The 114,384-nt window shown below is 72.1% G+C and carries 99 protein-coding genes and 6 pseudogenes (1 of these 105 running past the window's edge); 51 read left to right on the forward strand and 54 right to left on the reverse strand.

Annotation, left to right across the window (positions count from 1 at the left end):
• The 5 genes from AB0I06_RS02430 to pcaD all read left to right on the forward strand — a co-directional run.
• On the forward strand, positions 1-543 hold a 543-nt coding region (locus tag AB0I06_RS02430; RefSeq protein ID WP_363116847.1), incomplete at its 5' end, for a thiolase family protein.
• Between the two features lie 16 nt (positions 544-559).
• On the forward strand, positions 560-1,333 hold the full coding sequence (pcaH, locus tag AB0I06_RS02435; protein ID WP_363116848.1) for a protocatechuate 3,4-dioxygenase subunit beta: 774 nt from the start codon (positions 560-562) through the stop codon (positions 1,331-1,333).
• Positions 1,334-1,339: 6 nt separating this feature from the next.
• On the forward strand, positions 1,340-1,945 hold the full coding sequence (gene pcaG / locus AB0I06_RS02440) for a protocatechuate 3,4-dioxygenase subunit alpha (RefSeq protein ID WP_363116849.1): 606 nt from the start codon (positions 1,340-1,342) through the stop codon (positions 1,943-1,945).
• Positions 1,942-3,237 carry a 3-carboxy-cis,cis-muconate cycloisomerase gene (pcaB, locus tag AB0I06_RS02445; RefSeq protein ID WP_363116850.1) on the forward strand — a complete coding sequence of 432 codons (1,296 nt, stop codon included), beginning with the start codon at positions 1,942-1,944 and terminating at the stop codon, positions 3,235-3,237. The genes pcaG and pcaB overlap by 4 nt, the downstream gene beginning before the upstream one ends.
• Complete coding sequence (gene pcaD / locus AB0I06_RS02450) at positions 3,234-4,352, forward strand: 3-oxoadipate enol-lactonase (RefSeq protein ID WP_363116851.1); 1,119 nt, start codon at positions 3,234-3,236, stop codon at positions 4,350-4,352. The genes pcaB and pcaD overlap by 4 nt, the downstream gene beginning before the upstream one ends.
• A gap of 43 nt (positions 4,353-4,395) precedes the next feature.
• Here the strand turns inward: pcaD and AB0I06_RS02455 are convergent, their stop codons facing one another.
• Positions 4,396-7,080, reverse strand: coding sequence for an AAA family ATPase (locus tag AB0I06_RS02455; protein WP_363116852.1), 2,685 nt, complete (start codon positions 7,078-7,080; stop codon positions 4,396-4,398).
• Positions 7,081-7,707: 627 nt separating this feature from the next.
• On the opposite strand from AB0I06_RS02455, the pseudogene AB0I06_RS02460 reads away from it, so the two are divergent.
• Both AB0I06_RS02460 and AB0I06_RS02465 read left to right on the forward strand, forming a co-directional pair.
• Positions 7,708-7,827: pseudogene (locus AB0I06_RS02460) on the forward strand (DUF2510 domain-containing protein); the annotation flags it as partial.
• A 387-nt stretch (positions 7,828-8,214) separates the two neighbouring features.
• Positions 8,215-9,192: pseudogene (locus AB0I06_RS02465) on the forward strand (hypothetical protein); the annotation flags it as partial.
• Between the two features lie 152 nt (positions 9,193-9,344).
• Here the strand turns inward: AB0I06_RS02465 and AB0I06_RS02470 are convergent.
• Positions 9,345-9,953 (reverse strand): TetR/AcrR family transcriptional regulator, encoded by a 609-nt coding sequence (locus AB0I06_RS02470; RefSeq protein WP_363116853.1) that lies wholly within the window; start codon positions 9,951-9,953, stop codon positions 9,345-9,347.
• 167 nt (positions 9,954-10,120) lie between these two features.
• On the opposite strand from AB0I06_RS02470, the gene AB0I06_RS02475 reads away from it, so the two are divergent.
• Both AB0I06_RS02475 and AB0I06_RS02480 read left to right on the forward strand, forming a co-directional pair.
• Positions 10,121-10,924, forward strand: a complete 804-nt coding sequence (locus AB0I06_RS02475; RefSeq protein WP_363116854.1) for a phosphatase PAP2 family protein — start codon at positions 10,121-10,123, stop codon at positions 10,922-10,924.
• Entirely contained in the window at positions 10,921-11,865 is a 945-nt protein-coding gene (locus tag AB0I06_RS02480) for a hypothetical protein (RefSeq protein WP_363116855.1), read from the forward strand. The genes AB0I06_RS02475 and AB0I06_RS02480 overlap by 4 nt, the downstream gene beginning before the upstream one ends.
• Here AB0I06_RS02480 and AB0I06_RS02485 read toward each other — a convergent pair.
• The gene (locus AB0I06_RS02485; protein WP_363116856.1) at positions 11,855-13,906 is read right to left on the reverse strand and encodes a phosphocholine-specific phospholipase C; all 2,052 of its coding nucleotides are present in this window, start codon (positions 13,904-13,906) and stop codon (positions 11,855-11,857) included. The genes AB0I06_RS02480 and AB0I06_RS02485 overlap by 11 nt on opposite strands.
• A 169-nt stretch (positions 13,907-14,075) precedes the next feature.
• Here AB0I06_RS02485 and AB0I06_RS02490 point away from each other — a divergent pair, with 169 nt between their 5' ends.
• Positions 14,076-15,359, forward strand: coding sequence for an MFS transporter (locus tag AB0I06_RS02490; RefSeq protein WP_363116857.1), 1,284 nt, complete (start codon positions 14,076-14,078; stop codon positions 15,357-15,359).
• Here AB0I06_RS02490 and AB0I06_RS02495 read toward each other — a convergent pair.
• From AB0I06_RS02495 to AB0I06_RS02510, 4 genes and pseudogenes are all read right to left on the reverse strand, one after another.
• The gene (locus AB0I06_RS02495) at positions 15,338-16,258 is read right to left on the reverse strand and encodes a hypothetical protein (RefSeq protein ID WP_363116858.1); all 921 of its coding nucleotides are present in this window, start codon (positions 16,256-16,258) and stop codon (positions 15,338-15,340) included. The genes AB0I06_RS02490 and AB0I06_RS02495 overlap by 22 nt on opposite strands.
• 254 nt (positions 16,259-16,512) lie before the next feature.
• Positions 16,513-16,764 (reverse strand): annotated as a pseudogene (locus AB0I06_RS02500) (peptidoglycan-binding protein); the annotation flags it as partial.
• Between the two features lie 36 nt (positions 16,765-16,800).
• Positions 16,801-16,941: pseudogene (locus AB0I06_RS02505) on the reverse strand (LysM domain-containing protein); the annotation flags it as partial.
• A 139-nt stretch (positions 16,942-17,080) separates the two neighbouring features.
• A complete protein-coding gene (locus tag AB0I06_RS02510; RefSeq protein ID WP_363116859.1) occupies positions 17,081-17,287 on the reverse strand; it encodes a LysM domain-containing protein in 207 nt (68 codons plus the stop codon).
• 179 nt (positions 17,288-17,466) lie between these two features.
• On the opposite strand from AB0I06_RS02510, the gene AB0I06_RS02515 reads away from it, so the two are divergent.
• From AB0I06_RS02515 to AB0I06_RS02525, 3 genes are read left to right on the forward strand one after another with little or no spacing between them, the layout of a single operon-like run.
• Entirely contained in the window at positions 17,467-18,537 is a 1,071-nt protein-coding gene (locus tag AB0I06_RS02515; RefSeq protein ID WP_363116860.1) for an aromatic ring-hydroxylating dioxygenase subunit alpha, read from the forward strand.
• A complete protein-coding gene (locus tag AB0I06_RS02520; protein ID WP_363116861.1) occupies positions 18,534-18,713 on the forward strand; it encodes a hypothetical protein in 180 nt (59 codons plus the stop codon). Before AB0I06_RS02515 ends, AB0I06_RS02520 begins: the two co-directional genes overlap by 4 nt.
• The gene (locus AB0I06_RS02525; RefSeq protein WP_363116862.1) at positions 18,710-19,645 is read left to right on the forward strand and encodes a PDR/VanB family oxidoreductase; all 936 of its coding nucleotides are present in this window, start codon (positions 18,710-18,712) and stop codon (positions 19,643-19,645) included. The genes AB0I06_RS02520 and AB0I06_RS02525 overlap by 4 nt, the downstream gene beginning before the upstream one ends.
• A gap of 14 nt (positions 19,646-19,659) precedes the next feature.
• Here the strand turns inward: AB0I06_RS02525 and AB0I06_RS02530 are convergent, their stop codons facing one another.
• From AB0I06_RS02530 to AB0I06_RS02560, 7 genes are all read right to left on the reverse strand, one after another.
• Complete coding sequence (locus tag AB0I06_RS02530) at positions 19,660-20,331, reverse strand: GntR family transcriptional regulator (RefSeq protein WP_363116863.1); 672 nt, start codon at positions 20,329-20,331, stop codon at positions 19,660-19,662.
• Between the two features lie 40 nt (positions 20,332-20,371).
• On the reverse strand, positions 20,372-21,373 hold the full coding sequence (locus AB0I06_RS02535; RefSeq protein WP_363116864.1) for a proline racemase family protein: 1,002 nt from the start codon (positions 21,371-21,373) through the stop codon (positions 20,372-20,374).
• A gap of 5 nt (positions 21,374-21,378) precedes the next feature.
• Positions 21,379-22,269: a dihydrodipicolinate synthase family protein gene (locus AB0I06_RS02540; RefSeq protein WP_363116865.1), complete on the reverse strand. Its 891-nt coding sequence runs from the start codon at positions 22,267-22,269 to the stop codon at positions 21,379-21,381.
• Positions 22,266-23,630, reverse strand: a complete 1,365-nt coding sequence (locus AB0I06_RS02545; protein WP_363116866.1) for an FAD-dependent oxidoreductase — start codon at positions 23,628-23,630, stop codon at positions 22,266-22,268. The genes AB0I06_RS02540 and AB0I06_RS02545 overlap by 4 nt, the downstream gene beginning before the upstream one ends.
• Complete coding sequence (locus tag AB0I06_RS02550) at positions 23,620-23,934, reverse strand: (2Fe-2S)-binding protein (RefSeq protein ID WP_363116867.1); 315 nt, start codon at positions 23,932-23,934, stop codon at positions 23,620-23,622. Before AB0I06_RS02550 ends, AB0I06_RS02545 begins: the two co-directional genes overlap by 11 nt.
• Positions 23,931-25,085, reverse strand: a complete 1,155-nt coding sequence (locus tag AB0I06_RS02555) for an FAD-binding oxidoreductase (RefSeq protein ID WP_363116868.1) — start codon at positions 25,083-25,085, stop codon at positions 23,931-23,933. The genes AB0I06_RS02550 and AB0I06_RS02555 overlap by 4 nt, the downstream gene beginning before the upstream one ends.
• Before the next feature lie 74 nt (positions 25,086-25,159).
• On the reverse strand, positions 25,160-25,819 hold the full coding sequence (locus tag AB0I06_RS02560; protein WP_363116869.1) for a hypothetical protein: 660 nt from the start codon (positions 25,817-25,819) through the stop codon (positions 25,160-25,162).
• Positions 25,820-26,057: 238 nt separating this feature from the next.
• On the opposite strand from AB0I06_RS02560, the gene AB0I06_RS02565 reads away from it, so the two are divergent.
• From AB0I06_RS02565 to AB0I06_RS02575, 3 genes are all read left to right on the forward strand, one after another.
• Complete coding sequence (locus AB0I06_RS02565; RefSeq protein WP_363116870.1) at positions 26,058-26,717, forward strand: helix-turn-helix transcriptional regulator; 660 nt, start codon at positions 26,058-26,060, stop codon at positions 26,715-26,717.
• Positions 26,718-26,749: 32 nt separating this feature from the next.
• Entirely contained in the window at positions 26,750-27,280 is a 531-nt protein-coding gene (locus AB0I06_RS02570) for a toxin-antitoxin system, toxin component (protein WP_363117023.1), read from the forward strand.
• A gap of 162 nt (positions 27,281-27,442) precedes the next feature.
• A complete protein-coding gene (locus tag AB0I06_RS02575) occupies positions 27,443-27,667 on the forward strand; it encodes a hypothetical protein (RefSeq protein ID WP_363116871.1) in 225 nt (74 codons plus the stop codon).
• 312 nt (positions 27,668-27,979) lie between these two features.
• On the opposite strand, the gene AB0I06_RS02580 is transcribed toward AB0I06_RS02575, so the two are convergent.
• Together AB0I06_RS02580 and AB0I06_RS02585 are read right to left on the reverse strand one after the other, a co-directional pair.
• Positions 27,980-28,639 carry a 4'-phosphopantetheinyl transferase superfamily protein gene (locus tag AB0I06_RS02580; protein WP_363116872.1) on the reverse strand — a complete coding sequence of 220 codons (660 nt, stop codon included), beginning with the start codon at positions 28,637-28,639 and terminating at the stop codon, positions 27,980-27,982.
• Positions 28,636-29,496: a metallophosphoesterase gene (locus tag AB0I06_RS02585; protein ID WP_363116873.1), complete on the reverse strand. Its 861-nt coding sequence runs from the start codon at positions 29,494-29,496 to the stop codon at positions 28,636-28,638. The genes AB0I06_RS02580 and AB0I06_RS02585 overlap by 4 nt, the downstream gene beginning before the upstream one ends.
• 255 nt (positions 29,497-29,751) lie before the next feature.
• On the opposite strand from AB0I06_RS02585, the gene AB0I06_RS02590 reads away from it, so the two are divergent.
• Positions 29,752-30,888 (forward strand): ATP-grasp domain-containing protein, encoded by a 1,137-nt coding sequence (locus tag AB0I06_RS02590; RefSeq protein WP_363116874.1) that lies wholly within the window; start codon positions 29,752-29,754, stop codon positions 30,886-30,888.
• A gap of 4 nt (positions 30,889-30,892) precedes the next feature.
• Here the strand turns inward: AB0I06_RS02590 and AB0I06_RS02595 are convergent, their stop codons facing one another.
• The 4 genes from AB0I06_RS02595 to AB0I06_RS02610 all read right to left on the reverse strand — a co-directional run bounded on the left by AB0I06_RS02595 (position 30,893) and on the right by AB0I06_RS02610 (position 37,046).
• The gene (locus AB0I06_RS02595) at positions 30,893-31,411 is read right to left on the reverse strand and encodes a cupin domain-containing protein (protein WP_363117024.1); all 519 of its coding nucleotides are present in this window, start codon (positions 31,409-31,411) and stop codon (positions 30,893-30,895) included.
• Positions 31,412-31,638: 227 nt separating this feature from the next.
• Entirely contained in the window at positions 31,639-34,680 is a 3,042-nt protein-coding gene (locus AB0I06_RS02600; protein WP_363116875.1) for a glycoside hydrolase family 38 C-terminal domain-containing protein, read from the reverse strand.
• A 70-nt stretch (positions 34,681-34,750) separates the two neighbouring features.
• Positions 34,751-36,091 carry a 6-phospho-beta-glucosidase gene (locus AB0I06_RS02605; protein WP_363116876.1) on the reverse strand — a complete coding sequence of 447 codons (1,341 nt, stop codon included), beginning with the start codon at positions 36,089-36,091 and terminating at the stop codon, positions 34,751-34,753.
• A 190-nt stretch (positions 36,092-36,281) separates the two neighbouring features.
• Positions 36,282-37,046, reverse strand: coding sequence for a DeoR/GlpR family DNA-binding transcription regulator (locus tag AB0I06_RS02610; protein WP_363117025.1), 765 nt, complete (start codon positions 37,044-37,046; stop codon positions 36,282-36,284).
• Positions 37,047-37,194: 148 nt separating this feature from the next.
• On the opposite strand from AB0I06_RS02610, the gene AB0I06_RS02615 reads away from it, so the two are divergent.
• The 9 genes from AB0I06_RS02615 (at position 37,195) to AB0I06_RS02655 (ending at position 49,880) form a co-directional block, all read left to right on the forward strand.
• Complete coding sequence (locus tag AB0I06_RS02615) at positions 37,195-38,247, forward strand: carbohydrate kinase family protein (protein WP_363116877.1); 1,053 nt, start codon at positions 37,195-37,197, stop codon at positions 38,245-38,247.
• Between the two features lie 45 nt (positions 38,248-38,292).
• Complete coding sequence (locus tag AB0I06_RS02620) at positions 38,293-39,570, forward strand: extracellular solute-binding protein (RefSeq protein WP_363116878.1); 1,278 nt, start codon at positions 38,293-38,295, stop codon at positions 39,568-39,570.
• A 126-nt stretch (positions 39,571-39,696) separates the two neighbouring features.
• Positions 39,697-40,581: a sugar ABC transporter permease gene (locus AB0I06_RS02625; RefSeq protein WP_363117026.1), complete on the forward strand. Its 885-nt coding sequence runs from the start codon at positions 39,697-39,699 to the stop codon at positions 40,579-40,581.
• Positions 40,578-41,426: a carbohydrate ABC transporter permease gene (locus AB0I06_RS02630; RefSeq protein WP_363116879.1), complete on the forward strand. Its 849-nt coding sequence runs from the start codon at positions 40,578-40,580 to the stop codon at positions 41,424-41,426. The genes AB0I06_RS02625 and AB0I06_RS02630 overlap by 4 nt, the downstream gene beginning before the upstream one ends.
• Positions 41,427-41,605: 179 nt before the next feature.
• Entirely contained in the window at positions 41,606-42,475 is an 870-nt protein-coding gene (locus tag AB0I06_RS02635) for an alkaline phosphatase family protein (protein WP_363117027.1), read from the forward strand.
• Positions 42,472-45,405 carry a glycoside hydrolase family 2 TIM barrel-domain containing protein gene (locus AB0I06_RS02640; protein WP_363116880.1) on the forward strand — a complete coding sequence of 978 codons (2,934 nt, stop codon included), beginning with the start codon at positions 42,472-42,474 and terminating at the stop codon, positions 45,403-45,405. Before AB0I06_RS02635 ends, AB0I06_RS02640 begins: the two co-directional genes overlap by 4 nt.
• A gap of 34 nt (positions 45,406-45,439) precedes the next feature.
• Positions 45,440-47,263: a LamG-like jellyroll fold domain-containing protein gene (locus tag AB0I06_RS02645; RefSeq protein ID WP_363116881.1), complete on the forward strand. Its 1,824-nt coding sequence runs from the start codon at positions 45,440-45,442 to the stop codon at positions 47,261-47,263.
• Between the two features lie 22 nt (positions 47,264-47,285).
• On the forward strand, positions 47,286-49,001 hold the full coding sequence (locus AB0I06_RS02650; protein ID WP_363116882.1) for a PHP domain-containing protein: 1,716 nt from the start codon (positions 47,286-47,288) through the stop codon (positions 48,999-49,001).
• Positions 49,002-49,052: 51 nt separating this feature from the next.
• Entirely contained in the window at positions 49,053-49,880 is an 828-nt protein-coding gene (locus AB0I06_RS02655; RefSeq protein ID WP_363116883.1) for a PaaX family transcriptional regulator C-terminal domain-containing protein, read from the forward strand.
• Here the strand turns inward: AB0I06_RS02655 and AB0I06_RS02660 are convergent.
• Genes AB0I06_RS02660 through AB0I06_RS02675 form a run of 4 tightly spaced genes read right to left on the reverse strand, consistent with a single transcriptional unit; the run spans position 49,871 to position 53,653 of the window.
• Positions 49,871-50,326, reverse strand: coding sequence for a MaoC family dehydratase (locus AB0I06_RS02660; protein ID WP_363116884.1), 456 nt, complete (start codon positions 50,324-50,326; stop codon positions 49,871-49,873). The genes AB0I06_RS02655 and AB0I06_RS02660 overlap by 10 nt on opposite strands.
• 9 nt (positions 50,327-50,335) lie before the next feature.
• Positions 50,336-51,838 (reverse strand): long-chain fatty acid--CoA ligase, encoded by a 1,503-nt coding sequence (locus AB0I06_RS02665; protein WP_363116885.1) that lies wholly within the window; start codon positions 51,836-51,838, stop codon positions 50,336-50,338.
• A gap of 10 nt (positions 51,839-51,848) precedes the next feature.
• On the reverse strand, positions 51,849-52,724 hold the full coding sequence (locus AB0I06_RS02670) for an amidohydrolase family protein (protein WP_363116886.1): 876 nt from the start codon (positions 52,722-52,724) through the stop codon (positions 51,849-51,851).
• Between the two features lie 11 nt (positions 52,725-52,735).
• Positions 52,736-53,653 carry an SDR family oxidoreductase gene (locus AB0I06_RS02675; protein WP_363116887.1) on the reverse strand — a complete coding sequence of 306 codons (918 nt, stop codon included), beginning with the start codon at positions 53,651-53,653 and terminating at the stop codon, positions 52,736-52,738.
• Between the two features lie 214 nt (positions 53,654-53,867).
• Here AB0I06_RS02675 and AB0I06_RS02680 point away from each other — a divergent pair, with 214 nt between their 5' ends.
• The 4 genes from AB0I06_RS02680 (at position 53,868) to AB0I06_RS02695 (ending at position 57,827) form a co-directional block, all read left to right on the forward strand.
• On the forward strand, positions 53,868-54,293 hold the full coding sequence (locus AB0I06_RS02680; RefSeq protein WP_363116888.1) for a MarR family transcriptional regulator: 426 nt from the start codon (positions 53,868-53,870) through the stop codon (positions 54,291-54,293).
• A gap of 80 nt (positions 54,294-54,373) precedes the next feature.
• On the forward strand, positions 54,374-55,720 hold the full coding sequence (locus tag AB0I06_RS02685) for an MFS transporter (protein WP_363116889.1): 1,347 nt from the start codon (positions 54,374-54,376) through the stop codon (positions 55,718-55,720).
• Complete coding sequence (locus AB0I06_RS02690) at positions 55,717-57,087, forward strand: DUF6351 family protein (RefSeq protein WP_363116890.1); 1,371 nt, start codon at positions 55,717-55,719, stop codon at positions 57,085-57,087. Before AB0I06_RS02685 ends, AB0I06_RS02690 begins: the two co-directional genes overlap by 4 nt.
• Positions 57,084-57,827, forward strand: a complete 744-nt coding sequence (locus AB0I06_RS02695) for an IclR family transcriptional regulator (protein ID WP_363116891.1) — start codon at positions 57,084-57,086, stop codon at positions 57,825-57,827. The genes AB0I06_RS02690 and AB0I06_RS02695 overlap by 4 nt, the downstream gene beginning before the upstream one ends.
• Before the next feature lie 283 nt (positions 57,828-58,110).
• Here AB0I06_RS02695 and AB0I06_RS02700 read toward each other — a convergent pair whose 3' ends face one another.
• The 4 genes from AB0I06_RS02700 to AB0I06_RS02715 form a co-directional block, all read right to left on the reverse strand.
• Positions 58,111-58,962 (reverse strand): oxygenase MpaB family protein, encoded by an 852-nt coding sequence (locus tag AB0I06_RS02700; protein WP_363116892.1) that lies wholly within the window; start codon positions 58,960-58,962, stop codon positions 58,111-58,113.
• Positions 58,963-59,037: 75 nt separating this feature from the next.
• Positions 59,038-59,919 (reverse strand): SDR family oxidoreductase, encoded by an 882-nt coding sequence (locus tag AB0I06_RS02705; RefSeq protein WP_363116893.1) that lies wholly within the window; start codon positions 59,917-59,919, stop codon positions 59,038-59,040.
• A 45-nt stretch (positions 59,920-59,964) separates the two neighbouring features.
• Entirely contained in the window at positions 59,965-61,584 is a 1,620-nt protein-coding gene (locus AB0I06_RS02710) for an NAD(P)/FAD-dependent oxidoreductase (RefSeq protein WP_363116894.1), read from the reverse strand.
• Positions 61,577-62,086, reverse strand: coding sequence for an SRPBCC family protein (locus tag AB0I06_RS02715; protein ID WP_363116895.1), 510 nt, complete (start codon positions 62,084-62,086; stop codon positions 61,577-61,579). The genes AB0I06_RS02710 and AB0I06_RS02715 overlap by 8 nt, the downstream gene beginning before the upstream one ends.
• 124 nt (positions 62,087-62,210) lie before the next feature.
• On the opposite strand from AB0I06_RS02715, the gene AB0I06_RS02720 reads away from it, so the two are divergent.
• Positions 62,211-62,483, forward strand: a complete 273-nt coding sequence (locus tag AB0I06_RS02720) for a hypothetical protein (RefSeq protein WP_363116896.1) — start codon at positions 62,211-62,213, stop codon at positions 62,481-62,483.
• Positions 62,484-62,624: 141 nt separating this feature from the next.
• Complete coding sequence (locus AB0I06_RS02725) at positions 62,625-64,019, forward strand: glycoside hydrolase family 16 protein (protein WP_363116897.1); 1,395 nt, start codon at positions 62,625-62,627, stop codon at positions 64,017-64,019.
• Between the two features lie 52 nt (positions 64,020-64,071).
• Here the strand turns inward: AB0I06_RS02725 and AB0I06_RS02730 are convergent, their stop codons facing one another.
• The gene (locus AB0I06_RS02730; protein ID WP_363116898.1) at positions 64,072-64,959 is read right to left on the reverse strand and encodes an AraC family transcriptional regulator; all 888 of its coding nucleotides are present in this window, start codon (positions 64,957-64,959) and stop codon (positions 64,072-64,074) included.
• Positions 64,960-65,116: 157 nt separating this feature from the next.
• Here AB0I06_RS02730 and tkt point away from each other — a divergent pair, with 157 nt between their 5' ends.
• From tkt to AB0I06_RS02770, 8 genes are read left to right on the forward strand one after another with little or no spacing between them, the layout of a single operon-like run.
• Positions 65,117-67,192, forward strand: a complete 2,076-nt coding sequence (tkt, locus tag AB0I06_RS02735; RefSeq protein WP_363116899.1) for a transketolase — start codon at positions 65,117-65,119, stop codon at positions 67,190-67,192.
• Positions 67,193-67,211: 19 nt separating this feature from the next.
• On the forward strand, positions 67,212-68,357 hold the full coding sequence (gene tal, locus AB0I06_RS02740; RefSeq protein WP_363116900.1) for a transaldolase: 1,146 nt from the start codon (positions 67,212-67,214) through the stop codon (positions 68,355-68,357).
• Positions 68,354-70,036 (forward strand): glucose-6-phosphate dehydrogenase, encoded by a 1,683-nt coding sequence (gene zwf, locus AB0I06_RS02745; RefSeq protein ID WP_363116901.1) that lies wholly within the window; start codon positions 68,354-68,356, stop codon positions 70,034-70,036. Before tal ends, zwf begins: the two co-directional genes overlap by 4 nt.
• The gene (opcA, locus tag AB0I06_RS02750; RefSeq protein ID WP_363116902.1) at positions 70,033-70,968 is read left to right on the forward strand and encodes a glucose-6-phosphate dehydrogenase assembly protein OpcA; all 936 of its coding nucleotides are present in this window, start codon (positions 70,033-70,035) and stop codon (positions 70,966-70,968) included. The genes zwf and opcA overlap by 4 nt, the downstream gene beginning before the upstream one ends.
• The gene (gene pgi / locus AB0I06_RS02755; RefSeq protein ID WP_363116903.1) at positions 70,961-72,625 is read left to right on the forward strand and encodes a glucose-6-phosphate isomerase; all 1,665 of its coding nucleotides are present in this window, start codon (positions 70,961-70,963) and stop codon (positions 72,623-72,625) included. The genes opcA and pgi overlap by 8 nt, the downstream gene beginning before the upstream one ends.
• Position 72,626: 1 nt before the next feature.
• Positions 72,627-73,511 carry a phosphogluconate dehydrogenase (NAD(+)-dependent, decarboxylating) gene (gnd, locus tag AB0I06_RS02760; protein ID WP_363116904.1) on the forward strand — a complete coding sequence of 295 codons (885 nt, stop codon included), beginning with the start codon at positions 72,627-72,629 and terminating at the stop codon, positions 73,509-73,511.
• Positions 73,512-73,514: 3 nt separating this feature from the next.
• Positions 73,515-74,102: a histidine phosphatase family protein gene (locus AB0I06_RS02765; RefSeq protein ID WP_363116905.1), complete on the forward strand. Its 588-nt coding sequence runs from the start codon at positions 73,515-73,517 to the stop codon at positions 74,100-74,102.
• 59 nt (positions 74,103-74,161) lie between these two features.
• Entirely contained in the window at positions 74,162-75,628 is a 1,467-nt protein-coding gene (locus AB0I06_RS02770) for a membrane-associated oxidoreductase (RefSeq protein ID WP_363116906.1), read from the forward strand.
• Here AB0I06_RS02770 and AB0I06_RS02775 read toward each other — a convergent pair.
• A pseudogene (locus AB0I06_RS02775) lies at positions 75,615-76,258 on the reverse strand (VOC family protein); the annotation flags it as partial. The gene AB0I06_RS02770 and the pseudogene AB0I06_RS02775 sit on opposite strands and share 14 nt — an antisense overlap.
• A gap of 44 nt (positions 76,259-76,302) precedes the next feature.
• Between AB0I06_RS02775 and AB0I06_RS02780 the strand changes: the two are divergent.
• Both AB0I06_RS02780 and AB0I06_RS02785 read left to right on the forward strand, forming a co-directional pair.
• Complete coding sequence (locus AB0I06_RS02780; RefSeq protein ID WP_363116907.1) at positions 76,303-76,965, forward strand: TetR/AcrR family transcriptional regulator; 663 nt, start codon at positions 76,303-76,305, stop codon at positions 76,963-76,965.
• Between the two features lie 221 nt (positions 76,966-77,186).
• Positions 77,187-78,419, forward strand: a complete 1,233-nt coding sequence (locus tag AB0I06_RS02785; protein ID WP_363116908.1) for a serine hydrolase domain-containing protein — start codon at positions 77,187-77,189, stop codon at positions 78,417-78,419.
• A gap of 3 nt (positions 78,420-78,422) precedes the next feature.
• On the opposite strand, the gene AB0I06_RS02790 is transcribed toward AB0I06_RS02785, so the two are convergent.
• The 3 genes from AB0I06_RS02790 to ribA form a co-directional block, all read right to left on the reverse strand.
• Positions 78,423-78,548 carry a hypothetical protein gene (locus AB0I06_RS02790; protein ID WP_363116909.1) on the reverse strand — a complete coding sequence of 42 codons (126 nt, stop codon included), beginning with the start codon at positions 78,546-78,548 and terminating at the stop codon, positions 78,423-78,425.
• The gene (locus tag AB0I06_RS02795) at positions 78,538-79,605 is read right to left on the reverse strand and encodes a saccharopine dehydrogenase (RefSeq protein WP_363116910.1); all 1,068 of its coding nucleotides are present in this window, start codon (positions 79,603-79,605) and stop codon (positions 78,538-78,540) included. The genes AB0I06_RS02790 and AB0I06_RS02795 overlap by 11 nt, the downstream gene beginning before the upstream one ends.
• 77 nt (positions 79,606-79,682) lie before the next feature.
• Positions 79,683-80,342 carry a GTP cyclohydrolase II gene (gene ribA, locus AB0I06_RS02800; protein ID WP_363116911.1) on the reverse strand — a complete coding sequence of 220 codons (660 nt, stop codon included), beginning with the start codon at positions 80,340-80,342 and terminating at the stop codon, positions 79,683-79,685.
• Positions 80,343-80,383: 41 nt separating this feature from the next.
• On the opposite strand from ribA, the gene AB0I06_RS02805 reads away from it, so the two are divergent.
• Positions 80,384-81,112, forward strand: a complete 729-nt coding sequence (locus AB0I06_RS02805) for a creatininase family protein (RefSeq protein ID WP_363116912.1) — start codon at positions 80,384-80,386, stop codon at positions 81,110-81,112.
• Between the two features lie 95 nt (positions 81,113-81,207).
• Here the strand turns inward: AB0I06_RS02805 and AB0I06_RS02810 are convergent.
• The 5 genes and pseudogenes from AB0I06_RS02810 to AB0I06_RS02830 all read right to left on the reverse strand — a co-directional run.
• A pseudogene (locus AB0I06_RS02810) lies at positions 81,208-82,371 on the reverse strand (lysylphosphatidylglycerol synthase transmembrane domain-containing protein); the annotation flags it as partial.
• A complete protein-coding gene (locus AB0I06_RS02815) occupies positions 82,368-83,288 on the reverse strand; it encodes a class I SAM-dependent methyltransferase (protein ID WP_363117028.1) in 921 nt (306 codons plus the stop codon). The pseudogene AB0I06_RS02810 and the gene AB0I06_RS02815, both read right to left, overlap by 4 nt.
• Positions 83,289-83,557: 269 nt before the next feature.
• Positions 83,558-84,763 carry a glycosyltransferase family 4 protein gene (locus tag AB0I06_RS02820; protein ID WP_363116913.1) on the reverse strand — a complete coding sequence of 402 codons (1,206 nt, stop codon included), beginning with the start codon at positions 84,761-84,763 and terminating at the stop codon, positions 83,558-83,560.
• Positions 84,760-85,158 carry a 6-carboxytetrahydropterin synthase gene (locus AB0I06_RS02825; RefSeq protein WP_363116914.1) on the reverse strand — a complete coding sequence of 133 codons (399 nt, stop codon included), beginning with the start codon at positions 85,156-85,158 and terminating at the stop codon, positions 84,760-84,762. The genes AB0I06_RS02820 and AB0I06_RS02825 overlap by 4 nt, the downstream gene beginning before the upstream one ends.
• 137 nt (positions 85,159-85,295) lie before the next feature.
• Positions 85,296-86,276 carry a zinc-binding alcohol dehydrogenase gene (locus tag AB0I06_RS02830; protein WP_363116915.1) on the reverse strand — a complete coding sequence of 327 codons (981 nt, stop codon included), beginning with the start codon at positions 86,274-86,276 and terminating at the stop codon, positions 85,296-85,298.
• 108 nt (positions 86,277-86,384) lie between these two features.
• On the opposite strand from AB0I06_RS02830, the gene AB0I06_RS02835 reads away from it, so the two are divergent.
• On the forward strand, positions 86,385-87,146 hold the full coding sequence (locus AB0I06_RS02835; protein ID WP_363116916.1) for a CDP-alcohol phosphatidyltransferase family protein: 762 nt from the start codon (positions 86,385-86,387) through the stop codon (positions 87,144-87,146).
• 20 nt (positions 87,147-87,166) lie between these two features.
• Here AB0I06_RS02835 and AB0I06_RS02840 read toward each other — a convergent pair whose 3' ends face one another.
• Entirely contained in the window at positions 87,167-87,547 is a 381-nt protein-coding gene (locus tag AB0I06_RS02840; protein WP_363116917.1) for a helix-turn-helix domain-containing protein, read from the reverse strand.
• Positions 87,548-87,660: 113 nt separating this feature from the next.
• On the opposite strand from AB0I06_RS02840, the gene AB0I06_RS02845 reads away from it, so the two are divergent.
• Together AB0I06_RS02845 and AB0I06_RS02850 are read left to right on the forward strand one after the other, a co-directional pair.
• Positions 87,661-88,062 (forward strand): RidA family protein, encoded by a 402-nt coding sequence (locus AB0I06_RS02845; RefSeq protein WP_363116918.1) that lies wholly within the window; start codon positions 87,661-87,663, stop codon positions 88,060-88,062.
• A 282-nt stretch (positions 88,063-88,344) separates the two neighbouring features.
• Positions 88,345-89,304 (forward strand): ATP-binding protein, encoded by a 960-nt coding sequence (locus AB0I06_RS02850; RefSeq protein ID WP_363116919.1) that lies wholly within the window; start codon positions 88,345-88,347, stop codon positions 89,302-89,304.
• On the opposite strand, the gene AB0I06_RS02855 is transcribed toward AB0I06_RS02850, so the two are convergent.
• Together AB0I06_RS02855 and AB0I06_RS02860 are read right to left on the reverse strand one after the other, a co-directional pair.
• Positions 89,274-90,140 (reverse strand): alpha/beta hydrolase, encoded by an 867-nt coding sequence (locus tag AB0I06_RS02855; RefSeq protein ID WP_363116920.1) that lies wholly within the window; start codon positions 90,138-90,140, stop codon positions 89,274-89,276. The two genes, AB0I06_RS02850 and AB0I06_RS02855, sit on opposite strands and share 31 nt — an antisense overlap.
• Before the next feature lie 76 nt (positions 90,141-90,216).
• Positions 90,217-90,759, reverse strand: a complete 543-nt coding sequence (locus AB0I06_RS02860; RefSeq protein WP_363116921.1) for a hypothetical protein — start codon at positions 90,757-90,759, stop codon at positions 90,217-90,219.
• A 170-nt stretch (positions 90,760-90,929) separates the two neighbouring features.
• Here AB0I06_RS02860 and AB0I06_RS02865 point away from each other — a divergent pair, with 170 nt between their 5' ends.
• Positions 90,930-91,553 (forward strand): HD domain-containing protein, encoded by a 624-nt coding sequence (locus tag AB0I06_RS02865; protein WP_363116922.1) that lies wholly within the window; start codon positions 90,930-90,932, stop codon positions 91,551-91,553.
• 210 nt (positions 91,554-91,763) lie between these two features.
• On the opposite strand, the gene AB0I06_RS02870 is transcribed toward AB0I06_RS02865, so the two are convergent.
• The 5 genes from AB0I06_RS02870 to AB0I06_RS02890 form a co-directional block, all read right to left on the reverse strand.
• A complete protein-coding gene (locus AB0I06_RS02870) occupies positions 91,764-93,689 on the reverse strand; it encodes a DUF262 domain-containing protein (protein WP_363116923.1) in 1,926 nt (641 codons plus the stop codon).
• Positions 93,690-94,213: 524 nt separating this feature from the next.
• Positions 94,214-95,572 carry a GH1 family beta-glucosidase gene (locus AB0I06_RS02875; RefSeq protein WP_363116924.1) on the reverse strand — a complete coding sequence of 453 codons (1,359 nt, stop codon included), beginning with the start codon at positions 95,570-95,572 and terminating at the stop codon, positions 94,214-94,216.
• Positions 95,573-95,601: 29 nt separating this feature from the next.
• Positions 95,602-96,441, reverse strand: coding sequence for a carbohydrate ABC transporter permease (locus AB0I06_RS02880; protein WP_363117029.1), 840 nt, complete (start codon positions 96,439-96,441; stop codon positions 95,602-95,604).
• Between the two features lie 41 nt (positions 96,442-96,482).
• Entirely contained in the window at positions 96,483-97,472 is a 990-nt protein-coding gene (locus AB0I06_RS02885) for a sugar ABC transporter permease (RefSeq protein WP_363116925.1), read from the reverse strand.
• A gap of 5 nt (positions 97,473-97,477) precedes the next feature.
• Complete coding sequence (locus AB0I06_RS02890) at positions 97,478-98,794, reverse strand: sugar ABC transporter substrate-binding protein (protein WP_363116926.1); 1,317 nt, start codon at positions 98,792-98,794, stop codon at positions 97,478-97,480.
• Positions 98,795-99,035: 241 nt separating this feature from the next.
• Here AB0I06_RS02890 and AB0I06_RS02895 point away from each other — a divergent pair, with 241 nt between their 5' ends.
• On the forward strand, positions 99,036-100,877 hold the full coding sequence (locus tag AB0I06_RS02895) for a coagulation factor 5/8 type domain-containing protein (protein ID WP_363116927.1): 1,842 nt from the start codon (positions 99,036-99,038) through the stop codon (positions 100,875-100,877).
• A 290-nt stretch (positions 100,878-101,167) separates the two neighbouring features.
• Here the strand turns inward: AB0I06_RS02895 and fusA are convergent, their stop codons facing one another.
• The 3 genes from fusA to AB0I06_RS02910 form a co-directional block, all read right to left on the reverse strand.
• Positions 101,168-103,210, reverse strand: a complete 2,043-nt coding sequence (gene fusA, locus AB0I06_RS02900; RefSeq protein ID WP_363116928.1) for an elongation factor G — start codon at positions 103,208-103,210, stop codon at positions 101,168-101,170.
• A 611-nt stretch (positions 103,211-103,821) separates the two neighbouring features.
• A complete protein-coding gene (locus tag AB0I06_RS02905) occupies positions 103,822-104,499 on the reverse strand; it encodes a hypothetical protein (protein ID WP_363116929.1) in 678 nt (225 codons plus the stop codon).
• 135 nt (positions 104,500-104,634) lie between these two features.
• On the reverse strand, positions 104,635-105,069 hold the full coding sequence (locus AB0I06_RS02910; protein WP_363116930.1) for an Rrf2 family transcriptional regulator: 435 nt from the start codon (positions 105,067-105,069) through the stop codon (positions 104,635-104,637).
• A gap of 123 nt (positions 105,070-105,192) precedes the next feature.
• Here AB0I06_RS02910 and AB0I06_RS02915 point away from each other — a divergent pair, with 123 nt between their 5' ends.
• Positions 105,193-105,942, forward strand: coding sequence for an SDR family oxidoreductase (locus tag AB0I06_RS02915; protein ID WP_086741804.1), 750 nt, complete (start codon positions 105,193-105,195; stop codon positions 105,940-105,942).
• 619 nt (positions 105,943-106,561) lie between these two features.
• Positions 106,562-107,092, forward strand: a complete 531-nt coding sequence (locus tag AB0I06_RS02920) for a hypothetical protein (RefSeq protein WP_363116931.1) — start codon at positions 106,562-106,564, stop codon at positions 107,090-107,092.
• Positions 107,093-107,266: 174 nt separating this feature from the next.
• Here the strand turns inward: AB0I06_RS02920 and AB0I06_RS02925 are convergent, their stop codons facing one another.
• From AB0I06_RS02925 to AB0I06_RS02945, 5 genes are all read right to left on the reverse strand, one after another.
• Positions 107,267-108,181, reverse strand: coding sequence for a YceI family protein (locus AB0I06_RS02925; protein ID WP_363116932.1), 915 nt, complete (start codon positions 108,179-108,181; stop codon positions 107,267-107,269).
• Positions 108,182-108,320: 139 nt separating this feature from the next.
• Entirely contained in the window at positions 108,321-109,163 is an 843-nt protein-coding gene (locus AB0I06_RS02930; RefSeq protein WP_363116933.1) for an NAD(P)H-binding protein, read from the reverse strand.
• A 9-nt stretch (positions 109,164-109,172) separates the two neighbouring features.
• Entirely contained in the window at positions 109,173-110,279 is a 1,107-nt protein-coding gene (locus AB0I06_RS02935; RefSeq protein ID WP_363116934.1) for a maleylacetate reductase, read from the reverse strand.
• Positions 110,276-111,145: an intradiol ring-cleavage dioxygenase gene (locus tag AB0I06_RS02940; protein WP_363116935.1), complete on the reverse strand. Its 870-nt coding sequence runs from the start codon at positions 111,143-111,145 to the stop codon at positions 110,276-110,278. Before AB0I06_RS02940 ends, AB0I06_RS02935 begins: the two co-directional genes overlap by 4 nt.
• A 63-nt stretch (positions 111,146-111,208) precedes the next feature.
• Positions 111,209-112,957 (reverse strand): FAD-dependent monooxygenase, encoded by a 1,749-nt coding sequence (locus tag AB0I06_RS02945; RefSeq protein WP_363116936.1) that lies wholly within the window; start codon positions 112,955-112,957, stop codon positions 111,209-111,211.
• 270 nt (positions 112,958-113,227) lie between these two features.
• Between AB0I06_RS02945 and AB0I06_RS02950 the strand changes: the two genes are divergently transcribed.
• Positions 113,228-114,384, forward strand: partial view of a helix-turn-helix domain-containing protein gene (locus AB0I06_RS02950; protein WP_363116937.1) — the 5' portion only. The gene runs 562 nt beyond the window's last position; only the first 1,157 of its 1,719 coding nucleotides appear in the window; the start codon lies at positions 113,228-113,230; its stop codon lies off the right edge, out of view.

A 114,384-nucleotide genomic window follows, 5' to 3' on the forward strand; every position in this document is an offset into this window, starting at 1 on the left:
GCCGCCGACGAGTGTGTCCGGCCCGATGCCTCCCTGGCCGCGATGGCCGAGCTGAAACCGGCCTTCCGCACCGAGGGCGGCACCGTGACGGCCGGCAACGCCTCCCCGCTGAACGACGGCGCGGCGGCGCTCCTCCTGGTGGACGACGAAGGGTTGCGGGCCACGGGCCGCGAGCCGCTCGCCCGGGTCCGCGCGACGGGTGTGTCCGCGACCGACCCGCACTACTTCGGGCTGGCGCCCGTGGAAGCGGTCAACCGGGCGTTGGCGAAGGCGGGCAGGGGTTTCGGCGACCTGTCCGTACTGGAGCTGAACGAGGCGTTCGCCGCGCAGGTGCTGGGATGTGTGGCCGAGTGGCCCGAGTTCGATCCCGCGATCCTCAATCCGCAGGGCGGCGCGATCGCCCTGGGCCATCCGCTGGGTGCGTCCGGGGCCCGGCTGGCCGGCACCGTGGCCCACCAACTGGCCCGGCGCGGTGGGGGCGTCGGGGTAGCCGCGCTGTGCATCGGGGTGGGCCAGGGGCTCGCCCTTGTCCTCGAACGTTGACGAAAAGCGGAGTCCCATGACGCTCACTCAGCACGACATCGACCAGGAGATCGCGGCCGCGCACGCCGCGTACGAGAAGCGGCTCGCCGACGGGGGTCCCGTCGAGCACCAGCCGCGGCGCGACTACGCGCCGTACCGTTCGTCGGTCCTCCGCCATCCCGAGCAGCCGCCGGTCACCATCGACGTCAGCAAGGACCCGGAGCTGGTGGAGCTGTCCTCCCCCGCCTTCGGGGAGCGGGACGTCACCGAGATCGACAACGATCTCACCCGGCAGCACCACGGCGAGCCGATCGGTGAGCGCATCACCGTGTCCGGACGGCTGCTGGACCGCGACGGACGCCCGGTGCGCGGCCAGCTCGTGGAGATCTGGCAGGCCAACTCGGCGGGCCGCTACGCCCACCAGCGCGAACAGCACGACGCCCCGCTGGACCCCAACTTCACCGGGGTGGGCCGCACCCTGACCGACGCGGACGGCCGTTACCACTTCACCACCGTCCAGCCCGGCCCCTACCCGTGGCGCCAGCACCTCAACGCCTGGCGGCCGGCCCACATCCACTTCTCGCTCTTCGGCACGGCGTTCACGCAGCGGCTCGTGACGCAGATGTACTTCCCGAGCGACCCGCTGTTCCCCCACGACCCGATCATCCAGTCCGTGACGGACGACGCGGCCCGGCAGCGGCTGATCGCGACGTACGACCACAGCCTGTCGGTGCCGGAGTTCTCGATGGGCTACCACTGGGACATCGTGCTCGACGGCCCGCACGCCACCTGGATCGAAGAAGGGCGCTGACCAGCCATGACGAAGATCGACCCCAGCCGCCCGGAGAGCGTGCTGCCCACCCCCTCGCACACCGTGGGCCCGTTCTACGGCCACGCCCTGCCGTTTCGCGGCGGCGAGGACATCGCACCCCTGGGCCACCCCGACACGATCACCGTGCACGGCTACGTCACCGACGGCGAGGGCGCGCCGCTGCCCGACGCCCTGATCGAGCTGTGGGGGCCGGACCCGGACGGCAACCTGCCCACGGCCGACGGCTCGATGCGGCGCGATGCGGCCTCCGGCGGCTTCCTCGGGCGCAACGGCGTGGAGTTCACCGGCTGGGGCCGCATCCAGACGGATGCGAACGGCCACTGGTACGCCCGCACGCTGCGGCCCGGGGCTCGCGGCCGGAGCGCCCCTTACATCAGTGTGTGCGTCTTCGCGCGGGGCCTGCTCGTCCACCTCTACACCCGGATCTACCTGCCGGGGGACACGGCGGCGCTCACCGCCGATCCTCTGCTGTCCGGGCTCGAGGACACGCGCCGCGACACGCTGATCGCCGCCGGGGAGGGGGACGGCACGTACCGTTTCGACATCCGCCTTCAGGGCGAAGGCGAGACGGTCTTCCTGGAGTTCCAGTGACATCTCCCTCGGGCGACACCGGCCTGCTCGCCCCCGGATGGGCCGACTCGACGGCCGCGGCCACCACCGGCGACCGGGCGTATCTGCGGGCACTGCTCGACGCGGAGGCCGCGCTGACCCGCGCCCAGGCCGCCACGGGGCTGGCCCCCGCCGAGGCGGCGACGGCGGTGACCGAGGCGGCCGGCGCGGCCGCCTTCGACGTACGCTCCCTCGCCGAGCGGGCCCGCGCGGGCGGCAACCCGGTCATCCCCCTGGTCGCCGAGCTGACGAAGGCCGTGGGTGAGCCCTACGGCCCCTACGTCCACCGGGGCGCGACCAGCCAGGACATCATGGACACGGCGACGATGCTGGTCGCCGTGCGGACCCTCGGCCCGGTCCTCGACGACCTGGGCCGTACCGAACGGGCCCTTGCCCGGCTGGCCGCCGAGCACCGCGACACCGCGATGCCGGGGCGGACCCTCACCCAGCACGCCGTGCCGACCACGTTCGGGCTGAAGGCGGCCGGGTGGCGGTCGCTGGTGCTGGACGCGCGGGACCGGGTGCGGACCGTGCGGGAGTCGCTGCCGGCCCAACTCGGCGGTGCGGCGGGGACGCTGGCGGCCTTCGGGGCGTACGGCGCGAGTGATCCGGCAGGGCTGCCGGAGGTCTACGCCCGCGAAGTCGGCCTCCGCGCGCCCGAGCTGCCCTGGCACACCCTGCGGACGCCCATCGCCGACCTCGCCGGGTGTCTCGCCTTCACGGCGGGCGCCCTCGGCAAGCTCGCCGTGGACGTCCTCACCCTGGCGCGCACCGAGATCGGCGAAGTCGTGGAGGGCACCGGCGGCGGGTCGTCCGCCATGCCGCACAAGTCCAATCCCGTGCGGTCCACGCTGATCGCCTCCGCCGCGCGCCGCGCACCGCAGCTCGCGGCCACGCTGTACGGAGCCATGGCCGCGGAGGACGAACGTCCGTCCGGGGCCTGGCACGCCGAGTGGGAGCCGCTGCGGGATCTGCTGCGGCTGGTCGGCGGAGCCGCCCGGGACGCGGTCGGCCTGGCGGAGGGGCTGCGGGTCAGGCCCGGGGCCATGCGCGAACACCTCGATCTCACGGGCGGGTCGATCGTCTCGGAACGGCTGTCCGCCGAGCTGACCCCTGTGTTGGGCCGGTCCCGGGCCAAGGAACTCCTCACCCGGCTGGCCACACAGGGGCAACCGCTCGCCGACGCGCCGGAGTTGGCGGACTTCGATCTCGACCCCACCCACTACACGGGGTCCGCCGGGCCCCTCACCGACCGTGCCCTGGAGCGACGTTGACCCTCCTCAACCACCACGCCGAAGGCCCGGCTTCCGCTCCCCCGCTGCTGCTCGGTCCCTCCCTCGGCACCTCGTACGCTCTGTGGGACGAGGTGGCGCCCGAGCTGTCGATCACCCATCGGGTGGTGCGCTGGGACCTGCCGGGGCACGGCGGTTCGGCGGCCGGACTCATCGAGGAGGGCGCGACGGTCGGTGACCTCGCCGGGCTGGTGCTGGCGCTCGCCGACTCGCTCGGCATCGAACGGTTCGCGTATGCGGGCGTGTCGCTGGGCGGGGCCGTGGGACTGCATCTCGCCGTGCACCACCCGCGGCGCCTGTCGTCGCTGGCCGTGATCTGCTCGTCCGCCCACTTCAGCGGTGCCGGGCCGTGGCAGGAGCGGGCCGCTCTGGTACGCCGGGAGGGGCTGGACAAACTGGCGGACGGCGCCGACGCACGCTGGTTCGCCGGGGACTTCACCGTGCCGCGCCTGGTCCGGGACCACCGGGACGCCGACCCGGCCGCGTACGCCGCCTGTTGTGACGCGCTCGCCGCCTTCGATCTGCGGGACCGGCTGGACGGCATCACCGTGCCGACCCTGCTGGTCGCCGGCCGTGAGGACCCCGCGACCCCGCCCCCGCATCTGCGGGAGATCGCCGACGCCGTGCCGGGCGCGACGCTCGTGGAGTTGCCGGGCGCCTCCCACCTGGCGCCCGCGCAGTGCCCGGAGGCCGTGCTGACCGCGCTGCGCGCCCACTTCGGCCAGGGGGCCCTGCGGGGCATGGCCGTACGGCGTGAGGTGCTGGGCGACGCGCACGTGGACCGGGCGCAGGCCCGGCAGAGCCCCTTCACCGCCCGCTTCCAGGACTTCATCTCGCGCTACGCCTGGGGGGAGATCTGGACCGATCCGACCCTGTCGCGCCGTGAACGCAGCATGATCACCCTCACCGCGCTGGTCGCGCACGGCCACTACGACGAACTGGCCATGCACGTCCGCGCGGCCCGCCGCAACGGGCTCACTCCGGAGGAGATCGGCGCGGTGCTGCTCCAGACGGCGGTGTACTGCGGGGTGCCGGCGGCGAACTCGGCGTTCGCGACGGCCCAGCGGGTGCTGGCGGACGAGGACGGCTCCTCCTGACCCGGCCCTTCACAACGCGGCCCTGAAGGGCTTGGCGCCGCGCCTACGCCGGCCCGACGCCGGACGCGATCGCCGCCCGGGCCCGCTGTGCCAGTCCGTCGGCCCCGCACGAGACCGCCAGGTCCAGGCCGCGGTGCAGGTCGGCCGCCGAGCGGGCGGCGATGCCGTACTCGATGCGGGCCGCCGCGTGCTCGTACTGGCAGGGCGAGGCCTCCAGGTAGGTGACGGCCTGGGCGAGGAGCCGGACCGCGCGCTGGCCGGTCTCCAGGACGGCGGCGCAGCGCAGGGCTTCCCCTATGGCGGTGTCCGTGCCGAAGCGCTCGGCCCGGCGGCGGACGTCGACCGCGAGCCGGGCGGCCCGGTCCGGGTCCTCGGTGCTGAGGGCGCGGGCCAGGTCGGTCGCCCAGGGGACGAGCACCGGGTTGTGGTGTCCGCGGGCCGCCGCCGCCTTCTCGGCGGCCTCCAGTTCGTTGACGCCGTCCTTGGTGCGGCCGACGGCCAGCAGCAGCCGGCCGCGCACCGAGCGCGGGTCGGGCAGGACGATGGTCGAGGGGTAGGGCGGGGCGAAGCCGTGGCGTTCGGCGACGTCCCAGGCCTGCTCGACCCGGCCGCGGGCGAGCAGGGTGTCGACGAGGCTGCATGTGGCGGACCAGTACAGGGGCAGGCCGCGGCCGACGCGCTCGGCGAGGCGCAGCGACTCGCGCAGGGACGCCTCCGCCTCCCGCAGCCGGCCCCGCCTGCGGTGGCCGATCCCGACGTAGGCGTGGGCCAGGGCGAGGTGGCCGCCGCTCCAGCCGGCGGTCTCGTAGGCGCGCAGCCCTTCGTTGTAGAGGGTCTCGGCGCGGTCGAGGCGGTCGGTGAAGGCGTACGCGTTGGCCAGCATCAGCAGCAGTTCGATGCCCCACTCGGTGTCGGTCCAGCCGAGTCCGGGTGCCAGGCGGCCGTTGACGAGGGCGCGGTCGCACAGCTCGGCGACCTCCTCGGCGTTCTCACCGTGCATCAGGGCGTCGAAGCCGCGCAGGATGAGCAGGGCGCGTTCGGAGTTGTCCCGGCCGGTGCAGGTGCTCGCGAGGTCGGCGAGCCGCTGGGATCGGCCGGGTGAGGTGGCCTCTCCGGCGTACAGGCCCTCCCACATGAAGTGCACGGCTTGCAGCCGCATGCGCGCGGGGCCCGGCTGGAGCCGGGCGGCCTCCGCCTCCACCGTGCGGACGGCCTCCTCCAGTTGGTCGTTGTGCAGGAGCGCCTGGGAGAGCCGGAAGACGGCGTCCACCCGCTGGTCGCCGTCGAGACCGGGCATGGCGAGCGCGGTCCGCAGATGGCCGATGGTGCGGGCGGGCGCGGTGAGGAAGGTCGCCTCGGCGAGTTCGTAGAGCACGTGCGGGTGGGACTCGGGCCGGGGCGGTTCCTCCAGGGCCCGCTCCAGGCAGCGGCGGGCGGCGTCGGGGGCGCCGACGGCGAGGTGCTCGCGGGCGGCTTCCCGCAGTTGCCCGACGAGTTCCTCGTCGTCGTCCGGGTGGACCTCCAGGAGGTGGCGGGCGGCGGCCGCCGCGCCGTGCCCCTCGTCGGAGACGATCCGGGCGGCGATGCCGTGCATGGCGGTGCGCAGGGCGTCGGGGATGGAGTTGTAGACGGCGGTGGCGATCAGCGGGTGGACGAACTCCAGGTCGCCGTCGGCGCTGCGGCCTGTCGCCGGGTCGGGCGCGGTGAGGATGCGGGCGGTGCGCAGGAGTTCGGCGCAGCGGCGGGCGTCGTCCGGGCGCAGGGTGGCGAGTTTGGCGACCAGGTCGACGGAGATGCCGGTGCCGAGGATGGCGGCGGCCCAGGCGAACCTGGTGGCGTCGATGCCGAGTTCCTCCAGGCGGGCGACGAGGCCGCCGCCGCGGGCCGAGCGGTTCAGCTCGCGCAGTTCGCCGGCCCGGGCCTCGATGGGTTCCAGCTCGCTGTCCTGGACCTTGGCGAGGAGTTCGACGGTCTCGTAGGGGTTGCCGGCGGTGACGGCCCAGACCTCTCGGCAGAACGCGGCGTCGGCGTGCTCGCCCAGGGTGGCGCGGGTGAGTCCGGCCGTGGCGTCCGGGGTGAGGGCGCTCAGCGTCGTGACGGGGCCGTCCGCGGCGGCGGCGACGGTATCCAGGTGGCGGGCGCTCGCACCGGAGACCTCCTCCTGGCGGCGGGTGACGACGACCAGGACGGACATCTCGTCCAGGCGGTCGGCGAGTGCCGCGAGCCAGTGCAGCGTCTCCTGGTCGGCCCAGTGGGCGTCGTCGATCAGCAGGACCAGCGGCCAGTCCCGGCGGGCGAGCCGGCGCACCGCCGCCACGAGGCCGTCGCACACGCCCTGCGGGTCGGCCTGCCGGTCCCCTGGCTCCGCTATGCCGAGCGCGGGTCCGGCGATGTCGTACCAGTCGCCGAGGTACTCGCGGGCCTCCTCCGGCAGCATCGACACCAGCGCCGGCTGGAGCAACTGCCGTACCACGTTGAAGGGGACCGACCTGAGGGTCTCGCCGCCGCGCGCGGACCACACCTGGCACCCGCGGGCCTCGGCGATGCGGCGGGTTTCGGCCAGCAGCGCGGTCTTGCCGAGTCCGGCCTCGCCCCGGAAGACCAGCAGTCCGCCGGACGAGGAACGGTCCGCGCACAGGCGGTCGACCGCCCGCGTGACGGCGGCGACCTCCTCGTCGCGCTCCCACAGGGAAGCCGAGGCGGCGGCCGTGGGCCGTACCTCCGTCATCCCGTTACCTCCCCAAGTCGCCCGAACGACGTACAGACGTCGAGCGTAGCCGTCCGATTGCCGGAGTGGAGGGTGGTCGGGGCACCTCTTGCCGTGACGGGTGACACCGGGTGCGGCCGGGCGACGCACCCGGCCCGTCACCAGCCGTCTTCGGGTCAACGGCGGGCAAAGCCACGGGAGGTGACGTTCATTCAGGTGACGACGGGCACACGCGCCGCGGTCGTCGGAGAGCCGATCGCGGGGCCGGTGGGCAGCCTCGCCGGGTGGTACCGGTCCGGCGTCCGGCGCTGCCTTCGCGACGATCGTCGCGGCGCGCCTACGCGTCGTTCGGGCTCGCGATCTTCTTCCGGCCCGTGGAGGCGGCGCTTTTCGGCCGACTGGGCGGCCGGGGGCGGCTTCCGGTGCCGGTCCTGGTGATCACGCCGATGACGGTGGCGACGACACCCATCGGGGCTGTCGGCGGGTGGGGAGGCGGGCGACGGGACGCGCGAGCCGGTGCTGGGGGCGATGCTCGCCCAGTCGCCGCGCGGGATGCCCTTGCGCACGCCGGACGAGTCGGGGCTGCCTGGAACAGCCGGTTCCGACTCCTCTCATGCCTCTTTCACCGACGCCTCATACGGTGGGGGCATGACGCAGGAGACTCCTCCCGGGTGGTACGCCGATCCCGGACAGACAAGTGACGGGCCCGCCACGGAGCGCTGGTGGGACGGCAAGGCCTGGACGGACCGCATCCGCCCGGTCCAGCCGCCCGCGGCCTGGGGTCCCCCGCCGGGCCCGGCGTCCGCCGACTCCATACCGACGCGGCAGCCGGCACCGCAGACGCCGCCCGCCGGGACACCGGATTCCGGTCCGGCCGGAACGGCGGCTCCGGCTGCCGCCGGGCAGACCGCCGGTGCCGGTGCACCTGCTGCCGCCGATCCGCGGGGAGGCGGACCGACCGGGGCCGAAGCCCCGGGAGCAGCCGGGCAGCCGGACACCCCCGGGCAGACGGCCGACGGCGGTGCGCCGGCTGCCGCCGGAGGGCCCGGGGCCGGGCAGGCGGAGGGTGTCGCGGGCCGGCCGGATGCCCCTGGGCACGCCGGAACCGGGCACACCGCGGGCGCCTTCGGCTCAGGTGCCGCCGGGCAGGCCGCGCCCGGCTGGGACCCGGGCGCCGTCGGGCAGACGGGAGCCGGACCGCACCCGGGGGTCTGGGGTCCCTCGGCCGCCGGGTACGCGGGGGCTGCCGGGCAGCCGGGGAGCGGCGCGTATCCGGGGGCTGCCGGATACGCCGCCTACCCTGCCCATCCCGCCGCACCTCCCGGCGGGAAGGGGCGGCGGTTGCGCATAGGTGCCGCCGTCGCCGCGGCCGTGGTCGTCCTCACCTGCATCGGCGTGGGCGTCTACGCGTTGACGGACAGCGGCGGCGGGGGCGGTTCGCCCACCTCGCAGGGACCCGGCGGGCCGGGCGCCCCAGGGGGCCAGGGCGGCCCGTTCGGCGGACCGGGCGGATCCGGCGGCTCGGGTGGGTCCGGAGGCAACGGCGGCGAGGGCGGGCCCGGCGGGCCGAGTCCGCGGCCCGAGCAGTCCGAGCCGCCGAAGATCAGGAGCGGTTCGGTGACCGACACGGTCAGCGGGATCAGTCTGCCGATCCCGAAGGGCTGGTACGGCCAGCAGGCCAGGGCCGGCGCGCAGGTGACCTCCGAGGCTTCCTACAAGTGCCCGGGCGACACCTCCTCGACCTGCACCAAGGGCGGTGCCTACTCGGCCCCGGCCCTGGCCCTCCGCACCAAGGGCACGACCGCCGAGGAGATCGCCAAGGCGGACATCGCGGCGAACGCCGAGGAGTCCTACGGCGGCAAGTCCTACGGCGGGATCACCTCCCACGACGTGCTGGCTTCCAGGGCCGTGACCGTGGCCGGGCAGAAGGGATACCTGGTGCGCTGGAAGGCCGTCACGAGCAAGGGCGCCGACGGCATCGTGGAGTCCCTCGCGTTCCCCTCCCCCGCGAACGCGAAGCGGATGGTCGTGGTGCGCTTCGGTGTCGACGCGGACCAGAAGGAGAGCGTGCTGGACGACATCACCAAGGGCATCAAGGTGTCGACGGGCGGCGGCAACGGCCAGGACGTCTGACGCCCCGCCTCCCGGGCACCTGTCGGCCGGGTGGGGCGCCCCCGCCGCTCACAGGGGAACCCCACCCGGCCGGGGGGTGCGCGCCGCCCCCGTCCCCACGGGTCGGCGCGGTCGGGTCACCGTCCGGTCATCCGACGGACGGCGCCCGGGTCTCAGGTCAGGCCCAGTGCCGGCAGCACGGCGGCCTCCACGAACCGGACGAGGTAGTCGGGGTCCGCGTACTGGCCCTCCAGGACGGGGCGGATGCGCAGGACGCCGAACATCTGCGCCGGGATGTACTCCAGCGCCGGGTGATCGGCCGGCACTTCACCCCGCTCGACCCCGCGCCGGATGATCTCCTTGAGCGCGGCGATCTCCGGCTCGACCAGCGCCTCGCGCAGCGCGCGCTGCAACTCCGGGTCCTGGGGGGCCGCGTGGACGAGCGCCTGGAGCAGTTTGGTGTCCCGGCCCGACAGCTCTCCCGCCGCCCGGGCCGCCTCGCGCAGGTCGTCCGCGAGCGAGCCGGTGTCGATGCAGCGTGTGCGCCGGTGTGAGCGCAACGCCGCCGCGACGAACTGGGGCTTGGTCTTCCACTGCCGGTAGAGCGTGGACTTGCTGCACCGGGTGCTGGCGGCGATCCCCTCCATGGTGACGGCGTCGTAGCCGCACTCCCGCAGCTGCTCCAGCACGGCGTCGTAGAACTCCTGCTCACGCTCGGGTGTGATCTTGGAGCGGCGCGTGACACCGACCGGCTCGGGCCGGTCCGCGGCCTGCGACGTCATGGGCGGTGCTCCTGGCTTTCGTCGGGCGGCCGGAAAATTCCCGGCCGGCGATGTGTCCTTCGTCTATCGATACGCCAGTGTACCGGTACGCAGCCGTATCGGTACACTGGCGTATCGGTACGCTCTCGTACCGATAACAGCACCACCGTCACCGAAGGGGCCGGGGGATGAATGCCCGCACCGAGCCTGCGCCGGCGGGGTCCGACGCGATAGCGCGACCGCCGCTCGTCCGGGAGCTCCTGCTCGTCGCAGGGCTCTTCCTCGTCTACAAGTTCGGCCGGCAGCTGGCCACGGGCCACACCGGCGAGGCGTTCCACAACGCGGGGCGCGTGTGGGACTTCGAGCGAGCGGTCCGGCTGCCCGGTGAGGGGGCGGTGCAGTCGCTGCTGCTGCACGGTGACGGACTGGTGCACGTGGCGAACACCTATTACGCGAGCGTCCACTTCCCGGCCACCGCCGCCTTCCTGGTCTGGCTCTACCTGCGCCGCCCGGCCCACTACGTCTGGGCCCGCCGGGTGCTGGCGGTGGTCACGGCCGCCGCGCTGGTGGCGCACCTGCTGTTCCCGCTCGCACCGCCGCGCATGCTGGCGGCGGCCGGTCTGGTGGACACGGCGCGCGTGTTCGGGCCGTCGGTCTACGGCGATCCCGCGACGGACTCCCTGTCCAACCAGTTCGCCGCGATGCCGTCGTTGCACTTCGGCTGGGCGCTGATGGTGGCGATCGGCCTGATCGTCGCGACCCGCTCGCGGTGGCGCTGGCTCTGGTCGGCGCATCCCCTGCTGACCCTGCTGGTGATCGTCGGCACCGCCAACCACTACTGGCTCGACGCGATCGTGGCGGCGGCCCTGCTCGGCCTCACGCTCGTGTTCATTCCCCTGCCGCACCGCACGGCCACCACGGCCGGCCGCGCCCACGGCGGCCTCGTGCCGGTCCAGCGGGACGAGCGGACACTCGTGGGAGCCGGCCGGTGAACGCCGTGCTGATCGCCGTCGCCCTGTCCCTGGTCTCCGCCGTCGCCTACGCGGCCGCCGCGGTCGCCCAGGAGCGGCTGGCCTCCCGCTCTCCCGGCGCGCGCACGACGGGGCTGCTCGGCAGCGGCGCCTGGTGGTGGTCGGTCGGGCTGAACGCGTCGGCCGCGCTGCTGCACGTCGTCGCCCTCCGGTACGGGCCGCTGACCGTGGTCCAGCCGCTCGGCGCGCTCACCCTGGTCGCGGCGGTGCCCATGGGGGCGCGGATGGCGGGACGGCGGGTCAGCGCGGGCGAGTGGAAGGGCACCGCGCTGACCCTGCTGGGGCTCGGCGCGATCCTGGTCACGGCGTCCGGCCCGGCGCCGGACGGCGTGCTGAGCGTTCCGGAGGCGCTGGCCGTGGCGGGCGCCACCGCGGCGCTCATCGGGGTGCTGTCCCGGCCGGGCACCCGGCCCGGGCTGCGGCACGCGTCCGCGTCCGGTCTCGCCTCCGGGGTCGCCTCGGCCCTGACCCAGACCGTGACGGTGGCCGCGACGGACCGTTCCGGGCCGGTGCTGAGCGTCCAGGTGGTCGGGGTGGCCCTGCTCGTGGCGGCCTTCGCGGCCGGCGGGCTGCTGCTGTCGCAGACGGCGTACCGGGGCGGTCTGGGCGGCCCGCTGGCGATGGTGACCCTGGCCAACCCGCTGGCCGCTGCGGTGATCGGTCTGTCGCTGCTCGGGGAGCGGCTCCAGGGCGGCCCGGCGGGCGTGCTGCTCGCGCTCGCCGGGTCCGGCCTCGCCGCCTGGGGCGTGGTGCTGCTCAGCCGTGCGGCACCGGCGGCCGCCGTGGACGACGACCACCCGGTGGCCGCCGTCCTGGCCCTGGAACCCGGTTCGGCCACGGCCGAACCGGCGTTGGCGCCCCGGCCGCACGACCCGGGGCGGCTCACCACGGCTACACGGTGATGACGGCGGGGTCGCTCACCCCCGGCCGCCCGTTCTCGACGTGTCCCGCGAACCGCCGCAGGAAGGTCTTGTCGCCCTCGGCGGTGACGGTCAGGTCGTACCAGCGGCGGCTCGCGGCGAGTTCCACGGTCCGGCACACCCTCGCGCCCGGGCGGACGGTCACGGTCACGGGCCGGCCGCCGTAGCCGTCGGCGACCTTCAGACGGGCCGTGCCGGAGCCCTTGTTGGTGAAGGTCAGCCGGATGTCGTCACCGGTGTGGCGGGCCGTGACCTCGCAGCCGGGTGCCGCGTTCGAGCCCTTGAAGACGCGCACGAAGCCGTTCGGGCCGTGCACGGTCAGGTCGTAGGAGCCCTGGGAGTACGCCGAGTTCCAGGTGTCGGAGAGCGTCTTGCCGGCCTCGGTGGTGTACATCCAGGGGCCGTCGGTGCGGTTGCCCGAGGTGACGTGGAAGGCGCCGCCGGCCTTCGCGCCGGAGGCGAAGGTGAGGGTGAGCTTCCCGGTCGCCGCGTCGACCGAGGCGTCCACGTGCGGGGCGTACTTCAGCGGCCGGGAGCGGCGCAGACCGCGTTCCTGCCGGGGCATGCGCGGGTCGGCGGGCGGGACCGGCTTGTAGTCGGGGTGGCGTTCGCGGTCCTGCGGCTCGTACGCGTCGGTGCCGGGCAGCGGGGCGGGGCGCGCGTCCTTGCGGGAGAAGTCGAAAGCGGACGTCAGATCGCCGCAGACGGCGCGACGCCAGGGCGAGATGTTCGTCTCGCGCACACCGAAGCGGCGTTCCATGAACCGCAGGATCGAGGTGTGGTCGAGGGTCTCGGAGCAGACGTAGCCGCCCTTGCTCCACGGGGAGACGACCAGCATCGGGACCCGGGGGCCGAGGCCGTAGGGTCCGGCCGTGTTCTTGCCGTCGCCCGGGAAGAGGTCGAGGGAGACGTCGACGGTGGACAGGCCGCGGGAGGCGTCCTTCGGAGGCAACGGCGGCACCACGTGGTCGAAGAAGCCGTCGTTCTCGTCGTAGGTGATGAACAGGGCCGTCCTGGACCAGACCTCCGGGTTGGAGGTGAGAGCGTCGAGGACCTGCGCGATGTACCAGGCGCCGTAGTTCGAGGGCCAGTTGGAGTGCTCGGAGAAGGCCTCGGGGGCGGCGATCCAGGAGATCTGGGGCAGCCTGCCTGCCTTGACGTCGGCTTTCAGCAGGTCGAAGTAGCCCTCGCCCGCCTTGGCGTTCGTGCCGGTGCGGGCCTTGTCGTACCAGGGGTCGCCGGGCTTCGCGTCGCGGTACCTGTCGAAGTACAGCAGCGAGTTGTCGCCGTAGTTGCCGCGGTAGGCGTCCTGGATCCAGCCCCAGGAGCCCTTCGCGTCGAGGCCGTCGCCGATGTCCTGGTAGATCTTCCAGGAGACGCCGGCCTGCTCCAGGCGCTCGGGGTAGGTCGTCCAGCCGTAGCCGAGCTCGTCGTTGCCGAGGACCGGGCCGCCGCCGGAGCCGTCGTTGCCGGTGTGGCCGGACCACATGTAGTAGCGGTTCGGGTCGGTGGAGCCGATGAACGAGCAGTGGTAGGCGTCGCAGACGGTGAAGGCGTCGGCGAGGGCGTAGTGGAAGGGGATGTCCTCGCGGGTCAGGTAGGCCATGGTGGTGCTGCCCTTGGCCGGCACCCACCGGTCGTACTTGCCGCCGTTGTAGGCCTGGTGGCCGTCGGGCCAGGAGTGCGGCAGGCCCTCCAGGAACTGCATGCCGAGGTCGTCGGCGTCGGGGTGGAAGGGCAGGATCTCCTTGCCGTCCTTCTCCTGGTGCCAGACCGGCTTGCCGTTGTCGAGGGTGACCGGACGCGGGTCGCCGAAGCCGCGGACGCCTCTCAGGGTGCCGAAGTAATGGTCGAAGGAACGGTTCTCCTGCATGAGGACGACGATGTGCTCGACGTCCTCGATCGACCCGGTGCGGTGGTTCGCCGGAAGGGCGGCGGCGCGCTGGATGCTGGCGGACAGGGCACTGAAGGCCGTGGTGGCACCCGCGAGTTGGAGAAAACGGCGCCGGTTGACTTCGGACATGAAGGACAGACCTCTCATCCTGAGGTGCTGGATGGCCGGAACGTGACGGAATCTGCGCGGAAGGAGTGTTTCAGGGACACCAAACGCCAAGGAAGGGGCACGTGACACTCGTGTGAAAGTCGCCGGTACGGACGGTGCGCCGGGGCATCGCCGGGGGAGGGTGAGAGGCGTGACGCAGACGCAGACGGTTGCCCCGCCGACGAAACGGCCCCTTCGCCAGCTCCTCGCCGCCTCGGTGGGCAACGCGGTGGAGTGGTACGACTGGTACGCCTACACGTTTCTGGCCACCTACATCGCCGGTCAGGTCTTCCCCAAGAGCGCGGACGACTCCCTGGTGCCGCTGCTGTCCACCTTCGCGGTGTTCGCGGTCGGGTTCTTCATGCGGCCGGTGGGCGGGCTGCTGATGGGCGCGGTCGCGGACCGGCACGGGCGGCGGGCCGCGCTCACGGTCACCATCCTGCTGATGGGCGGCAGCAGCCTGCTGGTCGGGCTCACCCCGACCTACGCGGCCGTGGGCGTCCTGGCGCCGGTGGTCCTCGTCCTGGCCCGGCTGTTGCAGGGACTGTCCGTGGGCGGCGAGTTCGCGGCCTCGACGACGTTCCTGGTCGAGTCGGCGGGGCCCGGACGGCGCGGGCTGTTCTCCAGCTTCCAGTACGTGTCGACGACGGTGGGGCAGCTCGTCGCCTCCGGCATCGCGACGCTGCTGGTGGACACGCTGAGCGACGGGCAGATGAACGGCTGGGGGTGGCGCGTGCCGTTCGTGCTCGGCGCCGTGCTGAGTCTGGTCGGCTTCTGGATCCGGCAGGGCGCACAGGAGACCCGCAGCGCCGAGCAGCAGCAGGCGCCGCGCCCGGGCCTGTTCGAGGCGCTGCGCCGGCATCCGCGCGAGTCGCTGCTCATCGGCGGCATCACGGCGGGCGGCACCATCGCCTACTACACGTGGACGTCGTACCTGCCGACCTACGCCGAACTCAACGCGGGCATCGAGAAGTCGGACGCGCTGCTGGCGGGCACCATCTCACTGGCCTTCTTCGCCCTGCTGCAACCGCTGGGCGGCCTGCTGTCGGACCGCTTCGGCCGTCGCCCCCTGCTGCTCTTCTTCGGACTGGGCTTCGCCCTGCTCGCGGTGCCCCTGCTGCACGCCCTGCGGGACTCCTTCGCCGTGCTGCTGCTCGTGCAGTGCGCGGGCATGGTGCTGCTGACCGGGTTCACCTCGATCAGCGCGGCCGTGAACGCGGAGATCTTCCCGCCCCGGGTGCGCGCGGCGGGCATCGGCTTCCCCTACTCCCTGACGGTGGCACTCTTCGGCGGCACGGCCCCGTACGTGGGCACGCTGTTCAAGGAGCAGGGGCACGCGGGGCTGTTCCCCTGGTACGTCGCGGTGATCTGCCTGGTGTCGTCGGTGGTGTACCTGCGGCTTCCGGAGACGGCTCACGCACCGCTGCGGCGGTGACGTGGCGCGCCGTCGGGGACCGGCTCGGCCTCCGCGTCGCTCTCGGGCGGCGCGTCATGCGGCCCCGCGCCGTTGGGCGACCCGACGACGGGGGGTGGCAGCCCTTCCCTGACGGTGACCTTCTCGGGGTGGACCACGGCGTCGGTGGTCTGGCGCACCTCCGACAGCGTCATCTGGGCGCGGTCGTCGACGAGCCGGGTCACCAGGTGCTGCGCGGCACCGAAGGCCGCGGCCCAGGCCAGGACCTGCGCCCTGCTGTCGAGGTCGCTGAGGCCGGGGACGAAGGCACCCCGGATCAACAGCAGTCCGAGGAAGGCCGAGAGGGCCCCGGTGGGGAGCTTCAGCACCGCGGAGGCCAGGGGCAGCATGTAGGGGGCGTCGGTGCCCCGGATGCGACGCAGTGAGGCGATGACGGTGAGGGCGGCACCGGCGAGTCCGGCGATCTCGACGGTGAGGATGTCCGTCGCGCCGGCCAGCCTGCTCGGGTCGGTGTCGGGCGACCGGTTGTGGTACTCGGCGGTGGGACACACGACGGTGAGCGTGTCGCGGGAACCGCCCTGGGGTGAGAAGCACAGGCTCAGCGAACCGGGTGAGAGCCACCCGTAGAGGGCCAGGTTCACCACCCCTATCAGCACGAGGACCGTCGCGGCCCAGAGGATGTTGCGCAGGCTGCGCACTCGTGCCAGTTCGTCGTCCAGGCTGCTGTACGCGGCGTCGAGCGCCCGGGCCATGAGATCGCGGTCGCTCGCGGAGATGTCGCCGGAGATTACGGGACTCAGGCGCAGGGCCAGCCGGACACGCCGCGGGTCGTCGGCGTCCAGATGATCCTTGACCAGGGCCATGATCTCACTGGCGCGGCCCGCGACTTCCTCGTCGGAAACCAGTTGAATCAGCAACACCTCGGCATTGCGGATATTCGAGCACACGCCTTCACGGGCAGCCGATCCCGACCACAACGTCCGCCATCCGAAATCCTCGTCGGCAGCCGCGCGGGCCTTCTCCAGATGGCCCCGCATTCCCTCGATGAGGGCCTTCCGGTCGCCCGCTCCCCGCCTCGCGCTCTCGTATTCCAGCTCCGCCTCGAGGTAGGTGATCCGAGCCCGGGCACGTGCGCGCCAAGCCGTCCGCGGGGGACGGCCCGACGCGGTGCCGATCACTCGTAGACGGCGGGTACGTGAAGCCTCTTCCAGGACTTCGGGCCCGGCGTGCCGTCAGCGTCCTGGCCCCTGAATCCGAGTTTCCGCTGCCAGTTCGCGTACGACCTCCGGTCCGCTTCGCTCCACTGCGAGTCGGGCCCGTCGGCGTACACCCCGCAGCCCACGTCGATGAGGCGGTAGCCCATGGCCTCGATGACCGGGCTGCTCACGGAGGGCTGGAAGAAGTCGGCCCCCGGAAATGGTTCGAACTCACCCTCCGATTCCGGGGGAGCCACGCGCACCCGCAGTCCGGGTCGAATGACGTTCGGATCCGCGATCTCGGGGTTCCACTCCAGAATCTGGTCCAGCGTCACGCCGTGCATGACTGCGATCTCACTGAGCGTGTCGCCACGTTTCACTATGTAGAACTCTCTCGTCTTTTCCATGTGTCCACACTAATCGCATCACCCGGCATGGAAAAGTCGAAAATTCCGTTTCGCAACCGGCATTTTCGCACGCGCGGCGGCCCGTTACGCGGGCCTGTCATTCGGCTGCGCGTACGGGCCGACCGGCTTTCTGTTCTGGTCATTCGCTCTCGTAGTCACCGTCCTCTTGGTCCACATCACGGGGCGGGGCCACGCGAATCCGATCGCCGGGGTGGATAAGGTCCGGATCCTCGATCTGCGGGTTCCACTCCAGCAGCTGATCCAGGCTCACGTGGTGCATCCGTGCGATCTTGGTGAGATTGTCACCGCGTTTCACTACATAGAACTTCGTTCTGGTCTTTTCCATGCATCCAGGCTAAGACAATTCTTGGCGAGAGCAAAGTGCAGAATTCTGTTTCGATTTCACTTTTTGATTCGGAAACCGCTTCTGCCCGAAGGTGGCTTCCGCCTGGCGGAAGGGCCGTTGCGGTGGCCGGAGGGCCGCCCCGACGATGACGGCACGACCAGAGACGGGAGCCAGCCCCCATGCCTCACATGACCGCCTTCGCCAGGAACCAGTGGTACGTCGCCGCCTACAGCCACGAGGTCGGGCGGGAGTTGCTCGGCCGGACGATCCTCGGTGAGACGCTCGTGCTCTACCGGACCGAGGAGGAGGGCACACCGGTCGTCCTGCACGACCGGTGCGTGCACCGCCGGTACCCGCTGTCGGAGGCGCCGACGCGGCTGGACGGGGACCGGATCGTGTGCGGCTACCACGGCTTCACGTATGACACGTCCGGCACCTGCGTGTACGTGCCGGGGCAGAAGCGGGTGCCGCGCACCGCCCGGATCGCCTCCTACCCCGTCGTCGAGCAGGACTCGCTGATCTGGGTGTGGATCGGCGACCCGGCGCTCGCCGACCCGCAGGCCATCCCCCGCGCCCGGCACCTCGACGCCCCAGGCTGGGTCACCGTGCGCGGCATGGAGCCCATCGACTGCGACTACGGCCTGCTCGTCGACAACCTCCTCGACCTGTCCCACGAGACGTATCTGCACGGCGGTTACATCGGCACCCCCGAGGTCGCCGAGACCCCGATCACCACGGAGGTCGACGAGGGCGCCGGGATCGTCCGCGTGAGCCGGCACATGGACGACGCCGAGTGCCCGCCCTTCTACGCCACCTCCACCGGCATCGAGGGCCGGATCACCCGCTGGCAGGACATCGAGTACCACGCCCCGTGCCTGTATCTGCTGCACAGCCGCATCGCCCCGGTCGGCGTGCTGCCCGAGGCGGACGGCAGTGACCCGAACGGCTTCCACACCGAGATCACATACGCGATCACCCCGTCCGGCGACGGCACGGTGTACGACTTCTGGGCCGTCTCGCGTGACTGGGCGACGGACGACGCCGAGGTCACCGAGTTCCTGCGGGGCAACAACCACACGGTGGTGATGCAGGACGTCACCGCGCTCAACCTGCTCCAGAAGACGCTCGGCACCGAACGCACCGGTTACCAGGAGCTCAGCATCAACATCGACACCGGCGGTCTGGCCGCCCGCCGTATCCTCGCCCGGCTGGTGGAGCAGGGCGAGAAGCCCGTGGAGAAGCTCCGGTGACCGCTTCGACCGGCGAGATCTACCGCATCGCCTGGCTGCCCGGCACCGACACCCTGCACGGCACCTGCCACTGCGGCCGTGAGCACACCGCGCAGGACCCGGTCGAGATGTGGGAGTGGATGCTCGCCCATCCGCGGGGGCACAGCGTCGACGAGCCTCGAGGGAACAGCTCATGAGTGTCTACGAATCCGAACTGGTCGTCGAGCGGCGGCAGTCGGCGGCGGACGGGGTGCTGGCTCTCGCCCTGCGGCATCCGCGGGGCGAGCCGCTTCCGGCCTGGGAGCCGGGCGCCCATGTCGACCTGCTGCTGGAGCCCGGTCTGGAGCGGCAGTACTCGCTGTGCGGCGACCCGGCGGACCGGTCGGCCTGGCGGATCGCGGTGCTGCGGGAAAGCGCCGGGCGGGGCGGCTCGGCCCATGTGCACGAGAATCTGAGCGAGGGCACCGTTGTGCGGGTGCGCGGACCCCGGAACAACTTCGGCCTGGAGCCCGCTCCCCGGTACCGCTTCGTCGCCGGCGGCATCGGCATCACCCCCATCCTGCCGATGCTCGCGGCGGCCGACGCGGCGGGCGCCGAGTGGACCCTGCTCTACGGCGGCCGCACCCGCAGGTCCATGGCGTTCGCCGGTGAACTGGCCCGCTACGGGGACCGTGTGACGATCGCGCCCGAGGACGAGAGGGGCCTGCTGGACCTGCCCGCCGTGCTGGACGACCTGCCCGAGGGCACGCTCGTCTACTGCTGCGGTCCCGGGCCGCTGCTGGACGCGGTCGAGGCCCGGTGCCCGTCCGGGAGGCTGCGCGTCGAGCGGTTCCAACCGAAGGAACAGGAGAGCCACGCCAACACCGCGTTCGAAGTGGAGCTCGCGCGAAGCGGCCGAACGCTCACCGTCGCGCCGGACGTGTCCGTGCTGGACGCCGTGCGCGCCGCCGGGGTCGAGGTGCTGTACTCCTGCACGGAGGGGACCTGCGGCACCTGTGAGACTGATGTCCTCGACGGCGAGCCGGACCACCGGGACTCGGTGCTGACGGACGACGAGCGCGCGGCCGGGGAGACCATGATGATCTGCGTGTCCCGCTGCCGCGGGAAGCGGCTCGTCCTGGATCTGTGAAGCGCCCGGCTTGTTCAGGGCGCGGCCCACAGCCCCCGGACATGCCCCAGGTGCCGGCTCATCACGGCCCGCACGGCTTCCTCGTCGCGCGCGAGCAGCGCGTCGAGGATCTCCAGGTGCTCCTCGGCCGACGCCTCCAGCCGCCCCTGCTCCACCAGGGCCGTCAGCCCGTAGAGCCGGGAACGGCGTCGCAGGTCCCGTACGACGTCGACGAGATGGCCGTTGCCGGCCAGGGCCAGCAGCCCGAGGTGGAAGCGCAGGTCGGCCTCGACATAGGCGATGAGGTCGCCGGCCGCGGCCGAGGTGACGATCTCCTCGGCGACCGGTCGGAGCGCCTCCAGGGCCACCGGGTCGGCGGTGCGGGCCAGTTCGACCGTGGTGGGGATCTCGATCAGTGCCCGGATGTGGGTGTAGTCGTCGAGTTGCCGCTCGGAGACGGCGGTGACGCGGAAGCCCTTGTTGGGCACGGTGTCGACCAGGCCCTCCTTGGCCAGGTCGAGCATCGCCTCGCGCACGGGAGTGGCGGAGACGCCGAAGCGGGCGGCGAGGCCGGGGGCCGAGTAGACCTCGCCGGGCCGCAGTTCGCCGGCGATCAGGGCGGCCCGCAGCGCGTCCGCGACCCGCTCCCGGTGGCTGGGCTTCCTGCTGCCCAGCACGGGCAGGGCGGGGGTGTGCCGCGGGGACATGACGGTTCGGGGTTCCTCTCGTGGTCTGCTCGTGCGCGGTCTACAGGACGAAGCCCGCGGGGAACGGGTCTTCGGGGTCCAGCAGGTACTGGGCGGTGCCGGTGATCCAGGCGCGTCCGGTGAAGCTGGGCAGCACGGCCGGGCGGCCGGCGACCTCGGTCGTGCCGAGCAGTCTGCCGGTGAAGCGGGTGCCGATGAAGGACTCGTTCACGAACTCGGTGCGCAGCGGGAGTTCGCCGCGCGCGTGCAGTTGTGCCATGCGGGCGCTGGTACCGGTGCCGCAGGGCGAGCGGTCGAACCAGCCGGGGTGGATGGCCATGGCGTGCCGGGAGTGGCGGGCGGTCGAGCCGGGGTCGGCCAGGTAGACGTGGTGAAGGCCGTGGATGGACGGGTCCTCCGGGTGGACGGGCGGGTCCTCGGCGTTGACGGCGGCCATGAGGGACAGCCCCGCCGCGAGGATCTCGTCCTTGCGGGTGCGGTCGAAGGGCAGGCCGAACCGCTCCAGGGGCAGGATGGCGTAGAAGTTGCCGCCGAAGGCGAGGTCGTAGGCCACCGTCCGGCCGTCGGCGAGGGTGACCTCGCGGTCGAGGCCCACGGCGAAGGAGGGGACGTTGCGCAGGGTGACCTCCTTGGCGGCCCCGTCCTCGACGGCCACCTCGGCGACGACCGGGCCCGCCGGAGTGTCGAGCCGGATGGTGGTGACGGGCTCGACGACCTCGACCATGCCCGTCTCCACCAGCACGGTCGCCACGCCGATGGTGCCGTGCCCGCACATCGGCAGATAACCGGAGACCTCGATGTAGAGCACGCCCCAGTCGCAGTCGGGCCGGGTCGGCGGCTGGAGGATCGCACCGCTCATCGCGGAGTGGCCGCGCGGCTCGTTCATCAGCAACCGCTTGATGTCGTCGCGGTGTTCACGGAAATACAGCCGCCGTTCGTTCATGGTGGCGCCGGGGACGGTGCCGATGCCGCCGGTGACGACGCGGGTCGGCATGCCCTCGGTGTGCGAGTCGACGGCGTGCAGGACGAGTCTGCTGCGCATGGTCCTCAGCTCATTCCGGCCGTGACGGCCTTCTCCGTGGCGGCGCGCACCGCCGCCTCCTGCTCGGGCAGCAGCGCCGCACGGGGCGGGCGGCAGGGACCGCCGTGGCGGCCGACGAGGTCCATGGACAGTTTGATGGCCTGCACGAACTCCACCCGTGAGTCCCAGCGCAGCAGCGGGTGCAGTTGCCGGTACAGGGGCAACGCGGTGTCCAGGTCGCCGCCGACGGCAGCGCGGTAGAGCTCGGCACAGGCCCGGGGCAGCGCGTTCGGGTAGCCCGCCACCCAGCCTTTGGCGCCCGCGACGGCCAGTTCCAGCAGCACGTCGTCCGCGCCGATCAGCAGGTCGAGTTCCGGGGCGAGTTCGGCGATCCGGTAGGCCCTGCGCACGTCTCCGGAGAACTCCTTCACGCCCTGGATGTGCCCTTCGCCGTGCAGCCGGGCGAGCAGTTCGGGCACGAGGTCGACCTTGGTGTCGATCGGGTTGTTGTACGCGACGACCGGCAGGCCCGACCGGGCGACCTCGGCGTAGTGGGCGACGACGGAGCGCTCGTCGGCGCGGTAGGCGTTCGGCGGCAGCAGCATCACCGCCCGGCAGCCCGCCTCACCGGCCTGTTCGGCCCAGCGCCGGGACTCGGCGGACCCGTACGCGGCGACGCCGGGCATCACGCGCTCCCCGCCGATCGCGGCGACCGCCGTCTCGACGACCCGGGCCCGCTCCTCGGGCGTGAGCACCTGGTACTCGCCGAGGGAACCGTTCGGTACGACGCCGTCGCAGCCGTTGTCGACCAGCCAGGCGCAGTGCTCGGCGTACCGGTCGTGGTTCACCGAGAGGTCGGCGTTGAGCGGGAGCGCGGTGGCGACGAGGACGCCGCGCCAGGGGCGGTGTTCGGTCATGACGGTCCCTCCTGGGGGTGTTGCCGTGCCAGGACGCCGAGCGGCACGGGGCGGGCGAACGGGCGCTTGGCGGGGCTGGGTGCGCACCCGGCCAGCCCGGCGACCGCGGTGCCGCACATCCGGCCCTGGCACCAGCCCATCCCGGCCCGGGTGAACAGCTTCACGGTGCGTTCGTCGCCCGCGCCGAGCTCCAGGGCCTCGCGTACGGCCCCGGCGGTGACCTCCTCGCAGCGGCAGACGACGGTGTCGTCGGTGATCCGCTCGGGCCAGTGCGCGGGCGGCGCGTAGGCGGAGTCGAGGGCGGCGGCGGAACTCCGCAGCCGGGTACGGGCCTTCAGGGCCGCGGGGGCGGGATCGGGGGCGGTGCCCCGCAGGTGCGCGGCGGCACAACGGCCGGCGATGTGCCCCTCGGCGAGGGCGAGCGGGGCGCCGCCGATGCCGGTGGTCTCCCCTGCCGCCCAGACGCCCGGCACGTCCGTGCGCTGCTCGGTGTCGACGGCCACGGCGAGCCCGTCGAGGCGGCAGCCGAGGCTCTCGGCGAGGTCGGTGTGCGGGAGCATGCCGTGGCCGACGGCGAGGGTGTCGCAGGGCAGGTGCCGCTCGCTGCCGGGCCGGACGCGCCCGTCGGTGCCGAGGGCGGCGACGGTGACGCCGGTCAGCCGGTCGTCGCCGTGGGCGCGCAGGACGGTGTGCCGCGTCAGGACCGGGACGCGGTGGCGCAGCAGCCGGGCGGCGTGTCCGGCGCCCTCCGGGAGCTTGCCGGCCAGGGCCGGGCCGTGGCGGACGAGGCGCCCGGGGTCGGCGGACTCGACGAGCGCGGCGACCTCGGCACCGGCGGCCGCCAGTCCGGCCGCCACGGGCAGCAGCAGCGGCCCGGTCCCGGCCACGACCGCCCGGCGTCCGGGCACCACGAGCCCGCCCTTGAGCATGGCCTGGGCTCCTCCGGCCGTGACCACGCCGGGCAGGGTCCAGCCGGGGAAGGGCAGCACCTGCTCGTGGCCGCCGGTGGCCAGGAGGACGGCGCGGGCGTGCACTTCGGCGGGCTCCTGCTGTTCCGGCCCGAGCAGCGTGTGCACGGTGAAGCCGTCCGGGGTGCGCTCCACGCTCCAGACGTGGTGATCCGTCAGGACGCGTACGGCACTGCCGGCGAGCCCGTCGCGCAGCCGCTCCCAGGTCCGCCACCGGTGGTGCAGCGCCTCGGGCCGCCCGGCGCCCAGTGCGGCGGCCGGCTGCCGGTAGAACTGCCCGCCGGGCCGCGGGGCGGCGTCGACGAGCGTGACCCGTACGCCCCGCGCCGAGGCGGCCAGGGCGGCGGCGAGCCCGGCCGGTCCGGCGCCGATCACGGCGAGGTCAGTCCGCACGGCTCGCCTCCTCGTGGCCCGTCCCGTCCTGCGTGGCGATCACGTCCCCCGGCCGCACCGGCACCAGGCAGGCCCGCTGGTTGGGACGGCCGTTGACGCTCACCAGGCAGTCGAAGCAGACGCCGATCCCGCAGAACACCCCGCGCGGACGGCCCTCGCCGCGGGTGGAACGCCAGGAGGTGATGCCCGCGGTCCACAGCGCGGCGGCGACCGTCTGCCCGGGCAGCGCCTCGACGGGCCGCCCGTCGAACGTGACGGTGAAGGCGGGTCCGGGCCTGGCCCCGGCGAGCTCCAGCGGGTTCACTCGGCCTCCTCGGTGAAGCGGTCGGGCCGGAAGGGGACGAGGTCCAGATCGGGTGTGCGCCCGGTCAGCACCTGCGCGAGGAGATGCCCGGTGCCGGTGGCCAGACCGATGCCCGCGCCCTCGTGGCCGCAGGCGTGGAACAGCCCTGGGGCCCTCGGGTCGGCGCCGATCGCGGGCAGGTGGTCGGGCAGATACGGCCGGAAGCCGGCGTAGGTCCGCAGGGCGCGGACGTCGGTGAGGAACGGGAAGAGCCCGGTCGCCCCGGCCGCCAGCGCGCGCAGCGCCGGGAGGGACAACGACCGGTCGAAGCCGACCCGTTCGCGGCTGGCGCCGATGAGGACCGGGCCTGCCGGGGTGCCCTCCACCACCGGGGAGGTCTGGAGCGCCGCCGAGTCGCTGGCGACGTCGGCCACGTAGTCGGCGGCGTACACCTTGTGCCGGATGCGCGCCGGCAGCGGTTCGGTGACCAGGACGAAACCGCGCCGGGGCAGCACCGGCAGGGACACCCCGGCGCGGGCCGCCACCTCGCCGCCCCAGGTGCCGGCCGCGTTGACGACCGCGGGCGCGTGCAGGTCGCCCCGGTCGGTGCGCACGCCGCGCACCGCGCCGCCGGGGCCGCGCAGGACCCCGGTCACCTCCCGGCCGGTGAGCACCCGGGCCTTCGAGGCGCGCAGCAGGTGCGCCGCCGCGAGGGCGGGCATCACCTGGGCGTCCTGCGGGTAGTGCACGCCGCCCGCCAGGCCGGGGGTCAGATACGGCTCCAGGTCGGTGAGCCGGTCGGAGGGCACCGGGACCGCCTCGACCCCGGCGGCGCGCTGCCCGGCGGCCAGCTTCTCCAGTCCGGCCAGGGCCCGGTCGGTGCCGGCGACGACGACACCGCCCTTGGCCTCGTACTCGATGGCCTCGCCGAGTCCCTCCCGGGCCAGATCGGACCAGAGCCGGGCGGACAGCAGGGCCAGGTCGAGCTCCGGTCCGGGTTCCTTGTCGGAGACGAGGAGGTTCCCCTCCCCTGCCCCGGTCGTCCCGCCGGCCACCGGGCCCCGGTCCACCACGACGGTGTCCAGGCCCGCGCGGCCCGCGTACAGTGCGGCGGCGGCGCCGACCACACCGGCTCCCACCACCACGACATCGCAGGTCAGCGACTCGGTCACGCCAGTACTATGTCACACACCACAGGACCCGGGAAGTGTGCCGACAGGGTGGACCGGACGACGTATGGGAGCGGTCAGTCGGCGGCGGGGACGACCCTCAAGTGGGAGGCGGTACGGCGGGTGCGGCGCTCGCGTGCCGGAGCACGGCGCGCCTCGCGCAGGACGAACGTCACGCGCGCGCAGCCCAGTTCCTCCAGCGTCCTGGACGTCTCGACGACGACCCGGCACTCGGTGGCGCCCCGGCGCGGGTCCGGGTGCAGCAGCGGCCGTACGGCACCGTCCGGCTCGACGGCGTCCTCGCCGACCACGCGGATCCAGTGCGGCAGGCCGTGCCGGTAGGCGGCCTCCATGATCGGGTCCTGGGCGATGTCGCGGCGGATGGCCTGCAGACCGGCGTCGGGGCCGTGCGTCTCCACGGTCCGCGCGAACTGCGCGAGCATCGGCAGGCACCAGCTCGCCTCGTGTTCGCCGAGCACCGTAGGGGCGTCGGGGTGGAACAGCACGAACCTGAGGAAGTTGTCGTCCGGCATGGCCGTGGGGTGAGGACCCACTTCGCGGAAAAGTGACCGGAAGGCGCCGTTGGTCAGCACCACGTCCCAGCAGTGGTCGACGACCAGGGAGGGGAAGGAGACACCCTCCAGGAGCCCGGCGTAGTCCTCAAGGTAGGCCTGGGCCTCGGGAGTCTCGGGGACGGGCCGCGGTGCCGGCCGCTGCCCTCCTGCCTGATATGCCATCGGGAGGTCACCCCTCTTGCCTGTGCGGCCTTGACGCGGCGCCCCGATCCTGCTGCCCCGGGCTGAGGCGTGTCAACTATCGTGGCATTCCATGCCTGTTGACGGCTGAAATTGGCCACAGTTGTGGCGAGACCTGGATGTGAGTTCGAACCACCGGCTACGCTCCGGGAAGTTCACGCGGGGGTAGGTCACGGCATCCACTTGTGAGAAGCCTGTGAGAGACGTAGGAGATCTGTCGGTGACGGGTGGCTTCGTCGAGGGTCCGGGCGCCACGCCGACGGCCGTGCTGTCGGCCGTCGTCTCCCGCGTCGGCGCGCTCGCCGACCGGCTCGGCGTGCCGCACGCCGAGGTCTTCGACACCGGCCGGCTGTCCGTGGCGTCCGGCGTCCCGGAGCCCGTGGTCAAGGCCCTGCTCTGCGGCCGGCCGGCGGGCGAGCCCGATGTGCAGGCCCGCTTCCTCCAGCGTCTGGACCTGCTGCGCCGGACCCGGCTCAAGCCCAACGGCCGCAAGTACACCCAGCAGGAGATCGCCGACGGGGCCGGCATGTCCCGCCAGCAGGCCGGCGCGCTCATCAACGGCGACCGGCGGCCGACGATGGAGCACTGCGACGCCCTCCAGCGGTTCTTCCGGGTCCACGCCGGTTTCCTCACGGCCGAGGACCCCGAGGCGCTGGTCAGCGCCCTCCAGCACACCGAGCAGGAGCTGCTGCAAAAGCTCGCCGACCGTGAGCGGGAGGCGGCCGCGGCGGCGGACGACCCGCTGGAGCGCCTGTTGCAGGACCACGGCGTGCGCGGCATCGCCTGGCGTGCCGCGCAACTGCCCACCGACCAGCACCGCGACAAGGTCGCGGAGTGGCTGGACATGCTCCTGGAGAGCGTCAAGCGGCCCGAGTCGTGACCGTGGGGAGAACTGTGGGAACCGGTAGGGAAATGCGCCGCCTGTGCGGCGAGCTGGTGGCGGAGCTGACCCTCCCCGCGCCGGCGCGGCCCGAGGAGCTGTACGCCGCCCTGTGCGACGGCATGAGCAGACGCCGCGGCCGCCCTGTCCGCTTCCGCACGGCCGCCTTCCCGCCCGGAACCGCCAGCGGGCTCTGGCTGGACATGGCCGAACAGGACCTCGTCGTCATCGAGGAACGCACCGCTCCCGATCACCAGTTGGTGATCCTGGGCCACGAGCTGTGGCACATGAAGGCCGGGCACTGCTCCCACCACGTCGAGGGCGCCGCCGTCGCGGCCCGGCTGCTGGACGACGGTGCCGACCTCCAGGCGACCGTGCTGAAGGTCGCCGCGCGCACGCGCTTCGACCTCGACGACGAGCGGGAGGCCGAGAGCTTCGGGCTGCTGCTCGCCAGCAAGTGCCGGGCGTGGCTGGCCGGTTCGTCCGTCCGGGGCCCGGTGCAGCGGGACCATCTGGCCGGGCGGATCGAGGCGTCGCTGGGGTATCGCGGACCGCAGGGCTGACCGGCCGTCCGCCACGGCGACGTGGTGCGGTCCGCCTGCGCCGAGCGGGCGAACCGGAGGGCGACGGGACCGGATTGTCAGTGGTGGACGGCAAGCTGGAGGTGTGCCACCGCTGCCGCGAGGGCGCACGACCGACGACGCCGACACGGGGAGAGCCGACCGATGCCCACCGCCGTTCTGACCGATCGTGAACGCACCGCCGTCCAGGCCTATCTGCGGCTGCTGCACACCGTCCGTGCCGCGTTCGACCTGGAGGGCGGACCGCCGCTCGTGCCTCCGGCGGTGCTCGCGGAGGCGGAACAGGCCATGGAGCGCGCCGGCCTGGCCGGCAACGAGGAGGCGTTCTTCCGCCTCCTGGCGAACTGGTGCCCGGAGCCGGGTCCCTGACCGAGCGGACCGGGCGCGGGCCGTCGGGCGGGGTTCGAGTCCGGTTCCCCGCCCTCCGTCGGCGGCCCAGGCCCGCAGAGGGGTCTCCCAGCCGTGGGCGGGGAGGGTCTGGGCGCGGGCCCGGAGCCCGGCGGCCCCGCCCGGGCTCCGGGCCCAGGGCGGCCCACAGCAGTCCGCTACAGCCCACGGCGGTCCGCAGCGGCGCAAGGCCCGTGCCCGGAGCGGGATCAAGCGTGAGGGCGGTGGCCCACAGCGCCCCGCACCAGCCCACGGCGGCCCGCAGCGGCGCAAGGGCCGTGCCCTGGAGCGGGGTCAGGCGTGGGGGACCGCTACGGCGGTTGCGATCAGGCCCCGCGCCGCGGTCCAGCGGCCGTCGAAGTGGGTGAGGCGGCGGGAGCCGACGCGCGGGCCGGGGACGAGCAGGGCCGCGCGGAAGGTGCCGTCCGCGGTGAACTCGACGTCCGCTTCCATGAAGTCCAGCCACTTCCCGGTGAGGGGGAACCACGCCTTGTAGACGGACTCCTTCGCGCTGAACAGCAGCCGGTCCCCGTGGATGTCGGGGCGTTCGGCCGCGAGCCGTCGCAGTCGGCCGGCCTCGGCCGGCAGGGACACGGACGGCAGGACGCCCTCGGGCAGCGGCCCGTGGATCTCGGCGTCGATGCCGAGGGAGGCAAGGTCGGTGTCGCGGACCAGGGCGGCGGCGCAGTAGCCCTCGCAGTGGGTCATGCTGCCGGTCAGCCCGGCCGGCCAGCCGGGGGCGCCGCGTTCCCCGGGCAGGATGGGCTGCGGCGGCACGCCGAGCTTCTCCATGGCGCTGCGGGCGCAGGAGCGCACGACGGCGAACTCCCGGCGCCGTTTGGCGACCGCCCGGGCCACCAGCGCCGCCTCCTCGGGGTAGAGCGGCGTGGCCGCGTCCTCGTGGCCGTACGCCTCCACGGTGACCACGGTCCGCGGCACCAGATCCTCGATCACCGCTCCTCGCTCTCCCCCGGCAGGATGCGCCGCAACCGCCCCGGCGGCACGGACCGCTTGCGCCACTCGCGCGGGTAGCCCACCGACACCTCCTCGAAGCGCACCCCTTCGTGCCAGGTGGTGCGGGGAATGTGCAGATGGCCGTAGACCATCGTGTCGACGCGGAACCTGCGGTGCCAGTCGGCGGTCAGCTCGGTGCCGCACCACATGGCGAACTCGGGGTGCCACAGGACGTCCATCGGGTGCCGGTGCAGCGGGTAGTGGTTGACGGGGATCACCGGCAGGTCGCCGGGCAGTGCGGCGAGTCTGCGTTCGGTCGCGGCGACCCGGGCGCGGCACCAGGCCTCCCGGCTCGGGTACGGGTCGGGGTGCAGCAGGTACTCGTCGGTGCACACGATCCCGGTGCCCTGCGCGTACTTCAGGCCCTGTTCCTTGGTGGTGCAGCCGACCGGCAGGAACGAGTAGTCGTACAGCAGGAACAGCGGCGCGACGGCCACCGGACCGCCGGGGCCGTCCCAGACGGGGTAGGGGTCCTCGGGTGTCGTCACGCCCAGTTCCCGGCACAGTCCGACCAGGTGGTCGTAGCGGGCGGCGCCGCGCAGGGTCACGGAGTCGCTCGGGTGGGTCCACAACTCGTGGTTGCCCGGCACCCAGACGACTTTGCGGAACCGGCCGGCCAGCGTCTCCAGAGCCCAGCGGATGTCGGCGACGGTCTCCGCGACGTCACCGGCCACGAGCAGCCAGTCGTCGTCCGACCCGGGCCGCATGTCCTCCACCAGGGCGCGGTTCTCCGGGTAACCGATGTGCAGATCGCTGATGGCCAGCAGTTGTGCGGCACCACCGGCCGTCGATGTCACCTCTCGCCCCCTTCGCGCACCCGGACTTCATCAAGAGATCACATCCGTGCGACCGGGACAAGAGCGGCCCGGGGGCCGTGGCCCCGGGATTCCTTCACACGCGCGTTGCACGAGGGGGCTCGCCGAAGCCGTATGATCTGGCCCAACACCACCGCTACGAACTTCCCTTTCACAGGGGCGGTTTGGTGTCCCTCCCTTTTCCTGCCCGGGCACGGGCTGCTCCGCCCTGCCCGCGAACCGTGAAAGGCGGCCTGCATGGTCTCTCGCGTACGCGTCTGGCTCAACCGCACGTACGGGGAGAACGTGTTCTTCATGGATCAGCTGCGGCGAAATCCCAGCGACCGGGCCGTCGAGATCCACGCCACCCACGGTGACCCGGACTCGCCGGTGCTGGCCGCCGCCGACACCGCCGAGCTGGAGCCCGAGAACCTCTCCCCCGCCGGGTACGTCGAGTACGCGCTGGACCAGTGCGCGCGGCGCGGCATCGACGTGTTCGTGCCCAGGTTGCACCAGGCGGCGATCGTGACGCACCGCGCCGAGTTCGAGGCGGCCGGCACCGTGGTGCTGGCGCCGCCGCCCGAGGCCGTGGCCGTCTTCCACGACAAGGTGATCGCCTACCAGGCGGTCCAGGCGATCGGCGTGCCGGTGCCGCCGTGGTACCGGGTCCGCACGGAGGACGAACTCGTGGAGGCTGTCGAGGAGTTGGAGGGCAAGGGGCACAGGGCGTGCTTCAAGCCGGCGTCCGGGGCCGGTGGCGTGGGCTTCCGGGTGATCACGCGGACGCCCTTCTCGATGATGCATCTGAGCGGTTTCCCGAGCCCGTACGTGCCGCTGGATCTGGTGCTGGAGGCGCTGCGGGGCGCCGAGGAGCCGGTGGACTGGCTGGTGATGCCGCGTCTGGAGCAGCCGGAGGTCTCCGTGGACTGCCTGACCGGACCGGACAACCTGGTCCGGCTGGCGGTGGGCCGCACCAAGAACGGCCGCCGGAGGGGCTTCACGCTGCACGAGCAGTGGCTGGAACCGGCCCGGCGGATCGCGGAGGGCTTCGGTCTGCACTACCTGTCCAACATCCAGTTCCGGATGTTCGGCGACCGGCCGGTGCTGATGGACGTCAACACCCGCCCGGCCGGCGGACTGCACCAGCTGTCCCTGTGCGGGGTCAACGCCCCCTGGGCCGCGGTGCAGCTGGCCCTCGGCGAGGACCCGGGAGAGATGGTGCCGCCGTTCCTCGGCCAGGACTACACGGTGGTGTCGGGGCCGCGTCCGCTGCGGCCGGTGCCCCTGCCGCAGCAGCCGCCGGAGGTGACGGATCCGCTGCCCGCGGTGCCCGCGCCCACCACGGCCGAACCGGTCGGCTCCGTCGGAGCGGCGGCCCAGGCGCTGCCCTTCTAGAACCTCAGGCCCTGGCCGCGAGCGCCTCGCGCCACACGGGGCTGTCGACGTAGTGGTTGTCGAAGCGTTCGGAGGAGTCCTTGATCTCCTGCGGGTCGGCCTCGCCGCGCATCACCCGGCCCAGCAGCCGCAGATAGTCGAAGCGTCCGGCGCCCGGGGTGAAGACGAACAGCACGTCGGCCGTCGCACCGGGCGCGGCGGCGAAGGCGTGCGGGGTGTGCGGAGGTACGAGGAGGAAGTCTCCGGTTCGCAGCACGGTGATCTCCTCGCCCACCAGCACCTGGAGTGCGCCGTCGATCACGTAGAACATCTCGGACGCCTCGGTGTGCAGGTGGGCGGGTGCGCCGACCGCGCCCTCCGCGAAGGTCGACCGGTAGCTGGTGAGTCGCCCGCCGGTGTTCCCGGAGTCGGCGAGGAGAGTCATCACGCTGCTGGGGTCGCGCGTCGTCTCGGCCTCGGCGGCGCGCGTGAGGACCGGAGCGAAGCCGCTGCCCCTTGCCGTCTGGTGACGTGTCGTCGTCATGCCGTCTTCGTTCTGTGTCGTCGTCATGACATCGACTCTAGGGAGCCGGGCGACCCATGGCAGGGGGCATTCAGGCGCCATGATCGTGGGTCAATTCGGTGGTGCCGGAAGCGGCCGGGCCTGTCGTCCGGATCAGGCCGACATGATCCAAACGACAGGCCCTACAAGCACCGGTGGACGAAGATGCCGAGCTTGGCGTCCTCGAACACGGATGCGTGGCCTTGAGGTCAGCCCCTCCGCAGGCGCAGGGTCAGGATCTGGAAGGGCCGCAGTGTGAGGGTGACGGCCCCGTCGGTGACCTCCGCGTCTTCCAGGGGGCGTTCCAGCAGGTCGGTGATCTGCGCGCCGGCCAGCGCGAACCCGGTGCGCAGGGTGCCGGTGGCGCGGCCGCCGCGGGACTCGTAGAGCCGTACGACGACATCGCCGGAGGCGTCGTCGGCCAGCTTGACCGCTTCCACGGTGATGCCCTCGCCCTCGGCCGAGACCACGGGTGCGGGGGCGCCGGCCGCGTCGGCCACCCGGAGCGGCAGATTGAGGGCGTAGCCCTCCGCGACGGCGTCCTCGATGGTCGCGCCGGGCAGCAGCGCGTAGGTGAAGCGGTGGCGGCCCTGGTCGGCCTCGGGGTCGGGGATGCGCGGGGCGCGGACCAGGCTGAGGCGGACGGTGGTCGTGGTGCCGCCGTCCTCGCGGACCGTGCGGGAGACGTCGTGGCCGTAGGTCGAGTCGTTGATGACGGCGACGCCGTAGCCGGGTTCGCCGAGGTGCACCCAGCGGTGGCCGGAGACCTCGAAGCGGGCCGCTTCCCAGCTGGTGTTGGTGTGGGTGGGGCGCTGGATGTGGCCGAACTGGATCTCGGCGGAGGAGTGCGGCGCGCGGATGTCGACCGGGAAGGCCGCCTTGAGGATCTTCTCGGTCTCGTGCCAGTCGATGTCCGTCTCGATGTCGATGCGGGGGCTGCCGGCGCGGACGCTGATCGTCTGGGTGATCGTGGAGCCCTTGCCGAAGGACCGCTCGACGCGGATGGCGCCGATCAGCGGGTCCTGCTCGACGACGGTGACGGACGAGGCGTCCAGGAGGTCCGTGTAGCGGTTCTTGTAGTGCTTGTCGATGTCCCAGGCGTCCCAGTAGTTGGGCAGGTCGGTGTGCAGGCGGAGCAGGTTGCCCGGCTCGGCGAGGAGCTCGCGGCCGGCGCGCAGGTCGCGGACGGAGGACAGGGTGCCGTCCTCGGCGACCTCCACGCGGACCAGTCCGTTGTCGAGGACCCGGCCGGTCACCGTCACGGGCTGCGGGGGCGCGGTGTCGGTGAGGGGCGCGGAGCCGCTCGCGGGCACCTGCGCGTACACCGGTGCGCCGTCGGCGGTGCGGATCACTTCGGCGCGGTCATAGGGGCTGGTGTTGAAGACACGGGTCCGGCCGGTGCCCAGCGCGGCCACCGCCTCCGCGGTCAGCGCGTGCAGTTCCCGGGCGACGCGGGCGTACTCGGCCTCGGCCTCGCGGTGCACCCAGGCGATGGAGGAGCCGGGCAGGATGTCGTGGAACTGGTGCAGCAGCACCGTCTTCCAGAGCCGGTCCAGCTTCTCGTACGGGTAGGCGTAGTCCTGGGCGTGCAGGGCGGCCGTGGTCGCCCACAGCTCCGCCTCGCGCAGGAGGTGCTCGGAGCGGCGGTTGCCCTGCTTGGTGCGGGCCTGGGAGGTGTAGGTGGCGCGGTGCAGCTCCAGGTAGAGCTCGCCGACCCACACGGGCGCGTCCGGGTACTCCTCGCGGGCCTTGGCGAAGAAGTCGTCGGGGTGTTCGACGACGACCTTCGGGGAGCCTTCCAGGTCGGCCAGCCGCCGGGCCCGTTCCATGATCTCGCGGGTGGGGCCGCCGCCGCCGTCGCCCCAGCCGAAGGGGGCCAGGGACCGGGAGGCGCCGCCCTTCTCGGAGTAGTTGCGCACCGCGCGGGACATCTCCTCGCCGCTGAAGCGGGCGTTGTAGGTGTCGACCGGCGGGAAGTGGGTGAAGATGCGGGTGCCGTCGATGCCCTCCCACCAGAAGGTGTGGTGGGGGAACTTGTTGGTCTGGTTCCAGGAGATCTTCTGGGTGAGGAACCACTCGTTCCCGGCGAGCTTGGCGATCTGCGGGTAGGCGGCGTTGTAGCCGAAGGAGTCCGGCAGCCAGACACCCTTGGTCTCGATGCCGAAGTGGTCCATGAAGAACCGCTTGCCGTGGACGAACTGGCGGGCGACGGCCTCGCCGCCGGGCAGGTTGCCGTCGGACTCGACCCACATGCCTCCGACCGGGGCCCACTGGCCGTTCTTGACCGACTCCTGGATGCGGGCCCACACCTTGGGGTAGTGGTCGCGCACCCACTCGTACTGCTGGGCCTGGGAGCAGGCGAAGATGAAGTCGTCGTACTCGTCGGCGAGCGAGGTGACGTTGGAGAAGGTGCGGGACGTCTTGCGCTTGGTCTCGCGGATCGGCCAGAGCCAGGCGGAGTCGATGTGCGCGTGGCCGACGCCGGAGATCATGTGCGCGCTGGCGTGCGCGGGCTTGGACAGCACGGGCTTGAGCGCGGCGCGCACCGCGGTGGCCGAGCCGGAGACGTCGTCCAGGTCGAGCAGGTCCATCGCCCGGTCCAGGGCGTGGGCGATCTCGTGGCGGCGCGGGTCGTGCGCGCCGAGTTCCAGCATGAGCTCGCGCAGCACCTGCACGTCGAGGTCGAGGTGCCAGACCTCCTCGTCGAGGACGGCGAGGTCGGCGGCGCGGAAGGTGTAGAGCGGCTTGTCGCCGGCGGTGAGCTTGTCGCCGAGGGGCGTGGGCCGGGAGAAGTCGTTCGCGAGGATGTCCGGGTTGGAGGCGGCCTCGACCAGGTAGTCGACTCTCTCGCCGCCCTGGGCGGGGTTGGCGATCGCCACGTACTGGTTGAGCGGGTTGACGGCCTTCAGCGGGGTGCCGTCCGTGAGGTGGACGAGGGCCTCGGCCTGGTTGCCCGGCCAGTCGCCGGTGAAGCCGAGGTCGATGACGGCCTCGACGCGGCGGCCCGCCCATTCCTCGGGCACCTGTCCGCGCATGCGGAACCAGGTGGTGCCCCAGGGCGGACCCCAGGGCGTCCCCATCACGAAGGGTTCGTAGGAGGCGGCGGCGGCCTCCTCGAACGGGACCGGCTCCCCCGGCGCCTGCCAGGCCTCCACCTCGAAGGGGACGGTGGCCGCGTAGATCGCGGTCTTGATGCGCTGGTCGTGGAGGCGCTGCACGCGCTCCTCGATGCGGCGGCTTTCGTCGTGCATGGGATGTCTCCAGAAGCGGGAAGAGCGAGCAGGCGGGAAGCGGTGGGGGAAAGCGCTTACCGAACGGCGTTCACCTAAGGTACGCCAACCCCGGGTGGACCTCGGTGTAGCCCTCGACCAGCTTGCGGGCCACATTGACCGAGTCGACGAGGGGGTGCAGGGCGAAGGCCTTCACGGCCGTCGCGCGGGAGCCGGAGTCGGCGGCGGCCAGCACCTCACGCTCCACGGCCTTGACCGCGCAGACCAGCCCGGTGGCATGGCCGGGCAGCGGGTCGACGGTGACGGGGTGGGCGCCGTTGGCGTCGACCAGGCAGGGGACCTCGATCACGGCGTCGGTGTCCAGGACCGACAGCGTGCGCTGGTTGCGGACGTTGAGGATCAGGGTGGTGCGCTCGTCCCGGGCGATCGCCCGCATCAGGGCGAGGGCGACCTTCTCGTAGCCGCCCGACAGGTCGTCCTCGTCGCGTTCGCCGGCCCCGGCACTCTCACGGTTCTCGGCCATGTACGTGGCCTCGCGTTCGGCACGGGTGCGGTCCCAGACGGTGAGGGCGGGGGCGCCCGGGTCGCGCATCTCGGCGTAAAAGCGGGCCTGCTGGTCGTGCAGGAAGGCGCCGCGGGTCTTCTCGGCCTGCTGGTAGGCGCGCACGGTTTCGCGGTTGAAGTAGTAGTAGTGCAGGTATTCGTTGGGGATCGCGCCGAGGGAGCGGAGCCAGTCCGGGCCGAAGAGCTTGCCCTCCTCGAACGAACCGAGCAGGTCGGGGTCGGCGAGCAGGCGCGGCAGCTCGTCACGGCCGGCGACGCGCAGGCCGCGCACCCAGCCGAGGTGGTTGAGGCCGACGTAGTCGATCCACGCCTCGCCCGGGTTCTTCACGCCGAGCACCCGGGCGATGCGGCGGCCGAGGCCGACCGGGGAGTCGCAGATGCCGATGACCCGGTCGCCGAGGTGGCGGGACATGGCCTCGGTGACCAGTCCGGCCGGGTTGGTGAAGTTGATGACCCAGGCGTCGGGGGCGAGCCGGGCCACCCGCCGGGCGATGCCGACGGCGACCGGGACCGTGCGCAGACCGTAGGCGATGCCGCCCGCGCCGACGGTTTCCTGGCCCAGCACCCCTTCGGCGAGAGCCACGCGCTCGTCGTTCGCGCGGCCTTCCAGACCGCCCACGCGGATCGCGGAGAACACGAAGTCGGCGCCGCGCAGGGCCTCGTCGAGGTCGGTCGTGGCGCTGACCTCGGGCGCGTCGGGCACACCGGCCGCCTGTTCGGCGAGGACACGGGTCACCGCCGACAGCCGTGCGGCGTCCAGGTCGTGCAGGACGACGTGGGTCACCCGGCCCTCGGCGTGGTCCTGGAGGAGCGCCCCGTACACCAGCGGCACGCGGAATCCTCCGCCGCCCAGAATCGTCAGCTTCACCGGCTTCCTCCGCTTCGGCAGGCTGCACGGAGCGCGTTGCGGGAACCGAGCACGCGCCACCTCCTTGAACTCGCTCGGGGACCTCGGACCGGTTCCGGTCCGCAGGGCTCAGAGGGGCTGGAACCTCGCTGATCACCGGCGGGTGGGGCGGCCGGTGCCGGCGGGCCCCCCACCGCGGCCGGGGAAGGGTTCACGGTTGCCCCTTTCCCGCCACGACCACCTCGACGCCCGCCTCCTGGAAGGAGGCCCGCGTCACCGGGTCGACCGGGTCGTTCGTCACCACCGCGTCCAGGTCTTCGGGACCGCAGACCTTCGCCATCCCGTTCCCGGGGAACTTCGCCGCGTCGGCGAGCAGCACCACCTTCTCCCCGGCCCTGATCATGGCGCGCTTGACCGGCACCTCCACGACCGTGGTGTCCATGACCTGGCCACCGGGCCGCACGCCGCTGGTGCCGAGGAAGAGCCAGTCGGCGTGCAGCTGGCGCAGGTTGTCCTCGGTGAGGAAGCCGACCAGGGAGCGGTACTCGCGGCGGACCATGCCGCCGAGCAGGACCAGCTCGATGCCCTCGTCGTCGGCGAGTTCCTCGTAGACCACCAGATTGCTGGTGATCACGGTGAGCCGCCGCCCGTGCAGCTGCCGGGCCAGGCGGTAGGCCGTGGTCCCGATGTCCAGCAGCACCGACTGGCCGTCCCTGATCATCGCGGCGGCGCGTTCGGCTATGGCGTCCTTCTCGGCGACGCGCACCTCGGCGACCTCGGCGAAGGGCTGGTCGCCCTCCTCCACGACGGCGCCGCCGTGCACCCGCGTGAGCAGTCCGTCCTCCTCCAGTTTGACCAGGTCGCGCCTGATCGTGGCGGGACTCACTCCCAGTTGTTCCGAGAGGTCGGTCACGGCCGCGGGCCCGCCGGCGCGCAGGGCCCGCAGGATGAGTTGGTGTCGTCGTTCTGCCAGCACGGCCGGAACACTACTCGTCATCTTCAATCATTTCTATGCTCACTTCTGCTCGGGTATTGACCAATCTCTCCGGAGCAGCGCACGATTCCGCTCACCGAATGAAGAGTTTTGACGATCTCCGTCGAAGCCCGAGCGAGAGGACACATCCGTGGACGATGACCGGCCCGATGTGCTGCTGACCGGGCTGCTCTTCTACGACCTCGTCCTCACCGGGCTCGGCAAGCCGCCGACCCCGGGCGAGGAGATCTGGACCCGGGGCATGGGCTGCGGCCCCGGCGGCATCGCGAACCTCGCGGTGGCCGCCTCCCGCTTCGGCCTCAGCACCTGCCTGGCCACGGTGTTCGGCGACGACTTCTACGGCGCGTACTGCCGGGACATCCTGGGCGGTCAGGAAGGGGTCGACCTCTCGCTCTCCCGTACGGCGGACGGCTGGCCGACTCCGGTCACGGTCTCCGTCGCGCACGGCGGCGACCGGGCCCTGCTCACCCACGGCACGGAGCCGCCGTATTCGCAGGACGTGCTGATGGGTGACCCGCCCGGCGCCCGGACCGCCCTGGTGCACCTGGAGGCCGAGCCGCGCGAGTGGCTCGCCAAGGCCGCCGCCAACGGCACACAGATCTATGCCGACGTCGGCTGGGACCCCGCTCAGGAGTGGCCGAGGGCCCTTCTGGACCAGCTGGCCCTGTGCCACGCCTTCCTCCCGAACGAGACCGAGGCGATGGCCTACACCCGCACCGACAGCGCGGTGGCCGCGCTCGGCACGCTCTCCGAGCTGGTGCCGGTCGCCGTGGTCACCCGGGGCGGGGACGGCGCCCTCGCCGTCGACCAGATCACCGGCGAGTACGCCGAGGTGCCGGCCCTGGACACCGACGTCCTGGACGCGACGGGCGCGGGGGACGTGTTCGGGGCGAGTTTCGTCGCGGCCTCCCTCGGCGGCTGGCCGCTCGCGGAGCGGCTGCGGTTCGCGGTGCTGGCCGCCGGGCTGTCCGTGCGGCACCACTCAGGCGCCCTCGCGGCTCCCGGCTGGTACGGCGTCGCACGCTGGTGGCGTGCCCAGAGGGACCCGGAGGTGCGACGCGCCTACGGCTTCCTGACCGACCGCGTCCCGGCCGATCCCGGCCCGCCCGTGCGCCACGCCCCCGTCACCCCGCCGAGCCCTCACACCCCCGTCGGTCCGCGCGCCCGCGAGGAGCGGCACTGACGCTCCACCCCTCTGCACGTCGAACAGGAACAACAGGAGTCACCCGTGGACCTTTCCCGTAGAGGCTTCCTCCAGGCCGCCGCGCTGACCGCGGCCGCCTCCGGTCTGACCGTCGCCTGCGGTGGCGGATCCGGATCGGCCGGCAGCAAGAACGGCAAGAACCTCACCATGTGGTACTGGGGAGGCGCCCTCAGCGACAAGGTGGTCGCCGAGGCGAAGACGCACTTCAGCGGCCAGGTGAAGCTGACCGCCGCCTCCATCGGCGGCGACTTCAAGCAGAAGCTCACCACCACCCTCGCGGCGGGCGCCTCCGTGCCCGACATCACCGGCATCAAGGGCGAGGACATGGCGTCCTTCCTGCCCAACGCGAACCGCTTCCTCGACCTGAACGACCTCGGCTTCAAGAAGATCGCCTCCCGGTACCTGGACTGGAAGACCAAGCTCGCCCGGACCGAGGACGGCCGGCAGATCGGCTTCCCGATCGACATAGGCCCCACCGCGCTCTTCTACCGCGCGGACCTGTTCGACAAGGCCGGGCTGCCCACCGACCCCGACAAGGTCGCCGCCCGGGCCGGGACCTGGGAGGAGTACTTCGCCCTCGGCACCGAGCTGCGCGGGAAGGTGCCGGGCACCTACCTGGTCAACAACATCGGCTCGGTCTTCACCATGGCGGTCGGGCAGGGCACCGAGCGGTTCATCGACAAGGAGAACCGCTTCATCGGCGACCAGGACCACATCCGCAAGGCGTGGACCACGGCCGTGCGCCCCTACACCCTCGGTCTCGACGCCAAGATCAACGACAACACCTGGAACGCCGCCGTCGGCAAGAGTCTGACCACCGAACTCGGTGCCGCCTGGCACGCCCTGGACATCGAGCAGGCGGCCCCGAAGACCAAGGGCAAGTGGCGGGTCTGCGCGATGCCCGGCGGGCCGGCCAACCAGGGCGGCTCCTACCTGGCCCTGCCCAAGCAGTGCCGGAACCCCGAAGAGGCGTTCAAGATCATCAGCTGGATCCTCAGCCCGGAGAACGACGCCCGCGGCTTCACCGACGCCGCCATCTTCCCCGCCGCACCGGCGGCCTACTCCATGCCGGCCATGACGGGAGGCGACCCGTTCTTCGGCGGGCAGAAGATCATCGAGGTCTTCGGTCCGGCCGCCAAGGCCATCCCGTCCAGCTACGAGGCACCCGCCGACGCCGCCGTCATGGCGCCTTTCATGACCGAGCTGTCCAGCATCGAGGCCAAGGGCAAGAAGCCCGACGACGCCTGGAAGGACGCGGTGGCCCAGGCCAAGCAGATCGCCCGGCGGCAGGGGGTGAGCTGAGCGATGACCTCACCTCCGGTCACCGGTTCCGCCACGGTGCCCCGGCACCACGGCGGGCCCGGCCCGGCCCGCTTCCGCCCGCGGCGCACGCCACCCGCGGGCGCCGTGCGGCCGGCGCGTCGCGGGGTGCTGTCGCACTGGCGGCAGTACCTGGCGATCTCACCCTTCTTCCTGATCTTCGGCGTCTTCTCGTTCTTCCCGGTCTTCTACTCGCTCTACCTCGCCTTCCAGCGCTGGGACGGCCTGGGCACCGTGCAGTTCGTGGGACTGCAGCAGTTCCGGTTCCTTCTGGACGACCCGGTCTTCTGGCTGTCCATCCGCAACACCCTGGTGATCTGGGTGCTGTCCACCGTCCCCACCCTGTTCGGCGCCCTGGTGCTGGCGACGCTGCTGCACTCGGTGCGACGCTTCAAGGGCTTCTACCGCATCGCCCTGTACGTACCGAACGTGACCTCGATCGTCGCCGTGTCGATCTTCTTCGGCGCGGTGTTCAGCAACAACTTCGGTCTGGTCAACGCGATCCTCGGCACGGTCGGCATCCCGCCCGTGCCGTGGCTGAGCAACCCGTGGCTGATCAAACTGGTCATCGCGCTGCTGATGACCTGGATGTGGACCGGCTACAACATGATCATCTACCTGGCGGGCCTCCAGGCCATCCCCGCCCAGATCTACGAGGCGGCCCGGCTGGACGGCGCCGGGCCGGTCCGCACGTTCTTCCGGATCACCATGCCGATCATGCGGCCGATCATCCTGTTCACGGTCATCATCTCGACCATCAACGGCTTGCAGAGCTTCAGCGAACCCCAGGTCCTGTTCGGCAGCAACGCCGCCAACCCCAACCTCGGCGGTCCCGGCCAGGCCGGCCTGACCACGCTGCTGTACTTCTACCAGTCGGCCTTCGTCAACAACGACTACGGCTACGGCGCGGCCATCGTGTGGGCCTTCTTCGTGCTGATCATGGTGCTGGTCGTCGTCAACTGGCGGATCGTCCAGCGCGGGAGGAAGTCATGACCGCAGTGGTTCCGAGGCGGTCACGGCGTCCCAGGGGCCTGACCGCACACGTCGTCCTCGTCCTGGCCGTCCTGATCTCGGTCTTCCCGTTCGTGTGGACGATCGTCATGGCGACGAACACCACCGAGGACATCTACAAGAGCCCGCCGAAGCTGACGTTCGGCTCCCATCTGCTGGAGAACGTACGGCACGTGCTGGACACCATCGACTTCTTCGGGTCGATGCTGAACACCCTCGTCGTCGCGACCGTCACCACCGTCCTGGTGCTGTTCGTCGACTCCCTGGCGGCGTACGTCTTCGCCAAGTTCGACTTCCCCGGCCGCAAGACGCTGTTCGCCCTGCTGGTGGGGTTCATGATGCTGCCGCTCCAGCTGGCCGTACTCCCGCAGTTCATCCTCATGTCCGACATCGGCTGGGTCGGCACGCTCAAGGCCCTGGTCCTGCCCGCCCTCGCCAACGCCTTCGGCATCTTCTGGCTGCGCCAGTACATCGAGAACGGCGTGCCGGACGAGCTGCTCGACGCCGCGCGCATCGACGGCGCGGGGTTCTTCCGCACGTACTGGAACATCGTGCTGCCGATGATCAGGCCGGCGTTGTCCTTCCTCGCCATCTACGCCTTCGTCGGCGCCTGGAACGACTACATCTGGCCCCTGGTCGTGCTCAACGACCCGACCCACCTGACCCTCCAGGTGGCGCTGGCCCAGCTCCACGTCGGCCACACGACCGACTACAGCATGGTCATGGCCGGCGTGCTCATGGCGTCCGTGCCGCTCGTCGTGGTCTTCACGATCTTCGCCCGCGGGTTCATCGCGGGCGCCACGGAGGGGGCGGTGCAGGGCAGTTGACCCCCCTCGCCCCGTCAGGGCAGCGCCCCGAAGGGGCGCGGGGAACTGCGCGACCAGCCACAGCGGAGGCGCAGCCAAGAACCGGCAGTCGGTCCCGAGCTCGTAGGACCACAGCGGAGAGGCACCCAGTGACGGACGTCAACACCCAGAGCCGACGCCCCAAGGTACTGGTCGTCGGCATGGACGGCCTGCGCCACGACCGGCTGACCCGCTCGCCGGCCACCGCCCCGGTGCTGCACGCCCTGATGGCCGCGGGCGCCGTCGGCACGAGCCTGCTGCCGTACGGCCGGGCCGACGACGAGCCCGCGTCCGGCACGGCCCACACCGACTCCGGACCCGGCTGGTCGAGCATCCTCACCGGGGTGTGGCCCGACCGCCACGGCGTCACCGGCAACGACTTCAAAGGCGCCGACTACGCCCGCTACCCCGACTTCCTCACCCGCGCCGCCCGCGCCCGGCCCGGTCTGCGCACGGCGGCCGCCGTGTCCTGGCCGGCCCTGGTCCGCCGGGGCACCCTCGGCCGGGCCATCGGCCGGCGGGTACGCCACAACGGCGAACGCAAGGGCTACGAGACCGCGGACCGCCGCGTCGCCCGCACCGTTCTGCGCTGGCTCACCGAGGACGACCCGGACGCCCTGTTCGTGTACTTCGGCGCCACCGACGAGGCCGGCCACGCCACGGGCCCCCTCTCCCCCGCCTACGACCGGGCCCTGCTCGACCAGGACGCCCACCTCGGGCGGCTGCTGGAGGCGATCGACGCCCGGCGCGCGGACCCGGGGCGCGCCGAGGAGCAGTGGACCGTGCTGGTCACCACCGACCACGGGCACCTCGACTCCGGCGGCCACGGCGGCGACTCGCGTGCCGAGCGGGAGGTCTTCGTCGTCCTCGCGGGACCCGGCGTGCCCGCGGGCTCCCGGCTCGACGCACCCCGTCTCATCGACATCGCCCCCACCGTCCTGGACCGTCTCGGCATCCCCGTCGACCCCGCCTGGGGCCTTCAGGGGCGCGTCCTGCTCCGGCCCACCCCACGATCCCCGGAACGGCCATGACCGACGCACCCTCCGACCCCCTGCTCGCCCTGCGCCCCTGGGAAGCCCCCGAGGTGACCTCCTGGCGACGCCTGCCGATGAACGCCGTCGACCGGCGTGCCGGAGCCGTCCGCCTGGACGGCGACTGGCGCTTCCAGCTCCTGCCCTCGCCGGACGCCCCGCTCGGGGAGGCCTGGTCGTCGTCGTACGTCCCCGGCGTGTGGACCATGCAGGGCACTCGCGATCTCCCCCGGTACCTCAACGTCCGCATGCCGTTCGCGCAGTACCCGCCGGATGTGCCCGCCGCCAACCCGACCGGGGTGTACGAGCGTTCCGTGGACGTGCCGGCCGAGTGGACCGGGCGGCGGATCGTGCTCCAGGTCGGGGCCGCCGAGAGCGTGCTGCTGGTCCATGTGGACGGGCGGCCCGCGGGGATCTCCAAGGACTCGCACCTGGCCGCCGAGTTCGACCTGACGGGCCTGGTGCGCCCCGGGGAGAGGGCCACCGTCCGCCTCACCGTGGTGAAGTGGTCGGACGCCTCGCACATCGAGGACCAGGACCAGTGGTGGCACGGCGGGATCACCCGCTCGGTGCTGCTGTACGCGGTCGGCCCGCTGCACCTCGCTGACGTGACCGTGCGGGCCCGGCGGGACGGCGACCTGCTGGTGGAGTGCCGGGTGCGGGACACGGGCGGGGCGCTGCCCGAGGGCTGGTACGTGAGCGGGGAGCTGGACGGGCGCCCGCTGATCCGGGACGCGGAGTTCGACCGGGCCAACGCCGACGACGAGCGCGTCTCCGGCTTCCTCGGCGAGGCCCGGCTGCGCACCGTCGTGCCGGACGTGCGCACCTGGAACGCCGAGACGCCCGAGCTGTACGGCCTGACCGTCCGCCTGCACCGCGCCGACGGCACCGTCGCCGACACCTCCCGGCACCGGGTCGGCTTCCGCGACGTCGAGATCGTCGGCCGGGACCTGCTGGTCAACGGCGAGCGCGTGTTCGTCCGGGGCGTCAACCGGCACGACTTCCACCCGCTGACCGGGCGGACGGTGACCTACGACGACATGCGTGCCGACCTCGTCCTGCTGAAGCGGTTCGGCTTCAACGCGATCCGCACCGCGCACTACCCGAACGACCCGGCCCTGTACGACCTGGCCGACGAGCTCGGTTTCTACGTCGTCGACGAGGCGGACATCGAGTCGCACGACCACGCGCACGAGATCGCCGACGACCCGCGCTATCTGAACGCCTTCGTGGACCGGGTCGCGCGGATGGTGCTGCGCGACAAGAACCACCCCTCGGTCATCGTCTGGTCGCTGGGCAACGAGTCCGACTACGGCGCGAACCACGACGCGGCGGCGGGCTGGGTGCGCCGGTACGACCCGACCCGCCCGGTGCAGTACGAGGGCGCGGCCAAGCGCGGCTGGGCCGACCCGGACCTGGCCTCCGACATCGCCTGCCCCATGTACGCCCCGCTGGAGGAGTGCCTGGCCCACGCCCTGTCCGGCACCCAGACCAAGCCGCTCATCCAGTGCGAGTACTCGCACGCCATGGGCAACAGCAACGGCACGCTGGCGGACCACTGGGCGGCCATCGAGGCCACGCCGGGTCTTCAGGGCGGGTTCATCTGGGAGTTCTGGGACCACGGCATCCTCCAGCGTGTGAACGACGGCAGACCGGCCGGGCGTGGGGGCGCCGGGCTCTACGACAACGGTGTCGCCGCGCCCGGCCACCGCTGGGCGTACGGCGGCGACTTCGGCGAGACGGACCACGACGGCGCGTTCATCGCCGACGGGGTCGTCTTCCCCGACCGCACCCCCAAGCCGGTGCTGTTCGAGCACCGGGAGATCGCCGCGCCGGTGCGCATCGAGTGTTTCCGGCACGAGGGCGTCGTGCTGGGCAACCATCAGCACTTCCGTGGCCTGGACTGGCTGGCGGGCGTGTGGGAGCTGTCCCTCGCCGACGGCACGACGTTGACGGCTCCGGCCGAGCTGCCCGCTCTGCTGCCGGGTGAGACGGCCGCGGTGCCGCTGCCGTTCGCGCTGCCCGAGGACGGCGGCGAGGCCTGGCTGACCCTGCGGGTCACGACGGCCGGGGACGAGCCCTGGGCGCCGCGCGGCACGGTCGTCTGCCTGCCGCAGGTACGGCTGCGGGCGGCACCGCCGGTGACGCACACCCGGGTCCCGGGCGGTCCGGTCGAGGTGGACGGGGACGGGCTGCTGGTCCATCCACTGCTGACGGCCGCGCCCACGCTGTCCCTGTGGCGGGCGCCCACCGACAACGACGAACTGGGCGGCATGGCGGCCCGCTGGCGGGACTGGGGGCTCCAGGCGCCCGCCCGGGAGGTCGTCTCCGTACGGCGTGACCCGGGCCGGGTGACGGTGGTGTCCGACTACCTCTGCACGGGCGGGACAGTGCGGCACGAGCAGGTGTTGACGGCTGTGGAGGGCGGGCTGCTCGTGGAGGAGTGCGCCGAGCTGCCCGAGACGCTGCACGACGTGGCCCGGGTGGGGACCGTGTTGGAGACGGTCGCCGGGCTGAACCTGCTGGAGTGGTTCGGGCAGGGGCCCTGGGAGTCGTATCCGGACCGGGCCGCGGGCGCGCCCGTCGGCCACCACCGTCTCCCGGTGGACGAGCTGTTCACGCCGTATCTGCGGCCGCAGGAGAGCGGCGGACGGCACGGGGTACGGCGGTTCACGCTGTCCGCGCCCGACGCCACCGGTCTCGCGGTGCGGCTGGACCGGCCCCGCCAGGTCTCCGTCACCCGGCATCGCGCGGCGGACCTCGCCGCCGTCGCGCATCACGACGAACTGGTGCCGCGGTCCGGGTGCGTGGTGCACATCGACGCGGCGCACCGCGGGCTGGGCACGGCCTCGTGCGGGCCCGACACGTTCGCCTCGTACCTCGTCGCGGCCGGTGTCCATCGCTGGAGCTGGACACTGCGCGTCCTTTGACTTCCTCCCCTCTCAGTCACCTCTTGGAGCACCCGTGTGCACTTCGCATGACCACGACCCGGGCGAGGCGCCCCAGGCCGGCGCCGGACGACGCGGTTTCCTGCGGGCGACGGCGCTGCTCGGCGCGAGCGCGGCGGCCGTGACCGCGTTGCCCGCGGTCACCGCGCAGGCGGCCCCGGCGTGGTACCCCGACCCGGACAGCCGCCGGTTCACGCTCGCCGTGATGCCGGACACGCAGTACCTCTTCGACGGTCCGAGCATCGACAAGGCACCGGTCGAGGCCTCGCTGCGCTATCTGCTGGAGCACGGCCGGGAGGAGAACATCGTCTTCCTCTCCCACCTGGGTGACCTCACGCAGAACGGCGCGGAGGCGGAGTTCGCCGCGATCGGGGAGGCGTTCCGGCTGCTGGACCGGCGCGGGGCCGGCTACAGCGTCCTGGCGGGCAACCACGACGTGAAGTCGTCGACGACCGACCAGCGGGGCGCCACCGCGTACCTGGACGCCTTCGGGCCGCGGCGGTTCAAGGGGCTGCGGACGTTCGGCGGGGCCTCAGCGGACGGCTACAACACCTTCCACCGGTTCACCGCCGGCGGCCGGGAGTGGCTGGTGCTGGCCCTGGACTGGCGGCTGTCGCCGCAGGGCTTCGCCTGGGCGAAGGACGTGCTGGCCCGGCATCCGAGGACGCCGGTGATCCTCACGACCCACGAACTGGTCGTCGTGGACGACACGTTGTCGGAGTACGGGCAGCAGCTGTGGGACCGGCTGATCGAGGACCACGACCAGATCTTCCTCGCCCTGGGCGGCCACTACTGGCCGGCCACCCGCGCCATCCGGAAGAACGCGGCCGGGCACGAGGTGCACCTGCATCTGACGAACTACCAGAACCGCTACTTCGGCGGCGCCGCGATGATCCGCCTGTACCGCTTCGACCTGGACCGGGGTGTCATCGACGTGGAGACGGTGTCGCCCTGGATCCTCGGCCGGGCGGGGAAGGGGCTCAACGAGCTGGAGCGGCAGGAGATGGAACTGAGCGGTGACGCCGACCGGTTCTCCGTCGAGATCGACTTCGAGCAGCGCTTCTCCGGCTTCGCGCCCGTGCCCGCCCGTGCCGCGCGCCCCGCCGCGAAGCTGCTCGTCCCCGGCACGGTGGCGTACTGGCGCTTCGAGAAGCCGGTGGACGGCACGGTCCGCGACCTGTCGGGGCGGGGGAACGACCTCTCCCTCGTCACGGTCGGCGGCGGCGCGCTGGGCTGGTCGGCGGACCACCACCCCGACCAGCCGGGCCACGGCAGCCTGGAGTTCCAGGGCTTCAAGTCCCCGCTGAAGGGCGCCTACCTGCGCACGGTCGACGCCGCCCCGCTCAACCGGGCCACCTTCGAGGACGGCTACACCATCGAGGCGTTCTACCGGCTGCCCGCCGACTGGGACCCGGACCACCACGCCTGGTCGGGTCTGGTCTCCCGCACGGGCACGGGCGGCGCCGCCGGGAAGAGTGCCGACGACCCGGACGAGCCGCTGGCCACGCTGTCCCTGTCCAACGACCGGGAACCGCAGTGGGCGATGCGCCCGCTCAACCAGCAGGGCATCGCGACCAACTGGGGCCAGGAGACCCCGCTGGAGACCTGGTGGCACCTGGCGGTCGTCAACGACGGCCGGCACACCACGCTGTACGTCGAGGGCTGCCCGGTGGTCCGCAACCCCAAGGCGCCCTCGGTCGGCATCGCTTCCGTGGGTCTGCCGTGGCTGCTCGGCGGCTACGAGTACGGCGGGAAGATCGACCAGATCCTCCACGGCCGGCTCGGCGACGTCCGGATCGTCGCCCGGGCCCTGCCCGTCACCTCCTTCATGAATCACTGAGATCCTGAAGGGCCTGTCGATCATGACCGCGCAGCAGCTGCCCAGCTGGGCCGATCCGTCCGTCTCCCCCGCCGCTCTCGACCCGCAGGGCCTGTCCCGCCGCGGGCTGCTGCGCCGCGCGGGCCTGTTCGGCGCCGCGTCCGCGCTCGGCTCGGCGGCGACGTCCCGGACCCCCGCCCTGGCCGCCGGTGACAGCGGCCGGCCGGGCGGTGAGGACCCGCGCCTGGCCTACCTCGTCGGCGACCACCACATCCACTCCGTCTACAGCCACGACGCCAAGTACACCTTCTCCCAGCTGGCCGCGAAGGGCGCGGAGTACGGCCTGGACTGGATGGTGTTCACCGAGCACTCCAACGTCGGGCACGCCGAACACGGGGCCGCCCTGGAGCACCGGGAGATTCTCCGGGCGCGTGCGGAGAACCCACGGCAGCTGATCTTCCAGGGCCTGGAGTGGTACATCCCGGCCGCCGAGCACTGCACGGTGTTCACCGCGCCCGGCCCGCACGAGGCCGACCTGCTCACCCGCTTCGAGAGCGCCTACGACGGCAAGCTCCTCGCCTACGACAAGGGCGGCCCCGCCGACACCGACACCGCCCGCAACGAGGCGCACGCCGTCAAGGCCCTCAAGTGGCTGGACCGGCAGCGGCGTTCTGGGTACGTCGACGACGTGCTGGTCCTGGCCAACCATCCGATGCGCCTGGGCATCGACTCCCCGCACGAGCTGCGCGCCTGGCGGGACGCGGCGCCCGACATCATGATCGGCATGGAGGGCGCGCCCGGTGCCCAGGGCGCGGCCATCCCCGGCTTGAGGGGCGCCACCTCGGTCCGCGGCGAGTACGAGAACAAGCCGTCCGCGCAGTCCTGGCCCGGCTACCCGGCGGAGGCCTACGTGACCTACGGCGGCTTCGACTGGGCGACCGCGACCGTCGGCGGTCTGTGGGACTCGCTGCTCGCCGAGGGGCGGCTGTTCTCGGTCACCACCAACTCCGACGCCCACCGGATCGTGCACGACACCTGGAAGAACGGCGACTGGCAGCCCGGGCAGACCTTCGACGACACCGGCAGGCTGCCCGACCCGGTGAACACCAACACCCCGCAGCCGGGCAGCGACTTCTGGCCCGGCCAGTTCAGCCGTACGCATGTGGGCGTGCCCCTCCCCCACTACCTGAGCGGTGCGGGAGGTGCCCCCATCGGCTACCGCGCGGTCATGGCGGGCATGCGCGCGGGCCGGGTGTGGGTGGACCACGGGCATCTGCTCGACGGGCTCGAGGTCCGCCTGACCCGGGACGGTGGCCGGGGCCGGGGCGTGACACTCGGCGGCCGGCTGCGGGTGCGCAAGGGCGAGAGGCTCACCCTGAACGTCACGGTGACGACCGCCTCCCGGCCCAACCCGCACGGGATCCTGCCCGAGTTGACGCACGTGGACGTCATCCGCGGCGCGGTGCGCGGGCCGGTCACCGACCGCGACACCTGGAAGGCCCCGGACACCCGGGTCGTCCGGACGCAGGACGTGTCCGGCCGCACGGGCACCTACACCCTGCGCGTCCCGCTGACCGCCGGCGAGGAGTCCTTCTACGTCCGGCTGCGCGGCAGCGACGGAAACCGCAACGGCACCGGTTTCCTCGGCGCGTCGGTCGATCCGCACGGGCCGGTCCCGCACCCGCCCGGGGACGGTGACCCGTGGGCGGACACCTGGTTCTACTCGAACCCGGTGTTCGTCGACGTCGAGGGTTTCTGACCCCGCGTACCAGCAGGTCACCGACGGGTCGAGCGGAGGTACGGTGGCCCCGTGACCGGTGAAGAGCCGCTGCGGCCCCAGTCCCTCATGCTGACGTTCCTGGGCGACCAGGTGCTCGGCCGCGACGTGTGCGTGTATTCGGGCAGCGTCATCGACGTGTTCGCCCGGGCCGGAGTCGGCGAGCAGGCGACCCGCTCGACCCTGGCCCGCATGGCCGGGCGTGGCCTGCTGCGCCGCCAGCGCGAGGGCCGCCGGGTGTACTTCGGGCTGACCGGCCGCTCGGAGGCGGTGCTGCGCGACGGCGAGCGGCGCATCTGGGAGACCGGCGCCGTCAACCGGCGGTGGGACGGCAGCTGGACCCTGCTCGGCTTCTCCCTGCCCGAGTCCTGGCAGCGCCAGCGCCACGACCTGCGCTCCCGGCTGACCTGGAGCGGCTTCGGGCCGCTGTTCAACGGTCTGTGGATCGCCCCGGGGGCGGTGGAGGTGTCGGCCCTGGTGGCCGAGCTCGGTCTGACCGCGCATGTGAAGGTCTTCCGGGCGCACGCGGACGCCGGGATGGACATCGGGCGGATGATCGAGGAGACCTGGGAGCTGTCCGACCTGGCCGGGAGCTACGCGGGGTTCGTGCGGCGGTGGCACCCCTGGGAGGACGAGCTGCCGGACCCCGGCGACGCCCTCGTGCTGCGGCTGCGCCTCCAGACGGAGTGGCTTCAGATCGTCCGGCGCGACCCGCGGCTGCCCGTCGAGCACCTGCCCGGCGACTGGCCGGCGGAACAAGCCGAGAAGACGTTCCGGGTCGTGCACGAACGGCTCTCGCCCCTCGCGCGCGAGGCCTCGGAACGCCTTCTGGACCTGGTGCCCGCGCGTCCTCAGGCGTAGAACCGCGACAGGCTCTGCAGCACCGCGGCGGGCTTGGTGCCGCCCTCGATCTCGATGGCACCCTCGACGGTGATCTGCACACCGCCCGGCACCTCCTCGACCTCGGCGAGCTTCGCGACCAGCCGGATGCGGGATCCGGCCTTCACCGGGGAGGGGAAACGCACCTTGTTGAGGCCGTAGTTGACCTTCGTCGTCACGCCCTGGACGTCCAGCAGCTCGGTGAACAGGGGGATGAAGAGGGAGAGCGTGAGGTAGCCGTGCGCGATGGGGGCGCCGAAGGGGCCGTCCTTGGCTCGCTCGGGGTCCACGTGGATCCACTGGTGGTCGCCCGTGGCGTCCGCGAAGGTGTCGATGCGTTCCTGGGTGACCTCGATCCACTCACTGGTGCCGAGGTCGCTGCCGGCGAGCTTCTTGAGTTCGTCGAGGCCGTTGACGGTGAGGCTCATGCGGTTCCTTCACTGCTTGCCGTAGCGCGTACGGACACGGGACTTGAGGAGCTTTCCGGAGGCGGTGCGCGGGAGTTCGTCCGCGAGGACCACCGATTTGGGGATCTTGTACTTGGCGAGGCGGCCCGCGAGTGAGGCGAGCACCTCGTCGGGGTCGAGGGCCACGCCCTCGCGGGGCACGACGACCGCGCGCGGCACCTCGCCCCACTTGTCGTCCGGGACCCCGATCACCGCGCACTCGGCGATGCCGGGGTGGGCGAGGAGCCGGTCCTCGATCTCGGCGGGGTAGATGTTCTCGCCGCCGGAGATGATCATGTCCTTGATGCGGTCGACGATGTGCACGTAGCCGTCCTCGTCGACCTGGGCGGCGTCGCCGCTGCGGAACCAGCCGTCCACGAAGGACGCGGCCGTCTCCTCGGGCAGCCCCCAGTAGCCGGGCATGACGTGCGGCCCTCGCACCACGATCTCGCCCACCTCGCCGACGTCGACGGGCGTCAGGTCGGGCCGGACGACGCGGACGTCGCTGAAGAAGTGCGGGACGCCCGCCGAGCCCGCCTTGTCGACGGCGTGTTCGGCGTCGAGGAAGAGCGTGCCGGGTGCGGCCTCGGTCATGCCGTAACCCTGGAGGAAGGTCAGGCCGCGTTCCTGGTACGCGGCGATCAGCGGGGTGGGGACCGGGGAACCGCCGCAGGTGAGGATGCGCAGCGACGACAGGTCCGCTTCCGGCCAGCGGGGGTGACGGGCCACCTGGTCGAACATCGTGGGCACGCCGAACATGAAGGTGATCCGGTGCCGTTCGATCAGGTCGAAGGTGGCGTCCGGGTCGAAGGCGTCGACCAGGACGCAGGTGCCGCCCTTCAGCAGGACCGGCAGGGTCAGCATGTTCAGTCCCGCCGTGTGGAACAGCGGGGCGGAGACCAGGGCGCGTTCGTCGGCGATCAGGTCGGTGTCCACGAGGACGTTGACCGCGTTCCAGGTGAGGTTGCCGTGGCTGAGCATGGCGCCCTTGGGCCGGCCGGTCGTGCCCGAGGTGTACATGATGACGCAGGTGTCGTCGGGGCCGACCGGTTCGTCGATCGGCTCCCCGGAGGCCTCGGCGACGGCCGCCTCGTACTCGGCGCCGGCCTCCAGGTAGACGCGTACGTCGGTGCTGCCGGGCAGGCCCGCGACCAGACCCGCGTAGGACGGGCCGTAGACGAGGGCCCGGGCGCCGGAGTCGGCGAGCTGGTAGGCGATCTCCGGTCCGGCGAGCCGGATGTTCAGCGGGACGAAGACCGCGCCGAGTGTGCCGGCCGCGAACAGGGTCTCCAGGTAGGAGGGATGGTTCGGGCCGAGGTAGGCGATGCGGTCGCCGCGGCGCACGCCCCGGGCGCGCAGGGCGTGGGCCAGGCGGGTGGTGCGGTCGTACAGGGTGGCGTAGTCGGCGGACGTGTCGCCGTGGATCAGGGCGGTGCGGTGCGGGGTCTTGCGGGCCCGGCGTGCGGGCCACGACCCCAGTCCCTCGTTGCGCATGTCACGCCCCTTACGGTGTCGTCAGCCCGAGCAGGCGGGCCGCGTTCTCCTTGAGGATCTTCGGCCGGACCTCGTCCTTGATCGTCAGCTTGCCGAAGTCGGCGAGCCAGCGGTCGGGGGTGAGGACGGGGAAGTCGGAGCCGAAGAGGACCTTGTCCTTCAGCAGTGTGTTCGCGTACTGCACGAGCTGCGGCGGGAAGTACTTCGGCGACCAGCCGGACAGGTCGATGTGCACGCCCGGCTTGTGGGTGGCGACGGCCAGGGCCTCGTCCTGCCAGGGGAAGGACGGATGCGCCAGGATGATCTTCAGGTGCGGGAAGTCGGCCGCCACGTCGTCCACGTGGAGGGGGTTGGAGTACTTCAGCCTGATCCCGCCGCCTCCGGGGACGCCGGCGCCGATGCCCGTCTGACCGGTGTGGAAGAGGGCGATCGCGCCGGTCTCCTCGATCACCTCGTACAGGTCGTACGCCACCGCGCGGTCGTTGGGGAAGAAGCCCTGGATGCTGGGGTGGAACTTGAAGCCCTTCACCCCGTACTCCTCGACCAGACGGCGGGCCTGCTTGACGCCCGCCTTCCCCCGGAAGGGGTCGATGGAGGCGAAGGGGATGAGGACGTCGGCGTTGGCGGCGGCCGCCTCGGCGACCTCCTCGTTCGGGACGGGCGGGGTGCCGGTGGCGGACTCGGCGTCGACCGTGAAGATCACGGCGGCCATGTTCCGCTCGCGGTAGTAGGCGGCCGTCTCCTGAAGGGTCGGCTTGCGCTTGCCCTCGACCTTGAAGTAGGCGGAGGAGGCGTCGTGCAGGTCGTCGTCCAGCGAGGAGTGGCCCCGGGAGGACACCTCGGCGTGGGTGTGGACGTCGATCGCGACCAGGTCGTCGAGGTTCATAGAGGGGTCCATCACGCCTCCGGGAACTTCGGCGCCGGGATGCCGACCGACTGGAGCTCGGCACCGACCGAGGTGGGCCAGGCGTCGGCCAGTGTGTCCGGGGTCCAGCCGCCGTCGGCGTAGGCCGCCCTGATCTCCTGCGGATGCGACCAGAGTGCCACCTTGTCGCCGCCGATGCCGATGGCCTGCCCGGTGATGCCGCGCGCCGCCTCGGAGGCGAGGAAGGGGACGAGCGCGGCGCAGTCCTCGGGGGTGCCGAAGCCCTCGCCCTTGCGCAGGAAGTCCGGCAGCGGCTCGCCGCCCTTCATGGCCTCGATGTAGGGCGCGAAGGCCGGGATGGTCTCGGTCATCGCGGTGGCGGCGACCGGCACGATCGCGTTGACCGTGATGTTCGCGCGGCCCAGCTCCATCGACCAGGTGCGGGCCATGGCGGCGATGCCGGCCTTGGCGGCGGCGTAGTTCGTCTGGCCGAAGTTGCCGCGCTGCCCCGCCGGGGAGCCGACCAGGATCAGCGAGCCGCCCTCGCCCTGCTCGCGCATCCGGACGGCGGCGGCGCGGGCGCAGGTGAAGGTGCCCTTGAGGTGGGTGGTGATCACCGCGTCGAAGTCCTCGTCGGTCATCTTCCACAGGACCTTGTCGCGCAGGATGCCCGCGTTGGTGACGAGCACGTCCAGTCGGCCGAACTCCTCGACCGCGCGGTTCACCAGCCGCTCGGCGGCCTCGGTGGTGCCGACCGGGACGACCTCGGCGACGGCCCTGCCGCCCGCTTCCGCGAGGGACTTCACGGCCGCCTCGGCCACCGCCTCGTCGACGTCGTTGACCACCACGGACGCGCCGTGTGCGGCCAGGGCGTGGGCGTAGGCGAGGCCGAGGCCGCGACCGCTGCCGGTGACGACGGCGGCCTTGCCGGAGAGATCGATGGTGGGCACGGGCGGGTCCCTTCGCACGGGTGACACGGGTACGACTGCGAGATTGAAGCTAAGAGCAATAATTGTTGTCGTCAATAGTTGTTGGTGACCTTTGGGTGCGGGATGCTGGAATCACAGGACGCAGCACCGAGCACGCCGCAGCACCGAGCACAGGGAGCCCGCCATCACACGCCGATACGTCTCCGCGAAGCCCATCGACGCCCACGAGCCGTGGATGCGCGGACTGCACTCCGACACGGGCTATCTGCTGTACCGCCTGGGCCTGCGCTCGGGGCAGCTCTTCAACGCCTGCCTCCAGGAGTCCGGCCTGCGCCTGCGCCACTACGCGGTGCTGCGTTTCCTCGCCGGCACCGAAGGCGCCCTCCAGCGCGAACTGAGCGCGCGCCTCGGCTACGACCCGAGCGCGATCGTCGGCCTGGTCGACGACCTGGAGAAGCTGGGCTTCGCCGAGCGCCGGCCCTCCCCCGACGACCGCCGCAGCCGGATCGTCGCCCTGACCGCCGACGGCCGCGATTTCCTCCGCGACACCGACGAGGCCGGCCTGCGGGTGACCGGCGAACTGCTGGGCCCGCTCGACCCGGCCGAGCGGGACACCCTGCACGCGCTGCTGCTGCGGATCGCGGAGGACGGCCTGAACTGATGTTGTGCAAATGATTGACGGCTGCACGATGGATGCATAACTTCACGGACCAACCGCGCCCCGTCCCCAGGGAGCCCACCGTGCAGCCATCCCCGTCAGCCACCCAACTCTCCCCCGATCAGCGGCAGTTGCGCCGCGTTGCCGTCTCCGGCCTGCTCGGCACCACCGTCGAGTTCTACGACTTCCTCGTCTACGGCACCGTCGCCGCGCTCGTATTCGGCGAGCTGTTCTTTCCGCGGGCCGACCCGGCGGTCGGCACCGTCGCGGCGTTCGGCACCTTCGCCGCGGGCTATCTCGCCCGTCCGCTCGGCGGCATCGTCTTCGGGCACTTCGGAGACCGCATCGGCCGCAAGTCGATGATGCTGCTGACCATGGTCCTGATGGGGTCGGGCAGCTTCCTCATCGGCCTGCTGCCGACGTACGACACCATCGGCGTCTGGGCTCCGGTGCTGCTGGTCGCCCTGCGCGTGGTGCAGGGCATCGCCATCGGCGGCGAGTGGGGCGGCGCGATGCTGATGGTGGTGGAGCACGCCGAGCACGCGCGGGGATCCCGGCGCGGCCTGTGGTCCAGCTTCACCCAGCTCGGCGCACCGCTCGGATCGGTGCTGTCGGCCGGGGTGGTCACGCTTGTCGCCACCCTGCCGGACGAGCAGTTCCGCTCCTGGGGCTGGCGGGTGCCGTTCCTGCTGAGCATCGTGCTGCTGGCCGTCGGCCTGTTCGTGCGGCTGAAGGTCGCCGAGAGCCCCCTGTTCGCCCAGGCGCGGCGGGAGCCCGTGGACCGGCCGCCGATCGTGGAGGTGCTGCGCCGCCCCAAGCCGGTGCTGCTGGCCGCCTGTGTCGGCATCGGCGCGTTCACCGCCCAGTCGCTGCTGACCAGCTTCATGATCTCCTACGCCGTCGACGAGGGGTACACCCGGCCACAGGTGCTCACCGCGGTCACCGTCGCCTCCTGTGTGGCCCTCGTCGTCCTGCCCACCGCGTCCGCGCTGTCGGACCGGGTCGGGCGCCGGCCCGTCGTCCTCGCCGGAGCCGTCGCCTCGGCGGCGCTCGCCTTCCCGGTGCTGGCCCTGGTCGACTCCGGCTCGCCCGGGTTGCTCATCCTCGCCCTGGCCCTCGGTCACGGCGTCGCCCAGTCCACGATGTACGGGCCGCTGGGCGCCCTGCTCACCGAGATGTTCGGCACCCGCGTCCGCTATACCGGCGCCTCCCTCGGCTACCAGGGGGCGACGCTGATCGGGGCGGGGTTCTCCCCGCTGATCGCCGGAAGCCTCCTGGCGTCCTTCGGCGGTGGCAGCATCCCGGTGTCGCTGCTGCTGTGCGCGGGCGCGGCGATCACCGCGGTCACCGTGTGGCGGCTGCGCGAGACGCACACCGACGCCCTGGACTCCCCCACCCCCTCCCCCGCCCTGGAAGGAACGCCGCGTTGAGGATCCGCCTGGCCTTACTGACCGCCTGCCTGTCCCTGGCGGTGACCGCCCTGCCCGCGCGGGCCTCGGCCACCGGCACCCACCTGGAGGGCCGGCTGTCCTCCGGCGCCGCGTACGTGATGGACGTCCCCGCGTCCTGGAACGGCACGGTCCTGCTCTACAGCCACGGCTACACCCCTGCCGGAGTCCCCAACCCGGCCCAGAACGCGCCCGGTCCGGCCGTCCGCGACAGGCTGCTGTCCGAGGGCTACGCCCTGATCGGCTCCTCGTACGCCACGAACGGCTGGGCGATCACCGAGGCGGTGCCCGACCAGCTCGCCACGCTGGACCTGTTCACCGGGAAGTTCGGGACCGCCCGCCGGACGCTCGCCTGGGGCACCTCCTACGGCGGCTTCGTCACCAGCATGCTCGCCGAGCGGCACCCCGGCCGCTTCGACGGGTCGCTGTCGATGTGCGGTCTGGTGCAGGGCGGGGTCGCCAACTGGAACAGCACCCTGGACCCGGTGTTCGCGCTGCGCACCCTGCTCGCGCCGGACTCCGGGGTGCGGCTGACGGGGTTCGCGGACCAGGCCGAGGCGGTCGCCGCCGGGAAGGCGCTCACCTCGAAGGCCGACGCGGCCCAGCAGACCCCGGGGGGCCGGGCCCGGATCGCCCTGGCCGCCGCCCTGCACAACATCCCGGGCCACAACGACGCCTCGCAGAGCGAACCGGGCCCCACCGACTGGAGGACTGCGCAGGCCAACCAGTACGCCGCCGTCCGGGGCATGCTCCAGCTGCCCGCGTTCGCCTGGCGGCAGGAGGCCGAGAGCCGGGCGGGCGGCAACCCGTCCTGGAACACCGGCGTCGACTACTCCTCGATGCTCGCCCGGTCCCCGCTGTACAAAGAGGTGACGGAGCTCTACAAGGAGGCGGGGCTGTCCTTGCGCACGGACCTCTCGGCCCTGGCCCGGGCACCCAGGATCTCCGCCGACCCGGCGGCGGTGCGGTGGATGCGCCACACCAGCGCGCTCTCCGGCCGGCTCACCGACCCGCAGCTGAACATCCACACCACCGGCGACGCCCTGATCCCGGTGCAGGCGGAGAGCGCCTACCGGCGGGCCGTCACGGCGGCGGGCTCCGCCGGGCTGCTCCGCCAGGCGTACGTCGACGCGCCGGGCCACTGCACCTTCACGCCGGGCGAGACCCTGGCAGCCCTGCACACCGTCGACAAGCGCCTGGACACCGGCCGCTGGGACGTCTCGCCGGGCGCCCTCAACTCCCGCGCGAGGGCGGCGGACCCGGGAACCGAGCCCCGCTACCTCCCGTACCGCCCGGCCGCCTACCCCCGCCCCTACGACCTCGCCCACCCGGGGGACGCCCGGCCATGACCGCTCCCACCGCGCCCGGCCGGCTGCTGTCCGTGCTCGCGGCCTTCGACCACGAGCATCCGGCGCTGTGCCTGACGGACATCAGCCGGCGGGCCGGGCTGAGCCTGACGACCACGCACCGCCTGGTGGGGGCGCTCACCGAGTGGGGCGCCCTGGAGCGGGACGAGTCCGGCGTCTACCACGTCGGGCTGCGGCTGTGGGAGCTCGCGGCACTGGCCCCCCGGGGCCTCGCCCTGCGGCAGATCGCGCTGCCGTATCTGGAGGACCTGTACGAGGCGACGCACGAGAACGTGCAACTGGCCGTGCGCGACGGCCGGGACGTCGTCTACACCGAGTGGCTGTCGGGGCGGTCGGCGGTCGGCGTGCACATCCGCGTCGGCGCCCGCTGGCCGCTGCACGCCACCGGCGTCGGACTCGCCCTGCTGGCCCACGGCGACCCGGTGTTCCAGAAGGAGTACTGTGCGGGCGACCTCGCGTCCTTCACCCCGTACACGATCACCGACCCGGAGCGGCTGCGCCGGGCGCTCGCCGAAGTGCGCAGGTCGGGCGTGGCGGTGAGTGACCGTCAGATCACCGAGGACGCCCTGTCGGTGGCCGCGCCCGTACGCGCCGCCGACGGCACGGTGACCGCCGCCGTGTCCATCGTGGTGCCGCACGCGAACGCGCAGGTGCCGGTGCTGGGCCCGGCGGTGCGGATGGCTGCGCGCGGCATCTCCCGGGCGCTGGGGTGGCGGCCGTGAGCGGTACGGGGTCCTGGCCGGTGGCCGGGGGTGGCTCCCTGGGCGGTGCGGGGGCGGTGGCCCTGGGTGCGCCGGAGGGCGCCGGCCCTGAGCGGTTCCCGAAGGGTGGCAGCCCCGACCGGTGTGTAGCGGTCCTGGCAGGCCACAGGGCGCCAGCCCTGAACGGGTCGCGGGGGCGGTAGCCCCTGAGGCAGTTCCCGGGGGCGGTAGCCCTGAGCGGGGCGGAGGGTGGGGGTCCTGGGCGTGCCCGGGGATCGGCCGGTCCTGGTGTGCCCGGAGTCGCTCAGGTTTCCCTGGCCGGGGACATGGCCCAGCGGATGGTCCGGGTCAGCGCTCGGCCCGTGGGGCGCACCGCGAGGTCCTCGACGACCGGCACCCGGGGCAGCCACAGCATGCCGCGCGCCCAGGGCGGGAGCAGGGTGACGGCGTTGGCCGCCAGTCCCCCGTAGAAGGGCCGGACGGCGAGCGGCAGGGGAGGCTGGAACAGCAGGAAGCGGGCCGCTGCCCGCGCCTCGGGCGTGGCCCGCAGCTCGGGCCGGTAGGCGCTCAGGCGCTCGGCCAGTTCACGACGGTCCCGCGGCGGGTCCTGCACCCCCAGCGCCTCGGCGACCCGCGCGGTGTCGGCCACGTAGCCGTCGTAGCCGGCGGCGTCCAGCGGCAGGGCCCCGTAGCGTTCGTGGGCGCGCAGGAAGCTGTCCGTCTCGGCGGCGTGCACCCAGCCGAGCAGACGCGGGTCCGCGGCGTGGTACGGCACCCCGCCGGCCGTCCTGCCGCGGATCCGCTCGTGGATGCCGCGCACCCGGTCGACGGCCTCCTGGGCGTCCGCGGCGGTGCCGTACGTCGTCACGGCCAGGAAGGTGCTGGTGCGCTGCAACCGTCCCCACGGATCGCCGCGGAAGCCGGAGTGCCCGGCGACCGCGGCCATGGCGAGCGGGTGCAGCGACTGCAGGAGCAGGGCGGTCAGCCCGCCGATGAACATCGAGGCGTCACCGTGGACCGCGCGGATCGGCCGGTCGGGCCCGAACCAGCGGGGGCCGGGGGTGTGGTGGATACGGTCACGGGTGGCGGGGCCGCCGGGGCCCGCGACGCGGCGGAACAGGGCCTGGCCCAGCTGTTCTCGGACTCCGGTCAGCACGGTCGGCCTCCCTTCTCCTGCTGACCAGTGTCCGGCATGGCGGTGCCGCCGCGGAGCGTGCCCGCACCGCCAGCGTCAGGTTCCGGGCCCGGCCGCCGCGCGGTCGGCCAGCCCCCCGGCTCCGAGCGGTCCGGTGGAGCGGACCGGACCGGAGGCCTCCAGGCGGGGCAGTTCGCGGCGCGCCACGCGCAGGACCACCGGGGGCATGGCCGGGCGTATCGGCTGGGCCAGCCGCAGCCAGGGCGGTGCGTACACGGCCGTACGGCGGCGTTCCATGCCCCGGACCATGTGGGCGGCGACCGTGTCCACGGGGTACACGCGGCGGACCGGCGCGGGCATGTGCCGGCGCAGTTCCCGCAGGACGGCGTACCGGTCGGCGTCGCGGATCATGTCGGTGTCCGTCCAGTTGAGGTAGGCGATGCCCACCCCGACCCCGCGGTGCGCCACCTCCGCGCGCAGGGAGTGGGCGAAGGCCTCGACCCCGGCCTTGGAGGCGCAGTACGCGCTCATCAGCGGGGCGGCGCCGATGGACGCAAGGGAAGCGACCTGGAGGAAGTAGCCCGCCGTGCCGAACAGGTCCGGCAGGAAGACCCGGGCGGTGTGGGAGCTGCCGGTGAGGTTGACGTCGATCACGCGGCGCCAGGCGGCCGGGTCCGAGTCGAGGAGGGCACCCCCCTCGGCGATGCCGGCGTTCGCCACCACGGCCGAGGGGCGGCCCAGGCGGGCCCGCACGCTGTCCGCCGCGGCCTCCAGCGCGGGCAGGTCGGTGACGTCGGCCTCGAGGGCGAGGGCAGGGCCCGGCAGGGCGGCGGCCACCGCCTCCAGGACGGGCCCCTCGTGGCCGAGCAGCGCCACCCGGGCGCCGCGCCGGGCGACCTCCCGGGCGAGTGCCGCGCCGACGCCGCGGGCGGCTCCGGTGATGACGACGGTGCGCTCGGCGAGTGGGCTGCTGCTCATGGCTGCCCTTCCTTCCGGTGCCCGACCCGTCCCCGCGGGGCCGGGTCAGCGCCTGGCTCCGGTGCGGTCGCGGTGGGCGAGGAGCCGCTGGGCACGGGCGAGGCCCGGGGGCCGGTTGCGGCGCAGGGCGGCCCGTGCGGCGTTGGCTCCCGGCGCTCCGTGCACGCCGCCGCCCGGGTGGGCTCCCGAGGAGGCGAGGTACAGGCCCGGCACCGGGGTCTCCGGGCGGCCGGTGCCGGGCAGCGGGCGGAAGAGGAGTTGCTGGTGCATCGCGGTGGTGCCGCCGTTGATGGCACCCCCGGCGAGATTGCCGTCGAGTGCCTCCAGGGTCGGGGGCGCCAGGATGCGGCGGCCCCGGATCAGGGAGCGGAAGCCGGGCGCGAAGCGCTCCACCTGGCGTTCCATGCGGTCGGCCATGAGCTCCTGGTCCTTGGTGTCCCAGGTCCCGGAGATGCCCTCGTCGGCGGCATCGGCGCGGATCTCGTGCGGGAGGTGGGTGTAGGCCCAGGCCGATTCGGTGCCCTGCGGGGAGCGGGTGGCGTCGGAGGTGGTCATCTGGCCGAAGATCAGGAACGGCCGGTCCGGGACCTGCCGCATGGCGATCTGCGCGGTGAAGCGGGTCAGCTCGTCCATGCCGTCGGCGAGGTGCACGGTTCCGGCTCGGGACGCCTGTTCGGCCTGCCAGGGCACCGGCCCGTCGAGCGCCCAGTCGACCTTGAACGTGGCGAAGTCCCACTGGAACCGCCGCAGGTCCTCGAGGGTCTGGGCGGGCAGGTGCGCGGGGTCGACCAGCTCGCCGTACAGGGCGGGCACCGACACGTCCGCCAGTACCGCCTTGCGGGCCGCGACCGCGTCACCGGCCGCCGTGCGCACGCCGACGGCCCGCCCGCCGCGGACGACGACCTGCTCGACGCGCTGCCCGCAGCGCACCTGTCCGCCCAGGGACTCCAGACGCCGGACCAGGGCCGAGGTCAGCGCGCCGGAGCCACCGACCGGGACCGGGAAGCCGTAGGTCTGGCCGAGCATCGCCATCAGCCAGCCGAAGCCGCCGCTGCCCGCCGACTCGGGGGCCAGGTCGGCGTGCAGGGCGTTGCCGGCGAGCAGCAGGCGTCCGCCCTGGCCGCGGAATTCCTCCTCGCCCAGACGCCGCACCGGCAGCACCAGGGAGCGGGCCATGCGCAGTCCGCCCGCCGCCCGCAGCCGCAGCGCCAGCCGGGCCGCGGCGCGCACGGGCGGGAAGGGGGTGAACAGGGCGTCGAGGAGGCCGGGGCGCAGGCTCTCCCACACCTCGTGCAGGCGCTGCCAGGCGGCTCCGTCGCCCGGTTCGAAGGCGTCGAGGGACGCGGCGGTGGTGTGCACGTTCCGGTCCAGGACGGCGCAGCTGCCGTCGGTGAGCGGGTGGGCCACCACGCTGGGCGCGTGGCTCCAGCGCAGCCCGTGTTCCTCCGGGTGCAGCGCCGCCAGGACCGGTGAGGCGGCCGCGAGCGGGTAGAAGGAGCTGAACAGGTCGTTGACGAAAGCGGCGTCGACGCCCCGGTCGTGGCGCACCGCGCCCCCCGGTTCGGGCTGTTCCTCCAGCACCTCGACGTGCCACCCGGCGCTCGCGAGGACGTTGGCGGCGACCAGCCCGTTGGGGCCGGCGCCGATCACGACGGCGTCAGGCATGGCCGGCTCCGCCGGTGTCGGACCCCACGGTCACCTGGCCCAGGGCGCGCCGCGCACCTCCCGTCTGTTCCGTGCCGGCCTCGCACAGTCTGGCCAGCCGGGCCAGCATGGTCCGGTGGCGCAGCTGGATCAGCGCCTCGAATCCCACGTTGTGCAACCGGCCGCCCGCGCCGCGCAGGGGATGCTCGTCCAAGATCACCAGGCAGTGCTCGCCCCAGGGCCGCAGCTCGATCGCGACGCGTGCGGTGCCCAGGACTCCGGCGTGGGCCTCCAGCTCCAGCCGGGTGCCTTGCTCGCAGTGGCGGACGACGGTCTCGTTGTCCAGGTGCACCGGGCCGAGCCTGACCTCGTAGCGGATCGCCGCGCCGGTACGGGGCCACTGTCCGCGCACGGGGTGGGACTCGGAGGTCCCCACCACCCATTCGGCGTAGCGGTTGCCGTCGGCGAGGACGTCCCACACGGCGGCCGGGGGGACTCGGATCAGGTGATGGCGAACGGCCACGGATGCCTCCTGCTGCCTCGACCGGATGATGCGTCCCGAGTGCCCCGCCCGGGCCGGTTCAACAGCCCGAGACACCCGGGCAACCCTCCGGGCCCGGCGCGAGTCGAACCCTGGGAGGCGCGTGATGGGGGGAGCGGGGATGGCGCGGCCGGGCAGGGCGCGGCGGTGGGCACGGTGGCTGGCGGCGCACCGCGGGTGGCAGCACGGGCTGCGGTGGCTGCTGATGGCCGTCCTGGCGATGGCCGTCGTCTCCGTCGTCCACTTCGCCGGGCTTCCCGAGTGGACGATGGGGGTCGGGATCGTCGTACTTCTGGCCACGGACGACGCGGCGGCCTGGTACGTGAAGCGGTGGTCCGCCGAGCCGGAGCGGCCGGGCGGCGAGGAGGCCTCCGGCTGAACCGGTTCCTTCCCTTCAGGGTCTGCAGCCGGCCGTCGCCGCTCGGTTTTCTTGGCTTCATCCCTTGACGGCACGAGTGCGGTGGAGCACATTGGCGGAACTTTGAGAGCGCTCTCACCCCCCTTTCCCGAGAGGCCCCACATGAGCGGAACCTCAAGCACCCCCCGCAGATCCCGCGGCTTCCGGCGGGCGTTGGTCGCCGTCGTCTCCACGCTCGGCCTGGCGGCGGCCGCGTCCGCCGTCGCCACCCCGTCCGCGACCGCTTCCGCGCCGCCACCCCCGTCGGGCTGGACGCAGGTGTTCGTGGACGACTTCGACGGCGCCGCCGGCTCCGGCGTCAACACCTCCAACTGGCAGTACGCGACCGGCAAGGGCTACCCGGGCGGCCCGGCCAACTGGGGCACCGGCGAGATCGAGACGATGACGAACAGCAGGGACAACGTCTCGCTCGACGGCAACGGCAACCTGCGCATCACACCCCGGCGGGATTCCGCCGGGAACTGGACCTCCGGCCGGATCGAGACCAACCGCACCGACTTCCGGCCCTCGGCCGGCGGCACCCTCCGCGTCGAGTCGCGGATCCAGGTGCCGAACGTCACCGGCGCCGCGGCCAAGGGTTACTGGCCGGCGTTCTGGATGCTGGGCTCCCCCTACCGCGGCGACTACTGGAACTGGCCGGCGGTCGGCGAGCTGGACATCATGGAGAACACCCAGGGCATGAACACGGTGTTCGCCACCATGCACTGCGGCACCTCGCCCGGCGGCCCCTGCAACGAGACCAGCGGCATCGGCGGTTCGACGACCTGTCAGGGCACCTCCTGCCAGGCCGGTTTCCACACCTACCGGATGGAGTGGGACCGCTCGAGGAGCGTCGAGGAGATCCGCTTCCTCCTCGACGGCGTCACCTACCACACGGTGCGCGCCGACCAGGTCGACGCGACGACCTGGAAGAACGCCACGGACCACGGCTTCTTCATCATCCTGAACGTCGCGATGGGCGGCGGCTTCCCCGACGCGTTCGGCGGCGGCCCGGACGCCGGGACACAGCCGGGCCACGCGATGGTCGTCGACTACGTGCAGGTGCTGTCGTCCGGCGGCGGCACCACGCCTCCCCCGACCGGCGGCCGTGACGCCTACGGCACCATCCAGGCCGAGTCGTACGACGGTCAGTCCGGTGCGATCACCGAGACCACGTCCGACTCGGGCGGCGGCCAGAACGTCGGCGCGCTCGCCAACGGCGACTGGCTGCACTACAAGGGCGTCGACTTCGGCTCCTCGGCGGCCCGGCAGTTCAGCGCCCGGGTCGCGAGTGGAGCGGCGGGCGGCGTCAGCGGGCTGGTCGAGGTGCGGCTGGACAGCCGCAGCAGCGCGCCCGTCGGAAGTTTCGCGGTGGGCAGCACCGGGGGCTGGCAGTCGTGGCGGACCGTCCCGGCCAACATCGGTCCCGTGACGGGCACGCACGACGTCTATCTGACCTTCACCAGTGGGCAGCCGGCCGACTTCGTGAACGTCAACTGGTTCACCTTCGGGCACTGACCCCCGCCTGTAAGGGGGCTCCACGCACGCGTGGAGCCCCCTTACGCCGTGCTCAGCGCAGCTCCGCCCGGAACGCCGCCGGGGTCTGGTCCGTGTGCTGGTGGAAGAACTTGGAGAAGTTCGCGGCGTCCGGGAAGCCGACCGCCACGCCGACCCGGCCGATCGGCAACTCGGTGTGGGCGAGGAGCCGTTTGGCCTCCAGGACCACGCGCTTGTCGATGAAGGCCTTGGGGGTCTCGCCGGTGGCCGCGCGCACCGCCCGGACCAGGGTGCGGCGGGAGTAGCCGAGCGCGTCGGCGTAGGCGCTGACGCTGTGGTTGGTGGCGAAGTCCCGCTCCACGGCGTCCCGGAAGAGGGTGAAGGTGGAGTCGGAGCGCTGGCGCGGGGCCTGGGCCGAACTCGCCGCGAGATGGGCCAGACGCAGCAGGAACGCCGTCAGGGAGTGGCGCAGGACGGCGGTGTGCAGGCTGAGCGGGAGCGTCGCGGTGTCCTCGTACTCGCGGCGCAGCTGGGCGAGCGCGGCCTGGAGACCGGCGAGTTGGGCCGCGTCGGGGCGCAGCAGCGGCGGCAGGTCGTAGCGGTAGAGGCCGGTGGCCTCCACCGTCGAGCGGGGCAGGAAGCCCGGCTGCATGGTCAGGACGGTTCCGCGGTACTCACTGCTGCGCGAGAAACGGTGGACCTGCCCCGGGCGGATCCACAGCAGGTCCCCGGCCATGGCCTCGTACTCGGTGAAGTCGACCATGTGCCGGACCGGACCCGCGCCGAACAGCAGGACGATGTGGAAGTCGATGCGGTGCACGCGCCCCAGCGGCGCGTCGGTGTGCCAGGTACGGCCCGTGCTCATCGGGCCGACCTGCATGCCGACGCCGCCGACACTGAGCTCGACCGGGAAGGGGAACGTATCGATCCCGTCGCCACCTTGGATGGTTCTGTCCGCCATGTCCGCCTCGTACCGCCCCGCTCGCGTGCCGTGTCGCCGATGGGTGTCCCACTTTCACCACAGGCTGGCACACGACGACCTTCCGCCATAAAAGTCAGACTTTTAATTTTGAACACGTCAGACCAGCACCTTCGCTCCTATCGAGGACTTCTTGAAGATGAGCACGCAGACAGCGGACCGCTTCGCATGGACCGAACTCGACCGGCGTGCCGTCGACACCGCCCGCCTTCTGGCGGCGGACGCCGTTCAGCGGGTCGGCAACGGTCATCCCGGCACCGCGATGAGCCTGGCACCGGCCGCCTACACGATCTTTCAGAAGGTGATGCGCCACGATCCCGCCGATCCCGAGTGGACCGGCCGTGACCGCTTCGTCCTGTCCCCCGGCCACACCTCGCTGACCCTCTACACACAGCTCTACCTCGCGGGCTACGAGCTGGGGCTCGACGACCTGAAGGCGTTCCGCACCCACGGCTCCAAGACGCCCGGCCACCCCGAGTACGGGCACACCGCGGGCGTGGAGACCACCACCGGTCCGCTGGGCCAGGGGGTCGCGAACGCCGTCGGCATGGCGATGGCCGCCCGCTACGAGCGCGGTCTGTTCGACCCGGACGCCCCCGCGGGCGACTCCCCCTTCGACCACACGGTCTGGGCGATCGTCTCCGACGGCGACCTCCAGGAAGGCGTCTCCGCCGAGGCCTCCTCGCTCGCCGGTCACCAGAGGCTCGGCAACCTGGTCTTCCTCTACGACGACAACCACATCTCCATCGAGGGCGACACCGCGACCGCGTTCTCCGAGGACGTGCTCAAGCGCTACGAGGCCTACGGCTGGCACGTGCAGCGGATCGAGCCGCGGGAGGACGGCGACGTCGACGTGCACGCGCTGTACGCGGCGCTGAAGGCGGCACAGGCCGAGACCGCGCGGCCGTCGATCATCGCGATGCGCACGATCATCGCCTGGCCCGCCCCCAACGCCCGCGACACCGAGGCCGCGCACGGCTCGGCGCTCGGCGAGGACGAGGTCGCGGCCACCAAGCGCCTCCTCGGCTTCGACCCGGAGCGTTCCTTCGAGGTCGCCGACGAGGTGCTGGCCCACACCCGACGGGCCCTGGACCGCGGCGCCGAGGCGCACACCGCCTGGGACAAGGCGATCGCCGCCTGGCGGAGCGAGAACCCGGAGCGGGCCGCCACGTTCGACCGCGTCAGCAAGGGCGAGCTGCCCGAGGGCTGGCAGGACGCCCTGCCGGTGTTCGAGCCGGGCAAGGCGGTCGCCACCCGGGCCGCCTCCGGCAAGGTCCTCCAGGCGCTCGGCCCGGTCCTCCCGGAGCTGTGGGGCGGTTCGGCCGACCTGGCCGGCTCCAACAACACCACCATCGACAAGACCAGCTCGTTCCTCCCGGCGGGCAACCCGCTGCCGGAGGCGGACCCGTACGGCCGCACGGTCCATTTCGGCATCCGCGAGTTCTCCATGGCCGCGGAGATGAACGGCATCGCCCTGCACGGCAACACGCGCGTCTACGGCGGCACCTTCCTGGTCTTCTCCGACTACATGCGCAACGCGGTGCGGATGTCGGCCCTGATGCAGCTGCCGGTGACGTACGTGTGGACGCACGACTCCATCGGCCTGGGCGAGGACGGACCCACCCATCAGCCGGTGGAGCACCTGGCCGCGCTGCGGGCCATCCCCGGCCTGAACGTCGTACGCCCCGCCGACGCCAACGAGACCGCCCTCGTCTGGGCGGAGATCCTCGAGCGGCACTCCACCGCCCCGGCCCCGCACGGCCTCGCGCTGACCCGTCAGGGCGTGCCGACGTACGCCCCCGACCCGGACGCCGCGCGCGGCGGGTACGTGCGGTTCGAGGCGGAGGGCGGCGAGCCGCAGGTGATCCTCATCGCCACCGGTTCCGAGGTCCACGTCGCCGCCGAGGCACGCGAGCGCCTCCAGGAGGCGGGCGTGCCCACCCGTGTCGTGTCGATGCCGTCGGTGGAGTGGTTCGAGGAACAGCCGCGCTCGTACCGCGACCGCGTGCTTCCGCCCACCGTGAAGGCCCGGGTCGCCGTCGAGGCCGGCATCGGACTCACCTGGTACCGGTTCGTCGGGGACGCGGGACGCATCGTCTCCCTGGAGCACTTCGGTGCCTCCGCCGATGCCGGAACCCTGTTCGCCGAGTACGGCTTCACCCCCGAGAACGTCGTCGCCGCCGCGCGGGAATCCCTGTCCGCGGTGCGCGGCTGACCGCACCACCCGAAAGAAGATGATCACTGTGACCGAAGCGACCGCGCACGCGGGAGCACTCGAGCGCCTGTCCGACGAGGGCGTGTCGATCTGGCTGGACGACCTGTCGCGCCGACGGATCGAGTCCGGCGACCTGGCCGAGCTCGTCGCCACGAGGCATGTCGTCGGCGTCACCACCAACCCGTCCATCTTCCAGGCCGCCATCGGCTCCGGGGCGGGCTACGAGGAGCAGCTCGCCGACCTGGCGGTACGGGGTGTGACCGTCGACGAGGCCGTCCGGATGCTGACCACCGCCGACGTGCGGGCCGCCGCCGACGTCCTGCGGCCGGTGTACGACAGGACCGGCGGCCGGGACGGCCGGGTCTCCATCGAGGTCGACCCCCGGCTGGCCCACGACACCACGGCGACCGTCGCCGAGGCCGAGCAGCTCGCCTGGCTGGTGGACCGCCCCAACGTGATGATCAAGATCCCGGCGACGAAGGCGGGCCTGCCGGCGATCACGGAAGTGATCGGAGCGGGTATCAGTGTCAACGTGACGCTGATCTTCTCGCTGGAGCGCTACCGCGAGGTGATGGACGCCTACCTCGCCGGCCTGGAGCGGGCGCGGGAGGCGGGCCTGGACCTGTCGGAGATCCACTCGGTCGCCTCGTTCTTCGTCTCCCGGGTGGACGCCGAGATCGACAAGCGCCTGACGCTGCTGGGCACCGACGAGGCCCTGGCGCTGAAGGGCAGGGCGGCCCTGGCCAACGCGCGACTCGCCCACGAGGCGTACGAACACGCCTTCGACGGGGAGCGCTGGCGGTCCCTGGAAGGCGCCGGAGCCAACCGGCAGCGCCCCCTTTGGGCCTCCACCGGTGTGAAGGACCCCGCCTACAAGGACACCCTGTACGTGGACGAGCTGGTCGCCTCCGGCACGGTGAACACCATGCCGGAGGCCACGCTGAACGCCGTCGCCGACCACGGTGACGTCCGGGGCGACACCGTCACCGGCGGTTACGACCGGGCCCGGGCGGACCTGGCGGCCGTGGAACGGCTCGGCATTGCATACGACGAGGTGGTGCGGCAACTGGAGGACGAGGGAGTGGCCAAGTTCGAGGTGGCCTGGCAGGACCTGCTGGACGCGGTCACCAAGTCCTTGAACAGCAAGGGAGTTGACGCGGAATGAGCGAGGACATCCCCCAGACGGCCGAGCAGGAGACGAAGGGGACCAAGGAGGACAAGGAGGCCCGGCTGGCCCAGGAGGCGGCCGGAGTCGAGGAGACCGGGGTGGACGGCGAGACGGAGGCCGCCCCGGCCCCGCACCCGGACCGCGCCGCCGACCCGGACTTCAGCAACCCGCTGCGCGACCCGCGCGACCGCCGTCTGCCCAGGATCGCGGGCCCCTCCGGGCTCGTCATCTTCGGTGTCACCGGTGACCTGTCCCGCAAGAAGCTGATGCCCGCGGTGTACGACCTGGCCAACCGCGGCCTGCTGCCACCGGGCTTCTCCCTGGTGGGCTTCGCCCGCCGGGACTGGGAGGACCAGGACTTCGCGCAGGTGGTGCACGACGCGGTCCGCGAGCACGCGCGGACCCCGTTCCGCGAGGAGGTCTGGCAGCAGCTCGCCGAGGGCATGCGGTTCATCCCGGGCGACTTCGACGACGACACGGCGTTCAAGCAGCTGCGCTCCGCGGTCGAGGAGCTGGACGCCTCCCGGGGGACCAGCGGCAACTACGCCTTCTACCTCTCGGTGCCGCCGAAGTTCTTCCCGAAGGTCGTCCAGCAGCTGAAGAAGCACAAGCTGGCCAGCGCCCCCGAGGGCGCCTGGCGCCGGGCGGTCATCGAGAAGCCGTTCGGGCACGACCTGAGGTCGGCCGAGGAGCTCAACCGGATCGTGCACGACGTGTTCGACCCGGAGCAGGTCTTCCGGATCGACCACTACCTGGGCAAGGAGACCGTCCAGAACCTCCTGGCGCTGCGCTTCGCCAACCAGATGTTCGAACCGATCTGGAACCGGTCGTACGTGGACCACGTGCAGATCACCATGGCCGAGGACATCGGCATCGGCGGCCGGGCCGGCTACTACGACGGCATCGGCGCCGCCCGTGACGTCATCCAGAACCACCTGCTCCAGCTGATGGCGCTCACCGCGATGGAGGAGCCGGCCGCCTTCGACGCCGCCTCGCTGCTCACCGAGAAGCTGAAGGTCCTCAAGGCCGTGCGGCTGCCGCAGGACCTCGGGCAGGGCACCGTGCGCGGTCAGTACGCGGCGGCCTGGCAGGGCGGTACCAAGGTGCGCGGCTATCTGGAGGAGGACGGCATCGACCAGTCCTCCACGACCGACACCTACGCCGCGGTCAGGCTCCAGGTGGACAACCGGCGCTGGGCCGGCGTCCCGTTCTACCTGCGCACCGGCAAGCGGCTGGGCCGCCGGGTGACGGAGATCGCGGTCGTCTTCCAGCGGGCCCCGCACTCCCCCTTCGACTCCACCGCCACCGAGGAGCTCGGCTCCAACGCGATCGTCATCCGCGTCCAGCCGGACGAGGGCATGACGGTCCGCTTCGGCTCCAAGGTGCCGGGCACCTCGATGGAGATCCGGGACGTGACCATGGACTTCGCCTACGGCGAGTCCTTCACCGAGTCGAGCCCCGAGGCGTACGAACGGCTGATCCTGGACGTCCTCCTGGGCGACGCCAACCTGTTCCCCCGTCACCAGGAAGTGGAAGAGTCCTGGAAGATCCTCGACCCGATCGAGCAGTACTGGGCCACGCACGGCCGGCCCGCGCAGTACGCCTCGGGCAGCTGGGGACCCGAGGAAGCCGACGAGATGCTCGCACGAGACGGACGGAGCTGGCGCAGGCCATGAAGATCGACCTGACCGACACCACGGCAAGCAAGATCAACAAGGCGCTGGTGCAGGGGCGCCGCGCCATCGGCACGCCCGCCGTGGGCATGGTCCTGACGATGGTGATCGTCACGGACGAGGAGAACGCCTACGACGCGATCAGGGCGGCCGAGGAGGCCTCGCACGAGCACCCCTCGCGCACCCTGGTCGTCATCAAGCGGCACGCCCGCACCCCGCGCGACCGCCAGTCCTCCCGGCTGGACGCCGAGGTGCGGGTGGGCGCCGACGCGGGCACCGGCGAGACGGTGATCCTGCGGACCTACGGCGAGGTGTCCGACCACGCCGACTCGGTGGTGCTGCCGCTGCTGCTGCCGGACGCGCCGGTGGTGGTGTGGTGGCCGGTGGACGCCCCCGAGGTGCCGTCCAAGGACCCGCTCGGCGCGCTCGCCCAGCGGCGGATCACCGACCTGTACGCCGTCGAGAACCCCCTGGAGACGCTCCGGGCCCGGGTCCGCGCCTACGCGCCCGGTGACACCGACCTCGCCTGGACCCGGCTGACGCCCTGGCGTTCGATGCTGGCGGCGGCGCTGGACCAGGCCCGGGCGCGCATCACCTCGGCGGCCGTGGAGGCCGAGGCCGACAACCCGGCCGCCGAGCTGCTGGCCCGCTGGCTGGAGGCACGGCTGCACGTGCGGGTCGACCGCGTGGTCACCGCCGGGCCGGTCGTCACGGCCGTGCGCCTGGGCACCGAGAACGGCGAGATCGTCATCGACCGCCCCGAGGGGCCGCTGGCCACGCTGACCCTGCCGGGCCAGCCGTCGCGCACCCTCGCCCTGAAGGTCCGTGCCACCTCCGAACTCATCGCCGAGGAGCTGCGGCGCCTCGACGCGGACGAGATGTACGCCATCGCCCTGAACGGCGAGGCAACCGAGGAGACCCCTGCTCATGTCTGACTCCCCCACCGGCTCCCCGCGGCTCGACCGGCGTCCCGAGTGGACCGCCCTGGAGGACCACCGCGCGGACGCCCTGCCCCGGCCCGATCTGCGGGAACTGTTCGCCGCCGATCCGGGGCGCGCCGAGCGCTACGTCGTGCACGTGGGCGATCTGCGCATCGACTACTCCAAGCACCTGGTCACCGACGAGACGCTGGCCCTGCTCCGGGAACTGGCCGCCGCGACCGATGTGTTCGGCCTGCGCGACGCCATGTTCCGCGGCGAGCGGATCAACATCACCGAGGACCGGGCCGTGCTGCACACCGCGCTGCGCGCCCCGCGGGACGCCGTCATCGAGGTCGACGGCGAGAACGTCGTCCCGGGTGTGCACGCCGTGCTCGACAAGATGGCCGCCTTCGCGGACCGGGTGCGCTCCGGGGAGTGGACCGGTCACACCGGCAAGCGCATCCGCAACGTCGTCAACATCGGCATCGGCGGCTCGGACCTCGGCCCGGCGATGGCCTACGAGGCGCTGCGGCCCTTCACCGCTCGCGAGCTGACGTTCCGTTTCGTGTCGAACGTGGACGGCTCCGACCTGCACGAGGCCATCCGCGACCTGGACCCGGCGGAGACGCTGTTCATCGTCGCGTCCAAGACGTTCACCACCATCGAGACGATCACCAACGCGACCTCGGCGCGCTCCTGGCTGCTCAGCGGCCTCGGCGGCGACGAGAAGGCGGTGGCCAGGCACTTCGTGGCACTGTCGACGAACGCCGAGAAGGTCGCCGGCTTCGGTATCGACGTCGACAACATGTTCGAGTTCTGGGACTGGGTCGGCGGGCGCTACTCGTACGACTCCGCGATCGGGCTGTCCCTGATGATCGCGATCGGCCCCGACCGCTTCCGGGAGATGCTCGACGGTTTCCGCATCGTCGACGAGCACTTCCGCAATGCCCCCGCCGAGGCCAACGCCCCGCTCATCATGGGCCTGCTGGGCATCTGGTACGGCAACTTCCACGACGCCCAGTCGCACGCCGTCCTGCCCTACAGCCACTACCTGTCCAAGTTCACCGCCTATCTCCAGCAGCTCGACATGGAGTCCAACGGCAAGTCGGTGGACCGCGACGGGAACCCGGTGCGGTGGCAGACCGGACCGGTGGTGTGGGGCACGCCCGGCACCAACGGGCAGCACGCCTACTACCAGTTGATCCACCAGGGCACCAAGCTCATCCCGGCCGACCTGATCGGCTTCGCCCGGCCCGTCGCCGAACTGAGCGACGAACTGAAGGCCCAGCACGACCTGTTGATGGCCAACCTGTTCGCCCAGGGCCAGGCGCTCGCCTTCGGCAAGACCGCCGAGGAGGTCCGCGCGGAGGGCGTGCCCGAGGAGCAGGTGCCGCACCGCACGTTCCTGGGCAACCACCCGACCACGACGATCCTGGCCACCGAGCTGACCCCGTCGGTCCTCGGCCAGCTGGTCGCCCTCTACGAGCACAAGGTGTTCGTGCAGGGCGCCGTGTGGAACATCGACTCCTTCGACCAGTGGGGCGTCGAACTCGGCAAGGTGCTCGCCAAGCGCGTCGAGCCCGCCCTGACCGAGGGCGCGGACGTCCCCGGTCTCGACCCGTCCACGGCCGCGCTGGTGGCCACCTACCGCAACCTCCGGGAAGTGAACTAACATGCAGATCGGTCTTGTGGGTCTCGGCAAGATGGGCGGCAACATGCGCGAGCGCCTGCGCAACGCCGGCCACACCGTCATCGGCTACGACACCGACCCCGAGAAGTCCGACGCCGACAGTCTGGCCGACCTCGTCAACCAGCTGGAAGCGCCGCGCACCGTCTGGGTCATGGTCCCGGCCGGCGGCCCCACCCAGCACGTCATCGACCAGCTCGCGGGCCTGCTCAAGCCGTACGACACGGTGGTCGACGGCGGCAACTCCCGCTGGACGGACGACGAGAAGCACGCCGAGGAGCTGAGCAAGCGCGGCATCGGCTTCGTCGACGCGGGCGTCTCCGGCGGCGTGTGGGGCCTGAAGAACGGCTACGCCCTGATGGTCGGCGGCGAGAAGGAGACCGTCGACCGGCTGCTGCCGATCTTCGAGGCGCTCAAGCCGGAAGGCCCCTACGGCTTCGTCCACGCGGGCAGGGTCGGCGCCGGGCACTTCGCGAAGATGGTCCACAACGGCATCGAGTACGCGATGATGCAGGCCTACGCCGAGGGCTGGGAGCTGCTGGAGGCCGTGGACTCGGTGGACAACGTCCGCGAGGTGTTCCGCTCCTGGCAGCAGGGCACCGTCATCCGCTCCTGGCTGCTCGACCTGGCGGTCGACGCCCTGGACGAGGACGAGCACCTGCACGAGCTGCGGGGCTACGCCCAGGACTCGGGCGAGGGGCGCTGGACCGTGGAGGCGGCCATCGACAACTCGGTGCCGCTGCCCGCGATCACGGCCTCCCTGTTCGCGCGGTTCGCCTCCCGGCAGGACGACTCGCCGCAGATGAAGATGATCGCCGCGCTGCGCAACCAGTTCGGCGGCCACGCCGTCGAGTCCGCGAAGAAGGCGTAGGACGTGGGCGATCTGCTGCTGGTCCGCCACGGCGAGACGGAGTGGAGCCGGAGCGGACAGCACACCAGCTTCACCGACCTGCCCCTCACCCCGAACGGTGAGGAGCAGGCCACGTCGCTCGCTCCGCTCCTCGCGGACCGCTCCTTCGCGCTGGTCCTCACCAGCCCGCTCGCCCGCGCGGTGCGCACGGCCGAGCTCGCGGGCCTGAAGGGGGCCGTGCGGGAGGCGGACCTGCACGAGTGGTACTACGGCGCCTACGAGGGCGTCACCACCGAGGAGATACACCGCACCCGCCCCGACTGGGACCTGTGGACCGACGGGAACCCGCCCGGCCCCGACGGCGAGCCGGGCGAATCCCCGATGGAGGTCGGCGAACGGGCGGACCGGGTGCTGGCCCGGGCGGCGAAGGCGCTGCCCGAGGGCGATGTGCTGCTGGTGGCCCACGGCCACTTCCTGCGCGTCGTGACCGCCCGCCGGCTGGGTCTGTCCCCGGCGGAGGGACGGTTGTTCCGGCTGGAGACCGGCACGGTCTGCCGGCTGTCGACCGAGCACGGCAGGCCCGTGATCGCGGAGTGGAACACCAGGGCGTAACCGGGCCCGGCCGGAGGTGAGTTGACAGCCTCCGGCCGGGCGCGCCAGAGTCCCGGCTGATGGAGAGCGACCACCGGACACCCGCCGAGGAGCGGGTGTGGCGTGCCTTCGCACGCGGGCAGGACGTCGATTTCCGGGGCCCGGCGGACGAGGACCCGGCGCGGGGCGCCGACTGGGGCCCCGAGCGGACCCTGCGGGCCTCCGTGGTGCGCGCACTGCTGCTGAGCGCCCCGCAGGAGGACGGGGAGACGGCGGCGCTCCGAGTGGCGGGCGCGCGCATCACCGGGGTGCTGAACCTCCAGTACGGCGAGATCGGCCACGCCGTGCGCCTGAGCGACTGCTCCTTCGAGGACGTGCCCGTCCTGTACGCGGCGCGGCTGCGCCAGCTGAACCTGCGCCGCTCGGTCCTGCCGGGCCTGGACGCCGCCACCCTGCGCGTGGACGGTGTCCTGCGCCTGTCGGGCTGTTCGTTCGGGGGGCCCGTGCGGCTCGGCGGCGCGCAGCTCTCCGGTGCGCTGTTCCTGGACGGCGCCGCCGTCGACGAACCGCCCCCCGGCCAGCCGGCGCTCCAGCTCAACCACATGAGCGTCGGTGACGGCCTGTCGGCGCCGGGGCTGCGGACACGCGGTGAGGTGCGGCTGACGGGCACGTCGGTCGCCGGCACCGTCGACCTCAACGGGGCGCGGCTGGCGGCCGGTGCCGGAGAGGTCGCCCTCGACGCCGAGACGCTCACGGTGGACGGCGACGCCCTGCTGCGCGAGACGGACGTGCTGGGCTGGATCGGTCTGCGCGGCGCCCGGATCGCGGGCCGGCTCGACCTGTCGCACGCCCGCCTGGCGAACCCGGGCGACGCGGCCCTGCGGGCCAGCAGCTGCACCATCGGGGAGCTCTGGCTGCGCAAGAGCCCGCCCATGGCGGGCACGCTCAACCTGCGCCGCGCGCAGCTGGACGTGCTGTTCCTGGAGCCGGAGGTCGTCCCCGAGGAGGTCCTGCTCAACAGCCTCGTCTACACCTCCCTCACCCCGCACGCGCCCGCCGAGCGGCGTCTGGCGATGCTGGAGCGCGACGGCGAGGGCTATGTCCCGCACGCCTACGAGCAGTTGACCGCGGCCTACCGCCGGATCGGGGACGACGACGCCGCCCGCGTCGTCCAGCTCGCCAAGCAGCGCCGCCGGCGCGCCACCCTGCCCTGGTACGGCCGGCTGTGGGGCCATGTGCAGGACGCCACCGTCGGTTACGGCTTCCGCCCCCTGCGCGCCGCGGGCTGGCTGGTGTCACTGCTGGTGATCGGCTCCCTCGCCTACGCGCTGCACCACCCCGAGCCGCTGAAGGCGGACGAGGCGCCGCCGTTCAACCCGGTCTTCTACACCCTCGACCTGCTGCTGCCGGTGATCTCCTTCGGGCAGGAGGCCGCGTTCGCTCCCACCGGCGGATACCAGTGGCTCTCCTACACCCTGGTGCTCACGGGCTGGATCCTCGCCACCACCGTCGTCACCGGCATCACCCGGACCGTCAGCCGCCAGTGAGCGCCCGCACCGCGTGCTGCGCGGCCGGCCGCACCGGGGCGTTGGCGCCGCCGTAGCCCCGGTGGCCGCCGTCGCGCTGGACCAGTTCGAGGAAGACCCGGCCGACGGTGCGGGTGCAGCAGTGGCGGAAGACGCCGTGCGCGTCACGGTCGTAGAGGATGCCGAGGTCGCGGTAGGTCTCCAGCTCGCCGTCGGCGAAGTCGTGGCGGGCGGCGAGGCCGTCGTAGTAGTCCGCGGGCACCGGCAAGGGGTGCCGCCGGCCTCCCCGAAGCGGCGGGCGGCGGCGACCACGTCGTCGGTGGCCAGGGCGATGTGCTGGGCGTGTTCGGTGTCGTCCGCGGGCGCGGCGCCGACGGTGAGGGCGAGGTGGTCGATGCCCCGCACGCCCGGGTCCGCCGGGGGCCGGCGGATGTGCTCGAAGTCGGCGCGCCAGTCGGGCCGTTCGGGCTGGCCGGTGGCGCAGAAGAACAGCTCGGTGCCGTCGGGCGCGGCGACCGCGTCCAGCGGCGCGTCCTCGGGCGCGCGGCGGCGCGGCAGTACGGGCGCGAGCAGCGCCTCGGCGCGCCGGGCCGCTGCGGCGGGGTCCGGTGACTCCAGGCCGATCGCGGCGAGCCGGGGGCCCTCGCGGCGCTTCTAGAATCACCGGCACCGGCCCCTCCGCCCGAAGGAACCTGATGACCAGCGTCGAAGAACCGGCACGACCTGGCGAGCGCATCCGTGACGCCGCCCGCACGCGGGCCGAGATCCTCGACGTCGCCAGCCAGGAGTTCGCGCGGGCCGGCTTCGACGGGGCCCGGGTGGACGAGATCGCCGCCCGCACGCGCACCACGAAACGGATGATCTACTACTACTTCGGCGGCAAGGAACAGCTGTTCACCGCCGTGCTGGAGCGGGCCTACGGCGTGATCCGGGAGGCCGAGCAGCGGCTCGACGTCGACCACCTGGACCCGGTGGCCGCCATCCGGCGCCTGGCCGAGCTGACCTTCGACCACCACGAGCAACACCCGGACTTCATCCGCCTGGTGAGCATCGAGAACATCCACGAGGCGCAGCACATCGCCGCCTCCGGGAAGCTCGGGAAGATCGGCTCCCCCGCCCTGGACGTGATCCGCCGGATCCTGGCGTCGGGCCAGGAGTCGGGTCTGTTCACGGCCGACGTCGACGCCGTCGACCTGCACGCGATGATCTCCTCGTTCTGCTTCTTCCGGGTCTCCAACCGGCACACCTTCGGCGCGCTGTTCGGCCGAGACCTGCTCGACCGGGCGCAGCGCGCCCACTACCGGGCGATGCTGGGCGACATGGTGATCGCCTACCTGACGGCGGAGCGCTCTGGTTAGCCGCGATCCGGCACGTCCCCATCTGCTCGTCCGATGCCCCGCTCCGCCGCTGGCCTACGCCACCGGCGACGCGGTCGGCAGGACGCCGGCTCCGGGCTCCAGGGCCCTCGCTCACGTGTTCTTACCCGATCATGAACCGTTCCTGCACCACGATGGGGTCTCGGGCGGCCCGGGCGGGGTATGCCCGATCTCACCTCGACGAGTGCGACGGGAGAAGAGCCATGGCACAGCTTCGACAAGAGGTCGATCCGGATGAGGCGGGGCTGGATCCGCGGGTGCTGGACCGCATGGACCGGCACTTCGCGGCGCTGGTCGACGACGGGCGGCTGCCGGGCTTCCTCGTGTCCGTCGCCCGGGCCGGGCGCGTCGCCCACCTCGCCACCCACGGGCTGCGCGACATCGCGGCCGGGCTGCCGGTCGAGCCCGACACGCTGTGGCGGGTCTACTCCATGACCAAGCCGGTCACCGCGGTCGCCGCGCTGCTCCTGATGGAGGAGGGCAGGCTGTCCCCGGACGACCCGGTCGCCGTCCATCTGCCCGCGTTCGCCGACCCGAGGGTCTACGTCGCGGGGTCCGGGCCCGACGTCGAGACCCGCCCGGCCGAGGGCCCGATCCTGGTCCGGCATCTGCTGACCCACACTTCGGGCCTGACCTTCGGCTTCTACCACGCCCACCCCGTCGACGCCCTGTACCGCGAGGCCGGTCTGGAGTCGTCGGTGCCGCCGGGCGCGGACCTGGCCGAGACCATCGAGGTCTATGCCGGCCTGCCGCTCCAGTTCGAGCCGGGCACCGAGTGGAACTACTCGGTGGCCAGCAACGTCCTGGGCCGGATCATCGAGGTCGTGTCCGGGCAGCCCCTCGACGTGTTCTGCGCGGAGCGGATCTTCGGGCCGCTCGGCATGACGGACGCGGGCTTCCACGTCACGGACGCGCAGGCGCCCCGGCTGTCCGAGATGTACGGGGAGAAGGAGGGCGGCGGCATCGAGCCGGTCCCGGGGCTCCCGCTGCGCGGCCGGCCGCGGTTCCTGTCGGGCAGCGGCGGCATGGTCTGCTCCGCCCACGACTACCACCGCTTCATGGAGATGCTGCGCCGCCGGGGCGAACTGGACGGGGTGCGGCTGCTCGAATCCCGGACGGTGGACCTGATGACCCGCAACCATCTGCCCGGCGGCGCCGACCTGCGGGCCTTCGGCAGCCGCCCCGCCCATGACGAGCCCGGCAACGAGGGGCTCGGCTTCGGCTTCAACTGCTCGGTGGTGATCGACCCGTCCCGCACCCTGGCCCCGTCGGGGCTGGGCGCCTACGGCTGGAGCGGCGTGGCCACGACGACGTTCTGGGTCGACCCGGGCCATGACCTGACGGTGCAGTTCATGACACAGGTACGGCCCAGAACGTCCCACACGGTCTTCAAGGACCTCAAGCGGATGGTCCACGAAGCCCTGACGCAACCATGACCGCTACCGGTTGACGCGAAGGGTGAACTCCACCCTGTTCCGGGTGAGTTGACGCAGCCACAGCTCGGAGCGGGCGGCCGTCCCGGCGGCCTGGACGGTGCCGCTCCCGGCCGCCGGTTCAGCGATCACGGGGCTTGCCCTCGGCCTCGTCGAGGCCGTGGGCGCGGGTCGCCTCATGGAACCGGTCCAGACAGCGTCCCCAGGGTCCTCCGACGCCGAAGTCGAGCAGGTGGGGCAGCAGGGCGGCCGAGAAGTCGGTGCTGGACTCCAGCGGCAGCAGGGAGGGCAGGTTGTCGATGGCGATCAGGTCGAGCGGCGGTGCGTCGCGCAGCCGCCGTACGGGCTCGTCCCAGGAGGTGGTCTCGTCGTACACCGGAAGGACGTTGAGCGGGGAGCCGACGTCGCAGGTCACGTCGCACAGGGTGCGCAGCCGGCGGCCGGGGGCGTCGAGGTCCCGCTCACGGACGAAGGGCGGGACGGGGGTGGTGGCGAGCACCGCGTTGACCATGACGTCGTGCTCCAGCAGGGCGCTGCGGTCCAGGTCCCGGGTCTCGGCGAGGTCCCAGCAGGTCGGTTCGACCCCGGCGGCGGCGAAGGCGGAGCGGGCACCGCGGCCGCTGCGGCCCAGCGCGCCGACGACGAGTCCGGCGATGTCGTGGTCACCGGTGACGGGCTTCAGCGTCTCGTCCAGGTCTTCCTTGGTGGTCGGCGTCAGCGGTGTCCGCAGCCGGTCCCGGTGACTGAGGACCGCCAGCGCCGCACCCAGGTAGCCGGCCCAGAACCCGAAGGCGGCGAGGCGTCGTCCGCTGTCGTCCACCAGGTACTCCACGTCGAACAGCGCCCCGCCCCCGGCGGCGAACCGGCCCAGCAGGTCCGCCGCGCCCGGCTGGCCCTTGTAGGCGTGGCCGAAGAAGATGTGCCGGTGCGTCAGCTCGGCGGGCTTTTCCGGCAGTTCCTTCAGGCCGAGCACGACGGCGTCGCGCGGTGCCGTCGCCCAGGACCCGGCGGGCACGACACGGCAGCCGGCCGCCTCGTACTCCTCGGCCGGGAAGACCCGCTGCGGGGACTCCTCGACGGTCAGTCGCACTCCGTTCCCGACGAGCCGCCGGGCGTCGTCGGGAACGATCGGAGTGCGTCGCTCGGTCGTGCGGGACTCGTGGCGCAGCCACAGATGGAGCTCGGTCATCGCAGGTGGGCCTCCGGCGTGAGGCGTCGGCCGCGAGGACCGACGCTCAAGGGGCGGACGTCCACGAAGCGTACGCGTCAGGAGGAGCTGACCACGGCGTCCAGGTGGGGCAGGTGGTGGTCAAGACGTTCCCGCTTGGTGCGCAGGTAGGTGATGTTGTTCTCGCACGGCGGGATCAGCAGCGGCACCTGCTCGGCGACCGTGATGCCGTGGTCCACCAGCGCCTCGCGCTTGCGCGGGTTGTTCGACATCAGACGCACCGACCGCACGCCCAGGTCGTCCAGGATCCGCGCGGCGACGCCGTAGTCGCGGGAGTCGACCGGCAGGCCGAGGGCCAGATTGGCCTCGACGGTGTCCAGGCCCTCCGCCTGCAGGGCCATGGCGCGCAGCTTGGCGAGCAGGCCGATGCCACGGCCCTCGTGCCCTCTGAGGTAGACGACGATGCCCGCGCCCTCGCTGACGACCGCGCGCAGCGCGGCGTCGAGCTGGTCACCGCACTCGCAGTGCTGGGAGCCGAAGGCGTCGCCGGTCAGGCACTCCGAATGCAGCCGTATGAGGACGTCGTCCGTGCCGATCTCTCCGTAGACCAGCGCCACCTGTTCGTCACCGCGGTCATGGTCCAGGTAACCGACCGCCTGGAATTTCCCGTACACGGTGGGCAAGGGCGCATTCACGACGCGTTCCACGCCGGTCCGCTGCGCCGACTTCTTGCCGAGTACGCCAATTTTTTCTGTCATGATTCTCGAGTTCCTAAGCAGAGACGAAAGGCCGTGACGTTATGAGTGATCTGGTGCCGGCGGACACCACGGAAGACGTACGGACGCGGGGCTCCGGTGTCTCACGGCAGGTCGCGGTGCTTCCCGTGGGGAGCTTCGAGCAACACGGTCCGTACCTCCCGCTGGCGACCGACACGCTCGTCGCCTGTGCCGTCGCGCGGGAGATAGCCGGCGCGTACCCGGTGCACCTCCTTCCTCCGGTGACGATCTCGTGCTCGCACGAGCACGCGGCCTGGCCGGGGACCGTCAGCATCTCCTCGGTGACCCTTCATGCGGTGGTACGGGACATCGCGGCGTCGCTGCGCCGGTCCGGCGTCGAGGCCCTGGTGGTGGTCAACGGGCACGGCGGCAACTACGTGCTGGGCAACGTGGTGCAGGAGTCCTCCGCACGCGGCGAGCGGATGGCGCTCTTCCCGGCCGCGGAGGACTGGGAGGCGGCGCGCGAGCGGGCGGGTGTGGTCACCTCGCTGCTCACCGACATGCACGCGGGGGAAATCGAGACCTCCATCCTTCTGCATGCTCATCCCGAAATGCTCCGACCCGGTTACGAGACATCCGATTTCGTCGCTGACGACCGTCGTCATCTGCTCACCCTCGGCATGTCCGGCTATACCGATTCCGGTGTCATCGGGCGTCCTTCACTGGGTTCGGCGGAAAAGGGGAAGGAACTGCTGGCTAGCCTCGCCGATTCCTTCGGGGCGTATTTCTCGATCCTGACCTCCGACGCATAGTCGCCCTGGGGCTCCGGGGCCTGGGGAGCGACCCGGGCCCCGGCCCGCAGGCCCGCGTGCCAGCGGGCCACGAGCACGATCAGGCCGGGCAGGCTGGCCACGAGGCTGAGCACCCCGTAGACGACCGCGACGGCCAGGCCCCGGCCGGCTCCCAGGCCGGCGGCGCCGAACGCCCAGGCGGTGACGCCCTCTCGGGGGCCCCAGCCACCGACGTTCAGCGGCAGGCCCATCGCCAGCAGGGCGAGGACCGCGAGCGGGAGCAGGACGGCCACGGAGGCGGCGATCCCGGCGACCCGGGCGGCGAGTACGAACATCGCGACGTAACCTGCCAGCACCACCACGGAGGAGACAACCACCGCGGGCCCGTTCTCTCGCGACAGCAGCCCCTCGCGGGCTTCGGCGAGGACGGTGCGCAGCCTGCGGCCCCGGGCAGAGGGTGCCGAACGGTTCATGCGCAGGGTCAGGACGACGGCGAGCGCGCCCAGGGCGGCCAGGCCCGCGGGCACCGCGATGTGCCGCGCCTGGGTCAGCACGGGGGACGGCATGGTCAGCAGGACCACGGCCCCGACGGCGAACAACGCCAGTTGGCCCGCGGCCCGTTCGAGGACGACGGCCTTCACGCCCCGCCGCAGGTCGCCCTCGCTCCGCCCGTGCCGCACGGCCCGGTGCACATCGCCGAGGACGCCTCCGGGCAGGGCCGCGTTCAGGAACAGCGCGCGGTAGTAGTCGGCGACGGCCGGCCCGAAGGGCAGCCGGATCCTCAGCCCGCGGGCCACGATCGCCCACCGCCACGCGCTGCACACGGTGGTGACGAGACCGATCCCGAGCGCGAGCAGCACCGACGTCCCGTCGATCCGCCGCAGCCCGTCCAGGAACACACCGGTCCCGAGCCGCCAGAACAGCACGGCGAGGATGGCGACACCGGCGAGGGTGCCCAGGTGCGTACGGACGCGGGTGGAACCGAGGCGAGCCAGGGCCGTACGGATCGGGCGGGGCGAGGAGGCAGCGGGAGCGGCCGGCTCGGTCAGGACGGCGCCCATCGGCCCGGCATCGTCAAAGCCGTTGCCCGCCGGGGCCGAGTCCGGCGTGGGGGCGGCGGAAAGCGGGCCGGGGGCGGCGGGATCGCCTGTGTCGTCCGGGGACGGGCGCGGCACGACCACCCCGGCCCGGGCCGTAGCCGCCGCGGCCGTACCCGCCCCGCTGCCGGTGGTGGACGGCCGGAGCGTGCGCGGACGCGGTCCCGTCGCCTGGAGGCTCATGACGCTCCGCCCGCCGGGCGGGACAGGGCGAGGAGGTCGACGTGGTGGACGGTGACGCGCAACTCGCCCGCGGCGCACTGGGCCACACGGTCGGTCAGGTAGGCGTCGGCTTCGGCCCGCAGTTCGGGGCGCTCCTCGACGGCCGCGCCGACCCAGCCGCGCAGCCACTGCTCGGTGAGCGCGGCCTGGTCGGGGCCGAGCCGCCAGGGGCTGGGATGCAGCCGTACCGTGGCGCCGTGCTCGGAGAACGCCTCGGCCGCCACCGTGACCGCGTCGGGCCCGAGCAGGCCGTCGCGGCGCTGGTGGGCGTTGAACGCCTCAGCGATCACCGCGTCCAGCGGGTGGGGCGGGGTCAGTTCCACCCGCCCGGCGACGGACAGCGTCAACAGGGCGGGGCAGCCGGCTCCGGCGCACGCGGCCGCGAAGGTGTCGATCTCCTCGCGGGTGAGGACGTCCAGCAGGGCGGACGCCGTGACCAGGGACGCGCCGTGCAGGGCGTCCGGGGTGAGGCGGGCGATGTCACCGCGCCGCGTCTCCACCGTGACCCGGCTGCCGTCGGCGGCCGAGCGCGGGGAGGCCACGGCGGCGAAGTGCAGCAGGTAGGGGTCACGGTCGTGCAGCACCCAGTGCTGGGCGCCGTCGAGGCGGGGCGCGAGCCAGCGGCCCATCGAGCCGGTGCCGCAGCCCAGGTCGTGGATGACGACGCCGCCCGACCTGCCCGGCAGGTTGGCGAGCCGGATCCGCAGCGGGTCGAGCAGGTCGTGCGCCCGGGCGGCGGCATCGGCCGGCTCCCGCAACTCCAGCCACTCCGGCGCGTACCGGGGCGGATCCTCGGGGTCGGCCTCGCGCAGCTTCACGGTCGGCCGCGCGCCGGGCCTGCCGCTCGGACCGGCACCGGGGATGACCGCACCGGGCATCTGACCGGGGGTGGACGCGGCACCGGAGCCCGGTCCCGGCCTCACGGCGTCACCGGCCTGCCCCGGCCCGGGCGTGCCGGCCGGGAGCACGGCGTCCGCGGCCCGCACCCGCGCGTCCGGCCCGCCGGGGACCGTGCCCGGCCTGCCCGCCGCGGCCCGCACCGGTCCCGGGTGCGCACCCGGTATCGCGCCCTGTGCCATCGTGACCTCCCTCGGCCCGGGTTGCGCCGGAATCGCCCCGCCCTGCTGAGTCGTCGTCGCCGGGTTGGTCATGCGGCCCTCCGGGGTTCGGTGGTGAGCCGGCGCAGGACCGCCGCCAGGCTCTGTGCGGTCGTCGCCCAGCCGCCGAGGGCGGCGCGGCGCCCGCGGGCGGCGGCCTTCAGCCGGCGTCGTACGTCCGCCTCGCCGAACCAGCCGCGCAGTTCGGCGGCGATGGCGGCGGGGTTCTCCGGCGGGACGAGGATGCCGGGCACCCCGCCGTCGGGCGCGCGGCCGACCGCCTCCGGCACCCCGCCGACGTCGGTGGCCAGCACCGGGATGCCCCGTGCCAGAGCCTCGGTCACCGCCATGCCGTACGTCTCGGCGTAGGAGGTGAGGACCATCAGGTCGGCGGTGGCGTAGCTGGCGTCCAGCGCGGCGCCGGACTTGGGCCCGGCCAGCTCCAGCCGGTCCTGGAGCCCGTGCTCGGCGATGAGCGACCGCAGATGGGCGACGTACTCCGGGTCCTGGGTCAGACCGCCGACGCACACACAGCTCCACGGCAGGTCGGCCACCCTGGCCAGCGCCTCGACCAGCCGGTGCTGGCCCTTGCGCGGGGTCACGGCGGCCACGCACAGCAGGCGCGACACGCCGTCGGTTCCGGGGGCGAGCGGCGCGATGTCGGCGCCGGGGGCGGCGACGTGGACCCGCTCGGGGGGCAGGCCGTGGTGGGAGACCAGACGGCGGACGGCCCAGTCGCTGGTGGCGATCACCGCCGGCACCGCGCGCAGCACCGTCCGTTCCCTGGCGTCCAGTTCGGCGGCCACGGCCGCGTCGAGGCCGGTCTCGTCGCCGAGCGGCAGGTGGACGAGGACGGCCATGCGCAGCCGTTCCGCCTCGGGCACCACGACCTCCGGCACACCGCAGGCCACCAGCCCGTCGAGCAGGACCACGGCCCCGTCGGGCAAGGCGCTCAGGGTGCGGGCGAGTTCCGTGCGGGCGCCGGCTGCCGGCCGGGGCCAGTCACCGGCCACGGCGTGCTTGGTCACCTGCCAGCCGAAGCCGGGCAGGTCCAGGCACACGCGCCGGTCGTAGGCGTTGCCACCGCTGGGTGCCGACGGGTCGTCGACGCCGCCCGGCAGCACGAAGTGCACGGTGCGCAGGGACATGGGGATGATCTCGGCGTTCTTCAGGGAGGCGTGCTGCACGGGAACATAATTCAGCCGTGCCGGCGCCGGCCCGGGCTGCCCGGGCCGTTCGATCGTCGTGTCGGTCACAGCGCACGCTCGTAACTCGCCCAGGCGATGTGCGACTCGTGCAGGGTGACCATGAGGCCCGCGATGCCCTTGGCGCCCTCGCCCAGCGCCCCCTTGTGGATGCGCTCGGCGAGCCGGTCGGCGATGACCTTGGCGAGGAACTCCGTGGAGGTGTTGACTCCGGCGAAGTCGGGCTCGTTGTCGAGGTTGCGGTAGTTCAGCTCGCTGACGACCGCGCCCAGTTCCTGGGTGGCCAGCCCGATGTCGACGACGATGTTGTCCTCGTCCAGCTGTTCGCGCCGGAAGGTGGCGTCCACCAGGAACGTGGCGCCGTGGAGGCGCTGGGCAGGTCCGAAGACGTCGCCACGGAAGCTGTGGGCGATCATGATGTGATCGCGGACGGTGATGCTGAACAACGGACGACCCTCCAGGTGCGGCGCGTCTGCTCCCCGCTCCGGGTGCCGGGGATGCCGAGTAGTACGGCTCCTTCCCTTCCCTTGTTCAGCCTTCCGTACGTCTTTTCTCAGGTCAGGCGCTCTCGTCTTTTCTCAGGTCAGGCGCTCTCGTCGTAACGGACGCGGTGGCACAGCGCGGGGATGTCGCCCGAGACGAGCCTGGGCAGCACGTCCGGCAGGTCCTCGAAGGCGGACTCACCGGTGATGAGGGCGTCGAGCGCGGGGTCGGCCAGCAGGTCCAGGGCGACCGCGAGCCGGTCGGCGTAGGTGCGGTGGGGGCGGGCCGGGGAGACGGTGCCGACCTGGCTGCTGCGGATGACCAGCCGCCGGGAGTGGAAGGCCTCGCCGAGCGGAAGGCTGACCTTCCGGTCGCCGTACCAGCTCAGTTCGAGGACGGTGCCCTCGGCGGTGAGGAGTTCGAGGGACCGTGCGAGGCCCGCTTCCGTGGCGCTGGCGTGCACGACCAGGTCGCGGTCCCCGTCGGCGTCCTGCGGGGTGGCGAAGCCGACACCGAGCGCCTCGGCGATCTTCGCGCGGGACGGGTCGGCGTCGACGAGCTGGACGTGGACGCCGGGGAAGCGGGCGAGGAGGGCGGCGACCGAGCAGCCGACCATGCCGCCGCCGACCACGGCGATGCGGTCGCCGATCAGGGGCGCGGCGTCCCACAGGGCGTTCACGGCGGTCTCCACGGTCCCGGCGAGCACGGCCCGTTCGGCGGGCACGGTGTCCGGGACGGGGGTGACCGCCGAGGCCGGGACGACGTAGCGGGTCTGGTGCGGGTAGAGGCAGAACACCGTGCGGCCGGTGAGCTCCCCGGGCCCCTCCTCCACCACGCCGACGTTGAGGTAGCCGTACTTCACGGGGCCCGGGAAGTCGCCTTCCTGGAACGGCGCGCGCATGGCCGTGTGCTGGCTGACGGGCACACCGCCGCGGAAGACGAGCGTCTCGGTGCCGCGGCTGACGCCCGAGAACAGCGTGCGGACCAGCACCTCGTCCGCGCCGGGCACCGGCAGGTCGACGTCCCGGAGGGCGCCCTGCCCGGGCGAGTCGATCCAGAACGCACGTGCCGTGTCCTTCATCGAAGTCCTCCTGAACGATCGGGAAGCCGCTTGCGTACCGAGGGGTGCACAGGCCGCGCACAACGTAGCGGCGTTGATCGACTCTGTCACACGGCCGGAGGGTGTTCGGTGGCCCTGAACAACACGTACGACGCGAGGCTCGTCCAGCAGGAGACCGCCCTGGGGGCGGGCGTGCAGGTGCTGCTGCTGGCCCTGATCGGCACGGCGATCGGGATGGGGCCGGCGGGCTGGCTGACCGGCCTCGCGTTCGCGTTCGCCACCTGGGCGGTGCTCTCCCGGGCCCTGCACCGCTCCCGGTTGCGCTCCTTCGGGGCGGCGAACCGGGTCACCCTCGGCCGGGCCACCCTCGTCGGCGGGGTCACCGCGCTGGTCGCCGACTCCTTCGAGAGCTCACCGCCCGTGTCGCTGTTCGTCGGCCTGACGGCGGTGGCGCTGATCCTCGACGGCGTCGACGGCAAGGTGGCCCGCCGCACCGGCACCTCGACCCCGCTCGGGGCGCGCTTCGACATGGAGGTCGACGCGTTCCTCATCCTGGTGCTGAGTGTGTACGTGTCGATGGCCCTGGGCCCGTGGGTGCTGCTGATCGGCGGCATGCGGTATGTCTTCGTGGCCGCCGCCCGCGTCTGGCCCTGGCTGACGGCCGCGCTCCCGCCGAGCACCGCCCGCAAGACCGTCGCCGCGCTCCAAGGCGTGCTGCTGCTCCTCGCGGGCGCCGATCTCCTGCCGTACGCCGCCAACTTCGGGGTCGCGGCCCTGGCACTGGGTCTGCTGGTGTGGTCGTTCGGGCGGGACGTGCTGTGGCTGTACCGCACCTCGCGGGTCGAGCAGAGTCCGGCCCCGCGGCAGGTGCGCGAGCTGGTCGCCGGCTGACCCCCGGCCGCCCCGGCCGGTCAGGAGCCGAACCGGTCGCGGGCCGCCTCGATATGGCCCAGGTAGCGGTGGGTCCAGCCGCAGATCGCGTCGACCGTGGCGCGCAGGGCCCGCCCCGGTTCGGTCAGCGTGTACTCGACCTTCGGCGGCACGGTGGGGTGCACCTTCCGGTCGACCAGGCCGTTGCGCTCCAGCATCCGCAGGTTCTGCGTGAGCATCTTGTGGCTGACGCCCTCGACCTCGTCGCGCAACTCGCTGAAGCGCAGGGTGCGTTCCCCGAGCGCCTCGATGATCAGCAACGCCCATTTGTTCGCGACGTCCGAGAAGATCTCGCGTGCCAGGGAATCCGCCTTCCGCAGGTCCGCGTTCTCCGGCAGGTCTCTTAACTGCTTGGTCACCATCGGGTTCCCCAGTCACTGAAAAGTGCGTTCTTCCAGGTCGGCGTTCACTCTCCTACGGTTTCCGAGTAACCGCAAGAGAGCACGGTCCGTGCTCGACGGAAGGAGCGCCCACCATGACCACGCTCGATGTCTTCGATCACAGCATCCCCGCCGAAGGCCACTTCGGCTACACGCAGGCGATCAGGTCCGGCGAGCTGATCCATGTCTCCGGGCAGCTGTCGTTCGACGAGTCGGGCGTCTTCCATGCCGAGGACGGCCTCGCCGCCCAGCTCGGGAAGACGTACGCCAACCTCGACAAGGTGCTGGCCCACTACGGCGCCACCCGCAACCAGATCGTCTCGCAGACGCTGTACGTCGTGGACCTCGTGCGCCACGCCGAGGCGGTCGCGAAGGGCAACCGGGCCTACTTCGGCACCCACCGCCCGGTCAGCACGGCCCTGGGCGTCACCGAACTGACCTTCCCCGGGCAGCTCGTCGAGATCAGCTGTGTGATCGACACGAGGCTGCCCGCCTGATCCAGCCGGCCGGCGACGCGCCCCGGCATCCGCCAGGGCCCGCTCGCCGCCGCCGCTCCACCTGCGTCCGGGGCGTACGGCTCGACCCCGTACGACGTCCGGAGCCGCTGTTGCGCGGCCCGGGCGACCTCGGGCAGCTCGGGCCGGTCGCCGTAGGCGGCGAGGGTGATCCCCGCCTGCGGGTGACCACCCGTCCCGTACGGAGTAGGCGATTTGACACCGGCGGGGAGCACTCCCTAAACCTAGCCACATGACATCCATTTTCAAAAAGGCGGAGCGATCGTGAGGGTCGCGTTCGTCGGCAAGGGCGGCAGCGGCAAGACCACCTTGTCGGCGCTCTTCTCCCGCCACCTGGCACGCTCCGGCGCCCCGGTCCTCGCCATCGACGGCGACATCAACCAGCACCTCGCCGAGGCGCTCGGCGGTGCGGAGGTGTCCGCGCCTCCCCTGGGCGCGCACCTGGCCGACATCAAGGCCTGCCTTCGCGGCACGAACCCCCGCATCGCCTCCCCCGAGGCGATGATCAAGACGACCCCGCCCGGCCGCGGTTCCCGCCTGCTCCGACCACTGGGCGACGACGAGCTGCACGCCCGGCACGTCGGCCGGGCGGGCGGTGTCCCGCTGATGGTCACGGGCGAGTTCGACGAGTCGGACCTGGGCGTGGCCTGCTACCACTCCAAGCTCGGCGCGGTGGAGCTCTACCTCGGGCACCTGCTGGACGGCCCCGGCGAGTACGTCGTGGTCGACATGACGGCGGGCGCGGACGCCTTCGCCTCGGGACTGTTCACCCGCTTCGACATCACGTTCCTGGTGGCCGAGCCCACCCGCAAGGGCGTCTCGGTGTACCGCCAGTACCGTGACCACGCGGAGCAGTTCGGCATCCGTGTCGCGGTCGTCGGCAACAAGGTCACCTGCGAGGACGACCTGCTCTTCCTCAAGGAGCAGGTGGGCGACGACCTGCTGACCCACCTGGTGCACTCTCCCTGGGTGCGCGCGGCAGAGCAGGGCCGTACCGAGTCCGGCCCGGACGCGCTGGCGTCGCTGGAGCCGCACAACCGCCACGCCCTCGGGGTCCTGCGCGACACGGTCGACTCCCTGCCGCGCGACTGGGACCGGCTCCACCGCCACGCGGTCGAGTTCCACCTGCGCAACGTCCACGCCTGGGCGGACGCGCGGACGGGCCAGGACCTCGCGGCGCAGGTGGACCCGGGTTACGTCCCGGGCAGCGGATCGGGCACCTGAGCCGAGAAGCCCGTCAGGGCCGTCACGAACGCCCGCGCCCCGTCCCGCCACGGGAAGTGCCCCGCCCCGCTCAGCACGACGAGTTCGGCGCGCCGGAACAGCCCGGCGTACTCCTTCATCACGCGCACCGGCGCGGCGATGTCGTACTCCCCCGCGACGACGAGCACCGACGAGGGCGACGCGGCGAGAGCGGCACGCGTCGCGCCGGGGTCGAAGGCACCCTCCGAGGCGTACAGGGCCGCGGCCTCGCCGTTGCGCTGCTCCTGCTCCGCAGCGCGGAATGCCCGGGCCTCCTCGTCCCAGCGGCCGAACCAGAAGGGCGCGACGGCTTCCCAGTCGGTGGGAGCGGCACGGCCCGAGGTGATCGCCTCCAGGGACGCGTACGCCGGTGCGAACCACGGTTCGTCCCGGCGCAGTCGGGCCGTCTCCAGCCGGTCCTCGGCCGTGATGTCGAGGCCGACGGCGAACACGCTGGGCGTGACGAGCGCGAGCCGTCCCACCCGCCGGGGATGGCGGGCCGCGTACAGCACGGCCAGGTTCGCCCCGGCGGAGTGACCGAGCAGGTCCATCCGCTCCAGGCCCAGTTCCGCCCGCAGCGCCTCGACATCGCCGACCAGCCGGTCGCAGCGGTAGGACGCCGTGTCACTCGGCACCGCGGACCGCCCCGTGCCCCGCAGATCCAGCCGGATCAGGGTGCGGTGCGCCGTCAGCCCACCCAGGTCCCCCAGATAGACGGAGTCCTGCATGGGCCCACCGGGCAGGCAGACCAGCGGTGGCCCCTCCCCCATGACGTGGTAGGCGAGGGTGGTGCCGTCAGGAGCGGAGAAGGCGGGCATGCGCGCGACCCTGTCAGCGGACGGCGCCCCGGACAACCGGATTTCCACCGCCGGAGGCGGTGACCGGTGTCTCCGGCTACTCGATCCCCGTGGCGTCGAGCAGCCGGACCACGTCCTTGCGCCCGTAGCCGAGCAGTCTGGCGCGGTCGGCGGCCATCAGCACGAGGTGTGCCGCGATCTTCGCCGCGTGACCGTCCTTGTTGTCCGCGTCGAACCATTCCTGGGGCCTCTCGACACCCAGGCTGTTCATCACCAGCCCGTGCTCCCGGCGGACCTCCGCGACGGTACCGGCGACGGCGTCCATGAGCGTCTTCCCCGGCCGCTCGCACTCCAGGACCAAGCACCCCCGGTCGACCGGCACGCACCCCTGAGGAGGACGCGCCCGCACCCCCGCATACCTCTCGTCCCCGAAACCCATGGCCCGGAACTCCTCGTGCACCAGGGAGAACCGATGGAACCCGGGCGGAACCGGAGGCGGTGGGGGCGTGTACTCCCACCCGGCGTCCTCGTACAACTGCCGCTTGACCTCTTCCGCGTCGGCGAGCGTCACGGTGAAGCCGTTGGCCTCGTTGCGCCCGGTCGTCGTGCCGTCGGGGTTGCGATGGAAGTGCAGGCCCATGGGGTGCTCCGATGAAGTCGTGATGGTGGACGGGAAGTCCCCGTCACCAGCTCGAACGGCCCGCGCAGCCGACCCGTGCCCACTGCTCGGTGGCACCACCCCATCGCGTGAAAACCGGCGGCGCGGGAACTGGCCGACCGAGCGGCACGGGCGGTTGTTACGCTCCTCCGGTGAGCATTCCGGGCCCCGCAGAGATCCAAGCGCTGCACGAGAAGTACGCGCCCACCTCGGAGGCGTTCAGCCTCGTCCACACGCACTGCGAGACCGTCTGGGGAATCGCCGAGCAGCTCCTCGCGGCGCCCCGTCTGGCCCACCTCGACGCCGACCTGGTCCGCGCCGGCTGCCTCCTGCACGACATCGGCGTCTACCGCCTCTACGACGACGAGGGGCGCCTGGACCACCGCAACTACATCCGGCACGGCCTGCTCGGCCACGAGATCCTCCAGGCGGAGGGCTTCCCCGAGACCCTCCGCCGCTTCTGCTCCCACCACACCGGAGTGGGGCTCACACGGCAGGACATCGTGAGCCAGGGGCTGCCCCTGCCGCCCGCCGACTACGTGGCGGTGACGGAGGAGGAGAGGCTGGTGATGTACGCGGACAAGTTCCACACCAAGTCCCGGCCGTCGGTGTACCTCACCGCCGACGAGTACGCCGCCCACGTCCGCCGCTTCGGCGCGGACAAGGTGACCGCATTCCAGGCCCTGCGCGCGGAGTTCGGCGACCCGGACCTCACCGGGCCCGTGCCGGGCTTCGGGGCCGGGGAAGACCCCACGACGGCCGCCGTTCAGGCGTAGCAGCCGGGAATCACCTGGCACCCCACCTCGACGGCCCCCTCGCCACCGGACTGTTCGCGTACTGGGTGGGCACGGGGCCGGCGGCGGCAGGGGTCTCCACTTCCTCGGCTCAGGCGCGTGGTTCTCCGTCCTGGGACGCACGCACTGGTCCGCGGCATCCTTAGGCTGCGATCCCGCGGAGCGTGTAAGGTGTCCGGCCCGCTTCCGCTGTTACCGGATGCTCTGCAGCAACTGCCCCGTGGCAGTGACAGTCCAGAACGACCAGCCGTTGCGGTTCGGGTTCACCTGTGGGTTGAGGGCGTGCACCACGGCAACCGCCGCCCCGCTCGGAGTCTCGTACTCGCCACGCCCCGGACCGGAGGGGATTCTCACGACGCGGGAGGAGGGGTCGTAATAGGCGTCGACGCGCCGGCCTTCGTAGATCGCATGGACCTCGACACCCTGCTCGGTGCGGAGTTCTCGGATCTCCGCTCCGACAAGCGTGGGCGCGCCCGGGTCCTCCGCGATCAGCTCCTCGTCGGCGGGCAGCTCGTCGGTGTCCCGGTGCGCGGCCTGCGTGCCGTAGCGGGGAAGCCCCAGCAGCTCGTTGAGGACGTTGGCCAGCAAACGCCGGCGTGCGGCCAGGAAGTCGGGGAAGCGGTCGAGGGACCACAGCTCCGGCTCTTCGGGGATCCACTGTTCCGCCAGGCGTTCCGAGGCGATCTCCGCCATGTACTGGGCGGGCAGCCTCGAGGAGATCATCTTGTTGGTCTGGCCCGTGATGAAGGCCAGGTTGGCAAGGCTGTTCCACTCCTCCTTCGCGTACGTTCCCTGCACCCGGGCGCGCGGGAACACGTGGTGGAACTCGATGTTGGCACCCGTGTTCATCGGCTGGTCACTGATGGCGATGTTGGTCGCCCAGTCCCGTGCCGTGCCCCGCAGCGCGGCGATGTAAAGGAGCTTGAAGAAGGGATGCGTGGAGTACTTCTGCTCCAGATCCCTCGGGTGCAGGGCGCTGTCCAACGACCTGGTGCCGGAGGCCCGTCGGATGAGCTCGGCGAACAGGTCCTCACCCTCGCGTGACTTGACCAGTCTGGCCTCGGCATCCAGCTTGCCCTCCACCTGGAGGGAGTAGTGGCTGAACGCCATCGCCGTGTAGACCCAGCGGCGCAACAGCTGGGCCTCTCCCGGACGCAACTTGCCGTCCCGGTGGTGCAGCAGCAGTGCGGGCACGATCGCGACGTTCGGCGACGAGAGGATTTCGGACCGGGGGATCGAGCACTCACCCTTCAGGAAGTCGATGGCGAAGCGCAGGGCCCTTTCGGTGTCCTGCCAGGCCTCCTTCAGCGCGGCTTCGTCCACCTCGGCCCCGATGAGCTTGATGTGATGAGCTCCGGTTCCCGCGAGGAGACTCATGAGGCGCAGGACGGCTTCCCTGTTGAGGGCGAAGTTGCTGTCCCGCAGTTCCTGGTGGAAGGAGTCCATGGTGTCCAGGCCGTCGGCCCAGCGGGCCGCGATGGCGCTGTACACGAGATCGCCCTTGGACAGCCGTCGGCCGCCCTTGTTGAGGCGGGCGAAGAGCTCGGCGACCTCCTCGTAGTCGTCGGACTCATAGGTGATGACCGCGATCTGGTGATGCCGGATGTTGTTCACCTTCTGCATCCGCTGCGTCCACGCGTCGAAGTTCGGATCGTCGAACGGCACCCCCGCCTTGTGCAGGACCTGATAGAACTGCACGTTTTCCTGCAGCAGCGTCGATACCGGAATCAGGAGCGGGTCCTTGCGCTGTACGGCGCTCGGGTTGACGAACTCCTCGGTGCGCACGTCGAAGCGCAGATCGATGAGCCGGCCGTCAGCCTTGGACTCGGGCCGGTAGACCCAGGCGAGCGAGGTCAACCGCTGCTGCCCGTCCAGCAGATAGAGAGGCTGGTGCATCGACTTGTCGGTCTGCACGACGGCAGCGGTCTTGAAGGGGACGGTCAGACTGGTCTTCCACAGCAGCAGGGCACCGACCGGGTAGCCGCGGTAGAGGGAATCGAAGAGGTCGCGTACATCGGGCCTCATCCAGACGAAGTCGCGCTGGATGGAAGGAATGACGACACTTCCCCGCAGCAGGTTCTCGACCTGAGAGATGATCTTGTCGTTTGCCAGCCCCATGCTGCCGCCCCCACCGTGCGAGTGATCTACAGCACACACGATAACTGTCGTCTCCGTCTGCCGTCTTGCGCCTGGGAGAGCCCCCGTTGACCTCCCTCAGACCTCCCTCACGAGAATGGACTGAGGCGCGCGACCCTTTGCATGATCTTGCGGCCGCACCGACCGCACCGGCCGCCTGACCAGCGGACGGCGCCGCCGTGCGGCCCGCGCACCCGACCGGTGCGCCGAACAACTGCACAGCGAACAGGGGGAAGACGTGGCCAGGTCATCCATAGTCGAAGACCGCCCGGCCAAGGGGACCGGCCGGTGGAACACCAGGTTGCGCGATATCGCCGCACTGACGGCGGCAGCCGTCGCGTTGGGCTGGGCGGCGCCGCCGGCCTCCGCCTCGGCTGCTGAGCGCAGCGCGTTGCCCGGGTGGGGAGTGAGCGCCGTCGCAGACGCGGACACCGGGCTCGAGGCGCTGGAAGGCTTTGATGAGCATGCCGGAGCTCCGGGCAGGAGCTCCGGCGGACCGTCGTCTCTCAGGCCGCCTCGCGCGCCTGAGTCCGATGGGCCCGGACGACATCGGCGTACCGATGCCCCGTGCCCTTGATCGTGCGCTTCTGCGTCGCGTAATCCACGTGCACGAGCCCGAACCGCTTCTCGTAGCCGTACGCCCACTCGAAGTTGTCCAGCAGTGACCAGGCGAAGTAGCCGGCCAGCGGGACCCCCTTGCGGGCGGCGGACGCGCAGGCCGCGAGGTGGCCCAGCAGGTAGTCCTGCCGCTCGGGGTCGTCGACCGTGCCGTCGGGGCGGACGGTGTCGGGGTAGGCCGAGCCGTTCTCCGTGACGTACAGCCTGCGGGCCCCGTAGTCGTCGGTGAGCCGCAGCAGGAGTGCCTCGATGCCGCTCGCGTCGATCTCCCAGTCCATGCCGGTGCGCGGGACGCCGTCGCGGCGGACGGCCCGGGCGTACGGCGCCGGGCCTCGGGGATCGTCGGCGACGGTCTGCGGGAAGTAGTAGTTCAGGCCCAGCCAGTCCAGCGGGGCGGCGATGGCCGCCGAGTCGCCCGGCCGCTCCGGGAGTTCGACGCCGTAGAGCTCGCGCATGTCCGCCGGGAAGCCCCTGCCGTGCACCGGGTCGAGCCACCAGCGGTTGGTGTGGCCGTCCATGCGGCGGGCGGCGGCGATGTCCTCGGGGCGGTCGGTGGCGGGATGGATGGTGGAGAGGTTGTTGACGATGCCGACCTGCGCCGCCGGGGCCGCCGCGCGGATCGCCCGGGTGGCCAGCCCGTGGCCGAGCAGCAGGTGGTAGGAGGCGCGGACGGCGGCGGTGAGGTCCGTCAGGCCGGGGGCCATCTTGCCCTCGAGGTGGCCGATCCACGCCGAGCACAGAGGCTCGTTGAGGGTGGCCCAGTGGGTGACGCGGTCGCCGAGACGCTCGGCGACGACCGAGGCGTACTCGGCGAACGCGTGGGCCGTGTCGCGCTCCGGCCAGCCGCCCCGGTCCTGGAGCGCCTGCGGCAGGTCCCAGTGGTAGAGGGTGACGGACGGGGTCATGCCCGCCTCCAGCAGGCCGTCGATCAACTCGTCGTAGAAGGCGAGGCCCTTGGGGTTGACGGGGCCGTCGCCGCCCGGGACGACGCGCGGCCAGGCCACCGAGAGGCGGTAGGCGTTCACGCCGAGCCGGCGCATCAGGCCGATGTCCTCGCGCCAGCGGTGGTAGTGGTCGCAGGCGACATCGCCGTTGTCGCCGCCGGCGGTCTTCCCAGGGGTGTGCGAGAACGTGTCCCAGATGGACGGCGAGCGGCCGTCCTCCGCCACGGCTCCCTCGATCTGGTACGCCGAGGTGGCCGTGCCCCACAGGAAGTCGTGCGGGAGTGCGGCGAGGTCGATGGTCACGGAAGTCCCTTCGAGAACGGGCGAGTCGGTCACTTGACGGCACCCGCCGTCAGGCCGGCCACGAGGTAGCGCTGGAGCAGTAGGAAGCCCGCGACCACGGGGACGCTGACGACCAGCGAGGCGGCCATGATCTGGTTCCAGTACACGTCGTTGAGGGTGGAGTAGCCCTGGAGTCCGACGGCGAGGGTGCGGGTGGTGTCGTTGGTCATCACCGAGGCGAACAGCACCTCGCCCCAGGCGGTCATGAAGGCGTAGACGGCGACCGCGATGATGCCGGGCACGGCCGCCGGGACGACGACCCGGAACAGCGCGCCGAGCGGGCCGCAGCCGTCGACCAGGGCCGCCTCGTCCAGGTCGCGCGGCACCGAGTCGAAGTAGCCGATCAGCATCCAGATCGAGAACGGCAGGGAGAAGGTGAGGTAGGTGAGGATCAGACCGCCGCGCGAGCCGAACAGGGCGATGCCCGTCGCGTTGCCGATGTTGACGTAGATCAGGAACAGCGGGAGCAGGAAGAGGATGCCCGGGAACATCTGCGTCGACAACACGGTGACGGTGAAGACGCGTTTGCCCCGGAAGTCGTAACGGCTGACGGCGTAGGCCGAGAAGACCGCGATGACGACCGAGCAGACCGTCGCCGCGCCCGCCACCACCAGGGAGTTGACGAAGTAGCGCGCCAGCGGGACCGTCGACCAGATGTCGATGTACGGGCGGAGGGTCAGCTCGCTCGGCAGCCAGCGGAACGTGCCCGTCACGTCGGCCAGGGGCTTCAGCGAGCTGGAGACCATGACGTACACCGGGACCAGCACGAAGCCCGTCAGCAGGGTGAGGAAGATCCGCCGGGACCACAGGAACGAGCGGGGCGGGGCCATGGGGGACGTGGTCGTGGAGGATGTGGTCATGGGGGACGTGGTCATGGGGCGGTCCTCCGTCCGCGCGAGGTGAGGGCGAGGTACCCGCCCGTGACCAGCAGCAGGAACAGCAGCAGCAGGACGGACATCGCGGAACCCGTGCCGAAGTTCCAGGTGACGAACGACGCTTGGTAGATGTGCACCGAGATGAGGTCGGCGGCCTCCGGCGCGGTCCTGCCGAACAGCACGAACGGCGTGTTGAAGTCGTTGAACGTCCACAGGAACAGGACGAGGACCAGGACCTGGTTGACCGGGCGCAGCGACGGCAGGGTGATGCGGCGGATCTGCTGCCACACACCGGCACCGTCCAGGGCGGCGGCCTCGTACAGCTCGCGTGGGATGTTCTGCAGGCCGGCCATGACGATGAGGAACGCGAACGGCCAGCCCTTCCACACCGACACCGTCAGCAGCGCGATGAAGCTGTTGTCGCCGATCAGCCAGAAGGACCGCTTGTCGGTGAGGCCCAGCTGGTCGTGCAGCACGTGGTTCACCAGGCCGTTGTCGTGCTGGAACATGAACACCCAGGTGATGACGGCCGCGTAGACCGGCAGCGCGTACGGGACGAGGAACAGCGCCCGCAGCAGGCCCCGGCCCCGGAAGGTGTCCTGCATGAACACCGCCGCGGCCGTGCCGATCAGCCAGCACAGGCCGACCGACAGCAGGGTGAAGGCCACGGTGACGAGGAACGAGTGGAGCAGCGCCTCTCCGACCGGGGCGTCGAAGTCCACCGAGACCTTGTAGTTGTCGAGGGCGGACCAGGGGGCGGCGCCCCAGTCGCGGATGTAGAACTGCGTGAGCTCCTTGAAGCTCATGACGATGCCGATCACCATCGGCACCAGGTGGACGAGGAGTTCGAGGAGCAGGGCGGGCAGGAGCAGCAGGTAGGGCAGGCCCGCGCGGCGGATCCGCCCGGTGGGGCGGCGGGGGCCGCGCGCCGTGCCGGGCGGGCTCTTGCGGACCGCCGGCCTCTCGGCCTGGGCAGTGGTCGTCATGTCGGTCAGGCCGCCGGCATCTGCTGCTGGGCCTTCTCCAGGGCCGCCTTCACCGAGCCGGTGGTCACCGGGCGCCCGGCGGCCGCGTCGGCGAACAGGCTCTTGACGGCCGTGCCTACCGCCGTCTCGAACTGGGACTCGTCGGCCACCTGCGGCAGTGCCACGGCGCTCTTCGCGAGGGTGTCCTTGAGGACGGTGTTGGCCGGGGTGGCGAAGGCGGCGTCCGACTGGGCCGACTTGACCGGCGGGATCGTGCTGTAGGCCTTGTTGAGGATCCTCTGCTCGGTGTCGCTCGTCATGAACTTCACGAACTTCGTGGCGCCGTCGGTGTTGTCGGTGTTCTTGAAGACGGCCAGGTTGATGCCCGCGACCATCGAGTTGACCTGCTTGCCGCTACCGGGGGTGCCGGACTGCACGGGCACGGGGGCGATGCCGTAGTCGTCCTTGCTCATGCCCTGCGACTCGAGGTTGGCGGAGGCTGACTGCCACAGCAGCATCGCCGTCCTGCCCTTGGCGAAGTCGCTGACGGACTGGTTCTGCGCGTACTCGGCGTTGCCCGGCGCGATGACCTTGTCCTTGGCCATGAGGTCGACGTACTGCTTGACCGCGGCGACGGTCCCGTCGCTCGTGAAGTCGGCCTTGCCGTCGGCGGTGAAGAAGTCGGCGCCGTGCTGCTTGGCGAAGACGAAGGCGTGGTGGATGTTCTCCGACGGGTTCGAACCCTCCATGCCCAGGGCCCACTTGCCGTCCCTGGACAGCTTCTTCCCGTCGGCGACGAGCTCGTCCCAGGTGGCCGGCGGCTTCGGGATGCCCGCGTCGGCGAACATCTTCTTGTTGTAGTAGAGCGCGTACGCCATCGAGTACAGCGGCACCGCCGCCGGGTCCTCGCCCTCGGCGCCCGTCGAGCCGAGCGCCGAGTCGACGAAGCGGTCCCTGCCGCCGATCTTGTCGAAGTTCTTGGCGTCCCAGGGCAGCAGCGCACCGGTGGCCTGGAGCGAGGCGCTCCAGGTGTTGCCTATGTTGAGCACGTCCGGGCCCTGGCCGGAGGTGGTGGCGGTGAGGATCCGGTTCAGCAGGTCCGACCAGGGGACGACCTCCAGCTTCACCTTGATGCCGGTCTGCCGCTCGAACTTGTCGAGTTCGGGCTGGAGGACCTTCTTGTCGACCTCGATGCTGGCGCCCTGGTTGGACGCCCAGTAGGTGAGCGTCCTGGGCGAGTCGTTCGACCCGCCGCCGGTCGCGGAGCCGCCTCCGCAGGCCGTGGCCGCGAGGGCGAGTGACAGTGTGACGGCGCCTGCCGCCGCGGCTCGGATGCTGCGCATGGCTGCTCCTGGCCCTTCCGGGAGTACGGGGGTACGCCTCCCCCGTCGCGAGGGAGCCGTCATGGCTTAATTTAGGACGTGAGTTAATCCCCGGAAGGCAGTCCCGTCAAGGGTTTGGACACACTCTTGGAACTCTCGCCGGACCCCTTGACGCATCTGTTCCACGGATGAACCATTCAGCGGCGAGAGAGCGCTCCCCGCACCCCACTCCGTTCACTTCCTGAACCAGGAGAGCCGCCCCATGCCTGCTGACTCCCCGTCATCCCCCCTGCCCGGCCCCGGCCGCCGGGCCGTGCTCGGCGCCGTCGCTACCACCGTCACTACCGCCGCCGCTACGGCCTCCGCGCTCGCGGCGCTGCCCGGGACGGCCTCGGCCACCTCCGCTCCCGCCGCAGCGCCCGGCGGCAGGCGGCCCGTGCGCAAGAGGCCCCGCGCCCTGCCCGGCGGTGGCGACCTCGGCCCGAACGTGGTGGTCTTCGACCCGTCCACACCGAACATCCAGGGCAGACTCGACGAGATCTTCCGGCAGCAGGAGTCGGCCCAGTTCGGCACCGGCCGCTACCAACTGCTGTTCAAGCCCGGCACCTACCACGGTCTCAACGCGCAGATCGGCTTCTACACCTCGATCTCCGGCCTCGGCCTCTCCCCCGACGACACCACCATCAACGGCGACATCACCGTCGACGCGGGCTGGTTCGGAGGCAATGCCACGCAGAACTTCTGGCGTTCGGCGGAGAACCTCGCGGTCGTCCCCGTCAACGGCACCAACCGCTGGGCGGTCTCGCAGGCGGCCCCGTTCCGCCGGATGCACGTCCGCGGCAACCTGAACCTCGCCCCGAGCGGTTACGGCTGGTCCAGCGGAGGTTACATCGCCGACAGCCGGATCGACGGCCAGGTGCAGCCCTACTCGCAGCAGCAGTGGTACACCCGGGACAGCGCGATCGGCGGCTGGCTCAACGGCGTGTGGAACATGGTGTTCTCCGGCGTCGAGGGCGCCCCCGCCCAGGGCTTCCCGAACCCGCCGTACACCACGCTGGCCACGACTCCGGTCTCCCGAGAGAAGCCGTTCCTCCACCTCAGCGGCGGGGAGTACCGGGTGTTCCTGCCCGAGAAGCGGACCGACGCCCGGGGCGTCACCTGGGGCAACGGCACCCCGCGGGGCACCTCACTGCCGCTGTCGCGCTTCTACGTCGCCAAGCCGGGAGTCTCCGCGGCCACGCTCAACCAGGCGCTGGCCCAGGGGCTCCACCTGCTGCTCACGCCCGGCATCTACCACCTCGACCAGCCGGTGCGGGTCGACCGGGCCGGCACCGTCGTGCTCGGCCTCGGCTACGCCACGCTCATTCCCGACAACGGCGTCACCGCGCTGAAGGTCGCCGACGTCGACGGCGTCCGTCTGGCCGGGTTCCTCGTCGACGCCGGGCCGGTCAACTCCAACACCCTGCTGGAGATCGGCCCGCGCGGCGCCTCCCGGGACCACTCCGCCAACCCCACCACCGTCCAGGACGTGTTCGTCCGCATCGGCGGCGCGGGCCCCGGCAAAGCCACCACCAGCATGGTCGTCAACAGCCGTCACACCATCGTCGACCACACCTGGGTCTGGCGCGCCGACCACGGCGACGGCGTCGGCTGGGAGACCAACCGCGCGGACTACGGCGTGGTCGTCAACGGCCACGACGTGCTGGCGACCGGGCTGTTCGTGGAGCACTTCAACAAGTACGACGTGCAGTGGTTCGGCGAGCGCGGCCGCACGATCTTCTACCAGAACGAGAAGGCGTACGACGCCCCGAACCAGGCCGCGATCCAGAACGGTTCGGTCAAGGGGTACGCGGCCTACCGGGTCGGGGACGGCGTCACGGCCCACGAGGGCTGGGGCCTGGGCAGCTACTGCTACTACAACGTCGACCCGACCATCGTCCAGCACCACGGCTTCTCGGCGCCCGACCGGCCGGGGGTGCGCTTCCACGACCTGCTCGTGGTCTCACTCGGCGGCAACGGGCAGTACGAGCGGGTGATCAACGACACGGGGGCGCCGACGTCGGGGACGTCCACGGTGCCGTCGACGGTGGTGTCGTACCCGTAGCGGCGCAGTGGTGTCGTACCCGTAGCGGCGCGGGCGCGGAGCCGGTGGCCTGGGCCGTGCGGGGCGCCCCCTCCTAGGCGATGGGCCCGGTCCCTCGTCACTGTCGGGCACAGTGGTTCGGCGAGCGAGCACCAGCACGCCGGCGTCGCCGCCGCCCCGGGCGCGGAGCCGGGGGCAGTGGTGGCCGGGCCATGGATACCGCCCGGCCACCGGAACCGGCGGCCGGGCGGCGGCAGTGACCGGCCCGGCCCCTCCCCTCGGGCATGGCGGGGAGGGGCCGGTGCCGGGCCCTACCGCGTCGGTGCCGCGACCGGCGCCGGTGCGTAACCGGTGGGACGGGCCGTGAAGGTGCCCCGGCCCTGGGTTCGGCTGCGCAACCGGGTCGCGTAGCCGAACAGTTCGGCCAGCGGGACGGTGGCGGTGACGACCGCCGCGCCCGCGCGGGTGACCGAGCCGGTCACCCGGCCGCGCCGGGCGGCGAGATCGCCGAGCACGCCGCCGACCGCGTCCTCGGGCACGGTGACCGTGACCTCGACCACCGGCTCCAGCAGGACCATCGCGCAGGCGCGCAGGGCCTCGCGGAGACCGAGTCGGCCGGCCGTACGGAACGCCGTGTCCGAGGAGTCCTTCACATGGGTCGCTCCGTCGGTCAGGGTGACCCGCAGTCCGGTCACCGGATGCCCGCCGAGCGGCCCCTCGGTGAGGGCGTCCCGGCAACCCGACTCGACCGCCCGGACGTACTCCTGCGGCACGCGCCCGCCGACCACGACCGAGCGGAACTCGAAACCTCCCTCCTCGTACGGCTCCACGTCGAGGACGACATGGGCGAACTGCCCCGCCCCGCCGTCCTGCTTGACGTGCCGGAACACCAGACCGGACACGCCCCGGCCGACGGTCTCGCGGTAACTGACCCGGGGACGGCCGACGTTGACCTCCAGCCCCAGCTCGCGCCGGAGCTTCTCCACCGCCACCTCCAGATGCAGCTCCCCCATGCCGGACAGCACGGTCTGCCCGGTCTCCGGGTCGGTCCGCACGACCAGCGAGGGGTCCTCCTCGGTCAGCCGCGCCAGCCCCGACGCCAGCCGGTCGGTGTCACCGGCACGGCGGGACTCCACCGCGACCGACACCACCGGCTCGGGCACACCGGGCGGCTCCAGGGCGAGCGGCGCACCCGGTGCGCACAGGGTCGAACCGGCGCGGGCCGACTTCAGCCCGACGACGGCCACGATGTCCCCGGCGACGGCCCGGTCCAGCGGAGCGTGCCGGTCGGCCTGGACGCGCAGGATGCGCCCGACCCGTTCGGCGCGCCGCGCGCTCGCGTCCCACAGGGTGTCTCCCTTCTCGACCGTGCCCGAGTAGATCCGCAGGTAGGTCAGCCGTCCCGTCGGGGTGGCCTGCACCTTGAACGCGAGGGCGCATGCCGGTGCGTCCGGGTCGGCGGGCCGTTCCTGTTCCTCGCCCTCGTGCGTGCCGCGCACCGGCGGCACGTCCAGGGGCGACGGCAGATAGGCCACGACCGCGTCGAGCAGCGGTTCGACACCGCGGTTGCGGTACGCCGAGCCGCACAGCACGACCACGCCGTCACCGTCCCGGGTCAGGTCGCGCAGCGCCGAGGAAAGCGTCCCCTCGGACAGCGTGCCCGTGTCGCAGAACTCCTCCAGCGCGCCCGGGTGCAGCTCAGCCACAGCCTCCTCCAGCACCCGGCGGCGCGCGACGGCTTCGTCCCGCAGGCCGTCCGGTACGGCCGTGTCCTCCGGGTCGCCACCGTCCGCCCACCGCAGCGCGCGCATGCGCACCAGGTCGACGACGCCGGTGAAGGTGTCCTCCGTACCGATCGGCACCTGTACGACCAGCGGCGCCGGGTGCAGCCGCCGCCGGATCGACGCCACGGCCGCGTCGAGGTCGGCACCGGCGCGGTCCATCTTGTTGACGAACGCGATCCTCGGCACGCCGTGCCGGTCGGCCTGCCGCCACACCGACTCGCTCTGCGGCTCCACCCCGGCCACCGCGTCGAACACGGCCACGGCACCGTCGAGCACCCGCAGGGCCCGCTCCACCTCGTCGGCGAAGTCGACGTGCCCGGGGGTGTCGATGAGGTTGATCCGGTGCCCGTCCCAGGCACAGCTGACCGCCGCGGCGAAGATGGTGATGCCGCGGTCGCGCTCCTGCGGGTCGAAGTCGGTGACGGTCGTGCCGTCGTGGACCTCGCCGCGCTTGTGGGTGGTTCCGGTGGCGAACAGGATCCGTTCGGTGACGGTGGTCTTGCCGGCGTCGACGTGGGCGAGGATGCCGAGGTTGCGGACGACGGCGAGCGGATTGACATGGGTGCGCACGGCCCAGGGCCTTTCGGTGCGATCAGGAAGGGGGCAGCGCGATGCGTGGGACGAGACGGCCGGACAGCCTTACGCCCTGACGCTACGTCAGGGCTCTTGGAGGATCAGGCGTTCGTCCCGGACAGCCGGTACCGCCGCGCAGCGGGCACCGGGGCGACGAAAGACACGAGGATCACCTCGTAGCGCGGCAGGGAGACGACGACAGCGGTGTGCTCACGCATGACGGTCTCCCTTCGTTCGTCCCCTCGGTGCACCGCCCTGAATTGTGGGCGGCGCGGGTATGAGCGTGAGTGTAGGGAGAGCGGAGGGATGGGGGCCAGGGATTATTCCGGCAGGCGCGGGAGCTCATGCGGCGCGGCACAACGCCCGGACATGGGGTTCCGGATGGGGGCCGGACCCCGCAACTCTTAGCCGGGGGCATGGAAAGCTGGGGCCGCGCCGGTGGACGGCGGCCCGTCATTTCTTCGGTGCCCTCGTCGAGCGGCGTGGATTACCAGTAACGGAGGGCCTTGGCGGGGATGCCTCAACGGTGCCGGAGAGGCTGGCAGTGACCGCTCTGTAGTCGGAGCTTCGAATCCCTTGTGCCGAGTTGTCGGCCCGGGGGGCATCGACTATGCGGTACCTCGCCACTCCTTCAAAACGTGCATGGCTGCGTCGTAGTCGGATCCGTACGTCGATTCAGGAGCCGCTGAGACCGGGAGGTCCCAGTCCTTGTCGCTCTCGACCTGCGCTTCTCGTTCCCGTGTGAAGGTCGCGAGAAGCATCTCGATGGCCTCGCTGTCTCGGGGCGAGTCCCGCATGATCCGCTCCAGGCTGTAGATGGCGCCCAGTCGTTCGGTGTCGCTCTTGCTCGCCAGGAGCTTCACTGCGGTCACGTACTGCTCGGTGGCGCGGGCTTCGCGGTCGGTCTGTGCGGATTCTCGATCCTTCTGCTGTTGATATTCGAACTGCGCCTGCGCCTGTTCGAACTGCCGTTGCGCCAGCTCAAACTGCTGCTGTGTATGTTTGAACTGATTTTGTGCCAGCGTGTGGTTCCGGTGCGTGTAGACGAGGCCGAACGCGGCCAGGATCCCGGCTCCGACGGCAACGACCATGGTGCGGAAGCCAGTGATGACGACTCCGTCGGCCGGTTGAAGATCTCGCTTGCGAATGTGGCTGCCGTCAAGCAGCCAGGGCCCCTTCCAAAGCAGGACGCCGTAACCAAGGATCAGGGCCACGGCGACGATGACAAGGCCGACGTTCTTCAACCACTTCATGGCGGCATCTTGGCCTCGCTGGATTGTCGCCATGCCGCAAACGGTCAAGTCAGAGGTTCATCTGAGGTTCCTTCGGCATGTTCCTGGACAGTTCCACCACATCGGAATGTCTTCGCCATGTTCAAGACCCGCCGGGAGTCTTGGTGATGTCAGGGCGTAACGGGGGGGCTAGCGAGGTGCCGCGAGTACGTCCCGGAGTACGCTCGCGAGCGTGACGCGGGCCAGCTCGTGTCTCAGGGTCTTCTCGATGCCCTCGTAGATGCTCTGCATCGCCGGCTGGATGCCGTGACCCACCACGCATCCCTGGTCCGGGGTGGCGCGGTGCATTGCGAACAGCGGGCCGGGTTCCACTGCCTCGTACACGTCGAGCAGGGTCATCGACTCCAGCTCGCGTGCCAGCGACCAGCCCGCGCCCACGCCCCGCCGGGACTCCACGAGCCCGGCCCTGCGCAGCTCGCCGAGCAGCCGTCTGATCACCACTGGGTTGGTGTTCGCGCTGGTCGCGATCTGCTCGGAGGTGGCGACCTCATGGCCCTGGCGCTGGTAGAGGCCGATCCAGGCCAGCGCGTGGGCGGCGATGGTCAGCCTGCTGTTGGCGCTCATGGACTCCTCCTCTCGGCCGCGATGCTTCATGTTACGGCAGTCGTAACAGTGCAGGTTGCAACAGCCTGTCGTAACAATTAACGTTGCGACTGCCGGGAAGGGTCAATCAACGAGGTGAGAAGAATGAGCAAGCCACTCACGGGCAAAGTCGCCCTGGTCACCGGGGGGTCGCGCGGACTGGGAGCCGCGACCGTACGACTGCTGGCCGAGCAGGGCGCCGACGTCGCCTTCACCTACGTCAGCTCCGAGAAACAGGCGCAGGCCGTTGTCGACGAGGTGCACGGCAAGGGAGCCAAGGCCGTCGCCTTCCAGTCCGACCAGGCGGACACGAGCCGGGCGCCGGCACTGATCGACGACGTGGTCGCGCACTTCGGCGGCCTGGACATCCTCGTCAACAACGCGGCGATCTCCGTGGCTGGCACGGTGGACGACCCGGATGCCGACACCGCCGCACTGGACCGGATGCACGCCACCAACTACCTCGGCGTGATCGCCGTCATCCGGGCCGCCTCCCGAGTGCTGCGCGCGGGCGGCCGCATCATCACAGTGAGTTCCGGACTGGGCTCCCGGGTAGGCGCCCCCGGCCTTGCCGACTACTCGGCGACCAAGTCCGGGATCGAGCGGTACACCATGGGCGTCGCACGCGACCTCGGGCCCCGGAACATCACGGCCAACGTCGTGGAGGCCGGACTGATGGAGGGCGGCATGCAACCGCCGGACCCCGAGACCCTCAAGGCCCTGGTCAGCTCGCTGTCCCTGCAACGCATGGGGCACCCCGACGAAATCGCCGCGGCGATCGCCTTCCTGGCGAGCCCCGCCGCGTCGTACGTCACGGGCGCAGTGCTGGACGCCCACGGCGGCTACAACGCCTGAACCCGAACCCCTGCCGCGCGCTCCGAAGGACATCGCGCCTTCGGGGCGCGCACCGCCAACGACCCGCGTGGCGTGGACACGCCTCAAGAAGCCCGCTTCGTGATCGTGTTACGAGCTCAAAGGGGCCTCGACCCGTTCACGGAAGTGGTTTCGTCGCGGGCAGGCCGGAGCTTCATGGAGACGACGGGCTGGCGGGGCTAGGGCCTGCTGGCGGTGTCTCCCGTGCTCGCTCCAAGCCGCCTCTACATCCGAGTACGATCGCATGGCCTTTGATGCGCTGCATGACCACGTCCTGCCTCGGGCCCACCGTCCCGATCCGTGCCGTCAGACGCTTGCTCGGCCAGTGCCTTGCCGTGCGGCGCAGCTCAACGCTGACTCCATGGCCGCGTAGCGCGCACGGAGAGCGACCCGCAGATGCAGGAGGTGCTACTTCCCCGGAGTGCACCCGGGCCTGGTGAGCGACGATGTGATTCGGTCGAAATTGATAGCGATGTCAGCGGGCTTGGCATGCGGGTCAACCCAGCTGGACTTGCCCGCAACGGGCGGGCCAGTGACGACGTACAGCATCCAGTCTCTGGGACTGGGCATCCGAGGCGGACAGCCGACGCACACTTACCTCATGCAGATGTCTGAGCCCTTCGCTACCACCATTGCTGCAGTCGCCCCTGTCGTGTGGCTTGTGGGCGCTGTCGAGTATCACCAGGTCGCAAAGCGGACAGCCGAAGCTTATAAGGCGGGCGAAGTGCTACTAACCCAGACAGTCGAAGAACTGCAACGGGCGGGCGACGCCGAGATACTGGCCCATCAGTGGACTGAAACGCAGCAACAGACCCTACGGCCACCGAAGAGGCTCCTTCCCCTCCATGCCCTTTGGTCAGCTGTCACCGCATGTCTGTTGAGCTCGCTAGTGAACGCATTGGCATGGTTAGCCAAAGGCGATGAGCAGGACAAGGCAAGCGGTGAGGCCATGTTTTGCTTCTGCACCCTCTGCGGCAGCTTCATCATCGTGACTGCCGTACCTGTGGCTACTGCCTTGACGCGGATGTCGAAGTCAAGCGATCGACGTCACGCGCTGCGCCAGGAGATCGAACGGCTCCAGGCAGACGCGCGAAGGCGCGTTGAGACAGATCAGGTATCACCACCGGCGTAGCACCGCACCACCTTCGAGTTCGTACTCCGGTTGCCCCGAGCGCTGTTGTAGCGACGGGGCACGGCTTCTCCCTGCCCGGCTCCTCCGTGCGCTTAAAGCTGGACCGTGAGGCGCGCCGGCCTTGGGGCGCCGGACAGGGAGAATCACAGAACGGGCAGGTCACAGGTCACTGCCCTACTCCGGCGGGGTCGGCGTGTCGTGGGTGCGGTACATCGCTTGGACGTCCAGCTCCAGTTGGACCGTCGGGCCGACCACCGCGATGCCCCGGGCCAGCATGGAACGCCAGTTGAGGGTGAAGTCCTCGCGGTGGAGCTCCGCCGTCGCCAGGGCCGCGCAGCGCAGTTCCTGTCCGTAGCCGCCGTTCACCGTGCCCAGGTACGTCGTGTCCAGGGCCACCGAGCGGCTGACGCCGTGCATCGTGAGGGAGCCTTGCAGGATCCACTTGCTTCCGCCCCGGTAGGCGAAGCGTGAGCTCGTGAAGTCGATGTGCGGGAAGCGCTCGACGTCGAGGAAGTCGGCGGACCGCAGATGGTTGTCGCGCGTGGTGTTGCCGGTGGTGATGCTGGAGGCGTCGATGCGGACGTGCACGCGGGAGTCGGTCATGTCCGGGGCGATACGGATGCCGCCCTCGAAGCGCTCGAAGCGGCCGTGCACATGGGCCATGCCGACGTGCTTGGCGATGAACCGGATCGCGGTGTGCGGCGGGTCGAAGAGCCAGGTTCCGGCCGTCGGCAGCTGGAGCGCCTCGGCGGGCTGGAGCCAGACGCGTTCGGTGGCCGTCGGGGCGCCCGGGCCCGTCTCGATGGTCTCGCGGTGCGGCCGCAGGCCCTCCGCCGAGATGAGCAGGCTGTACCGGCCGGGCGGCAGCGCCGCGAGGAAGTAGCCGTAGGGGTCGGTCGTGCCGCGGGCGGCGACGCGGTGCGTGTCCAGGGCGGTGACGGTGACGTCCGCGGCCGCCAGGGGCGTGCCCATCGGGTCGACGACCTCGCGGGCGACGGCGCCCGCGCCGGAGGGCAGGGGGAGGGCGAGGCCCGCCGCCGCGGCGGGGGTGTTCTTGAGCCACCGGCGCCGGAGCAGTGCGAGGGCCATGGTGGTCACCTTTCTTCGGGTGTGCGGCCGTGCGGGCAGCGATCTCAGCGCATGCCGACGGCCGCACCTTGCTGCGGTCACACCCCCTTGTCGATCTTGAAGGACCGATGGCCGGTCCGGGTGTCTCAATACGAGACAGTCAGGACTTCCCGGCGAAGGCGTCCACGTGTTCGGCCGCCCACTGGGCGAACGTGCGCGCCGGGCGTCCGGTGACCTTCTCGACGGTGCCGGAGACCGTCCGGCCCACCTCGGGGGTGTCCCCGTACGCCATGAGCAGGAAGCCGATGACGTCCTCCGGGAGGCCCGCCGCCCGCCACCGCTCGACGGCCTGCTCCTCGGTCAGTTCCACCAGGGCGATCTCGCGGCCGACGGCGGTGGCGACGGTCTTCACCTTGTCGGCGACGGTGAGCACCTCGGGGCCGGTGATGACGTACTCGCGGCCGCCGTGCCCCTCCTGCGTGAGGGCCACGGCCGCGACGGCGCCGATGTCCCCTTCGTGGACCATGGCACTCAGCCGGTCCACGAACGGCTCCCGCACCTCCCCGGAGGTCACGATGCCGTCCGCCCACTCCAGCGCGTTGGCCATGAACTCGACCGGCATGAGCACGGTCCAGTCCACACCGTCGTCGGCGCGCACCGCGTCCTCCAGCGGGGTGGGGCCGCCGCCGTGCAGCACGGTGACCCGGCGGACCCCGGCCTCACGGGCGAGTTCCAGGATCCGGGGGCCGGTCTCCAGCGGGCTGAAGGCGGCGCCGCCGAAGGTGATCAGGTGGAGGCCGGTGACGCCCTCCAGGGCCGGGGCCAGGCCGTCCGGCTCGGTCAGGTCGCCCTCGACGACCTCGACCCCGGCCGGGAAGACGGCCTTGGCGGCGTCGCGTGTCAGGGCACGCACCTGGTGCCCCCGGTCCAGCAGTTCGGCGACGACCTGACGGCCGACGGTTCCGGTGGCGCCGGTGACGAGGATCCTCTGCGTCTGAGTCATGCCCCGACCCTAGGAGGGCTTGCGGTCGGCTTCTGTCCGCGATCCGGAGTCCGGCGGGCGCCCTTCGTACGCCGCCAGCAACACGCCCCGCACCCCCTGCTCCGTGACCTCGCGCGGGTTGGCGTACGGCTCGCCCGCGGCCCGGGCCGCCGCCGGGGCCACGTCGGCCTTCGCCAGGCCGAGTCCGGCGAGGGAACGCGGGGCGCCGAGGCGTCCGGCCAGGTCCCACAGGGCGCGGGGCACGTCGGCGTCGCCGAGGGCGCGGCGCAGAACCGTCAACGCCCGCGGCGCGGCGGGGGCGTTGTACGCCAGGGCGTGGGGCAGGACCACGGTGTGGGTCTCGGCGTGCGGCAGGCCGTAGGTGCCGCCCAGGACGTGGCACAGCTTGTGGTGCAGCCCCATCGTGGTCGCGCCGAGGCACGCCCCGCACAGCCACGCCCCGTACAGTGCCCGGCTGCGCGCGTCGAGGTCGCCCGGGTCGTCGGCCAGCCGTGGCAGCGCCTCGGTCATCGCCCGGGCCCCCTCCTCGGCCATGACCGTCACCAGTGGTGACACGTCCGGGGCGTACAGCGCCTCGACGGCGTGCGCGAGCGCGTTGATCCCGCTGGTCACGGTGAGCGGCACGGGCAGGGAGAGGGTGAGCAGGGGGTCGTAGACGACGCTGCGGGGCTGGACGACGGGGTCGCGGCCGGTGCGTTTGGCGCCGTGCTCGGTCAGGCCCCAGACCGGGGTCATCTCGGAGCCCGAGTACGTCGACGGCACGGCGATCAGGGGCAGTCCGGTGCGCAGGGCGATCGCCTTGCCGAGCCCGATCGCTGAACCGCCGCCGACCGCGACGCAGCCGTCCGCCCCGGCCGCCCGTACCGCCGAGACGGCCCGGTCGGCGTCCTCGACGGGCACGTGCATCCGCGCCTCGGGGTGCAGCCCCGCGCAGCTGTCGCCGAGGGCGTCCGCCACGGTGCGGGCCACGTCCGCGCCCCGGCTGCCGCACACCACGAGCAGCCGTCGCAGGCCCAGGCGCGCCGCCTCGCCCGGGGTCGCGGTGACGGCCGCGCCGGGCCGGAAGACGACCCGCACGGGCCGCGTCTCGTAGGTGAACTCCTCCTGGAACGTCATGCGGCGCGTTCCAGCACGAGGTCGAAGCGGGCGTGCCGGAAGGGGCTGTCCACGCCGAACTCCCGGGCCAGCGAGGGGTCGTCGGTCTGCGCGAAGTCCTGGACGAGGCTCCGCTTCACGGCGAACACCGCGTCGGAGTCGAGGTGTTCGCCGCCGGCCACGAAGATGTGCGTGGTGACGGGCGCGTGGCCCTCGGCCGAGGCGATGAAGTGGATGTGCGCGGGGCGGTAGGGGTGCCGCCCGGTGGCGCGCAGCAGCCCGCCCACGGGGCCGTCGGTGGGGATGGGATACGCGGCCGGGACGCAGGTGCGGAACCAGAAGCGCCCCTCGGCGTCGGCGGTGAACAGTCCGCGCCCGTTGCCGGCGGGCTGGACGCCGGGCTGCTGGACGTCGTAGTAGCCCTTGTCGTCGGCCTGCCAGACGTCGACGACGGCGCCGGGCAGGGGGGTGCCGTCGGCGGACCGCACCCGGCCGCTGACCACGCACTTCTCGCCGCCGCCCACCAGGTCGATGTCGTCGCCGAGCGCCCGGACCGGTGACTCGGTCAGGTGGAAGGGGCCCAGCACGGTCGACTCGGTGGCCCCGGCCGCGTGATCGCCGCTCAGCGTCTCCACCAGCATGGACAGGCCCAGCACGTCCGACAGCAGGATGAACTCCTGCCGGGTCTCGGTGCAGGTCTGGCCGGTCGCGGTCAGGAAGGCGATCGCCCGCTCCCACTCCTGCCCGGTCAGACGGGTCTCGCGCGCGAAGTCGTGCAGGTGGCGGACGAGGCCGGTGAGCAGTTCACGCAGCCGCGGGTCGGCGGTCCCGCGCAGGCTGGCGAGAGCCTGCGCGGTGACGTCGGGCCCGGTCGCATCGGTGGTCATCCCGGCTCCTCGTTCTGGACGTCCGCTTCTTCCGTCTGTCGCGTCGCTTCCATGATGGCGCGCTCAGGCGTGCCCGAGGATCCGCCGCAGCGCGTCCGCGAGCAGTTCTCCGGCATCCGGGCCTGCGCAGGCGTGCCGGAAGGCGACGAAACCGTCCGGTCGTACCAGGAGGGCGCCCGTGTCCGGGATCTCGCGCAGCCGCGCCCAGTCGCCGTAGGGATCCTCGTACTCCTGCCCGGGTCCGATCACGACGGTGGCGATCTCCGTCTCCTGCGCCTCGGCCGCCCGCACCCAGGCCTCTCCCCCGATGCCGGTCAGCAGGGTGAAGCGGCCCCGCCCCACCGTGTCGAGGGTGGAGAGCGTGCGGGTGCCCGAGGTGATCCAGGCGTGCGGGATCCGGGCGCCGGGCCGGGAGGACGGCTGGTGGTACAGCTCCGGGTCGCGGGCGAAGCCGGGGTCGGGTGTGCCGTCCGGGACGATCGCCGCGGAAGTCCCGTCGCCGTAGCGCTGGTTGAGGTCGACGCCGTGGGCGTTGAACTCGTAGGTCTTGAAGGCGATGGCCTCGCGCAGCCTCGCCCGCTGTTTCTCGGCGGCCTCGGTGGCCTCCTTGCGTGCGGCGATGTTGGCCCACAACTGCTCGGGGGTCTGCGGGGAGAGCCCGTCGAGGGCCTCGAAGACCGGTGCCGTCTCCCGGATGGACCGGTTGGCGCGGGTGACGATCTGCCGGCCGACCGGGGCGCGTTCGGCGGTGTAGCTGTCGAGCAGCCGGGGGTGGGCGGTGCCGTCGAGGACGAGCTTGAGCTTCCAGGCGAGGTTGTAGGCGTCCTGGATGGAGGTGTTGGAGCCGAGGCCGTTGGACGGCGGATGCCGGTGCACGGCGTCACCGGCGCAGAAGACCCGGCCGTTGGCGTAGGACCGCGCGTACATCTCGTTGACGGTCCAGGCGGAGGACGAGGTGACGGTCACCGGGATGTCGTCGTCACCGATGAGCTTGCGGACGATCGACTCGGCGTATTCGGTGCTCAGATCGGGCGCGCCGGCGTTCACGTCGTAGCCCCAGACGATCAGCCACTCGTTCCAGGGGCGTACGCAGCGCACCAGGCCCGCGCCGATGCCTCCGACCGTCGCGCCCGGGGCGAGGACCCAGTAGAGGGTGGACGGGCGGTGGGCGGTGTACTTGGCCAGGTCCGCCTCGAAGACGATGTTGATGCTGCCGGCGACGCCCATCCGGCCTCCCATCGGCAGCCCGGCGTCCGCGGCGACCTTCGACCTGCCGCCGTCGGCTCCGATGAGATACGCGGCGCGGATCTCGTAGGTGTCCCCGCGCAGCCGGTCGCGGACGGTGACGGTGACGCCGTCGGCGTCCTGGGTGTGGGACAGGTACTCGTTCTGGAAGCGGAGCCGGGTGCCGCGGGCGACGGCCGCGTCGACGAGGACCGGTTCCATGAGGTGCTGCGGCATGTCGCACATGCGCGTGGGGCTGGCGAGCTCGTGCTCGGCCTGCACGAGCGGGTCGTTGCCCCAGGAGCGCACCCGGCCCAGCTCCTCGCCCGCCAGGCTGGTGCAGAAGGTCGTGTTGCCCATCAGGTGCTGCGGGGTGGCCCGTGCGACGACGTCCCGCTCGACGCCTAGGTCGCGCAGCACCTCCATGGTGCGCTGGTTGGTGATGTGCGCGCGGGGGGTGTCGGCGAGGCTCGCGTGACGGGTCACGACGATGTTGGGCACGCCGTAGGTGCTCAGGGCGAGCGCGGCCGTGGCACCGGCCGGGCCGCTGCCGACGATCAGGACGTCGGTCTCGACGACGGTGGACACGGGCGCTCCTGCTAAGGGGGTTGGGGCGGTGGGGGATTGGGGCGGCTGAGGGTTGGGGCGGCGGGACGCTGAGCGGCCCGGGCACACGGCAGTCAGGTGGCTGCGGCCCGCCACGGCCGGGGCGGGCCTGCGGCCGGACGTGCCTGATCATGCGGGTGTACGGCCGGGCACGGGTGTCTCATTACGAGACACCGGAGAGCCGGGCGAAGGGCGGCGTGACCACCCGCAGTTGTTTCCCGTTCAACCGAACGCGTTACGGTGGACGGTGCCGTGACCACCACAGACCCCTCCCCCGCAGCCACCGCCCGGCCCTCGCTCCGTCTCGCCCGCGAGCGGTTCCTTTCGGGGCGCCCGCTGCCCGCGGGTGTTCCGCAGGACGTCGTCGCGGCGTGGCGGCGGGCCCGGTTCTTCGGCGTGCCGCACGACTTGGAAGAGCCGCCGCCCCGCCCGTCCCGCCCCGGCGAGTCGGAACTGCTCGCCGCCGCCCGGCCGGTGCTCGACCGGATCGTCCCGGCCCTGGGACCGGACGGGTCGCTGCTCGTCCTGACCGACGAGCGGCTGCGCGTGCTGTGGACGGCGGGGAACGCGCCCGGCTTCGAGGCGTGCACCGTCCTGTCGGAGCAGGAGGTCGGCCACAACAGCGCGGCCCTCGCCCTGCGCAGCCGGAGCCGGGCCGAGGTGCACGGCCCCGAGCACTTCCTCGACCGGTGGCAGGAGGTGTCCGCGGTCAGCGTCCCGGTCCTCGGTCCGGAGAGCGGGCAGGTGCTGGGCACCCTGACGGTCGCGTCCCGGCTGTGCGCCGCGGGCCCGCCGCACCCTCAGGCGGCGTTCGCCGAGGCGACGGTCACGGCGGTCGAGACGCAGCTGCGGGCGCGGGCCGGCCGGGCCGAGCGGGTGCTGCTGGACGCCTATGTGAGGGCGGCGCGCGGGCGGGACCGGGCGGTCGCTGCCCTCGACGGCCGCAACCGGCTGGTCAGCGACGCGGCGCAACGGTTGCTGACGCCCGAGGTGCTCTGCGCGCTGGAGCGCACGGCCGCCGGCGCGCGGGAGACGGACGGCACGGGCCGCGCGGAGCTGCCGGAGGGGGCCGGGTGCACCGCGAGCGTCACTCCGGTGTGTCTGGACGGCACGGCCATCGGGATCGTGGCCGTCCTGGAGCCGCTCGACGATCCGGCGCCCCCGGCGGTGTCGCCGCCTTACGCTCCGGCCGCCCTGACCGGCTCCTCGGTGCCCTGGCGGCACGCCGTCGGGCGTGCCGTGGAGCTGGCCCGCTCCCGGGAGCCGCTGCTGCTGACCGGCGAGCGCGGCACCGGCAAGTCCGCGCTGGCGCGGGAGCTGCTCGCGTCGGACACCGCTCAGGTGGCCGACGCGGCGCAGGACGCCGGACTCGACCGGACCCTGCCCGCGTGGCGGCCCGGCCGTCCCCT

This window comes from Streptomyces sp. NPDC050674 (assembly GCF_040654575.1).
Classification (GTDB): Bacteria; Actinomycetota; Actinomycetes; order Streptomycetales; family Streptomycetaceae; genus Streptomyces.

Bases quoted from the DNA above. Each gene is read 5' to 3' on its own strand.
- pcaH (WP_363116848.1), top strand. From the start codon at position 560: ATGACGCTCACTCAGCACGACATCGACCAGGAGATCGCGGCCGCGCAC.
- pcaG (WP_363116849.1), top strand. From the start codon at position 1,340: ATGACGAAGATCGACCCCAGCCGCCCGGAGAGCGTGCTGCCCACCCCC.
- AB0I06_RS02455 (WP_363116852.1), bottom strand. From the start codon at position 7,080: ATGACGGAGGTACGGCCCACGGCCGCCGCCTCGGCTTCCCTGTGGGAG.
- AB0I06_RS02470 (WP_363116853.1), bottom strand. From the start codon at position 9,953: ATGACGTCGCAGGCCGCGGACCGGCCCGAGCCGGTCGGTGTCACGCGC.
- AB0I06_RS02475 (WP_363116854.1), top strand. From the start codon at position 10,121: ATGAATGCCCGCACCGAGCCTGCGCCGGCGGGGTCCGACGCGATAGCG.
- AB0I06_RS02485 (WP_363116856.1), bottom strand. From the start codon at position 13,906: ATGTCCGAAGTCAACCGGCGCCGTTTTCTCCAACTCGCGGGTGCCACC.
- AB0I06_RS02510 (WP_363116859.1), bottom strand. From the start codon at position 17,287: ATGGAAAAGACCAGAACGAAGTTCTATGTAGTGAAACGCGGTGACAAT.
- AB0I06_RS02515 (WP_363116860.1), top strand. From the start codon at position 17,467: ATGCCTCACATGACCGCCTTCGCCAGGAACCAGTGGTACGTCGCCGCC.
- AB0I06_RS02525 (WP_363116862.1), top strand. From the start codon at position 18,710: ATGAGTGTCTACGAATCCGAACTGGTCGTCGAGCGGCGGCAGTCGGCG.
- AB0I06_RS02530 (WP_363116863.1), bottom strand. From the start codon at position 20,331: ATGTCCCCGCGGCACACCCCCGCCCTGCCCGTGCTGGGCAGCAGGAAG.
- AB0I06_RS02535 (WP_363116864.1), bottom strand. From the start codon at position 21,373: ATGCGCAGCAGACTCGTCCTGCACGCCGTCGACTCGCACACCGAGGGC.
- AB0I06_RS02540 (WP_363116865.1), bottom strand. From the start codon at position 22,269: ATGACCGAACACCGCCCCTGGCGCGGCGTCCTCGTCGCCACCGCGCTC.
- AB0I06_RS02560 (WP_363116869.1), bottom strand. From the start codon at position 25,819: ATGGCATATCAGGCAGGAGGGCAGCGGCCGGCACCGCGGCCCGTCCCC.
- AB0I06_RS02570 (WP_363117023.1), top strand. From the start codon at position 26,750: ATGCGCCGCCTGTGCGGCGAGCTGGTGGCGGAGCTGACCCTCCCCGCG.
- AB0I06_RS02575 (WP_363116871.1), top strand. From the start codon at position 27,443: ATGCCCACCGCCGTTCTGACCGATCGTGAACGCACCGCCGTCCAGGCC.
- AB0I06_RS02590 (WP_363116874.1), top strand. From the start codon at position 29,752: ATGGTCTCTCGCGTACGCGTCTGGCTCAACCGCACGTACGGGGAGAAC.
- AB0I06_RS02595 (WP_363117024.1), bottom strand. From the start codon at position 31,411: ATGACGACGACACGTCACCAGACGGCAAGGGGCAGCGGCTTCGCTCCG.
- AB0I06_RS02600 (WP_363116875.1), bottom strand. From the start codon at position 34,680: ATGCACGACGAAAGCCGCCGCATCGAGGAGCGCGTGCAGCGCCTCCAC.
- AB0I06_RS02630 (WP_363116879.1), top strand. From the start codon at position 40,578: ATGACCGCAGTGGTTCCGAGGCGGTCACGGCGTCCCAGGGGCCTGACC.
- AB0I06_RS02635 (WP_363117027.1), top strand. From the start codon at position 41,606: ATGGACGGCCTGCGCCACGACCGGCTGACCCGCTCGCCGGCCACCGCC.
- AB0I06_RS02640 (WP_363116880.1), top strand. From the start codon at position 42,472: ATGACCGACGCACCCTCCGACCCCCTGCTCGCCCTGCGCCCCTGGGAA.
- AB0I06_RS02650 (WP_363116882.1), top strand. From the start codon at position 47,286: ATGACCGCGCAGCAGCTGCCCAGCTGGGCCGATCCGTCCGTCTCCCCC.
- AB0I06_RS02660 (WP_363116884.1), bottom strand. From the start codon at position 50,326: ATGAGCCTCACCGTCAACGGCCTCGACGAACTCAAGAAGCTCGCCGGC.
- AB0I06_RS02665 (WP_363116885.1), bottom strand. From the start codon at position 51,838: ATGCGCAACGAGGGACTGGGGTCGTGGCCCGCACGCCGGGCCCGCAAG.
- AB0I06_RS02670 (WP_363116886.1), bottom strand. From the start codon at position 52,724: ATGAACCTCGACGACCTGGTCGCGATCGACGTCCACACCCACGCCGAG.
- AB0I06_RS02680 (WP_363116888.1), top strand. From the start codon at position 53,868: ATGCGCGGACTGCACTCCGACACGGGCTATCTGCTGTACCGCCTGGGC.
- AB0I06_RS02695 (WP_363116891.1), top strand. From the start codon at position 57,084: ATGACCGCTCCCACCGCGCCCGGCCGGCTGCTGTCCGTGCTCGCGGCC.
- AB0I06_RS02705 (WP_363116893.1), bottom strand. From the start codon at position 59,919: ATGAGCAGCAGCCCACTCGCCGAGCGCACCGTCGTCATCACCGGAGCC.
- AB0I06_RS02710 (WP_363116894.1), bottom strand. From the start codon at position 61,584: ATGCCTGACGCCGTCGTGATCGGCGCCGGCCCCAACGGGCTGGTCGCC.
- AB0I06_RS02720 (WP_363116896.1), top strand. From the start codon at position 62,211: ATGGGGGGAGCGGGGATGGCGCGGCCGGGCAGGGCGCGGCGGTGGGCA.
- AB0I06_RS02725 (WP_363116897.1), top strand. From the start codon at position 62,625: ATGAGCGGAACCTCAAGCACCCCCCGCAGATCCCGCGGCTTCCGGCGG.
- AB0I06_RS02730 (WP_363116898.1), bottom strand. From the start codon at position 64,959: ATGGCGGACAGAACCATCCAAGGTGGCGACGGGATCGATACGTTCCCC.
- tkt (WP_363116899.1), top strand. From the start codon at position 65,117: ATGAGCACGCAGACAGCGGACCGCTTCGCATGGACCGAACTCGACCGG.
- tal (WP_363116900.1), top strand. From the start codon at position 67,212: ATGATCACTGTGACCGAAGCGACCGCGCACGCGGGAGCACTCGAGCGC.
- zwf (WP_363116901.1), top strand. From the start codon at position 68,354: ATGAGCGAGGACATCCCCCAGACGGCCGAGCAGGAGACGAAGGGGACC.
- opcA (WP_363116902.1), top strand. From the start codon at position 70,033: ATGAAGATCGACCTGACCGACACCACGGCAAGCAAGATCAACAAGGCG.
- pgi (WP_363116903.1), top strand. From the start codon at position 70,961: ATGTCTGACTCCCCCACCGGCTCCCCGCGGCTCGACCGGCGTCCCGAG.
- gnd (WP_363116904.1), top strand. From the start codon at position 72,627: ATGCAGATCGGTCTTGTGGGTCTCGGCAAGATGGGCGGCAACATGCGC.
- AB0I06_RS02770 (WP_363116906.1), top strand. From the start codon at position 74,162: ATGGAGAGCGACCACCGGACACCCGCCGAGGAGCGGGTGTGGCGTGCC.
- AB0I06_RS02780 (WP_363116907.1), top strand. From the start codon at position 76,303: ATGACCAGCGTCGAAGAACCGGCACGACCTGGCGAGCGCATCCGTGAC.
- AB0I06_RS02785 (WP_363116908.1), top strand. From the start codon at position 77,187: ATGGCACAGCTTCGACAAGAGGTCGATCCGGATGAGGCGGGGCTGGAT.
- AB0I06_RS02795 (WP_363116910.1), bottom strand. From the start codon at position 79,605: ATGACCGAGCTCCATCTGTGGCTGCGCCACGAGTCCCGCACGACCGAG.
- ribA (WP_363116911.1), bottom strand. From the start codon at position 80,342: ATGACAGAAAAAATTGGCGTACTCGGCAAGAAGTCGGCGCAGCGGACC.
- AB0I06_RS02805 (WP_363116912.1), top strand. From the start codon at position 80,384: ATGAGTGATCTGGTGCCGGCGGACACCACGGAAGACGTACGGACGCGG.
- AB0I06_RS02815 (WP_363117028.1), bottom strand. From the start codon at position 83,288: ATGCCCGGTGCGGTCATCCCCGGTGCCGGTCCGAGCGGCAGGCCCGGC.
- AB0I06_RS02830 (WP_363116915.1), bottom strand. From the start codon at position 86,276: ATGAAGGACACGGCACGTGCGTTCTGGATCGACTCGCCCGGGCAGGGC.
- AB0I06_RS02840 (WP_363116917.1), bottom strand. From the start codon at position 87,547: ATGGTGACCAAGCAGTTAAGAGACCTGCCGGAGAACGCGGACCTGCGG.
- AB0I06_RS02845 (WP_363116918.1), top strand. From the start codon at position 87,661: ATGACCACGCTCGATGTCTTCGATCACAGCATCCCCGCCGAAGGCCAC.
- AB0I06_RS02855 (WP_363116920.1), bottom strand. From the start codon at position 90,140: ATGCCCGCCTTCTCCGCTCCTGACGGCACCACCCTCGCCTACCACGTC.
- AB0I06_RS02860 (WP_363116921.1), bottom strand. From the start codon at position 90,759: ATGGGCCTGCACTTCCATCGCAACCCCGACGGCACGACGACCGGGCGC.
- AB0I06_RS02870 (WP_363116923.1), bottom strand. From the start codon at position 93,689: ATGGGGCTGGCAAACGACAAGATCATCTCTCAGGTCGAGAACCTGCTG.
- AB0I06_RS02880 (WP_363117029.1), bottom strand. From the start codon at position 96,441: ATGGCCCCGCCCCGCTCGTTCCTGTGGTCCCGGCGGATCTTCCTCACC.
- AB0I06_RS02885 (WP_363116925.1), bottom strand. From the start codon at position 97,472: ATGACGACCACTGCCCAGGCCGAGAGGCCGGCGGTCCGCAAGAGCCCG.
- AB0I06_RS02890 (WP_363116926.1), bottom strand. From the start codon at position 98,794: ATGCGCAGCATCCGAGCCGCGGCGGCAGGCGCCGTCACACTGTCACTC.
- AB0I06_RS02895 (WP_363116927.1), top strand. From the start codon at position 99,036: ATGCCTGCTGACTCCCCGTCATCCCCCCTGCCCGGCCCCGGCCGCCGG.
- AB0I06_RS02905 (WP_363116929.1), bottom strand. From the start codon at position 104,499: ATGGCGACAATCCAGCGAGGCCAAGATGCCGCCATGAAGTGGTTGAAG.
- AB0I06_RS02910 (WP_363116930.1), bottom strand. From the start codon at position 105,069: ATGAGCGCCAACAGCAGGCTGACCATCGCCGCCCACGCGCTGGCCTGG.
- AB0I06_RS02915 (WP_086741804.1), top strand. From the start codon at position 105,193: ATGAGCAAGCCACTCACGGGCAAAGTCGCCCTGGTCACCGGGGGGTCG.
- AB0I06_RS02920 (WP_363116931.1), top strand. From the start codon at position 106,562: ATGCAGATGTCTGAGCCCTTCGCTACCACCATTGCTGCAGTCGCCCCT.
- AB0I06_RS02925 (WP_363116932.1), bottom strand. From the start codon at position 108,181: ATGGCCCTCGCACTGCTCCGGCGCCGGTGGCTCAAGAACACCCCCGCC.
- AB0I06_RS02930 (WP_363116933.1), bottom strand. From the start codon at position 109,163: ATGACTCAGACGCAGAGGATCCTCGTCACCGGCGCCACCGGAACCGTC.
- AB0I06_RS02935 (WP_363116934.1), bottom strand. From the start codon at position 110,279: ATGACGTTCCAGGAGGAGTTCACCTACGAGACGCGGCCCGTGCGGGTC.
- AB0I06_RS02940 (WP_363116935.1), bottom strand. From the start codon at position 111,145: ATGACCACCGATGCGACCGGGCCCGACGTCACCGCGCAGGCTCTCGCC.